Raw genomic sequence first — 88897 nt, 5'->3', positions numbered from 1 at the left:
GTGTCAGCTTACGGCGATATCGGATGTGCCGACGCTTTCGCGAGCAAGCCCGCTCCCACAGGTTCTGTATCCCTCTTGATTGACTGACCACCAACGCGGCAACAAGTGCTGCACCCGGGCTTCGGCAAACCGGTCATCGATCAGCATCACAACCCCACGATCCTGCTGGGTGCGGATCACCCGTCCGGCAGCCTGTACCACCTTCTGCAAGCCGGGGTACAGGTAGGTGTAATCGTAGCCATCACCGAAAATCGCCGCCATGCGCTGTTTCATCTGCTCATTGACCGGGTTGAATTGCGCCAGACCCAGGGTGGCGATGAACGCACCGATCAGCCGTGAACCCGGTAAATCGATGCCTTCGCCGAACGCGCCGCCCAGTACCGCAAAGCCGATGCCCTGGCTGTGCTCCATGAACCGTTCGAGAAACGCCCGTCGCGGCGCTTCGCCCATGCCCCGTGATTGCGACCAGATGGCAATCGCCGGGTAGCGCTCGGCGAACAGCCCGGCGACCTGCTGCAAATAATCGAAGCTGCTGAAGAACGCCAGGTAGTTGCCCGGTCGCTCGCCGAACTGATGAGCCATCAAGTCGACAATCGGCTCCAGGGACGCCTGGCGGTGGGCAAAACGCGTGGAGATCCGGCTGACGATCTGTACGTCCAGTTGCTCGGGCTTGAACGGCGACTCGACATCGATCCACACCGTATCCGCCGGCGTACCCAGCAGGTCGGCGTAATAGTGTCGGGGGCTCAGGGTCGCAGAAAACAATACGCTGCTGCGGGCTGCCTTCAACCGCGGCCGCAGGAACCCGGCCGGCACCACGTTGCGCAGGCACAGCGTCGACAGGCGGCGTTGGCGACCAAGCTCGCGCTTGTGGATGTCGAACAGGAAGTTGTCGTCGAAGGACTCCGCCACCCGGCCAAACTGCAGGGCCTCGAAGTAAAATCCTTGTAAGCCGCTGTCCAGCCCTTGGGGATGATCATTGAGGTAATCGCCGATGGCCGTGGTGCAGCTCGCCATGGCCTGGAGCAGTTTTTCCGGCGGTTTGTCGTACGCCTGGTAGGCTGGGATTTGCGCCGCATGCAAGGCGTTCCACTGGCGATTGAGCCGTTCCAGGCTTTTCTTCAACGCCTCGGGAGCGGTTTTTCGTACCGCCGCCAGCGTCGCCTGATCGAGGGTCGCGCTGTACATCTGCCGGCCGCGCTCCACTAGGTTGTGGGCTTCGTCTACCAGGGTCGCGACGCTCCAGCCATTGGCCTGGGCCAGCCCAAAGAGCAAGGCACTGAAGTCAAAATAATAGTTGTAGTCGGCCACCACCACATCGGCCCAGCGGGCCATTTCCTGGCTGAGGTAATACGGGCAGATCTGATGCTCCAGGGCTATATCCCGCAGCGCCGCCTGATCGAGCAAGGTAACCTGGCTCGCAGCGGCCCGGGCTGCCGGAAGGCGATCGTAAAAACCGCGAGCCAGCGGGCAGGACTCGCCGTGACAGGCTTTGTCCGGGTGCTCGCAAGCCTTGTCCCGGGCGATCATTTCCAGCACACGCAATGGCATCGACGGCGCGCTGTGGCTGATCACCTGGGCCGCATCCAGTGCCAGTTTGCGCCCCGGACTCTTCGCGGTGAGGAAGTACACCTTGTCCAACTGCTGCGGCGCCAGGGCCTTGAGCATCGGGAACAGGGTGCCGATGGTCTTGCCTATCCCGGTGGGCGCCTGCGCCATCAGGCAACGGCCAGTGCTGACGGCCTTGAACACCGACTCGGCCAGGTGCCGCTGCCCTGTCCGGAAGCCGGCATGGGGAAACGCCAGGGCCTGTGCGCCGCAATTGCGCGCCTGTCGATGGGCCAATTCCTGTTCGGCCCAGGCCAGGAACAGCGCGCACTGCGCTTCAAAGAAGGCCTGGAGCTGCGTCGCCTCGAAGCTTTGCGTCAGGCAGGTTTCCTTTTCACTGACGATGTCGAAATACACCAGGGCCACGTCGATGCGCGGCAGTTGCAGCGAACTGCACATCAGCCAGCCATAGATTTTCGCCTGGGCCCAATGCAACTGGCGGTGATTGGCTGGCTGCTTGCTCAGGTCACCACGGTAGGTCTTCACTTCTTCCAGGCGATTGCCGGTTGGATCGTAGCCGTCGGCCCGACCTTTGACCTTCAGGCTCTGGTAGCAGCCTTCGAGGCTGACCTCGGCCTGGTAACCCTCGCTGCGGCGTGAGGCCACGGTGCGATGCCCGGCGATGCCTTCCAAGGCCGTGGGCGATGGGGTAAAGCGCAGGTCCAGGTCGCCGACCTTGGCGGTGAATTCACACAATGCGCGCACCGCGATGCTGTAGCTCGGCGGCGGGTTCACGCGCCCTGCTCCGCCCATTGCACGTAGCACACCGCAACCGGCATCTGGTGTTCGTGGCAGAACTCCAACCAGCGCAGCTGGTTGTCTTGCAGGCGATCACCGGGGCCTTTGACCTCGATCATCCGATAGGCCTTGCGCTGCGGCCAGAACTGGATCAGGTCCGGCATGCCGGCGCGGTTGGCCTTGATGTCCAGCAACAGACGCAGGAACCAGTGCCTGAGGTGCTCGGGGGGTAGGCAATCGAGGGCTTGCTCCAACAGCTCCCCGGACAGCGCGCCCCAGAACACGAAAGGCGACTGCACGCCCCATTTCTCGGCATAGCGTCGCAGGATGGTCTGGCGATAACGGCCATCGTCCAGCTCGGCAAAACAGGCGGCGAACAGCTCGGCGCGACGCTCGTGGAAATCTTCATTGAGCAAATCTACCGGGCCGCGCTGGAACGGGTGGAAGAACGCCCCCGGCAACGGCGCGAATATCGCCGGCCAGCACAACAGGCCGAACAGCGAGTTGATCAGGCTGTTCTCGACGTAATGCACCGGCGCGGCGTCATCGTGCAGGTGGGCCTGGACGTGATACTCCACCGACAGCGTCGGATCGATCCTGGGCAGATGCAGGTCCAGCCGCTCGACTTCCCGCGCCAGGCTGCGCGGCACCGGCGGCCCGCCGAGTTTACGCCGCAGCCTGGGGACGATCCTGAACAACGCCTGGGCCTCGGCGGCATTTTGCGGCGCCTGTGCGGCGGTTTCGCCCAGCTCGAGGGCCAATGCGTATTCACCGATGCGCTCCAGCACGCGAATCATCCGCAGCCGGGCTCCGGGGTAGGTGCAATCGCGATAGATACACAAGGCCAGGGCGAAGTCGCCGATGCGCTCACCGTGCTGGCCAATCTGGAACAGCAACTTGCCGCGACGCCGCTCCAGCCACGGATTGTCGAGGGTCAAGCCGTTGACCTGGGCAACGACCTCTTCAAGGGCCTCGCCCGCTTCGAAGCGCTGCTGGCAGTCGTGGAGGAACAGGCAGGCATCGACGTCCTGGCGGCTGCGCAAGCCGCGGGACTCGGCGCTGAATTCAACGGTTTCGTAGGTGAAGATGCCGAGATCCGCGAGCACGAACTCCGACCAGTCCTGGTAGAGATTGCCAAAGAACAGCAACCGTAGCCGATCACACAGCGGCATGACCGTCAGGCTGTACAGCCGGTCTTCAAGCTGCGGGCACCAGTCGCGAAACGTTTGAGGTTGGCTGAAATGGCCTTCCAGGGCCTGGAGCCACTCGGTCTTCCTGGCCTTGGGCTGTTCGATCAGGTGGCCCAGGCAGGACAGGATTTCGGCTTTGAGCAGCACTTCGAACAGCTCGACCAGCCCCAGGGGCGCCTGCTCATCAACCCAACCCAGGGCCAGCAACGGTGCGACGGCGCTGCCGATGTCGCCAATTTCCCCGTAGTTGAGCTTGCCGTGGCGAAAACGCAGCCCCTTGCGCATGACCATCCGCACCAGCAACCCCTGGGACCCGCGCGGCAACGCGGAGAAATCCTCGATGAAGCGCTGCTCTTCGCTGCTGAGTACATCGGCATAGCGTTGAGACAGCCAGGCGAGTACCCGCTGGAAGTTGTTCAGGTAATAAAACGGATCGTCGAGGGGATTGGCTGTCACGAAAGAAGCGCCACGGATGCTGGAATACTGGTTATGCGTACAGATATCAGCTACGAACAGCCCAGGCAACTGTAGAAGATGAACGGTCTCCTATATTTACAGGATGAAATCCTTCTGCCAGCGATGAACTTTCCTACAGCAAGCGAGACAAATGGCGGTTGACTAACGTGATGGCGCGATCGAATCAGCCGGTCCGTGTCCTTTGATTTTGAGAGGTTATGGTTATGAACATCAGGTTTCTGGGCCTGCCCCTGGTCGCCGTGGCAATCCTTGCGCTGGCCGGCTGCGCGTCCCCTACGGTCGTGACTTTGCAGAACGGCACCCAGTATTTGACCAAGGACACGCCCAATACCCGGACCAAAGACGGCTTCTATGAGTTCGAAGACATCTCTGGCAAGCAAGTGCGGGTCCGCGCCGATGATGTGGCGACGATTCGCAAGGAAGATTGATCCTGATGGATCGGGGGTGAATCGAATACCGCTATCGCGAGCAGGCTCGGTCCCACAGCGGTTGTCGGTTGCCTGAGGATCTGGATTCACCCCCGATCCTTTGTGGGAGCGGGCTTGCTCGCGAAGACAGTGTGTCAGGTTAATCGATACTAACTGAACCACCGCTTTCGCGAGCAAGCCCGCTCCCACAGTAGGGCTCGGGTGTTTGCAAAATCTGAGTTCACCATCGATCCCTTGTGGGAGCGAGCTTGCTCGCGATGAGGGCCTCAGGCAAACACGATACCGTCGCCCGCCACCTGCCCCAGGTTTACCCCGACCAGCGTCACAGCGCTGTCGCCAACCTTGAGCACCGTGTCGCTGCCCACCTGGCTCAGGTGCTGGCTGTAGTCGTAACCGGTGCCCGCACCCTGCACGCCGATGAACACCAGCTTATCCCCGGCGTCGAAACCACTGATGCGATCCTGGCCGAACGCGCCATTGAAGATAAAGGTGTCACTGCCGCCGCCCGACTGCATCAGGTCATTACCCGTGCCGCCGACGAAGGTGTCGTTGCCTTTGCCTCCCACCAGCGTGTCATTGCCGTCCTGGCCGAACAGCCAGTCGCCAGCCGCTCGCGCTACCAATGTATCGTTGGCGGCGCTGCCCTGGGCCGATGATGCATAGGTCGTCAGGTGGCTGCCGGCCAGCAGGCCGTCGGCGGTCACGCTGTGGTTCACCTCATCCTTGAGCAGCCCCCAGAACAACCCGGACTCCTGGCTGACCAGCGTGCCGATGTCGCGGGTGATGCTGATCCCGCCGTGGGCGTCGCGCAGGTACAGCGTTCCGGCGCCATCCCGGGCGACACTCAAATCATTGATCGATTGCTGCAACTGCAAGCTGTTGTTGCCCTGCCCTCCAAGGATCACGTTGTAGCCGCCACCGTCGCGGAAGGTGTCGCTGCCGGCGCGTCCTTCGAGGTAATCATTGCCTTGGCCGCCCTGGATCAGGTCGTCCTTGTCGGTGCCGATGATGAAAGTGCTGCCGGTATGCGTCTCGGCGTTGCGATTGAGGTCCTGGACCCAGGTGTTGCCCCGCGCCGGGTCCGAGAGGTTGGCGACGATGACGGTGGAATCCTTTTCGGTGAGGTCGTAGAACGCCGACCCCATGACCCGGCCCATACCGTCGCCGTAACCGGTGGGCAGATGGGAGATCCAAGTGGGGATGTTGAGGATGGAAAACGGCAACACATTCCAGGTCGCTGAAGCGTAATGGTCATTGAAACTGACGATGTTGTTGGTGGCCGAGTCCTGCGGCGTATCGTGCACGCCCACCGAGGACAGATTGAACGTCGAGCCGTCCAGGGCGCGGAACACCGGATCGTTTTCATAGCCTATGTTCAGCACCTTGTCCGTGCTGCTTTGGGTTGGCGAGGCGTAGGCGATGTAATTCGCATCGTTGTAGAAGCCCGACCATTGGCTGGCGCTCAAGTCCGCCAGGCTGTTGACCGCCAGCCCGCCCAGGCTGTGGCCGCTGACCAGGACCTCCTTACCGCTCAAGCCGTGGGCCTGGGCGAATTTCGCAACGTCGCCGAGCAGGTTGCCGAAGGCTTCGCCGGCGTAGTTTTTCGCATAATCCTTGGGGCCAAGCGCCGCCATCAGGTCATTGATCCCATCGCCGATGGAGTCGACGATCAGGTTTTCCCGCGGGCCGCTGGTGCCGCGAAACGACACGCCGATTTCCGTCAGGTGCCCGGCGGCGTCGTACTTGCCCAGGATCTCCACCTGGGCGGTGGTGTAGCCGGCCTTCTCGCCGAAGAACGTCCCGCGTCCGTCCACTTTGCCGGTGTAGCCCAGTTGTGAGGCGCTGATGGGCGTCCAGCCGGCTTTTTGCAACGCTTGCAGGGCGAGTTTTTCCGAGTCGGGATTCCACGGAACACCGGGGATCACGCCCTGGGAATCGGTGCCGCCCAGCAACGCGGTGACCAACGTTGCCGGCAGGCCGGTCCCGAAGCCGTTGTGCTGGTAGCCGGCTGCAAAGCCGTTGTCGAGGTTGTGGTAGGAATACAACATGATCGCCATCGCATCGCTGACCAATGCTTTGGATTCAAGGGTGCCCAGGTGTTTGTAGTCGTAGAGACCCATGGTGCTTACTCACTTTTTGTTGTTGGAATGGCTTTTCGAAGTTGCGCGAAACTTTTGTGGCGAGGGAGCTTGCTCCCGCTGGGCTGCGCAGCAGCCCAAAAAAGCTTGCGAGCGCTGCGCACTCGAGCGGGAGCAAGCTCCCTCGCCACAAGGGGATGCGTTTAGGCCACGCGGTCAGAACTGCCAATCCAGCGTCAGCCCCACGCCATGGGTTTTATCCCGCGAGCCCAGCAAACCGTTGTAGTCCAGGTTGACGCGCACGTCCTTGGCCACCGCCAGCCCGGCACGGGCGCCGACCACTGCGGCGTTGCGGTCCATCGACACGCTTTGCACCGCGAAAGTGTTCGGACTGCCGGCGAAGGCCAGGTCCTGCTCGGAGCGGGTGTTGCTCAGGTTGTGCTGCCAGCCGAGGGAGCCGGACAGTTGCAGTTGCTGCTCCTGCGACAGCGCCAGGGTTCGGCCGACCCGCAGGCCCAGGGTCGAGAGCACGGCATCGCGACGATCATCGCCTCCGCGCAGGGCGGCGTTGTCACCTTTCTCGCGGAAGCTGTCGCTGTCCAGATGCACATAGGCCAGGTTGGCAAACGGTTCCAATGCCAGCGGTTGCAGGTCGAGGCGATAGGCCGCTTCGGTGAACAGTTGGGCACTTCGGGCATCGCGCTTGGTTTTCTCCCGGCCAGCGGTGTCGCCCCACTGCACGTCACGCTGCACGTCAATGCGATGCCAGCTGTAGGCGCCACCGACGCTCAGGCGCAGGTCGTCGATTTCATGCCCCAGGTAGGCGCCCAGATGATAGCTGTCGACCTTGGCCGAGGAATGCGTGCCATCGCCCATGCTCAGTGAACTGTCGCTGTAGCCGGTGACGAAACCCAGGCGGGTCTGCTCGCCGATCAAGCCATCGACACCGGCCAGCAAGCCACCGATGGAGCGGGTGGAGCTGGCGTTGTCATGACCGCCATCGCTTTTGCCCCACGCTCCGAGCACCTTGACCCAGGCGTTGCTGTTTGCATCGGTCGGCGTGTTGGCGTCATACAGCGCGTCCTGGCGCAGGCGGTCGGTCACGGCTTCGCGCAGGTGGCGACTGTCGTTGATCAACAACGTACCGACGGCCGGATGGATCTCGCCGGACAGTTGCTGGAACGCCTGTTGCGCCGCCGCGGCGCTGGGTGACAACAACAAGGCTTCGTAGAGCCCGTTGCCCGCCCCGAGTTGTTCGGCGGCGCTCGCCACGGCACGTTGATTGGGCGTCAGGCCAAGACTGGCAAACGATGTGTCATTGCGCTGCACCGCCAGCTGAATACCGTTACCGGTGTAGGCCAGGTCGCCGCCGAGAAACGCGTAGTTGGGCAAGACCTCGCCGAAGCGCCCTTCGATACCGCCGGCGGCCTGAAGGATATTGAACTGCGTGCCGACCAGGCTTTTCACCTCGCTGGCGGTGAGCAGCGTTGCGCTGTTTTCCAGGGACAGCGCCACTGTCGCGCCGTCGATGGACGCCTTGCCGCCCGCGACGATCAGGTCGCTGGAGATCGGCGAGACTTCCACCGCGTAGGTCGAACCGGGCTGGAATATCACGTCACCGGCCACTTGCAGCGTACCGATGGAATTGCCCGGCGCCACACTGCTGCCGCGGTTGGCGGTCAGACTGGCGATGCGTCCGTTGCCGCCGAGGCTGCCGCCGTCATTGACCGTGACAGCCGACGTCAGCGAGCCGTTGATCGCCAATCGACCCTGATTGACCAGGGTCGGACCGCTGTAGGTGTTTTCACCGGTCAGCACCAGCGTACCGATCCCTTCCTTGGTCAGCCCGCCATGACCGGAAATGTCATTGCCCCAGACGTCCAGGCCGCACTGGATGCCGCTGCATACCCGTTCGGTGGGCTTACCGGCGTCGATGATTGCGCCGATGCCCGGCAAGTCCGCCACGAACTGCCCGGAGCCGTAGGCGCCGTCGATGCGAAACGCTGCAGGAATGTCCTGTTCGGTGACCAGCATCGACGGGCCATCGATGGCCTTGCCCAGGTTGATCATGCCCCAGCCATAAAGCGAATCGACCCCCGGCGCGCCCATGTCGGTGGCCGTGGTGCGCAACACGCTGGCGATCTGCGCGCCGGTCATGTAGGGGAAGCGCTCCATCAGCACCGCCGCACTGCCGGCCACATGGGGCGCGGCCATGGAGGTGCCGCTCTTGTTGCCGTAGCCCACGGTCAGGTCGTCGGCGCTGGTGCCACCGATGACCGCGCTGTAGACCCGGGTACCCGGTGCCGACACGCAGAAGCTTGCCGTGTAGCCGCAGCGCGAGGAGAAGGTGCTGATGGTGTAGGGATTCGGGCTGGTGGTGTCCGGGTTGACTTGCAGGGCGGCGACGGTAAGCCAGTTCGGCGCGATCTCCGGCACGAAATACGCCAGGCCGGCGATGGCGTCGGGGTTGTTCAGGTTGTAATCGTTACCGGCGGCAAAGATTGTCACGATGCCACTGCGGGCGGCGGCGATGGCGCCTTCATAGGCACCGCCAGGCTTGGTGCCCAGCAACGGTTTGATCTGGTCGAATTGCAGTTGTGCGTCCTGCACGGTGAAGTGCGGAAACGCCGGGTCTCGGCCGCCCTGGTCGAAGCGGTCAGTGATGCCGATGCCCCAGCTGTTGTTGATGATCCGTGCGCCGCTGGCAATCAAGGCATCCCAACCGGCCTTGTACACCGCGCCGTCGTTGCCAAGGATGATGCCGTCCTCGGGGCCTGGGTCACCGTTGTCGGCGCTGATGATCTGCGCGTCGAACGCCACGCCGTGCATCGGTCCGCCGTCACGACTACCGGCCGCGATCCCGCCGACGTGGGTGCCGTGGGAACCGAGCTTGCCATCGGAGCCGACCGTGGGCGAGCCGTCATAGCGGAACGGGTCGCCGGCCTTTACCGGAATGTAGGGGTCGGTGTATTCGCGGATGCCGCTGGTGACCAGGGTCACGACTTTGTCGTTGCCGGAGAACTCCGGGTGAGCCGCATACACCGGCTGGTCGAAGATCCCCAGCTTCACGCCCTTGCCGGTGTAGCCCGCCGCGTAGGCCTGCTGGGCGTTGATCGCACCCAGGCCCCACTCGGCATTGAATTCGCTGCTACGCCAGCTGTCCGGGTTACCCCGGGTACCGCCTTCGACATAAGGCGCCGCCTGGGCCGTGCCCAGGGTTGCCAGTGCGCAGAGCATGGCGTGGTTGAGGGTCTTGAGCAGAAACACGCGTCCGGTTTTGCCGGGATGTTTGTTGTTATCGGTTTTCATCACTAACCATCCTTAGTTGTTGCAAAGATCCTGTGGCCTGCACTTGGGGTACTGACTGGCATGGTCCTGTGGCGAGGGGATTTATCCCCGTTCGTCTGCAAAGCAGACGCTAGACCCTGGGGCCGCTACGCGACCCAACGGGGATAAATCCCCTCGCCACAAAGACTTGGTCAGCCAATGAGTCAGTGGGTTACAAACGCTTCATCCACCTTCGCCAAGTCCTGCGCCCCCAGCGTGCCGGCGTAGTAGTGCAATTTGGTCCAGGCCATCAGGTAGTCGTAGCGGGCCTGGGCCAGGTCGCGGCGGGTGGTGTAGAGCTGTTGTTCGGCGTTGAGCGCGTCGAGGTTGACCCGCTCGCCGCCGAGGATGCTTTGCCGGGTCGACACCACCAGCGCCTCGGCAGAAGCCAGGGCTTTCTGATAGGCCCGCAGTTTGTTTACCCCGGACACACAGGCGCTGAACTGGCGGCGCAGTTCGATCAGGGTTTCGCGGGTTTTGGCATCCAGCTCGTACTCGGCCTGCTCCATGTGGCGGCTGGCCTGGCGGGTCGAGGCCGAAACCCCGCCGCCGGCGTACAGCGGCACGCTGACTTCCAGGCCGATGGTGTTGGTGTCATAGCGCTGGTTATAAGTGTTGCCGCTCTCTGACTCGTTCTGGCGCATCGTCGCGTAGGCATTGATCTTCGGCAGGTGGCCGGCGCGATTGCGCTCCACCTCATAGCGCGCCACATCCACCGCCTGACGCTGGGAGGCCAGGTTCGGGTTGTTGCTCACCGCCAGTTCGTGCCAGGTGTCAAAACTGGCCGGCTGCAAGGCAAAGGTCTGGAAGCTGTCGTTCAGTGGCGCCAGGTCGCCGATATCCAGGGCCGGCGCGCCAATCAGTGAACCCAGCTCACGCAAGGCGGCATCCTGCTCATTGCGTGCCTCGATTTCTTCGGCCGTTGCCAGTTCATAGCGGGATTCGGCTTCCAGGATGTCGGTGCGCGTCCCCTCCCCCTGGCGGAACAACTGCTCGTTCTGCCGAAACTGTTGCTCGAAGGCTTTCTTCCTGGCCTGGGCGATGTCGATCTGGTCCTGGGCGAACAACGCCTGGGTGTAACTGCTCAGCACTCGCACCAACAGTTCCTGGCTTTTGCCACGGAAATTTTCGTCGGCGAACAGCGCCTGGGCCACGCCTTTGCGATAAGCCGCGTAGGCCTCGTAGTCGAGCAATGGTTGTTGCAGGGTCAGGCTGGAGCCAAAGCTGCTGTAGTTACGGTCGTCATGCTGGCTGGCGCCGCGGTCGTTGAGGTAGGTGACCTTGGACTGGTTGCGGCCCTTGTTGTAGCTGTAGCCCAGGTGCGGCAGCAGCCCGGCGCGGCCGATGGCGCGATTCTCCAGACCTGCGTCGCGCTCCTTGATCGCCCCCAGGTAGACCGGGTCATTGCGCAACGCCTGCTCGTAGAACTCAAACGGGCCCATGGCCCAGGCATTGGGACAGCTAAAAGCGGCCAGCACGGCCAGCCAGTGGAAACGCTTCATGGCGCCGGACATCCTTCTTATTCTTCGGTCAACGCAACGCCTGCTCGGTCGAGCAGCGGTTTGAACAGGTAGTTGAGTAGCGAGCGCTCGCCAGTACGCACGAACATCTCGGCCGGCATCCCCGGCTTGATCACCAGGCCGTTGAGCTTTTCCAGAGCAGTATCACTGACGCTGCTGCGCAGCACGTAATAGGGCGCCCCGGTCTTTTCATCGATCATCTGGTCGGCGGAGATCAGGCTGACCTCCCCCGAGACCCGGGGCGTGCGGTTCTGGTTGAAGGCGGTGAACAGGATATCTACCGGCAAATGGGTGCCGACCTTGTCGATCAGGTTGACCGGCAGGTGCCCTTCGACTTCCAACCGGGTGCCTTGGGGCACGATTTCCAGCAAGGTATCGCCCTGGCGCACCACCGCGCCTTCGGTATGGACGCCGAGGTTGACGGCGATGCCATCGGCGGTGGCGAGGATTTCGCTGTGTTGCAACTCGAACCCCGCGGATTTCAACTGTTGTTGCAGGGTTTCGCTCTTGAGCTGGGCCTCGGCCAGCTGGCTGCGCACTTCCTTCTGGTATTCCTCCTGGTGCTGCTGCAGCTTCAGGCGAGATTCGACAATCCCTTGCTCGACCCGGCCGCTCTCGCCGCTGTTCTGCGCCAGCTCCTGCTGCACTTGCGACAACTGACGCTGGTAGTCGAGCAAGCGGTTGCGCGGGATGTAGCCGTTGTCCGCCAAGGGTTGCAGATTGCCCAGTTGCAGGCGCAGGGATTCGGCCTGGGCCGTCAGGTCGCCGCGGGCCCGGCGCATGCCCGCCAGTTGCGCGGTGGCGCCTTCGATGGCAGCGCGCAACGCAGCCTGCTCCCGGGCGAAGGCTTCCCGGCGGCTGCTGAACAGTTGCCTTTGGCCTTCGAGCACCAAGGCCAGGCGCGGGTCGGGATCGTGGCTCAGTTCGGCCGGGAAACTCACTTGCGTGAGGCTGTCACGCTCGCTTTGCCAACGGGCCAGGCTGGCCCAGGCCATCCGGTACTGGGCCTGCAACGCTTGGACATCGGCGGCGGCCTGGGTCTGGTCCAGGCGGAACAGCGGTTGGCCCTGGATAACCGCCTCGCCTTCGCGCACCAGGATCCGGCTGACCACGCCGCCGCTCATCGATTGCACCGCTTTGCGCTTGCCGGAGACTACGACGGTGCCTTGCACGGGGATGCCTTGGTCCAATGGCGCGAGACTGGCCCAGGTGAAGAAACTGCCGGCGCCGATGAGCGCCAGCAGCCAGCCCAGGCGAGTGAAGAAACGGGCGTCGCGCTCGGGGCGCTCAAACGCTTGAGTGTGTTCGACGTTCATGCAGCAATCCTTGCTCATGCGCTGCCGGGTTTGCCGGCAGCCTGGTATTGGCGACTCATGCTCAGGCCGTTGGGGGTTGGCTGAGGGCTCGCGGGCTGCGCACCTCGCTGTGATTCCGACTGCCCCGACAGCGCTCGCAGCACCTCCTGGCTTGGCCCGAAGGTCTGGAGCCGGCCTTCGTTGAGCACCAGCAACTTATCGGCCTGGGCCAGGGCCGAGGAACGATGGGTGACCAGCACGACGCTGGTGCCCTGGGCTTTCATTTGCGCGATGGCGCTGGACAGCGCGGCCTCGCCGACCGTGTCGAGGTTCGAGTTGGGTTCGTCGAGCACCACCAGGCTGGGTCGGTCGTACAGCGCCCGGGCCAGGGCGACGCGTTGCTTCTGCCCGCCGGACAAGCCGCTGCCATCCTCGCCCAACAGCGTGTCGTAGCCCTGGGGCATGCGCAGGATCAGTTCATGGACCCCCGCCTGTTGCGCAGCCGCCACCACTTTCTCCGGATCGGCCTCGCGAAACCGGGCGATGTTGTCGGCAATGCTGCCGCTGAACAGCTCGATGTCCTGGGGCAGATAGCCGATGTACGGGCCAAGCTGGTCGCGATTCCAGCGGTGGATGTCCGCCCCATCAAGGCGCACCGTGCCACCGAGGGTCGGCCAGACTCCCACAAGCACCCGAGCCAGTGTCGATTTGCCGGAGCCCGACGCTCCCAGCACCCCGAGCACTTCGCCGGCGGCCAGTGCGAAGCTGATCTGTTGCAGCGTCGCCTGGCGTTGCCCGGGCGGGCCGGCGCTGATCTGCTCGAAGCTCACCTGGCCCTTGGGCGCCGGCAACGCCATCCCCTCGTCCTGCGGCGCAAACGCCTGCAACAGCGCATCCAGGCGCCGGTAGGCCAGCTTGGCACCACTCCACTGCTTCCACACCGCAATCAGTTGGTCGATGGGGCTTAACACCCGGCCCATCAGGATCGACCCGGCGATCATCATCCCGGCAGTCATCTGGCCCTTGATCACCAGCAGCGCCCCCAACCCCAGGACCAACGATTGCAGGCAAAGGCGCAGGGTCTTGCTCAGTGAACTGATCACCGCACCGGTATCACTGGCCTGGTTCTGCAAGCCCAGGAAGCGCGAATGCACGGCAAACCAGCGCCCCCGCAGCGCATTGAGCATGCCCATGGCCTGGATGGTCTCGGCGTTGTGCAGATGGCTGGTGGCCAGTTGGCTGGAACGTTGGGAGAACACGCTGGCCTGGCCCAACGGTTTCCTGGTCATGGCTTCGTTCAGGCAGGCCAGGCCGATCAGCAGCAGCGTGCCGACGGAGGCAAACACGCCGAGCCAGACGTTGAACAGGTAGATCACCAGCAGATAGATCGGGAACCACGGTGCGTCGAAGAATGCGAACAGCGCCGGCCCGGTGACGAACTGGCGGATCTGAGTAAGATCGCCCAAGGACTGCCCGGCATTGCCCTCACCCTGCTGCAGGTTGCGCTCGAACGCCGCCTGGTACACCTGAAGGTTGAAACGTCGCTCCAACTGGCTGCCGATGCGGATGACGACGAAGCTGCGCAGCATTTCCAGCAGCCCGATGAAGACAAAGAACCCAACGACCATCAGCGACAACATCCACAAGGTCGTTTCATTCTGGGATGACAAGCCCCGGTCATACACCTGGAGCATGTAAATCGACGGCGCGAGCATCAGCACATTGATCAAGGCGGTAAAACAACCGACGCTGATCAAGATGCTCTTGTAATCGCCCAGCGCTTTAAACAACGGCATTGCGGCGGCACTCCTTGCCTTATTCATGGTCTTCCTTGCTGTTGGTTTCGCCAGGGAACTGGGCGTGTTATTCAAGCGGTTTATCTTTAATCATCAATGTTGGCCACATCGACGCGCGCGCCTTATCTAACGCGCGTACCTGGAACATTGCTCAACACAGTAAATCGTTAATCTTTGCTCGGCGGTTTGTTGCGCTCCAGCCGTAGTGTCAATCCGGACTTTAATAGGACTTGATATTGATGTTCACGCCGCAATCCCAAGTGAACTCTCAAGTTCTGCCGACCAATCAAGGAAAGTCCGTCGGGTTCGGTGAACCATTGAACCGGCTCCTGTCCCAACCAGTGGCCCAGGCAATCGGTTTGCCCAGCCAGGGTCTGGTCGGCCTTGAGCTCAATCAGGCAAACGTTGGAGGGTTTGTCCTGCATCGCCTGGGTTTGTGCGTCTTCATCTGGACCCGACAACACGGCCTGCCATTGACCTGCCAACTGCGAGGGTTCCATTAACAACAGACTGCGGGCCATGACAGCTTCTCCGGACAACATCATCAGCGTGGCGAGCAGCACCGCAAAGGCTTGGGTGCTGCGACGTATGAAATCTTTTCTCATTTTCCTTGCGTCATCACACAGTTCAGCATTTGAAATGAGTTGTGGCGAGGGAGCTTGCTCCCGCTCGGGCGCGCAGCGGCCGCCATCTCTTGGAGGCGCTCCGCACCTCAGCGGGAGCAAGCTCCCTCGCCACAGGGGCATCAGGCCACGATGTCCGAAACTGCTGCCTGGCCGACGGTGCTGACCAGGAAGTCAGCCACGCCATGCCCGGAGAAGTCCACCGACAACAGGCTGTTGCCGCCGGACGTCGACAGCACTGCATCGCCCGCCGCACCCGTGAAAGCATTCACGAAGTGCAGGCCCGCGCCTTTGGTGATGCCGGTCAGGTCGATCTTGTCCAGGCCGCTGACAAAATCGAGGAGCTGGTCCACCGTCCCCGGCCGCGAGTCGGAACTGGCGGCAAACACGAAGGTGTCCGAGCCTGCGCCGCCCCACAGTTTGTCCGCACCGCCGGCGCCCCACAGGATATCGTTGCCGGCGCCACCCTTGAGCTCGTTGGCCACCGCGTTGCCGATCAACAGGTCGCTGCCCGAACCACCGATGGCGTTTTCGACGACCGCGCCCTTGGCGATGGACACGTTGCCCACCAGGCCGCCAACGTCGGAAAACGACGCGTCATTGAGGTTGATTTTCTGGTTCTGGGTGAAGCCGGAGAAATCCAGGGTGTCGCGGCCGCCCGCGTCCCACACCGAGAACACCACCTTGTCCGAGGACGAGGATGCGCTGAGGAAATCGCGGCCGGCATTGGAGTTGAAACCGTAGGTGGTGTCACCGGTGCGCGTGCTGGTGTTGGCCCCGTAAAGCTTCTGGATCGCGGCAATGTCGTCCATCAGCGGGCCCGAGGAATAGGCTTCCACCCCGCCCTTGCTGAAGTTCTGGCTGGTATTGCTCTCACTCCAGTAGCTCATGACGCTGTAGCCACGGGTGTCCTGGCCATAGGTGGCGTCATCGTAGGTCGGCGCGCCTTCGCCGGCGTTGTAGTCACCGGGGTGGGCCAGGCCCAGGGTGTGACCGATCTCGTGGGTCAAGGTCTGGCGCCCGTAGTTGTTCAGGTCCGGATTCTTGTTCTGGGTGTAGCTGCTGTTGATCAGGTACCACGACGTTCCATCGTAGCCGGCACCGGTCCCCGGCAGGTAGGCAAACGCCGCCGCACCGTCCTGGCCGCCGCTGTAGTTGCCGAAGGTCATGTGCCCGTCGCCACCGCTGGCTTTCTCGGTGAAGGTGACATTCGCCACGTCGGCCCAGGATTGCATGGCAAGTGCTGCCTGGGCTTTTTGCTGGGCGCTGAACTGGCTGAAGCCGCTGATCCCATGCTTGTTCAGGGTGCTGGACGAAGCCGAGGTCAGGAAGGTATAGGTCAACTCGATCTTGCCGCTGCCATCGTGGTCCTGATAGGCCGCGCCGTCACGCAGCAACTGCGTGGCCGCCTGGTCGACGGAGTACGAAGGCTTGCCGTTGACGGTCAGGTTGCCGCCCCGGTCGTATTGGTGGCTGAAACTATTGATCTGGTTGAATGCAGTACTGGGGGCAGCCAATGCTTGCGGGGCCCATGGCAGTTGCTCTGCGGAATCAATAGCGCTGTTTTTGACTTTCGACATAAACACACTTCCTTGTTTGCAAATGGAACAGTTTTTATTGGATAGGCGATCTCTGGCGAGATCGTCCAATCACTCGCCCAATGAGGACGTAAGAAAGCTGACACAATTGGAAATCAAACGTCTAGCAATTTTTTCCGCCAGACGTTCTGGACTAACCGTTTAAATCGCAATGCAGACCAGCTTGGTCCCATTAATACGGGGAGCGAGAAGCCGAAACTTGTGATTGTCCGACAATTTGTTATTTAAATATTAAATATCGGTAACTTGCTGTATGCGCAAAGCGCCTCTGCCAAGTGCCAGCGAAGTGCTATTAATTAATACCTACTAGTTGTCTGTAGTTTTACGGCTGCACACTTCCCGCAGACAGCCACGAAGCCAGCGATGCACCGGATCGGCATCCATGCGTGGATGCCAGAGCATGGCAATCGTGAACGCCGGAATCGCAAACGGCAGCGTGAAGCTGTGCATGCCGGCCCGCAAGCGGGTGGTGTAGCGTTCAGGCACCGTGGCGATCAGGTCGCTTGCGCGGGCGAGTCCCAACGCCGAGGAGAAACCCGGGACGGTGGTGATGATTTCCCGCGACAGGTTCAACCGCGTCAGTGCCTGATCGACCGGCCCTTGGTCGAGGCCGCGCATGGAAACACCAATGTGCCCGCCAGCCGCATAGTCAGGGGCGCTGACGGTAGCCTGGCTCAGCGAGTGACCGGAGCGCACCACGCCGATCAAGCGGTCGCCGAACAGCGCCTGGGTGCGCAGTTCCGGGCTGGTGTCTTGGTCTACCACGGCCGTTTCCAGATCCGCAGTGCCCTCGCGCAACGCCGTGCTGTCCTTGCTGGCTTTCTCGACGAAACGCAGGCGTACGCCGGGCGCTTGCGCGGAGATGTGGGCAATCAGGTCGATGGCGAAATTTTCCACGAAGCCCTCGCGAGTGCGCAACGTGAAGGTGCGGGACAGGCGGCTCAGATCCGGCACTTGCACCGGGCGCAACGCGGATTGGGCGTCCTGCACCAGTTGACTGACCTGCTCACGCAACTGCAACGCACGAGGGGTCGGTACCAGGCCGCGCCCGGCTCGCACCAGCAATGGGTCGCCGGTGGTTTCCCGCAATCGCGCCAGTGCCCGGCTCATGGCCGAGGAGCTCAGGCGCAAGCGCTTGGCGGCGCGAGCTACGCTGCCTTCGGACAACAGCACATCAAGGGTCACCAGCAAATTCAGATCGGGCGAGGACATGACGGGATCCTGTCATTCAATGGGTGGCGTCTGGTGCAGCTATAACGTGCAACTGCTGCGCCTTCCGCCATGCTATGCCCAAGCGTAACGTTGCGACAGCTCTGTTTCGAGCGCCGCACACAAGGTGAATCATGAAACTGCTCAAATCCGGATCCGGCCTTCCGGCCCAGCGACGCCTTTCATCCCGCTGGGCCTTGGCCAGCCTCGCGCTCTCGACCCTGCTGGCCTCCCTTGGTGCGAGTGTCGCCACAGTAGGCCTGCCGACACTGGCCCAGGCGCTCGATGCCTCTTTCCAGCAGGTGCAATGGGTAGTGCTGGCATACCTGCTGGCGATTACCACGCTGATCGTCAGTGTCGGCCGGCTGGGTGACCTGATCGGACGCCGCAAGCTGCTGCTGATGGGAATCGCGCTGTTCACCCTCGCCTCTGCCCTGTGCGGCGTGGCACCTTCACTGGGGTGGCTGGTTGCGGGCCGTGCACTGCAAGGCCTGGGCGCCGCCGTGATGATGACGCTGACCCTGGCGCTGGTTGGCGAAACGGTTGCCCAGGAAAAGACCGGCAGCGCGATGGGGCTGCTGGCTACCCTATCGGCAGTCGGTACGGCCCTCGGGCCGAGCATGGGCGGCCTGCTGATCAGCCGTTTTGGCTGGCAGGCGCTGTTCCTGGTCAATGTGCCCCTTGGCTTGCTTACGCTATTGCTGGCGTGGCGCGCCTTGCCTTCAAGACCGACCGCAAACGCCGAGCGTACTCGCTTCGATGTGACCGGCACCCTGCTGTTGGCGCTTGCCCTGGCCGCCTATGCCCTGGCGATGACCACAGGGCGCGGCGATTTCGGCTGGGTGAACGGCGCCCTGCTGCTGGCGGCCGTCTGTGGCGGTGGTCTGTTCATCCTGTCCCAGACCCGGGCTGCAGCGCCGCTGATCCACCTGGCGCTGTTCCGCGACCGGCAACTGGTATCGGGCCTGGCAACCAGCGCGCTGGTCGCGACAGTGATGATGGCAACGCTGCTGGTCGGGCCCTTCTACCTGTCCATTGCCCTTGGATTACCCGCAACCCTGGTGGGCCTGGTGCTGACGGCAGGTCCCTGCGTCGCCGCCCTCGCCGGGGTGCCGGCCGGGTACCTGGCAGACCGCTTCGGCGTGGTGCCCATGCGGCGCGCCGGATTGGCGACCCTGGTCCTTGGTTGCCTTATGCTGTCGCTGGTGACTCCGGGCCTGGGCATCGTCGGCTACGTCACATCCATCGTGGTGACGACTTTTGGCTACGCCCTTTTCCAGACCGCCACCAACACGGCAGTGATGGCCGGCGTGGCGGCGAACAGACGAGGCGTCATCGCGGGGCTGCTCAATCTTTCTCGCAACCTGGGGTTCTTTACCGGGGCATCGGTGCTGGGCGCGATATTCGCGGCAGCCTCGGCGATGGACGACACCCGCCAGGCGACGCCTGAAGCGCTAACCGACGGGCTGCACATGACCTTTGGCATAGCCTTGGCGTTGATGGTCCTGGCCTTGGTCACTGCCTTCAGATACCGCGTTCCAGAGCCGTCCGACAACCACCAGCAAGTCACCTGCGAACGGTGATGGCATTCCATACATCAAGACTTAAGTCGTGATCCAGATCAAAAAAACTGAACCAATCGCAAAACGGACTGAAAAAAGCCACGTGACTTTCATTTTCCGGTGCTATTTTTAGTTCTCACTGGTAGAGCCATGAAGACTCTTCCATCCTGACATAAGCAAAAGGAAGCGCTTGATTGAAGAAGGTGGGCAACACATGAATAAAGGATCTTTCAGCAAAGTTACCTTCCCTAACGCCTGCCAGTTGATGCGCTGGCATTTCCATCCCATGGGATTCGAAGCCAGTATGGACGCGCCTGGCAGCATGGTCGCCCGCCTGTTCGACCGTGCCAGCGGCGAAACCATGATCGCCATCGCCGGTATTCCCTGCGCAACCGTGATGAATGCCCCGGACGTGGAGCGCATCATCGAAGCGGTGGAGGCCGAGCTGGAATCCTTCGTGCCGCCGATCGGCTTGCGACGGTTTGCTTCCTGATCTGAATCTACTCCACCTGTGGCGAGGGAGCTTGCTCCCGCTGGGCTGCGAAGCGGCCATTTTTTGTGGGCGCTTCGCACCCAAGCGGGAGCAAGCTCCCTCGCCACAATGATTCAACCCCACCTTTTCTGCCAACCCCTCAACTGTTGCGCACGCCCCGATAGTCAGCAAAGAACGGCTTGCCCTTCGCAATACGATCCGAAGCCTTCGGCGCGTTGGCGGCATGACCGTCCTGGCTGTCGACATACCAATAGCAATGCTGCACGGCCCGGGTGATGCCCACGTAAGCCAGACGCAGGATTTCGTCTTTCTGCGCCGTGTCGTAGGGCTCGGTATCGCCATCCTGGCCCAGCCCGGCCATCCGATAGACCTGGTTCTTGTACGGTGAGCTGGTCAGGTGCTGGCAGTCACCCAGCAAAAACACCGCATCGGCCTGCAGTCCCTTGGCGCTGTGATAGGTCATTTGCCGCAGGCGTCGCGCCTCGTATGGCAAGCTAGAATCCACATTAACTGTTGGCTGAATATGCTTTTCAATCAATAACTTATCGCTACTTTTTCGATACAGCATCAAGATTGAATCGCCCTGGCGATAGTGCTCATCCAGGCGCCGCGCCAGTCCTTCATCGTCTCGATCCAGCACATTGACCGGGCTCAGCGAGCGCGGTTGGCCGCTGGCCTTGGCTTTCTTGCCCGGAATGGCAGCCGCCGCCCGCACGACATGCTCGGCCGCATCAATGATGTATTGATGGCTGCGGTAGTTGTCGGTCAGCATCACTCGGGTCGTCGTCGGCGCCGGGAACTGCTTGTTGAATGCCATGAAGTAGCTTGGTGAGCTGCCACGCCAGCCGTATATCGATTGCCAATCATCACCGACACACAGCAAGGATGAGCGCTGCGCACCACGCCCTACGTGCATTGCCGGCCCACGCCTGCGCACTTCCCGCAGGCTGGCCCGCAACCAGGAGACGATCTGCGGCGAAACGTCCTGGAACTCGTCGATCATCAGATGTGACAGGGGTCGCAGCAGCTCATCGCTGAGCAGCTTGAAGTTTTCCGGCGTGTGCTCGCTGAACAGCGCGAACATCCGGTTGTAGGTCATGACCGGCGGCGACTGATCCAACAGGTGATCTTCAAAGGCCCGCCAGAAGCGGCTCAGGGCCTCGAAGAAATACCGATCCGGATCATCCTGGGCAAAAGACATGCGGCCCACCGCATCTGGCACATCGAGCCCGAGGTTCTCGATAAAGCCGGCCGCTGCCACAAAACAGTCAAGCAAAGGTGCCGAGCCCAGCTCACCCTTGACCTTGTAATCAAAGCCGGGGCCGGCGCTGGCGTCACCACCCAGGGAAGCCAAAACTCGCTTTGCCGATTCATAACCTTCCAACCAAATCATTGGCTTACGACAGAAAGCTTGAAACAAGGTTCGCTTAACCGCCCATTCCGCCCGGATACTCAATTTGGCGCCGGGACGACTGAGCCGGGCATCTTCCCGCGGATCAAAGCCCAGCATCACCCAGGCGTCCAGCGTCGGAATATAGCCATGACTGTAAAAGGTCGAGCCATTGATCTCGAAGGCTTGGCGCTTCGGCTCGATTCCCTTGATCGGCCAGGCTGCGGCACGCTGCCAGAGATCCTGCACGGCATCGCACAACGCTTTGTCACGCTGGGCGGCCAGTTCGGTGACGGCGATGCGCTTCTGCACATCGGGGTGATCGCGCTCCAACTCTTTTAGCTCAAGCGCATGCCGGGACAGCGGTTTGATCAGCTCACGGAAACGTTCGTCGCGCTGATACAGGCTGTGGTAGCAGGCGTTAAGCCGCTGGCGCTGGGCATCGTTGATCCGTAAGTCGAAGGGATTGCTGTCGCCCTCGGCATCGCTTGCCTCGGCACGGTGGCTCAAGGTTTCGAAGGCCTGGAGCCGCTCGAACCCGGGAAGACTGCGCACCATGGGCAGGATGCGCGAATGAAAGGTGCGCACCAGGTCGCGTGCCTCTCGGAGACTGATCGTCCGGCCCCACAGGCCGAATACCTCGATGAGTTTCTGGATGAAATCCTTGCGCGACTCCCGGGTAAACGTCACTACCGTCATCGAGTCCAACTCAAACCCCAGATAGTGGACCAGCAAGACAATCCGCAGCACCAGCGTCGTGGACTTACCCGCGCCCGCCCCGGCGACCACCGAGGTCGAGGGCGTGTCGCTGAAAATCATTTTCCACTGCGCGGCACTGGGCTGCGCATGGGCCGGCAACAACCGCGCAACGTCGGCCTTGATGCGCTTCTTCAGCTCGGCGGTAAGCGGCAGGCGCCAGTCATCGAACAACAGGTCATCGACTTGGGGTGCCGGATGCTCGGTGCTGCGCGAATCGCGGATCAGCAGGACCTGGCGCCCCGCTTCCAGCCCCTCGGCGTGGCCTTCTTTGTAACCATATTCAAAACCTGCGGTATGGCCACTACGAAATCCATCGGCTTGGCCGTGCAGCCATGAGGCCCGATGCTGGGCTCGCAAGCGAGTCAGGCCATGACCGAAGAACCGGGCGGCCAGGCGCTTGAGCCACGGCATTTGGGCCAGGGGCAGAAGTTCGGGGGGAAGATCGGGAGTGTGTTGCGACACGCGGGAGACTCCAGGTTCTGAACCAAGGCCGCTATGGTGTCTGGATTTAACGCTGTGTTCCAGCCAAAACCTTTCACGTCATGGGGTTAGGCGATGAAGTGAAAGTTGGCTCGCCGATAACAATCAAAATAGCCGATCGTTTTGACAGGTTTTTTACGCTTTTTATCGATGTATTTCTCGAAGAAGATGGTCGCCATCAACCAACGCTTTCCTACTAGCGGAGAAGGACACGATCATGCTCGAACTCAGGCCTTTCGCCTCCCTGGGCGCCGCCAACCATGGCTGGCTGGATGCACATCACCACTTTTCGTTCGCCGAATACTACGACCCCCAGCGCATGAACTGGGGCAACCTGCGGGTCTGGAACGACGACGTCATCGCCCCCGGCAGCGGTTTCCCTCAACACCCGCACCGGGACATGGAAATCATCACCTACGTGCGCGAAGGCGCTATCACCCATCAGGACAACCTGGGCAACAAGGGTCGTACTGAAGCCGGTGACGTGCAGGTCATGAGTGCGGGCACCGGCATCGCTCACAGCGAATACAACCTGGAATCGACCGCGACGCGGATCTTCCAGATCTGGATCATCCCCAACGAAGCAGGCCTGGCCCCATCGTGGGGCGCCAAACCGTTTCCCAAGGATTCGCGCGAAGGCTTCGTCACCCTGGCCAGCGGCAAGGCTGGCGATGACCAGAGCCTGCGCATCCGTGCCGATGCGCGATTGGTGGCGGCCAATCTGAAAGCGGGCGAAAGTGCAGAATATGTACTGGATGCGAGACGTCGGGCTTATCTTGTTCCGGCCACAGGCCGCATAGAAATCAATGGCTTACAGGCACAAGCTCGAGACGGCGTTGCGATAGAAAATGAACAGGTGTTGCGGGTGACCGCTATCGAGGACAGTGAAATCGTGCTCGTCGACTTGGCCTGACACCTGCTCCGGTGGCGAGGTTTTCGTGGCGAGGGAGCTTGCTCCCGCTCGGTCGGTCCGACGCCTCGGTTGCGAAGCGACCGCCGAAAAGCGAACTGCTGCGCAGTTCAGCGGGAGCGGGATCTCCCTCGCCACAGAAGCTCCCTCGCCACGAACAAGCGTCCCGCCACAGGCTTGGGTTATTGACCGCTGATAGCCCCGTCCACCAACGTCTGTGCCTCACTCACCAATTGCTTGAGGTGCTCATCGCCAATGAAGCTCTCGGCATAGATCTTGTAGATATCCTCGGTACCCGACGGACGCGCCGCGAACCAGCCGTTTTCGGTCATCACCTTCAGCCCGCCGATGGCCTGGTCGTTGCCCGGTGCGTGACTGAGGATGCTCTGGATCGTCTCGCCGGCCAATTCGGTGGAAGACACCTGCTCCGGTGACAACTTGCTCAACAGCGCTTTCTGCTGCGGACTCGCCTTGGCATCGACGCGCACCGAGAACGGTTCGCCCAGTTCGTCGGTCAGCGCGCGGTAGGCCTGGCTAGGGTCACGACCAGTGCGCGCGGTCATTTCAGCCGCCAGCAACGCCGGGATCAGGCCGTCCTTGTCGGTGCTCCAGACGCCGCCGTCCTTGCGCAGGAACGAGGCACCGGCACTTTCTTCCCCGCCGAAGCCCAGGGAGCCGTCGAACAGGCCGTCGGCAAACCATTTGAAACCGACCGGTACTTCATAGAGGCGCCGGCCCAGGCGCCTTGTCACACGATCGATCAGGCCACTGCTGACGACCGTCTTGCCCACTGCCGCATCGGCGCGCCATTGCGGACGATTCTGGAACAGGTAATCGATGGACACCGCCAGGTAATTGTTCGGCGCCAGCAGGCCACCGGATGGCGTCACGATGCCATGGCGATCATGGTCCGGGTCGCAGGCGAACGCGACGTCGAAGCGTTCCTTCAAGCCAATCAGCCCTTGCATGGCGTGGCTGGAAGACGGGTCCATGCGGATCTGGCCGTCCCAGTCGACTGTCATGAAGCGGAAGGTCGAGTCGACCGCCGTGTTCACCACGTCCAGGTCCAGGCGGTAATGCTCGGCAATCGCCGGCCAGTAGCGCACCCCTGCACCACCCAGTGGATCTACGCCCAGACGCAACCCGGCATCGCGGATGGCGTCGAAATCGATGACATTGATCAGGTCCGCCACGTAGGTGTTGACGTAGTCGTGGCGATGGGTGGTGTCGGCCTTCAGGGCTTGCTCGTAGCTGACGCGCTTGACGCCGGCCAACTGATTGGCCAGCAGTTCGTTGGCCTTGGCTTCGATCCACTTGGTGATGTGGGTGTCGGCCGGCCCACCGTTGGTGGGGTTGTACTTATAGCCGCCGCTTTGAGGCGGGTTATGGGACGGAGTAATCACGATGCCGTCCGCCAGGCCCGAGGTGCGGCCACGGTTGTAGCAAAGGATCGCGTGGGACACCGCCGGGGTCGGGGTGTATTCATCGCCCTCGGCGATCATCACCGTCACGCCGTTGGCGGCGAATACTTCCAGCGCGCTGGCGCCTGCGGGGGTCGACAGTGCATGGGTGTCGATGCCGACGAACAACGGCCCGTCGATACCCTGCGCCTGGCGGTACAGGCAGATCGCCTGACTGATCGCCAGCACGTGCCACTCGTTGAACCCCAGGTCGAAGGAGCTGCCGCGGTGACCGGAGGTGCCGAACGCCACACGCTGGGTTGCAACCGAAGCATCGGGGCGGCCGGTGTAATAGGCCGTCACCAGTCGCGGGATATCGATCAACAACTCTGCCGGTGCCGGCTTGCCCGCAAATGGACTGACTGTCATGCAAAACCTCTGGGTGAAGTGGCTCGGGGAATGGGATGCAGTTTACTGACAGTTCGACCCCGGCGCGATGGGTTCGATCCATCGCAGCCCCATCAAGATTGTTCGAGCCGCAAGGCATCAGCCAAAGCCCCAAGCACCGTGTCCAGATCCTGGCCCCCGCCCAAGGCATGGGTCAGGCGCATATGTTGCCCGTACAGGCCTTGGAGGCTGAACAGTTCTCCCGGCGCTATGACGATCCGCTGGGCCAGCAGGCGATGGAAAACCCGTCGCAGGTCCACCCGGCGCGTGGAGCGGATCCAGATCGTCGCACCGCCCTGGGGCTCGGCCCATTGCAGGCTGTCGCCGAGCCGCTCTCGAAGCAGTTGCGTCGCCGAAACGGCGCTGTCGCGCAGCATCCGACGCAGGATCAGCAGGTGCTGGTCAATTCGGCCGTTACTGTACAGACGAGCAATGGCCTTCTGGCGAATCGGCGACAACCGAAAGGCGCGGAGCAGGAAATGGCGTTGCAGATTCAAGGTCAACTGCCGTGACAGCACGTAGCCATAAGGCGCCTCCGGCCCGATGGTCTTCTCGAAGGTGGAATAGACGATCAGCCGGTCCGGGTCGAGCAGGTCCCGAAGCGGTGTAGTCCCGACCTCGAATGCAAGATCTGTGTAGCTGTCGTTCTCCAGCACCCAGGTGTCATGTCGCTGCAGCAACTGCGCAACGGCGCGGCGGTTCGCCTCACAGGCGAGTGTCGCCCTCGGCATGTTCAGGGTCGAGGACAGCACTACCAGACGCACCGTTTCACTGACGAGCAAGTGTTCCAGGTGCTCGACAGGGAGCTCGCCGCTCGCCAGCAGCGGCAATTCGATGACCTTGACCTCGGCGTCCTGCAATAAACGCAAGACTGCCCAATCGCAGGGCGATTCGACCAACACCACAGCGCCCCTGAGGGACAAAGCGGCGATCAGGATTTCCAGGACACCCCGCAGATCGGCTCCGATATAGACGTCCTCGGCGTTCCAGCAGCGGGCCGGCGAAGAGGTGTAGCGGGCCGCCAACGCGGTGCGCAGCTCCAGCTCGCCCCAGGGTTGCGGCGGCGTCTGCGCCGTGCGCGGATACTGGCGCAACAGCTCGCGTTCGAGCAACAACAGCGGACTGTCCAAGGGCTGCATCGCCGCCGGCTCATCCGCACTGAGCACGCGCATGCCCGGTCGCCGTGCATTGACGTACAACGTCTCGAGCAGGTCGCCGCCACCATCCACAGGCGTCACACTGGGCATCGGCAGCGCGTAATAACCGGACTTGGCGATTGAGTAGACGCGCCCTTCTTTCTCCAGCAACGAATAAGCGTACTGGATAGTGGAGATCGAGACGTTCAGCCGTTCGGCCAACTGCCGAAGCGATGGCAGGCGCACCCGGGCATCGCTTCCCAGCTCGTTGATCAGCGTGGTCAGGTACCGATAGACCGCCTGGTAGGCGAAGTCTGTCTCCCGCCCTCCTTTCATGGGTTCGAGCCGAACGTGCGGTCCGTTACCGGCCAGGGCCCTACATCGAGCACGCCGGCCGGGTACAGCATGGATGAGTCGGTCAAACCACGTACCTCAATGCCTGGCCGAACGTTCGCATGAACCATCGGCGTCCTGCCCGGCCTCTGCGCCATCGATGCCGTCAATCGCCAGTCGCAGATCGATCGCCGGTTGGGTTTCCGGTTGTTCGGGCAGTGCGACGCTCGCCTGGTACAGCTTGTTGAGTACGTCGACAGGCAGGCCACTGACCTCGACCATCCACTGCGTCACCTGGTCAGCGATGGGCCCGCCCTGCATGGCCTTGTGCAGGTCCGGCGTGGCCACGAGCATGCCGGGATGGCAGCAACGCAGGAAATTCTCCAGGCCGGCGCCCTGCTCCACGAACGGTGCGAACAGCATGCACACCAGTTGCGTTTCGTTGAGCCCGAGCAGTCTTAGCGTTTCTTCAGCCGCCTGGGCGCGGCGCTCAGGCACCGACGCCGGCGAACCGAACACCACCCGGGCCTGCTCGCACGCTTGTTTCGGCAATTGCTTGCGATGCATGATCATGATCGCCCGCTGCACATAATCCCCATAACCGGCCTCGTAGCTGCGCCCATGCAGGTAGCAGGCCTGCAAGCCGTGCAGATGAGCCAATAGCAGCGGGCTGAGGTTGCCGTTCTCGGGCGCTGGAGAAATGAAGTGCTCGGTCCGCACCCGCAGGAATTCACTGAAGAGCGGCCAGTTGGTTCCCTCCGAGCGGTCCACGGTCAGGTCGTCGATACCAATGTGGCTGACGCGCCGGCAGGCTTGGAACTGCACCTCCGGCTTCCACGCACCGTGGCGCTCGGGTCCGTAGAAATGCTGGTAGGGATCGCCCCCCAAGGTATCGAGGTGCGCAATGAGGCTGTCGAAACTGCTGGTGTTGTCGACCGTCAGGCCGATCTTGCGGGTTGCACGTCGCAAGCCCGACATGAATAGTTTTTGCTGGCGCGGCGTATTGTTGGTGATGAGTGAATCCACCCCCGCTTCCCAGCGAGCCATGTGCCGATAGAATTCGGCCATCGCCAGGTAGCCCTCGTCACCAATCTCCAACGGGCCGTTCACCGAGCGCAGGTGCCCCAACAGCAGCATGTCCATGCGATTGGCATGGTGCCCCGCCGCCGACAGTGGCTGCTTGTGGTTGAACGGCATCACCTCGCGGTTATCAGCCATCAGCAACTCGACCCGCGGATCGTCATAGACGAAAAGCGCGCTGTAGCAGCGATGGATGTTTTCCAGGGTCGCCTGGCTGGTCTCGCTCAGGCGGGGCGTGGCGACACGCAAGGTGAAGGTCACTGGGTGCCGACCCGCGATGCTCAGCTGTGCGGCGCGCAAGGCGGTCAGCACATAGAAACTCTCCCGGCTGCCGTTCTGGACCGTCAACACCCGATAATCGCCAATCCGGTCGATGCCTCCGGCGGCGACAATCAAACGCTGGATCAATAACTGCAACGCGGTCCGTTCCCCTCGGGAATAAAAACTCAACAGACGCTGCAATACCTGTTGATACACGTGGATCATTGCTTGTTCATGAATTGCACTCATAGCCATATACCTGGAAATTCAACTATCGGCGCCGCACCTGCACCAACGTGACTGCGCGACGTGTTGGTCTAGATGGTTTGTTCTAGTACTGAAGAGAGTATTGACAATACGACACGCTTTGCTTGTCGTAATTATTTGATACATGCATAGGGACTCGCCCCGCATGTTTCCCCCACCAGTCTGTAAGCCGCAGAAACACTGGGCCGTGTCGATTGGACGGCGCGTCCTAGGAGATTTCTGACAACGTCCCACAGACAATGAGTACGAGAATCAAGGAACATGCCTAAGTTAATTCTGCCGTCTGCCTCCCCCAGTCTTCTCCATAGTCGATAGAGAACAGCACCCCCAAAAACATTTCCTGTGTCTGGGGGGTGTTTTAAAAAGTGCCGACCTTCGAAAAAGTTATACCGCGCCACGACTTCGTCCTTGAGATTGAAATCAGCATTCAATTATCAGGACTTAAACAATGATTAGAAGATACAGATTAAAGGCAAAAACCAGTTCAGATGCGGGCAGGCAGACGTCGTGGGGCTTTAGACTTTGTCCCATGCAGCCCAAGGACCGTCGCAGGCAGCAGGAGCAGGCAACCGCGAGGGTCTGAAAAATTACTGAAGCAAAGGATGGGCGGTCAACCCGAAGAGCGCGCAAGAGCCCGGGAAATGACTCTTGCGCCAGGCAGGAATCAGGTAGGGTCGACTACCTGAAGGGCAACACGTTCACGGCAAGGGCACTCACCCATGTAACGGTGCGCCTCGACAAACTCGGTGAACGCAAACACCCGGGTCTTGAGGGGCAGCAGCACACGGTCAGCCGTCAACTGGTTGATATCACGCAATGCGCGCTGCAACGCCACCTGGTCCTGAATGATGCCCAGTTCCGGCTTGCCGGTGAAGTTGCCGATGCAGTGCACGAAGAACTGGATGTTCTTCTGGAACGCCGCGCAGGCTGGAAACGGTGTCTGGTTACCGCCCTGCAAGCCGTACAACACCAGGCTGCCGCGGGGAGCCAGCACATCGCCAAGCAATGACATCTGCGGGCCGCCAAGACCATCGAAGACCACATCCACGCCGCGGTTGTCGGTGAACTTGTTGATTTGCATGAGCAAATCCTGCTCTTCGGTCACGATGACCTTCTCGGCGCCCAGCGACAGCAAATACTCACGCTCATCGGCCGTCTTCGTGGCGGCGATCACCCGTACACCCAGGGCCTTGCCCAGTTGCACGAAGGAAGGGCCGGCGCAATGGCTGGCATCGGTAACCAGGGCGAATTGCCCCGGCTTGACCCGTGCCAGGTCGACATAGGCGAAATAGGCGATCAACAGCGGTGTGTAATGCACCGCAGCCTCAATCGGGCTGAGCACGTCGGGATAACGCGTCAGGGCGGTGCGTGGCAGCACGATAATCTCGCCATACACCGGGTAATCGTTCGCGCTTTCGGCAGGAAAGCTTGCGACCTTGTCGCCCACGGCCAGATCGTCGACACCGTCACCCACCGCGGTAATCACCCCGGCCATTTCATGGCCCAGGCCTGATGGCAGGCGTGCCTGGGAGGATGCCAGGTTCTGGCGCCACAGAGTGTCGTACCAGCTGACGCCGATCGCTTCGACACGGACCTGCACTTCTCCTGGCGCAGGAAGGGCTGCCGCATGCTCTTCGCATTTGAGCACCTCGGCACCACCGAACTTGTGAAAACGGATCGTGCGGGACATCGCAAACCTCGTCAAAGTAACCTCTAATGCCATGAACTCTATCCGGGCTTTGGAGCCAAGACCATCAGTGGCTATTAATAGTCGACATGCCTGTCATTGATTCCGCAGCAAGAAAGGTGAACCCATCCTGTAGGCTCAACTCAGAAAAGCTGAATTACCCGGTGCAGAGTACCAGCCTTTGCCCGTAAGATTCATGCCGGCCATTGTTCCTATACCGCCGCCTACGTCAAGCCTGCCGAATCTGCCGGGACCCCAGATGAATCGTAATGACCTGCGTCGTGTCGACCTGAACCTGTTGATTGTGTTCGAAACTTTGATGCACGAACGCAGTGTGACCCGCGCCGCCGAGAAGCTGTTCCTCGGTCAACCGGCGATCAGTGCCGCGCTCTCACGCCTGCGCAGCCTGTTCGATGACCCATTGTTTGTGCGCACCGGCCGCAGCATGGAGCCGTCGGCGCGGGCGGTGGAGATCTTTGCCCTGCTCTCCCCGGCGCTGGACTCGATTTCCACAGCCGTCAGCCGCGCCGCCGAGTTCGACCCGGCCACCAGCACGTCGGTGTTCCGCATCGGCCTGTCGGACGACGCCGAATTCGCCCTGCTGCCGATGCTGCTCAAGCGCCTGCGGGCCGAAGCCCCCGGCATCGTGCTGGTGGTGCGCCGGGTCAACTACATCCTGATGCCAGGCCTGCTGGCATCCGGCGAAATCTCCATCGGTGTCAGCTACACCGACGACCTGCCGGCCAACGCCAAGCGCAAGATCCTGCGTCGGAGCTCGTCCAAGGTATTGCGGGCCGATACTGCACCAGGACGCCTGACCCTGGACGAATTCTGCGCGCGCCCCCACGCACTGGTGTCTTTCGCCGGCGACTTGAGTGGTTTCATCGATGAAGAACTGGAAAAACTCAACCGCAAACGCCACGTCGTCCTGGCCGTACCGCAGTTCAACGGTTTGAGCACGCTGCTGTCAGGCACTGACATCATCGCCATCGTCCCGGACTACACAGCCGATGCCCTGACCGCGGCCGGTGGTGTGCGCGCGGAAGATCCACCCATTCCGGTGCGCAGTTTTGAATTGCACATGGCTTGGCGTGGTTCCCAGGACAACGATCCGGGGGAGCGCTGGTTGCGGTCGCGGATTCAGATGTTCTTCGGGGACCCCGATAGTCTGTAATGGAGTTCCAGTAATTCTATAAAACCGTTTTATAACAAGCGGTTATTGGTAATCAAGAGCCACTGCAGCCTGTCTAAATCCAATAGATCCCACGCCTCATGGGGGCATAATTGGGGGCAATTTCAGTTCCTCAAAAAAGGATGCTTCCATCGATGCCCCAGATCATCCGACTGTTTTCAAACGAAAACTCAGCGATGCATTGAAATCTCGCGCGCTTCCTTCAGACCGATGCTGACAGCCTACTATCCGGAAACCTGCGGTTTACTTGCCCAGAATGTTCGTCAACGCAGCGGTATGACCGGCCGGGTCGTTTTCGCTGGACATCACTTCGATGATGGTGATCTTCTGATCGTTCATCGTCATCAACGAGGCCATCAGCAGTTTCAGGCCGTTGAAATCGTCGGTGCCCTCCAGGCGGTATATCCTCAAGCCGTTCACCTCAATGGTCTTCTCGCTAGTCATGCGAAAGTTGGGTGAAGCGGCCTGCTGCTTATCTTTCAAGGTATCCACGGCAATGCGAAACGCAGCGTCCGGGGTGGTGTCCGCAGTCGGCGCCGGACCTTCGGTAACGATGATGGCCCGCTCGCTTTTCGGATCGAAGTACATCGTGCCGCCGTTCTCGCTGTTCAAGGTACGGGCCTCGACGCCTTGCAGCACGAACTCCAGCTTGCCGCCTGCGAGGGACACCGATTGCGTGTCCGATGCCGCCGTAGCGGTTTTTTCAGGCTGGGCAGCAACTGCCATGGTGGCCGCGCCGCTCAAGGTAGCAAGCACGCACAAGGAAAGGGTCCAGCCCAACAGCAAATGCTTCGACATTGATAGCGCCTTTATTTTCAGGCCGTCGAATACCGATGGCCTGTCGTGCGAGCAGCCTAACTTACTTGCCTGCTCACTTGCTCAGGATGTTGTTCACAGCCGCAGCGTGTCGCTTATATTTGCGGTCAGCATGGGGATTGATACCCTTCGCGAGGAGCGCTCGGGCTTCATCACGCAAGGTGCGTGCTTCACGCAGACCAATCTCAGGATAGCTGCCCAACGAGATGCGCTTTTGCTTGCCGAGCCAGTAGTAGCGCAGATGCCACGATTTGCCATCGGAGGGCGTGACCACCAGGCCTAAGCCGTCAGTTTCGGGAATGCTTTAGATTTTCTCGGCGGCCTTGGCTTGCCCCACGGCCAGATCAGAAAGTGCCATCATCAAACGCCCAAGTCGTGAGACTTAGGCTCGATGCTGCAGGTCGCTTCCCGCCCTCCCCCAGAAATCTTCGGCAGACTGACTGAGGATTGCTTTTGGACGGGTCAGATGAATTTCCAGAGGTATATCCCAGCTTTCGTCGAGCGCTCTGACTAAGCGCCCATCCAGGATTTCTTGTTCGGTAAGGCTCTTAGGCAGCCACGCCACACCTTTGCTTTCCAGGGCCATGGACATGAGTACCGCCGCAAGGTGGCTGCTGAAAAGTGGTTTGAGGTGAAGGTAATCTTCCTTGCCCCGCAATCTGTGGGCGACGATACGCCCCAGTCCAGATTCATGGGTGTAAGCGAGGTATGGCAACGCAGCTGGCGAGGTGCCGAAGTTAGCGGATGCACTCGCAAGAGGAACTAGAATGTCCTCACCTACCTTCTTACTGGTGAACTGATCAGGCGCCAGTAAAGGCGGAACGTCGGGATGGCGGTGGCAGAGCAGGAACTGAACCTGACCATGTATCAGCATCTGCTCACAGGCAGCCATGCTGTCTGAATGCAGCTTCACGGCTTCAATGGGAGCACCATTTTCCGAGCTTCGAAGCCACTTGGGAAAAAACGTAAACGACAGCGAATGAGTTGCCGCGAATTGCAGCGATTTGGCGGCGATTCCTGCTACCTCTTGAGCCTCGTTACGCATCCTGTACAGGTGCCGGGCAGCTTCCTGAGCACTGGGCAAAATTTGCCTTCCTGCCTCGGTAAGGGTTGCTCCTTGTGGTGTGCGCACAAACAACTCGACGCCCATCCAATTCTCCAGTGAACGTACTCTTCGACTGAAGGCTGGCTGAGTAACATGGCGGGCCTCAGCGGCACGGACAAAGCTGCCGTACTCCGCAAGCGCTGAAAGGTCTTCAAGCCAAACGAGTTCCAAGGGGCCATGCCTCCTGTGCATAGGGTGCGGCATTAATAGCATTGGGCGGGTGACATCGCAAAGCATAACGTGGGGCCACAAACAACAAGAGGAGCCCGTCATGCGTATCGTAGACATCCGTGAAAAAACAGTTTCCATTGCCTCCCCCATTGCCAATGCCTATATCGACTTTTCCAAGATGACCTGCTCGGTCGTCGCTGTCATCACGGATGTGATTCGCGATGGCAAACCCGTCATCGGCTACGGTTTCAACTCCAATGGTCGCTATGGCCAAGGCGCTCTGATGCGGGATCGTTTCCTGGCGCGTATCACGCAAGCTGATCCTGACACCCTCATCGACCATGAAAACAACAACCTGGATCCGTTCGCCATCTGGAAAACCCTGATGACCAACGAAAAGCCAGGCGGCCATGGCGAGCGCTCGGTCGCAGTCGGCACCATTGATATGGCCGTGTGGGATGCCGTCGCCAAGATTGAGGGCAAACCGCTGTATCGCCTGCTGGCCGATCGTTACCGTAATGGCGTGGCCGATGACAAGGTCTGGGTCTATGCAGCAGGTGGCTACTACTACCCTGGTAAAGACCAGACCAAGCTCAAGGCAGAAATGCAGAGCTATCTGGATCGTGGCTACGACGTCGTCAAAATGAAGATTGGTGCCGTTCCGCTGGACGAAGATATCCGGCGTATCGAAGCGGTACTCGAAGTGGTCGGGGATGGTCGTCGACTGGCGGTCGATGCCAACGGTCGTTTCGATCTTCAGACTGGTATCGCTTACGCGGAAGCCATTAAGAAGTACAACCTCTTCTGGTACGAGGAAATCGGCGACCCGTTGGATTATGCACTCCAGGCTGAGCTCGCCAATCACTATGAGCTGCCCATGGCGACCGGGGAAAATCTGTTCTCCCATCAGGACGCCCGCAACCTGCTGCGTCACGGCGGCATGCGTCCGGATCGCGACTTCCTACAGTTCGATTGTGCGCTGTCCTACGGGCTCGTGGAGTACATGCGTACCCTGAAAGTGATGGAAGAAATGGGCTGGTCTTCCCGCCGTGTAGTTCCGCATGGTGGTCACCAGATGTCCCTGAACATCGCAGCCGGTCTGCACCTGGGCGGCAACGAATCTTACCCCGACGTGTTCCAGCCTTTCGGCGGCTTCGCCGACGGAATCAAAGTGGAAAACAGTTATGTCGGCCTGCCAGATATTCCAGGTGTTGGCTTCGAAGCCAAGTCCGCCTTGTACGCAGTCATGCGTGAGTTAGGCGAAGGCTGATCAACCTCGATCTGCGGTTTCTGTTTAAAGAGGCCGCAGACTCAGGCGTCATCCACTGACGCCAAACCACATGCCCATCACAAAAATAAAATGAGGTGCTTCCGTGGAAATTTCCAAGTCCCGCTGGTACAGCCAGCTGTACGTGCAGGTGCTGATCGGTATCGTCATCGGCGCAGCGATTGGTCACTTCGAACCGCAATTCGGAGCCAAGCTTCAACCTTTGGCGGATGGTTTTATCAAACTCATCAAAATGCTGTTGGCGCCGATTATTTTCGGCACCGTCGTGGTGGGTATCGCCAAGATGGGCAGCATCAAGGAGGTTGGGCGGATCGGCGTCAAGGCGCTGCTCTACTTTGAAATCCTTTCAACCATAGCGCTGGTCATCGGCCTCATTGTGGTCAATATCGTAAAGCCAGGCGCCGGGATGAATATCAACGCTACCACGCTTGATGCCAGCGCTATCGCCAAGTACAGCCAGGCCGCCACTGAGCAGGGCGGCACCATTGATTTCTTTCTCAACATCATCCCGGGCACCTTCATTGGCGCATTCTCGAATGGCGTCATGCTTCAGGTCATCCTGATTTCGGTATTGATGGGCATTGCCCTCGTTCAAATGGGCGAAACCAGTAAACCGCTGATCAATACCATCGACTTGTTTCTGCAAGGGCTGTTCAAGATCGTGGCAATGGTCATGCGCCTGGCTCCGATTGGTGCCGGCGCCGGGATGGCTTTCACCATAGGCAAGTACGGAATTGGTACCTTGCTGTCACTCGGCCAGTTGCTGGTCGCGCTCTACATCACCACCTTGATTTTCATCGTGGTAGTACTGGGTACGGTTGCCAGATGGTCGGGCATGCCGCTTATGCAGTTTCTGCGTTATTTCAAGGATGAAATTCTCATCACGCTTGGCACCTGCTCAACCGAAGCCGTGCTTCCGCGAATGATGGTGAAACTTGAAAAGCTGGGCTGCAAGAAGTCGGTGGTGGGCATGGTGTTACCCACTGGATATGCCTTCAACGCGGATGGCACCTGCATTTACCTCACCATGGCGGCGATTTTTATTGCACAGGCAACCAATACGCCACTGACGTTCATGGATCAGATGATTCTGCTGGGCGTATTCCTGCTGACCTCAAAAGGCTCCGCTGGCGTGGCGGGCGCCGGGTTCATAACACTGGCGGCAACGCTCACAACCATCCACTCCATTCCGTTGGTAGGCCTGGTCCTGCTTTTGGGCATCGACCGTTTCCTCAACGAAGCGCGAGCCGTGACTAACCTGATCGGCAACGGTATCGGCACCATCGCCATTGCCAAATGGGACAACTCCTTTGACGCCGAAGCCTGCGAGCGTGAGATCGCCGCAATGAAACACGAAAAGGCCGTGCGCAAAGCAGCGTTGCCGCAAAAGTAATCAGCAAGGTCGATCCAATCCATGTTCGTATGGGATTTTTTCCAGACTTTCGGGACTGCCAGCGCACAGACCATCCATCACCAAGTTCATCAATCTGGCTAGACGCGAGCGCCATTCGCTCTGGGCATCCATTTGCCATATTCCCGCGATGGCCAGAAAAAAGTCGTCGTTGGTAATCCCGCTACGAATGGTTCCGGCCTTTTCATTTGCCCTCAAAAGCGACTCGGCAGCTTCCTGAACCGGAGCGTATCCCGACTTGCCTGGGAATTCGTAAACAGAGGCAGCTTGTTGTATCGCAGCAGCGAGTCCTGCCTTTGTCATTGCATATTCAGCGAGGCAGTCCATCCACTCTCGGAGGGCTTGCTTGGGTGGTTTTGTTGCGAGCAACTCTTGCGCCAACGAGGCCACCTGCTGCATTTCGAATTGATAGACCTCGAATACCAGCTTCTCCCTGGTAGGGAAGTGACGATAGAACGTGCCCTGCCCTACGCCTGCCTTCTTCGCAATCGTGCTTAACGCAATCGCAGGATCGTTGGTCAGTTCGACCACTGCGACCTCCAGAATCCGTTCCCGGTTTTTCTTGGCATCAGAACGCATCACCAACTTGTCAGTCATGAGCAAAGTTTTCCTTCATGCATTGCTAAGCGGACAGTTGTCCGGTACGGTTTGTAAGTGGACACTTGTCCGCTTATGAAACATTTCTGGAGTTTACTATGAACAGCACTGGCAACACGATTCTGGTCACTGGCGGCACCTCAGGCATTGGCCTTGGTCTGGCACTCAGGCTTCACAATGCGGGCAACCAAGTCATTATCGCGGGACGTCGCAAGGCTCTGCTCGACAAGATCGTGTCGGAGCACCCAGGTATTGAATCACTGTTGCTGGACGTCTCCGACCCACAATCCATCCAGCGCAGCAGCGAGGCGCTTGCGATCAGCCATCCGAACCTGAACGTTCTGATAAACAACGCCGGGATCATGCACTGGGAGGATCTGACTGATCCGCAAAGCCTGAGCACAGCCGAAGATATCGTGACTACGAACCTACTTGGCACGATTCGTATGGTTTACGCATTCACTCCCCATCTGATCAAGCAACCCAGTGCAACGATTGTGAATGTCAGCTCAGCGCTGGCATTCGTACCACTGCCAGCCACACCGACCTACAGTGCAACCAAAGCGGCGGTTCACTCGTTTACCCAAAGTCTTCGAGTTCAGCTGGAAGCCTCGTCAGTCGAGGTTATCGAGCTTGCTCCGCCGGGTGTACGTACCACGTTGCTTGGGCAGGAAAATGACGAACACGCGATGCCCTTGGAAGCGTTCCTGGATGAAATCTTCGAACTGCTCAAGATCTCGCCAACGCCACCCGAACTCGTCGTTGAACGCGCCAAGCCGTTAAGGTTTGCTGAAGCGAGCGGTTCACATGATGAGGTGTTGAAAATGCTTGCGGGATACAAACCACCGGCAGAATGATGTTAACCGTTTGGGTCGCACCTTTTTGCCTTCCAGGTAAGCCGATGGCATCGGCTTACCTGGATTCAGTCGCCTTTCGCTCAGCGTGGGGCCCTACGTGCCCGAAGCACACGGCAGCGTCGATGATAAGAGTCGCTCGCGCCTCCCGATCTTCAACGGCGACCGCTGCCCGCGTGATCGTGGTGTAGCCGAGCCACGTTCTGGTCGATGCGGCCTTGGATCGTGCGCAAAGTGTCTTGAGTAATATCCCGTGGGTATAGATTCTCGGCGATGGTTGCAAACCGGCTCGCTACATCACAAATGCCGTCAATCATTCTTCCTGCAACGTCCGGTGGCACCTCGGCTTCCTCGGCAAGTCGAAGCATTTGCGTGCGGGAAATCGACAGGGCTTCCCCCATCACATCCATCTGGTGATACCCACTTGGCCCCTCGCAGAAGGTCACGTCGTAAGCCGGCGACAATCTCCACTGACCGTCTTGCGACATGATGTAGGCAAAGTTCTTGGGATGATCGTCTCTGTTGTTGAACGCAACATTGAAGACGGCACGTTCGAAGGCCACCGCCATCCCTCGCACGTCGTTGGTACACATCTGTGTTGCCCGTAAGAAGTTGACGTAGTCCAACACCCCCGCAGACCGGTAATTTGCCCCCGTAAAGGCCGCGAGGCTTTGCATGGGTACACGCAGACCATCCCGGCGGTCAAATCGCTTACTGGCAAACGCTGCTAACCCATTAGGCAGACTGAAGTACTGCGTGTCAGGGGTCTCGATACCGCACATGCGCAGGCACTCGGCGTAGACCATTTCGATAGCGCACACCTCGGCATGTTCTTCCTTGGCCGGGAATTTAATCATCCATGCTTCAAAGCCCGGCGTGACGGCAGTGGTAAACCCGCCAGTTTCGGGATCGCGATAGACGAGGGCCTTAGGCCTTGCACCTTGAGGCGAGCCGCCCACCAGCAGCAACGTCTGCAGGAACTCGCCACCGTCGCCATGGAGCACTTCCTGCACTTCGGCGGCAAGCTGTTCCAGCGGGATGTGGACTTCCGATTCCTGACCTTCGGGTGCCACGGGCTCAAACGTCATGGCACCCATCGCATTGCTACCGATGTAGGCCAGCCGTTCCAGTGAGCCGATGCGCGCCGTGGTGAGCCCGCGGCGCCTGAACATACGGTCCATCAGCAACATGCCCCACCCATCCGGCAACGAGTCGTAAACAGGCCCTGGCAAGTACAGTTGGTGGTCTGGAAAATCTCGGCGCAACTGAGCCCCCTCCAACGGCAGCGTGTAGGAGGACAGTTCCAAGCCCCTTTGCCTGGCTTCATTGCTGTACTCGAACACGATCAGCGGGCGACCGGTCAGGGCGGTCGTGGAGACCAGCGTGCCCCATTGCCATCGCTCACCCCAGCCCTCGTAGAAGACGTTCACCTGCTCAAGCATTGCCGGACTTCCTCTTTGTACGAAGACGATTAGCGCTGTTTTCGTAGCGCCGAATATCCTCAATGCTATCCAGCTTTGGCAGGAACAGACCTTCAAGCTCCTTGGTTCGGCCAAGGGCCATCGCCACCCGAACGACGTTCTCGAATCCGACATTGCGGCCGGCTTCAAGGTTGGACACGGTGTTGGTGCCGATGCCGGCACGCCCGGCCAAGTCGGCTTGTGTCATGTCCAGCGCCAAACGCTCTGTGCGCAAGCGATTGCAGAGGCGCTTGACGACCTCACTCGGCTTGCTGAAGCTTAAATCCAACATAATGTGTACTCAGCCCATTCTGTGCCAGCTAGTTCACAAAATTATAGAATTAGCGCCCAGCGCTATCAAGTTGCGTAACTCCCTGATTTTGTGTCTTAGCACTTTTTTTATGGATTTAGTCACATCTCATTCATATCGGTCAGAACGTACTCACGGTGAATGCGTCCGGGGCGTCATCGATTAGCGGGTGCATCAGATTTCCATACGTATAGGCCGCAGGGTAAGCGAGTCGCCCCCCTCTAGAGGGCTCAGTCGAAACGGAACGAAGCGCCATAAGCTGACGCGGGCAAATGGCTCGAACCGTCAGCCCGTAACCGCGAACGGAAGGTACCGCCTTGCGGTTGGGATCGGTATAGGCCACGTTTTTGCAGTTCAGGGATGACCAGCTCGACGAAGTCTTCAAGACTGCCAGGGCTGATCAACGGGTTGAGCATGTAGCCGCTGGTGCCTGAGATGCGTGCGTGCTCCTCAATGCGCTCGGCCACCTGTTGCGGGGTGCCTACGAGGATCAGATCGCTGCCTCGGGTTACGTTGGCAAAGCGCTGCTTGACGTCGCCCGCGGTCAACGGCTTGCCACTTCCATCAGGACGCATCACGTAGGAGGTCATGCCTTCGGTGTGGGTCGAAAGCGCGTCACTGTCAGCGTAGCGGCTGATATCGATACCGGTGTCGCCAGCGTAGCTCACCAATTGTGCCTGAAAGTGATAGTTGCTTTGCAGCTCATCATATTTGCGCTGAGCTTCGTTCTCGGTCCTGGCCGTGACGATACGCAGCACCGTTAGAGACTTCACATCCCCAGGCTGACGGCCACGTGCCTGGGCTTGGGCCCAGATTTCTTGCAGCCCCTGACGAATTTCCAATGGGTTGGATTTGGCGATGAAGATCAGTTCAGCGTGCTTGGCCGCGAATGCCCGGCCACGCCCTGACCAGCCGGCCTGGATCAGGACAGGTGTGCGCTGGGGTGATGGCGAGGTCAAGTGCGGCCCCGCCACACGGTAATGCTCACCTACGTGGTTGATTGGCCGCACACGATCACCCCGCGCGTAAAGTTGGCGAGCCTTGTCCGCGACCACGGCGTCGTTGGCCCAACTGCCTTCCCAGAGTTTGTAGACCACATCGAGAAACTCTTCAGCGCGCTCGTAGCGATCATCGTGCTTGATCATCTGCTCCAGGCCGAAGTTGCGGGCGGCGCTGGACAGGTACGAGGTGACGATGTTCCAGCCCACCCGGCCATTGGTGAGGTGATCCAGCGTGCTGAAGCGTCGAGCATGGGTAAAGGGATGTTCGTAGCTGGTGGTCACGGTGACGCCAAAGGCCAGGTTGTCCGTCACGGCCGCCAATGCAGGAATGATCATCAGCGGGTCATTGGCCGGTGCTTCCACCGCCCATTTCATCGCCGCATCGGCGTTACCACCAAAAACATCGTAGAAGCCCAGGACGTCACCGAAAAAAAGCATGTCGAGGTGAGCCTGGTCGGCAATGCGAGCCAGATTCGACCAATAGCCCAGAGAATTGATAGCCAGTCGTTCGTCAGCGGGGTGCGTCCAGAGGCTTGGCGCACCACCACAGCCCACACTGGCTTGCTCATAGAGCGCAAACAAAAGAGGTTTTGGATCGGACATCGTGGTTCCTGTAATCCTACCGCCTGCAACTGCAGGATTGCGCCGCGCGCGAACCGCAGCACTTCCGTGAGACATAAAGCTAATCGATCTTAAAAAATAGAAATAAATATCTTTTTCGAATTAGCTTAAGCCTTCTTTTCCGAAGGTATCGGCGGCCGCATTGCTCGGATGCCGGGCGTATTGGCGATAACTGGGGCAGTTATTTACCGTTCGGTTTCACAGGCGGCTATTACTACATGCGGTGGCAGTACTCGTTCTGATTGTTCGAGAAACAGGTCAAGAGATCGCAGGCTGCGACCCAGGCCAACCGCCGTTCATGCCCCTGCGGCGGCGAGTGCGAAGGTGCGGCCAGAGGCCTCGAGGCTATGGCGCCGGCCCGGAATATCCGCCAACAGACTGCGCGTGTAGTCACTGGAAGGCGCCTGAAAGATCTGCTCACAGGCCCCCTGCTCCACCACCCGGCCCGCCTGCATCACAACCACCTGATCCGAAATCTGCCGAACCACCGCCAGATCATGAGAGATAAACAGATAACTCAGACCAAGGCGCGCCTGCAGTTCCCCCAACAACTTCAGAATCTGCCCCTGAACCGAAGCATCCAATGCCGACAACGGCTCATCGAGCACCAGCAGTTCCGGTTCCAGCCCCAGCGCCCGGGCGATCGCTACACGTTGACGCTGGCCCCCGGACAATTCGGTGGGACGACTTCCAAGCAACCGCGCTGGCAGCTCGACCTGCTCCAGCAGGGTCGCCGCCCGTTGCCGACGCCAGGCCGCGTCCCCTACCGCAAAGGCTTGCAGCGGCTCGCAGATGATCTGCTCCAGGCTCAAACGCGGATTGAGCGACGCATAGGGGTTCTGATAGACCACCTGGATCCGTCGGCGCAGGGCCAGCCATTCGCGCTGTGAAACCTTGCTGATCTCCTGACCATCGAACACCACACTCCCTGTATCGGGTCGCTCAAGACCGAGAATCAACCGCGCGGTGGTGGACTTGCCCGAACCCGACTCGCCCACCAGGCTGGTGGTGCCGTGTCGGGGCAAATGAAAGGACACCCCATCGACCGCCGCTGGCCCAGGGCCCCAGGTGGAGAAGTTTTTGCTGAGGTCCTTCGCCACCAGGAGCGTGGCGGACTTGCCAGCAACCGGCGGCAATGCTGCCGGCGCCCGCGGTTGTTGCACGCTCAGGCTCGGTGCGGCGTTAAGCAGCTGTTGCGTGTAGGCGTGTTGCGGCGCCTGGAAAATCCGCCGCGCATCGCCGGCCTCGACGATTCGCCCCTGGTGCATCACCAACAGCCGATCGGCGCGATCCAGCGCCACCCCAAGATCATGGGTAATCAGCAACACCGCGGTTCTGCGTTCAAGGGCCAATGCTTGCAAACGGTCGAGAATCTGGCGCTGCACGCCGACATCCAGCGCACTGGTGGGCTCATCCGCGATAATCAGAGGCGGATCGTTGGCCAGGGCGATGGCAATCAGCACCCGCTGACGCATGCCCCCCGATAACTGATGGGGATAGCTGCGCGCAATCCGCTCGACCTCCGCCAGACCAACCTCGCGCAGCAACTCCAGGCTGCGCTGGCGGGCCAGCGCTTTCGGCACACCGTGCAGGGTCAGGGCTTCAATCAATTGGCTGCCGATACGCTTGACCGGATCGAGTGATAACCCGGGGTCCTGGGGGACGAAGCCAATGCGGCGCCCGCGAATCGATTGCCACTGGCGCTCACTGGCCTGCGTCAACTCCTGACCCGCCAGGCGAATGCTGCCCGCCTCGATCCGTGCGTTGGCGGCCAGCAAACCCACCAGCGCTGCGGCCGTGGTCGATTTGCCCGAGCCGGACTCGCCGACAATCGCCAGTATTTCGCCGGCCTGCAGTTGGAAATCGATGCCCGCCACGCCTTCGGTCCGCCCTTCGCGGCCCTGATAAGCGATGCACAGATGGCGCACCTCCAACAAAGGTTCCTGTTGCCGATTCATCCACGTGCTCCCTGTTCATCCTGTAACGTCCTGGCCAATTGGTTGGCCGACACCACCACCGCCGCCACCACCAGCCCGGGCAAACTGGTGTACCACCAGGCGGATACCATGTAGTTGCGTCCTTCGGACACCAGCAAGCCCCACTCCGGCTGCGGTGGCGGTGCGCCGAACCCGAGAAAACTCAAGGCCGACACCGCCAACACGGCGCTGCCAAATTCCAGGGCAGCCAATGCCAGCACCGGTGCGGTCGCGTGCGGCAGGATGTGCCTGAGGATGATGGTCCACGGCCCGACACCGCAGGCTGACGCGGCTTCGACAAAGGTGCTGGCGTTCCAGCGCAGCACTTCGCCCCTGACCAGGCGCGCGAACGTTGCGACGGACGACAACCCGACCGCCAGGGCAATATTCAAGGTGCCAAAACCCAGCACCGTGATCACCGCCATGGCCAGCAGCAACGCTGGAATCGCCATCAGGATTTCCACCAGGCGCATCAACGCAGCGTCGATCCACCCGCCAAAAAATCCCGCCAGTACACCGAGCACGGTGCCACTGAACAAGGCGATCACCACCGCCAGCAGCGTCGCCTGCAACGACAGCGCCGCGCCGTACACCGTGCGGCTGTAGAGGTCGCGCCCCAAATGATCGGTGCCAAACCAGTGCGCCAGGGACGGTCCCTGCAACGCGTTGGCAGGAACGCCGAGCAAGGGATCGAAGTGGCTGAACAGGTGCGGCCAGAGTGCCCAACTCAAGACCAGGAGCAACACCAACAGCCCCAGCGGCAACAGCGGTCGCCGGCGCAGAACCCGCAGCAGCGTTGCCGGCCAGCCCGAGCGCCAGCGCGTCCGGCGTGCCGTGGGCAACACATCAATCAAACCACCACTCATTTTCTGGCTCCCGTGGCGTTGGCGCGGATACGCGGATCAAGCAGCGGATACAACAGATCGACCAGCAAATTGACGACGATGAAGATCAGCGCCGCCAACAGCACCACGCCCTGCACCATGGGGATGTCCTGACTGCTGACCGCCGCTTGTGCCAGGCGTCCGACGCCGTCACGGGAGAACACGGTTTCCGTCACCACCGAACCCGCCAGCAGCGAACCGACGATCACCCCGGACACACTCAAAATGGGAATCACCGCGTTGTGCAGCACATGCACCAGCAGCAAACGCACCGGGCCCAGCCCCTTGGCTCGCAATGCTTCAACGAAAGGCTGGCGCCAGGTCGCAGCCAGTGACCGCGCCAGCACCTGGGCGATCACTGCGCTGGTGGGAATGGCCAGTGTCAGGGCCGGCAGCACCAGCGAGGCCAGTCCCCGGTTGCCCATCGCCGGGAACCAGTGCCAGCCGAAAGAAAACCATTGCAACAGCAGCAACCCGACCCAAAAGGTCGGCAATGACACAGCCACCGCCGGCAACCCCAGCAGCAGATTGCGCAACCAGGCACGGCGCGTCAGGCTGGCGCCCAAGGCCAGGCCGACGCCTGCCACCAAGGCCACCGTCAGTGCCAGAAAGGTCAGCGCAGCTGTCGCCGGCAACGCGTCGGCCAATGACCGGGAAACTGGCTGGCCACTCTGGATCGAGTGACCGAAATCCAGCTGCACCGCTCGCCACAGGGCAATCCCGTACTGCACCGCCAAGGGTTCATCGAGGTGATACTGCGCACGCAGCGCATTGACCTGCGCCTGATTGACCGTGCTCTGCTCGCCACTCTGATTGAGCATGATGCTCACCGGATCGCTAGGCAGCGCATAGAGAATCAGGAACGACAAACTGAACGCTGCCCACAGCACCAACAACGCCTGCCAGGCGCGGGCCAGCAGATAGTGCCCGATACCCGGACTGCGGCGCCGTGCGGTGGCCGGGTCCGCTACCACTGAAGCATCACTCATCGCCCGATCCTCATGGCTGCAACCATGTGTCGAAGAACTGCAACCGCGAAGAGGCTTCGTAATGCAGGCCTTGCACCGTTTTGCCGTGGGCCATGACGGTGGCCAGTTCAATCAGCGCAATCGCATGCCCGTCGCGCAGCAGCCATTCGCTGGCCTGATCGATCAAGGTCTGGCGTTTATCACGGTCGAGGGTCTCGGCGGACTCGCGCAACAGTCGGTCCACTTCACCGCTCTGGCGCTGGTTGATGTTGTAGCCGGCAGCATCGAACAACGTGCGCAGCACATCCGGATCGGCGCGCGTCAGGTTGAGAAAGCGCAGGCTGAAATCGCCGCTGGCCTGTAGCGCAGTCACCTGGCTTAACGTCGATTTGTTCAGGCGCAAGTCGATTCCCACCCGTTTCAACTGTTGCTGGACCAGTTCGAGAATCGGCGTCGGCTGCCAGTAATCGAGACGAAACGACAAGCGCTGGCCGTCTTTGCTGCGAATCCCGTCTGCCCCCGGCTGCCAACCGGCTTCATCGAGCAGGCGCCGGGCTGCCTCCGGGTCATAGGTCAGCAAAGCCGAAAAATCCCGATAGAACGGCGTGCTGCTGGCGATCAGGGCACTGGCTGGTTTCTGGTAGCGGGAAATGATGCTTTGCAGTTCCGCCCGATCGATCGCCTTGCTCAGCGCCTGACGCACCTTGATATCGGCAAACAGCGGCGTCGACTCATTCAGTGCCAGGTTGTACACCACACCGGGATTGGCCCGGGTCAACAGCACCAGGCCCTGGCTGGCGATGCTTTGCTCATCTTGCGGCGCAACCCCGGTGTTCACGTCGATCTGGCCCGACGCCAGGCTACCCAGGCGCACGCCCGACTCGGGAATGATCAGGAATTCGATGCCGTCGAGCCGGGCTTTGCCGCTGTGCGCCGCCAGCGACGAAGCCCAGCTGTAATCCTCGCGCCGTTGCAGCGACACGCTCTGGTTGTGCACGAAGGATTTCAGCACAAACGGTCCCGAGCCAATCAACTGGCCCTGGCAACGCTCTCCGGCTGCCAGGCCAAGGGTCGCTTTGGACAGCAAGCCCAACGTCATGGTCGAGGTCGCCTGAAGAAACTGCGCGTTGGGCTGCTCGAACTCGACCACCACGGTGTGACTGTCCGGCGTCTCGATGCGCTTGAGACCTGCCAGGTAGGTCGAGCCAAGGATCGAGCGCGCGCCGAGGGCGACCACGCCTTCGAAATTCGCCTTGACCGCCGCCGCGTCAACCGCTGTGCCGTCACTGAAAGTGGCTCCCTCGCGCAGGACAAAGGTGAAACGTCGAGAATCGGCATCGACTTCCCAGCGTTGCGCCAGCCACGGCACGATCGCGCCGTTGAGCGGGTCCTGATCGGTCAACGAATCGACCAATTGCCGTCCGACATTGAGCGCCGTGTTGTTCCCGGCCTGCTGTGGATCGACGCATTGCGGATCACCCTCCAGCGCGACCCGCAGCGTGCCACCGTTCTGCGGTTTGGATGCCACCGCGCTGGTCACGCTGCCCTGCGGATCACCACAAGCCCCCAGCAACAGCGCCAGCAACGGCGCCGAGAGATGCCGCCAACGGATCCGCTCACTCATGATTGAACCTCTTTAAGCGACTGCAGGTTCTGGCCGGCGTAGCGGTTGGCGATGTAAGGCAAACCAAGGTTTTCGCGCAAGGTTTTGCCCTGATACTCACGACGGAACAACCCGCGCCGTTGCAACTCCGGCACCACGCCATCGGCGAAATCGCCAATACCTTGCTGCAAGCCGGAAAACATCACGTTGAACCCGTCCGCGGCATCGTTCTCGAACCACTCCTGAAAGTCATCGGCAATGCTTTGCGGGGTGCCGATCAAGATACGGTGGCCGCCAGCGGTGAGTTTGTTGAATAGCTCGCGCACCGTCGGACGTTCCCTGCGGATCAGGTCAAACACCAGTTTCTGCCGGCTCTTGTGGGTGTTGGTGTCGAACTGCTCGGGCGGCAGCGGCACCCGCGAGTCGAACGGCAACTCGGACAGATCGAAACCCAGGCTGGTAAAACGCGAGATCGAACTGAGGAAGGATTTCGGGTCTTGCAGCTCCTGCAACTGGTCATATTTGGCCTGAGCCTCGGCCTGGGTTTTACCCACTATCGTGGAGACCCCCGGCAGCACTTTCAGGTATTCGGGATTGCGCCCCAGACGCTGGGCGCTTTGCTTGATTTCGCGATAGAAAGCCTGCCCCTGCTCGACCGTATGTTGAGCGGTGAAAATCAACTCCCCCGCCCTTGCCGCCAACCTTTTCCCCGAGTCCGACGAACCGGCCTGGGCGATCACCGGGTAGCCCTGGACCGGACGAGCCGCGTTCAGCGGGCCCTGGACCTGGAAGTACTTGCCGTGATGATTGAGCACATGCAGTTTGTCGACGTCGAGCCAGCGACCGGATGCTTTGTCCTGAATAAAGGCATCGTCCTCCCAAGAGTCCCAGAGCCCCGTGACCACATCGTGGAACTCCTCGGCGCGCTCATAGCGATCCGCATGTTTGATGTGCGCGTCGAGGTTGAAGTTTTCTCCGCCTCCCAGCGATGTCACCAGGTTCCAGCCCACGCGCCCCCCACTCAGATGATCGATGGAGGCAAACTTGCGGGCGATGTTGAACGGTTCGTTGTAGGTGGTGCTGGCGGTGGCGATCAGGCCGATATGCCGCGTCGCCAGCGCCAGCGCGGGCAGCAGCACCAACGGGTCCCAGCGCACGCTGTTGGGACCGTTGGCCAGTGCCAGCGGATCGAGATCGACATTCACCGTATCGTTGAAGAACAACGCATGAAAACGCGCGGCTTCGAGCTTTTCGGCGATCGCGCGATAGTGTTCGAAATCGCGGAACGAGTCGCTGGCCGCCGTCGGGTGACGCCAACTGGAACCCTGGATACCGGCGCTGGGAATGAAGGCACCCAGAATGATTTGTCTGTCGTTATGGCTCATGTCGGGGTCCTCATCAGAAGTTGTAACTCACGCGGGTGTACCAAAAGCCACCATAGGGATCGAACGGCGAGATGCTGCCGAACTTCGGAAAGCCGTTGATATCGCCGTTCGGATAGGCGTTGTTGTCGGCCTTGACGTTGAACAGGTTGTTGGCGCCCACGGCGAGGTTCAGGCTTTGGGTCAGGTCGTAGGCGATCTCCAGGTCGGTGAGCCACTTGGCGCCGTAGGTGACGTCGAAATCGGGGTTCACATCTCGGGCGATGACTTTGTCGTAGCGGCTGACAGAGGCGTTGATATCAAACCGGTCGATTTTCCAGTTGGCACTGAGGATCAACTTGGTCTTGGGGTTGGCCACCGTCAGGTAACCCTGGGCCACCCGGTCGAACAGCATCAGGTTGCTACCGACAGCGGTCAGCGCCGCCGGCGTCGATTTAATGCTGTCGATATCGGTTTTGTTGTAGTTGAAGGCCACGCCATATTTGACGTTTCCCAATGCGCCGTAATCGACGCGGTAATCAGTGACCAGGTCGACGCCGCGGGTAGTGGTGTCCGCCGCGTTGGTGAAGTACTTCACCCGGTAACCGGGCCGGAAGCCATTGGCCACAAGGATCTGGTCCACACCGTTGCCAAACAGAAAGCCGGTCTGGGCGATGCGGTCCTTGATCTCGATCTGGTAGGCATCGACGGTGATGTTGGCTTCGGGCACGGGCTTGTAGGCGAAGCCGACGCTGATGTTGCGCGACTTTTCCGGACTCAGGTCTTCAGCGCCCAGAGCCTTGGCCAATGGTGAGTCGACACGCTCCGATTTAGCTTCAACGAACTGCGGGACGCCATTGACGGTGGTGTATTGGTTGGCCGTTTGTGCATACACCGATTGCGACAACGACGGCGCGCGAAAGCCGTTGCTCAAGGTGCCGCGAATAGCGAACTCAGGCGTGAAGTCATAGCGCAGCGAGAGCTTGCCACTGGTGGTGTTACCGGCGCTGTCGTCATAACTCTCGAAGCGCCCGGCCAGGCCGACATAGAATTTTTCGGTCGGGTTGAGCCCGACGTCCACATAGGTCGCGTAGCTGTTGCGGCTGGCCTGGCCTTCGTCTTCCGGGGTCAGGGTGATCGCGCCCTGGGCGCCGACTGCCGCGGGCTGGCCTCGCAACGGACCACTGGGGTAGATGTAGCCGCCGTTGATAAACGACAGCGGATCATCGGATTCGGTCTTGTAGCGTTCATGCCGATGCTCAAGACCCGCGGACACTTGCAGCGGCTTGCTCAGCCCGACTTCAAAGGCACGGGTCAGGTCGAGGTTGTTGGTCCACTGGTCAAAATAGTTGGTGTAGCTGTCGAAGTGCGTCGGGCTCGAAGGCCCCAGGGAGGCATTGAGGGTTTCATCGGCGCCGGCCTGTCCCTTGTCGCGGCCAAAGGTCGAACTCAAGTCCCAGTTCCAGTCGGCCACCAACCCCTTGGCGCCGCCAGCGACCTGGTAGTCGGTTTCCTCGAGGGTGTAGAACGGCGCCGTGCCGTCAGGATAGATCTCGGGGATGATGTTGGTGGAGTTGGGCCGACGGTAATTCTGCCCGCCCCGCGCATCACGTTTGGTCAGGGTCGAGAATGAGTAAAGGGTGACGTCATCCAGAGGCAGTTCGCCGTTGTAAGCCACCCCAAACGCCTTGATTTTTGGCAAGCCGTTTTTCTGCACGTCCCTGTCGGCCGTGGCCTCTCGCGGGTCGGCGGAGCCGTCGGGTTGTCGGTAATAGAACGAGCCGGTAGCGTCCCGTGCACGCACGGCTGTCTGCTGTGACTTGGCGTCCAGAGAGACGTTAAAGAAACCGTCGTTGGGCAACGCAAAACCGTTGTTCAGGGTCTGGCGAATGGTGCCACCGTCACCTTTGGTGTACTCGCCGTAAGAGGTGCTGACCGAACCGCCATTGTCATTTTGCTTGAGGATGATATTGATCACCCCGGCGATGGCGTCCGAACCGTATTGAGCCGAAGCGCCGTCCCGCAGCACTTCGATATGGTCGATGGCGCTGATCGGGATCATGTCCAGGTCGACCGGGTTGGTGCCGTAGGCCGCCGTGGAGTCGAGGTTGATCACCGCACTGTTGTGGCGGCGTTTGCCGTTGACCAGTACCAGCACGTTGGAGCCATTCAGACCGCGTAGGCTGTAAGGCCTGGCGATGCTGTCGTTGGAACTCCCCGAGGGGCGCTGCGAAAACGACGGCAGGGTTTTCTGCAACGCCGTGCGCAAGCTGTTGGCACCGGTTTTTTCCAGTTGTTGCGCGCTGATCACATCAATCGGCGAAGGGCTGCTGGTGACCGTACGCGCTTCGCTGCCGCGCGACCCGGTGACAATCACCCTGTCCAGGGTTTCATCGGTGGCTGCATACACCGGCAGCAAGGAAAAGCCTGCAAACATCAAGGGGGCGAGTTGCAGCGTTGAAACATAAGCGTTCGATTTCATGGGGAATCAACTGTTCAGAATTTGATTGAAGTCGTTGCGCCACAGCGGTCGTACATCGATGCTCTGGCTTATCAGGCGGCTTTCAAAAAACAGATCCGCGACCTGCTGCTGCGCTGCGATGGCACTGTCGTCGGTGCCGACCAGGCGAGTCGGCTGGCTGCGTTGACGGAACTGGCGCAGGTACAGTCCACGGTCGATGCCGGTCAGCGCTTCGCTGCGTTGCGCCCAGCGCTCGGGATGGGTGTTGACCCACTCCCAGGTGGCCTTCTCACGTTGCAAAAAGTCGCTGATCTGGCTGCGACGCTGCGGGTCGGCGAGCACTTGCTCGGTAGTCGCGATCACGTAGTTGCCAGAGGAGTAGTGGCTGACGTTTTCCAGCAACTGGCCGTCCATCTGGCTCACGGCCTGCAAGACACTGATCCCACCCGTCGCCAGCGCGTCGATGTGACCGTTGCGAAATGCGGTCAGGGCATCCTGTACCGGCAACGGCACAGCCTGCACATCGGCCAGGGACAGTCCGTTGCGGCGCAGCATGTTGAGCACGAAGTAATGGGTGTTGGTGGCCCGCACATAGCTGATGGTCTTGCCCTTCAGGTCGGCGACGCTGCGGATCCCCGCGCCTTTCTTGACCACGATGCCGCTGTCGTTGGTATCGCCCTTGTAGACGGCGACCAGCGCAAGCGGTGCCTTGGCAATCGAGGCGAAGATCGGCGGGATCTCGCTCATGAAGGCGTAGTCCAAGTGGCCGCTGGTCAAGGCCTCGAGCACCAGATTGCCGCCACCGATGTCTACCCACTCCACCGGGTAAGGCGTATCCGCCTGCCCGGCATCCGCCAGAAATGAAGCGGCCATGCCCTTATAGCGCCAGACCCGCAAGGGCACGGATGCCGCTTGGGCATTGATGAGTGTGCCGGCCGCCAGTACACCGGTAGCCAGCAGCAATTGCCGACGAGAGAGCGTGTGCATGGCCAACTCCTCAGTCGAGCAGATCGGGCTCTTCGGTGCGGATCAAATCCCACAGCGGCAGGAAGTTGAGCCAACCAAAAAACTCATGACGTGCCTTGTCTCTTGCACCTTCTGGCGAGTCCGCCTGAGCAAGCAACGGCGTGCCAGCCGACTGCGCCAGCAGATGAGCGCGGGCCGTATCTTCGGCGAGGATGAAGCGCCAGGCCGCGCTTTCCACCGTCTCACCGGTGACCCACAGGCCATGGTTCTGCCAGATCAACAGATTGTTCTGGGCAAAGGTCTCGACGAACGCTCGGCTGACGATGTCCCGGTCCTGCTCCAGTGCCCCGCTCGCGGTACGCAGATCGTGACGGTGGAAGAACACTTGATCGCCCTCAAAGGCCCCCGCCTCGGCGGTAATCGGATCGAACAGACGCCCCAGTGACGACCACACTCGCCCATGGAACGCATGCAGGTGGGCGATTCCGACGACGTCCGGGCGCGCCTGCTGCAAATCATGATGAAGCTCCAGGGCGCTGGTGTTGAGCAGGCCATCACCCTCCACCACCTGACCCTCGCTATCGACACGCAGTAAATGGGAAACGGTGATTTGCGAGAACGGCACACCGAGCGGGTTGATCCAGTACTGCTCGGGATGGATCGGATCACGAGCGGTGAAGTGCCCCGCCACACCGACCTCATAGCCGTAACGGGCGAACAACCGATAAGCCGCCGCGAGGCGCTGCTTGCGATGCAGGCGCTCCAGCAAGGGATCGTCGTGCTTGGGAACGCTGCCCAGGGTCAGGCGATTGTTGTCGGAAGGGAGCGTGTAGATGCTTTGGGGAAAACGGTTGGCATGACTCATTTGGGCAGACCCTGATCAGGAACTCGGCGTACGAGCTTTTTTCAAAGGCGAACGACTCCCTGTCTCGGACGTTGCCGGCACGGGGATCGCGAGGGGTGAGTGTTGCTGGGAGCCGCGTCGGGGCATCTGTCAGAAGCCGCGCGCAACAGCAAAGGGGAATGAGGTCAGGTGTTCATGATCAGGAGCCCTCGCAGGTGGGTAAGGTCTTGGCTCTCCTCCACCGTGCGAGGGGTCGGGTCGAGTTGTCGTCAGAAGAAGATCTGTTGAGTCGAAGATATTCGTCTAAAAACCTTCTGTAAAAGTCTTAATAGTTATAATTTAATAATTAATATTATTTAATATTTAACGGTTGGTTTATTAGATAATTGCATTTTCAATGCGTCGCTTGGATGCCCTGTACAGCCCCGCGCCTGCGCCAGGCGCGCCTTGCGTGCCGGGTCCTCGATTCATTGCTGAGCTTGAGTTCTGCGAATGCCTGGCCTCGCGATCAATTGACGTGACAGGCATTCGGCTCAAGCGGATCGGCTGCAGTTATGCCTCTACCGCTTGCAACGGTTCACTGGCAGGTGTCGCTTGCGCAGCTCGGGCAGCACTGTGGCGATTGACCGGCACCGGCAACCCCAGGTGACCACGCAACGTGCTGTGGCTGTACTCGCGGCGGAACAAACCGCGCTCACGCAACAGTGGCAGGACTTCGTTGGTGAAGCGGGCAAACTCGCCCGGCGCACCGACCCGGATGTTGAAACCGTCGACGGCCCCTTCGACAAACCAGCGCTCGATCTCGTCGGCAACGGTCTTCGGTGAGCCGACAAAATTCGAAAACGGTGCGGCAAATCGTAAGGCCGCCTGACGTAGCGTCAGCCGTTGCTCACGAGAGACGCGCTTGATGTGCTCGGCATGCCCGCGATAACCATTGCTGCCCAGATCGCCGAGCTCCGGGAAGGGTTCATCGAGCGGGTATTGGGAAAAATCGTGATAGTTGAACGGACGCCCCAGCTGCACCAGCGCCTTGTGCAGATCCAGCTCACCGTGGCGTTCGCGGTCGATGGCCTGGGCCTGCTCGTCGGTGTCGGCAATGATCGGGGCGATGCCCGGCAGAATCGTCACATGATCGGGGTTGCGTCCTGCGGCAGCGGTGCGTTGCTTGATGTCTGCGTAGTAGGCGCGAGCATCGTCGAAATTGTCCACTCCGGCGAAGATACCTTCCGCGAAGTTCGCCGCCAGGTTGCGCCCTGATTCGGAAATCCCGGCCTGGAAAATCACCGGTTGGCCTTGGGGCGAACGGGCGATGTTCAGCGGCCCGCTGACCGAAAAGAATTCGCCCTGGTGATCGAGACGGTGCTGACGTTGCGGGTCGAGAAATACCCCGCTCTGCTTGTCGCGCACGAAGGCGTCGTCCTCGTAGGAATCCCACAACCCTTGCACCACTTGCAGGTGCTCGCCGGCCCGGCGATAGCGCTCGGTGTGATCAATGTGCTGCTCGCGCCCGAAATTCCCGGCGGCGCCTTCAAGCCCGGTAGTGACCACATTCCAGCCGGCTCGACCACCGCTGATCAGATCCAGCGAGGCAAATTGCCGAGCCACGTTGAAAGGCTCGGTATAGGACGTCGTCAGCGTGGCGACCAGGCCGATCTTCGACGTCGCCCCCGCTACGGCGGACAGCAACGTCAGCGGCTCCAGGCGATTGAGAAAATGCGGGGCCGATTCCGGAGTGATGTACGGACTGTCGACAATGAAGATCAAGTCAAACTTCGCCGCTTCCGCTTGCTGCGCCTGCTGGCGATACCAGTCGATATCGATGCTCGCATCACCGGGTATTTCCGGGTGCAGCCATTCATTCTGAGCGGTTCCGACGCCGGTCAGGATGGCGCCGAACTTGAGTTGTCGTGGTGGTGAAGTGGTCATCTGGATATTCCCCCGAAGATGGCTGCGCTGCTGGCCTTTGGAGGAGGACCTTATGCGTTGGAAATGCGCTTGTGAAATGCTTTGTTGATCTATCCTAATCATGAAAAAGATTGATCATGAATTGAATTAATATTCTTTTAGCGCATATCAAGTCCGTTCAGTTCGATGACCTCGGCGTCGATCCGCAACAACATTCAAATCATCGACGGTGGCTCGAAAGCCGTTACTGGAGGCAACGCATGATCCCACCTCTGGATCTCAACCGAGGCGGTTTGCGCCGAGCATCCCTGCGACAGGCTCGAAGCGCCGATATCGGCAGTAATCATATTAGGGTTGCCGTGTTTATCCAGGCTGTTTCGCTCACCATGCCCCCACGGATCGAACCAGGCCCCCGTTGCGATCTGCACGACACCCGGACGGATTGCGTCCGAGACAATCACCCCGGCCAGAAACGCGCCACGCTCGTTGAACACCTTGACCACATCGCCATCGACGATACCCCGAGCACTTGCATCTCTGGGGTTGAGGGTCAACGGTTCACGCTGCTGGATCTTTGATTCCCGGCTGTAGGCACCGTGATCGTATTGACTGTGCAGGCGGGTTTTCGGTTGGTTCGATATTAGCTGCAGCGCAAACCGGCTCGCAGGCTTGTCCAGCCACACCGGATGACCGGGGCAATCGGCGTAGCCAAAGCTCGCGATGCGTTCGCAAAAGATTTCGATCCGTCCCGAAGGTGTCGGGAGCGGATTGGCGGCGGGGTCTTCGCGGAAGGCTTTGAGCAAGACTGTATCGGTGTCGGGATAGGCGATTTCAAACAGTCCTTCTCGCCAGAACGTGTCGTAGTCCGGCAGCTCAATTGCATGTTCCTGCGCCCTGCCCCGCGACTCGTCATAAGTAAAGCGCAGCCACGCCTCGGCATCGCGACCTTCGGTAAAGGCTTCGCCGAACCCCAGACGCTCGGCGACATCCCCCAGAATCGAATAATCATCCCGCGATTCTCCCACCGGCTCGATTGCCTGGTGCATCGCGATCAGGGAGCGGTCCGATGCCGAACTGCCGATATCGTTGCGCTCCAGGGCCGTCGTGGCGGGTAAGACGATGTCCGCATACTTGGCCTGGGCGGTCCAGAACTGCTCATGGACAACGATGGTTTCCGGGCGCGTCCAGGCTTGCAGTAAACGATTGAGATCCTGATGGTGGTGGAAGATATTGCCCCCCGCCCAATAGACCAGGCGGATATCCGGGTAATGCAGCCGCTTGCCGTTGTAATCGAACGGCGCCCCCGGATTGAGCAGCATGTCCGCCACCCGCGCCACCGGAATGAAATCCTTGACCGGATTGACCCCTTGGGAAAAACGCGGCCCGGAGAACGCTTTGCGCCCGCTGCCGGTGTTGTTCATGCAACCATAGCCGAGGCCGAAGCCACCACCCGGCAGGCCGATCTGCCCGAGCAACGCGGCCAGGGTCACGGTCATCCAGAAGGGTTGTTCACCGTGCACCGAACGCTGCAGGGAATAGGCGACGTTGATCATGGTCCGTTTACTGGCCATGCGCCGGGCCAGTTCGATGATCTGCTGTGCGGGAATATCCGTCAGTCCCTGCGCCCACAAGGGGTCTTTGGGCTGACCGTCGGTATGGCCGAGCAGATACTCGCGAAAGCGCTCATAACCCACGGTGTAGCGCCGAACGAAGTCCTCGTTGTGCAAACCTTCACTGACCAGCACGTAGGCCAACGCCATCATCAGCGCCGTGTCACTGCCGGGGCGAACCGGCAACCATTGGTTGTTTGTCGGCCCGGTCAGATCATCGCGCAGGGGACTGACGTTAACGAACTGCACACCGGCCTCGGACATCTCATCCAGGGCACGGGCCAACAGATGCTCACTGGCCCCGCCGGGGCTCGTCTGGGCATTTTTCGCCGGCAGGCCACCGAAGGCGACGAACAACTCGCAATGCTGCGCCAGGTTTTTCCATGAGGTATGCGCCGCCAGCAGCCAATCCATGTTGCCGACGATGTGCGGCATCAGGACCCGTCCGGCGCCAAGGCTGTAGCTGTCCATGCTGAAGACATAGCCGCCGAACAGATTGAGGAAGCGATGCAGCTGACTTTGCGCATGATGGAAACGCCCGGCACTGCCCCAGCCGTAGCTGCCGCCGAAAATCGCCGGGTTGCCATGTTCGGCCTTGACCCGTTTCAGCTCCTTGGCGACCAGGTCCAGCGCGACGTCCCACGACACTTCGACGAAGGGTTCCTGCCCGCGTAGCTCGGGGTGAGCGCCGGGCTCAGCGAGATAACTGCGCCGCACCGCCGGCCGCATGATCCGCGTCGGTGAAGTAATGGCCTCGGGAATCGACGCACCGATGGGCGACGGATCCGGGTCCCACTCCACCGGGACCATAGCCTGCAGTTTTCCATCGACGACCTGCGGACGGTACGCCCCCCAATGCAACGAAGTGAAACCCATGGCGCGATGAACTCCCAATGGCATACGGTCGATAGCATGTAACAGATCTGATGTGGGAGCGGGCTTGCCCCTGTGACCTGCAAAGAGTGGCATTCAACCCATAACTACCAGCTCTCACCCAGCCCAAGCAAGCTCATGATCTGGCGTCGCAGGTCTACCAGGTAAGGATCGTCGCGATGACGCGGATAAGGCCGTTCGATGGTCAATTGCGCCTTGATCGCTGCCGGTCGGTCGCTGAGCACGATCACCCGGTTGGCCAGCAGCAAGGCTTCCTCGACATCGTGGGTCACCAGCAACGCGGTGTAGCCCTGGCGCTGCCACAAATCGATCAGTTCCTTTTGCATGCTGATACGGGTCAACGAATCCAGCTTGCCCAACGGCTCGTCGAGAATCAGCAGGCGCGGTTCGTTGACCAGCGCACGGGCCAATGCCACACGCTGGGCCATGCCTCCTGACAACTGGCGCGGGTAAGCCCGGGCGAACTGACCAAGGCCGACTTTTTCGAGTGCGGCATCGACCTTGGCGGAATGGGTTTTGAGAATGCCCTGGGCTTCCAGGCCAAGGGCGACGTTGTCCCATACCCGCCGCCACGGGTACAGCGTCGGGTCCTGGAACACCACGACCCGACTCGGGTCCGGACCGGCAATCGGCACACCATCAGCCAGCAAAGCGCCGCAATCGGCAGGTTCAAGCCCCGCCGCCAGGCGCAACAACGTGGACTTTCCGCAACCCGAAGGTCCGAGCAGCGCGACGAACTCGCCGGGCGCCACGTCGAGGCAAATCCGCTCCAGTACCGGCAAGTGCCGGCCGTCCAAGGTAAAACCGTGGCTCAGGTTATCAATACTCAGGGCCAACCCTGCCGAGGCCGTTGCTGCGTGTGCCTGGGCTACCATTTCATCGCTCCTTTTTGCCAGGCCAACAATCGGTCACGGATCAGGAACAGCGCCGAGATCAACCCCGAGCAGGCCAGTGCCATGATCAACAATGCCGCGTACATATTGGCGTAGGCCGCCCACCCTTGGGCCCATTGCAGGTACCAGCCGATGCCGGATTTGACCCCCATCATTTCCGCGACCACCAGGGTCGAGAACGAGGCGCCCAACCCCATGAACAAACCGACAAACACGTGGGGCATCGCCGCCGGGATCGCCACTTTAAAGATCAGGAACCCCTGCTTGGCGCCCAGGGTCCGGGCCACGTCGTAATAGGCCTTATCGACGCTGGAAACACCCGACCAGGTCAGCACCGTCACTGGAAACCAGGTCGCCAGGGCGATGAGAAACACACTGGCACTCCAACTGGTGGGGAACAGAAAGAAGCACAGCGGCAACAATGCCGTCGAAGGCACCGGCCCGAGGATGCGCAAGACCGGGTGCAACCAGTAGCCGATACTGCTCGACCAACCGATGGCCACGCCGGCCACAAAACCGGTCGCGGCACCCAGCGCCACACCACTTCCCAGCAACAGTGCCGAATGCAGCAAGCTGTCGGCCAGGCGCGGCCAGTCGTCAACGTACACTGCGAGCAACGCTTGCGGCGGCGCAAAGAATGGCACCGGCAGCAGGCCCAGCTTGGCGGTAAGCAGTTCCCAGATGCCCAGCAGAATGGGCAGCGCAATCAACCAGGCGCCTGCTGCGCGTATGCGCGTAGCGACCTTCGCCGACCAATGACCGACGATGCACAGCAGCCCGATCAACGTCGCCACGGCCAGGCACAGATTCGCCAGGCCCTGGGTCATCGGCCAGAGGCGCATGGCATTGGGCCAATAGCTGATCAACAACGCGACCGCCACCCATGCCGTCACCGCTACCGCGCCTTGTCGCCAAAGTTTGAATGTCCACGGCCTCGTCGATACGGCCAACGTCGAAACATCAGCTGAAGACATCGGCGGTGATCTCCTTGGCGAACTCGCCGGCGTTGGTGCCCTGGCTGATGACTTCTACGGTTTTCAGGTCGCTGACGTAGGTGGTGATTTCTTTAGTCAGCAACGCCCCCACGGCGTGGTGGCCGTGGGTATGGTCGTGCAGGATCGCCTCGACTTCTTCGGTGGAGGTATTGAGCGCATAGGCCTGGAACCCTTTGGCCACGGCCTCGGGATTTTTCACCGAATAATCGTGGGCCTCGAGAATCGCCTGGGTCAGGGCCGCCACCACGCGCTTTTCCTCACGCACCAATTTGCCGGTGACGCCGACGACGCAGCAACTGAGATTGGCGTACTCCTCGACCAGATTGGTGGACAATTCCTGGGCTTTGCCGGTCTTGATCAGGCGGTACATGAACGGATCGCTGCCGCTGACGGCCTGCACTTCCCCGCGCTCCAGCGCCGTACCCAGCAGATCGGCCGGATACAGCCGCCAATCGACATCACGCACCGGGTCAATGCCATGCTTTTTCAACAGGATCGAGAAGAAATTGCGATCCGGGCTGGCCATGTCAGTGACGCCAATGGTTTTGCCTTTGAGGTCTTCGAGTTTATGCACGTTGCCATTCACGGCACTGAGCAATCTCAGGCAACCGCCGTGAGTGCCCGCGGTGAGTTTGACGTCGAAGCCCTGCTCCATCGCTTTCAGCCAGCGCAACGCCATGCCGACACCGGCATCGGCCTTACCGGTGGCAATGGCTTCAAGCAGCACTTCGGTGGAATTGCCAAAGTTGACCAGCTCGACATCGAGGTTGTGTTTCTTGAAGAAACCTTGTCCGTGAGCAATGACCACCGGTGCCAGGCAAACGGCATTGAGGTTAACGGCCAGCTTCAGCGCGCGCGGTGTCTCCAGCCGGATGAACTCGCCGGTGCCTGCCGGCGCAGGCCCGATATCGACAGCGTGTCCGGCATGTTCATCGGCCGCTCGACTGGAGCGCGGCAACGCCATCAGCAACGGGCTCGCCAAGGCAACACTGGCCAGCCCCAGCAGGTGACGACGGGTCAATCGATTGAAAACAGCCATGCAAATATCCCTTTGGTTGATGGAGGTAGCTCAGTCCTTCAGCTCGCCGAGCCCCAGGTGCTCACGCAACGTCGAGCCCTCGTAGGCGCGGCGAAACAAGCCTTTGCGCTGCAGATGGGGAATTACACTTTCGACAAATTCACTGAACGAACCCGGCAGATAGCCCGGCGAAACCACGAAACCGTCGCAGCCTTCGCCAAGAAACAGCTCGGCCAGTTGATCGGCGATCTGGGCGCCGGTGCCGACCAGTTGCGGCACACGAACGCTGCTGGCGAAAATCCGTCCCAACTGCTCCAACGTGGTGTCGGCACCTTGCATCAGCAGCTTTTCGGCCGCCGCTGGATGGATCAGTGGCGATTGGGCAATCTCGGCCAGCGTCGCGGATAACGGAAACGGTGACAGGTCGACATTGAGCTGTGAGGCCAGCGTGACCAGCCCTAATTCGGGACGTGCCAGTGCGTTGTGTCGATCGCGTTTGGCCCGTGCTTCGGCTTCGGTGCCGCCAATAAACGGCATGACCGCGGTCAGCACTTTGCAGCTGTCAGCCTCGCGACCTTGCTGCACGACCTGCGCCCGCACGTCATCACGGAAAGCGCGCATGGCGCTCAGGTGCGGGTGAATGGTGAAGATCGCCTCGGCCCAACGCGCCCCGAAACGCCGGCCACGACCGGAGGAGCCGGCCTGGATCAGCACCGGTCGCCCCTGGGGCGTGCGCGGAATATTCAGCGGGCCTTCGACCTTGAACCACTCGCCACGGTGCTGCACGGACCGGATCTTCGACGGATCGGCCAGCACCCCGCTTTCACGGTCGAGCTTGAGCGCTTCCGGCCCCCAACTGCGCCACAGTTTCAACGCCACTTCGACGAATTCGTCGGCACGGTCGTATCGCAGGTCATGCTCCAGGTGCTTGTCCTTGCCGAACAGTTGCCCTTCGCTGTCGTTCATCGAGGTGACGATATTCCACGCGGCGCGGCCCTTGGACAAATGATCCAGGGTGGCGAACTCCCGGGCGATATGGGCAGGCTCGTAGTAGGTCGTCGAACGGGTTGCACCCAGGCCCAGCTTGCTGGTTTGCCCGATCAGGTAAGACAGGATTGGCAAAGGGTCCAGACGTGTCGCGTCCTGGGCGCCATAACGCAATGCCAGATCCCGCGAGCCGCCCATTTGATCACCCACTGCGAGGCGATCGGCGAAGAACAGAAAGTCGAACAACCCCTCCTCCACGACTTTCGCAACGCGCGCGTAGTACTCGGGATCGAGGTAATGACCGACGGTGTCCGGATGGCGCCACACCGCGTGACTGTGGATGACCGGCCCAGTCAACAAGAAGGCAGACAGGTGAATTTGACGGCTCATGCTGATACCCCAAAGGATGAGAAGTGGTCTTCTTACTTGGCCTTCGGAGTCCAGACCGCGATGTCGGAAACCTTCAACGGCTTGGGCGTCAGCTTCGCTGCGTAATAGGTGTCGGCAATGCGTTGCTGCTCGGCCAGTTCATCGAGCTTGACCGGGACGATGTCGTAGCTGCGGCGAGTGTTCGCAAGTTCGACAGTGGCGGGCGGAATGTTGCCCCACACTGGCCCGAGAATCTTCGCGGCCTCTTGCGGGTGCGCTTTGACCCACTGCCCGGTCTCTCGCAGGGTATCGAAGGTGACCTGCAGCACGTCCGGGTGCGCGTTGGCGAACTTCGACGTCGCCAGGTAGAAGCGGTTGTAATCGGCTACACCGTCCTTGCCATCCGCCAGCACGCGCACATGGTGATCCAGTTGTTGGGTCGCCAGGAACGGGTCCCAGATGGCCCACGCATCGACACTGCCGTTGGCAAATGCCGCCCCGCCATCCGGTGCTTCGAGGTAACGCGCATTGATATCTGCGAGGGTCAAACCGGCTTTTTTCAAGGCGCAAATCAACAGGAAGTTGCTGCCCGAGCCTTTGGAGACCGCGACGGTCTTGCCTTTCAGATCGGCAATGCTATGGATGGGGGAATTGCCCTGAACGATGATCGCTTGTGCGCTGGATGACGGATTTTCCCGCGCGTAGTAGGTCAGCGGCGCATCGGCGGCCTGGGTGAACAGTGCGAAGGCGTCGGCCACGTCGGCATGCAAATCGACGCTGCCAGCGTTCAGGGAACTGAGCAGGCCTGAGCTGAACTCATGCCAGTTGACGGTGAAGCCCAAGGGTTTCAGGCGTTCTTCCAGTTGGCCGTTTTGCTTGAGCAGAATCCATAGCGTCGAGGAGCGCTGGTAACTGATATCGATGGTTTGCTGTGCATGAGCTCCCGCTGCAACGAACAGCAGACTGGCGGCGACGATGAATTTTTTGAACGTCATGAATGGCCTTGGCATGGGTTGGTTCGGAGAGACTGAGCGAAAAATCGAGTCAGCAGTGTTGCGTCCGGCGAGGTTCGAAGGCCGAGCCTGAAAGCCATATTGATTATATTAGTGACTGATTATTATGAAAGAACCATATAATTCTATGGTTATTCCGGTTGTGCTGGCATGCAAGCGAGCGGCTTCCAAGCCAAGTGACGAGCTGTTGAGGACATTGAACCAAGTTCACGGACCGCGAGCATAACCTTAGCTTTCGAAATTCTTATTCCTTGCGCTCGGCGACAGTTAGATTGTCAGCAACGCTTCGCCCGCGAGGGTTACCGCGTGGTGGTGAGCGGCACGCCGACGCTTATTGGTACCTGCACACTCAACCGCGCAGCGCCTGGACCCAGGAGTTGGACCTGCAACCGCGCAGCGCCTGGACCCAGGAGTTGGACCTGCGGCCATTCAAGGAACCGTTCTGACCTGGAGGTGTTTTATGGGAACCCATCAGACTCAACTTGCTCCCGCCTCCGTGCGCAGCGTGCTGAATTACCTTCAAGACACCGGCGCGCGTCCAGTGAGCTACACCTACCCGCCACCGGACGGCGTGGCCCAACGCAGCGGCGTGCTGGACCCGACTCAGGTGACCATCCACAACGCACGGTTACTCGACGAGCCGGCGAGTATCAACCGCCAGGGCTTCGAAAAAGTCGATCACATCAGCGCCGTTGCGAACCTTGAAGACGACGAACAAGTGCGCCTGTATTACTACCCGGAAACCGAAGCCCTGCTCAAACAACACACCGGCGCGGTGAAGGTGGTGATCTTCGACCACACGATCCGCGTCGATGACCCAGGTCGTGAGGCGCGCGGCTTGCGCGAGCCAGTGCGGTACGTGCACAACGACCAGACCGAGCGCTCGGCCATTCGCCGTGTGCGCGACCACCTCCCGGCGAACGAAGCCGAACAGCGCCTGCTCAAACGCTTTGCAATCATCAACGTGTGGCGTCCCATCGGCGCGCCCGTGCAGAGCACGCCCCTTGCCTTGTGCGATGCGCGCAGCATGGCTGATAGCGATCTGTTGCCCAGCGACCTGGTGTACCGCGACAAAGTCGGCGAAACGTTTTCAGTCAAGGCCAACCCGGCGCATCGCTGGTATTACTACCCGCAGCTGCGCCCGGACGAGGCCTTGCTGTTGAAAATCCATGATTCACGGCACGATGTGGCCAGACTGAGTGCTCACACGGCGTTTGATGACCCCACCACGCCAAAGGACGCGCCGCCACGCCGCAGCATCGAACTGCGCGCATTGGTATTCTTCGACACGTAAATCAAGGCTTCACCCAGCAACAGATTGCGGCTTACCTTGGCCGCCGACCAGGCCTGCGATCCACGCTTGCCGAACAAAATGCTTTCGCCAAGCCTTGGCGGGCTGTATTAAGTCGAGCGACACGCCACGGAAATGAGTGATGAAGATCGCTGGCGGCTACGCCAGGAAACAGACAGTAATTCGATAATCCAAGCGATTATTTCAGATGACCCCGTTCGGTGGCGAATACTTGAAATGGTGCGCTCTCTCAATTTGCCAGACTGCTGGATAGGCGCTGGTTTCGTCCGAAACGCTGTTTGGGACTATTTGCACGGGCGCAGTTCATCTCCTGTATCAACAGACGTCGACGTCATTTGGTTTGACGCTAGGCGTTGCTCCCCAGAGGAAGATATAGCCCTGGAGACCTTCCTCAGACGGCTGGATCCGACCGTCATGTGGTCTGTAAAAAACCAAGCCAAAATGCATATTCAGAATGGGGATGAACCGTACCTTTCTACGACCGACGCAATGCGCTACTGGCCGGAAACCGCAACGGCGGTAGCCGTCAGACTACGAGAGGCAGGTTCATGCGAGATCGCAGCACCGTTGGGCCTTGATGATCTATTTGGGTTGGTTATCAGGCCTGCGGGGAGGTTTGCCACGGAGAAAAAAATGATCTTTCAAGACCGCTTCAAGTCCAAAAACTGGATGACGATATGGCCACTGCTCACACTTGCGTCTGCGCCTTTACCTGCAATCCCTTGCGTCAAGTCGACTTAATCAGACGCCTACAGAAAACCGCCAAAAGTGGATATTCGTCAAAGGATCCAGAGACCGCCAAGGTGGGGCGTGAGTCTCAGCGAGCCGCAATCGCCCTTCCCTCCAACAAAATGCTTTCGCCAAGCCGCGGCCACAATGGCTATTTCTTCGACTCCCACCACCCTAGGATTGGGTACGAAACAACGATGAAGTCAATCTCAGGTGGCACGGTGCAGTTATATCCATAGCAACAAAGGATATTGGTATATACCAGATCACTCCCTTATAAAACGCTTCCATGAAAAGACGTTGGGCTGGAGTGACAAGCGATGGTGTCGGTAAAGGTAATGCTCGAATACTTTCATCCCTGGCCGAACTCGGCGGGTTTTTACCTGGCACGAGAGCGCGGCTGGTATGAAGAACTGGGCCTGGATGTGGAACTGGTGGTGCATGACCCATACCGTGGCGACACCCTGCAGCACCTGCTGACCGGCGCGGCGGATTTCGGCGTGTTCCCCAGCAACCGCCTGCTGGTGCGCCGCAGCTTGGGTCAACCGTTGCAAGGCATCGCTGCAATCAACCATGCCGGCCTGGAGTCGATCCAGACGCTCACCGATTCTGGCATCCGCCGCCCCCGTGATCTGGTCGGCAAGCGGCTGGCACTCAACCCGACACCACGCGGCCTGGCCATGGTGCGCCACCTGGTAAGCCGCGACGGAGGCGACTTCGACGGCGTGATTCTGGTGAACAGCGGCGTGCGCGAACTGCGCCCTGAACAGCTCGCCGATGGCATCGCCGACGCAAGTTTCGGCGGTTACTGGGCCTGGGAAGCACTGATGCACAGCCCAATCGAAGCGTCGCGCCGCGTCGTGTTGCCAGTGGATCAGATGGGTGCGCCGGCCTATCACAGCTACTTGCTCGGCGCCCATGAACGCACACTGGCGGACAAGCCCGAGGTGGTGCGTGATTTCGTCGCGGCTACAGCGCGTGGCTATCTGGCCGTGGCTCAGGATCCATCGATTGCCCTCACCGCCTACGAACACACCACGCCGTACTTCCCGACCGAATTGCTGAGTGCCTCATTGCATAAAATCGCCCCGACCTGGCTGCATGAAGGCCGCTGGGGCGAGCAACGCCAGGCGCTGCTTGCCCCGTATGCCGAGTGGCTGCATGAGCATGCGGTGCTCGACAACCCACAGGTGTGGCAAGGCGCAACCAGCAACGTTTACCTGCCCGAGGTGAGCGCATGAACGCCCAACGCACCGCGCACGGCTTGGGATTGGAGCCGGTCGCCGCCGACTGGCCGGCCCTGCACGAAACAGACATCGAACACCTGCTGCGCGATTACCCCCAACTGGGCCCGCTGCATAGTCTGCATTGGCACAGCCCAAGGCCGTTTTCCGCCGCAGGGTTGATCACCACCCGCAACGCGACGCTGTTCGTCAAACGTCACCACCGGCAGGTGCGCCAAGCCGCGTGGCTGGAAGAAGAGCACAATCTGATCGCTCACCTGCATCGCCAGGGCGCACCGGTGGCGGCGGTCATACCGAATCGGCATGGCGCGACGGCCACGGTACAAGCCGAGTGGACCTATGAAGTGCACCACGTCGCCGAGGGCCTGGACCTGTACCGCGATGCGCTGTCGTGGTCGCCATTCCAAAACCATCAGCATGCCCTCGCCGCCGGCCAGGCTCTGGCACACCTGCATCAGGCCGCCGAACACTACGCCGCGCCACAGCGCCAGACCGCGGTGCTGGTGGCCAATGCGCGATTGATCGAACGGTCGGCGCCCCTGGAAGCCATTGCCAGCAGCGCCAGCCCTTACCTGGCAGGCAAGGATTGGCACGCCCGACTCAGCGAACTGTTGTTGCCGTGGCACAACGCGTTATACCCCCTGCTGCGTCAACAACCGCCGCTGTGGACCCATAACGACTGGCACGCTTCGAACCTGTTGTGGAATGCAGACGGCAGCGTCTCCAGCGTCTTGGATTTCGGCCTGGCCGACCGCACCTTCGCCCTCTTCGACCTGGCCACCGCCCTCGAGCGCAACGTAGTGCCCTGGCTGGAGCTGGACACTGGGGGGGCGGCCCGCGCCGATCTGGACAGCACCGATGCCCTGCTCGCCGGTTATCACCAGATTCGTCCCTTGAGCGCGGGCGACTTGCAGACCCTCAGCGCCTTGCTGCCGTTGGTGCATGTGGATTTCGCGCTGTCCGAAATCGCGTATTTCCATGACGTGGTGGGCTCCACCGCCAGCGCCGATGTGGCGTACTACGCGTATCTGCTGGGTCATCTGCGCTGGTTTTCCGGGGCTCAGGGGCAACGTCTGCTCGACCATATCCGGCGTAAGACCGTATGAGTATTCTGGTCGATAGCCAATGGCTGCAGGCGCACCTGGACGATCCTGGGTTGGTGGTGCTGGATGCCACCGTGGTGCTGCCGTCACCCGAGTTCGATGGCGACTACCGCGTCGATAGTGGTTATGACGGCTGGTTGCAGGCGCATATCCCGGGTTCACGGCATGCCGATCTATTGACTGAACTGGCGGACACCCAGGCCAGCTTCAGCTTTGCTTTGCCGACATCCGAGGTGCTGGTGGAGGCCTTGGCAAACCTCGGTGCAGGCGAAGGAAAAACCCTGGTCATCTACGACCGCGCCGACGGTTTCTGGGCCGCCCGATTGTGGTGGATGCTGCGCGGCGTGGGTGCCGACGCTGCGGTGCTGGATGGTGGTTTCAATGCCTGGAGAAAGGCGGGTCTGCCAGAACACAGCGGCCCTGCCAAACCGATAACGCCTGTGCACCCCTGGTCAATCAACCCACGCCCAGAGCTGTGGATTGACCGCGGCGGCGTAGAAGCAATCGTCGCTGGCAACGCACCGGGACAACTGATCTGCGCCCTCGGCGCGGCCCTTTTTGAAGGTGCCGCTGCCACCCGCTACGCCCGACGCGGGCATATCCCCGGCAGCCTTAACCTGCCGGCCCGCTTTCTGTTCGACGCCCACGGCCGCTACCTGCCCAAGGATGCCCTGGCGGTGGCAATCGGCTCCACGCTGCTGCACAGCGAAGGCCCGCTGATCCTGTATTGCGGCGGCGGTATTTCCGCGGCTGCCAACGCGTTGGCCCTGACCCTGCTGGGTCGCCAGGACATCGCAATTTACGACGGTTCCCTGCAGGAATGGGCCGCCGATGCACGCTTACCAATGACTACCGGAGCAGCTCCGGCCTGACGCCATTTCTGGCGAACCCGGCTTTTTTCATTTCGAACTGGCAACCCCTTCGTTGCGCAGCGCTGGGCCCTTTCATGCCCGATAAAAAGCGTACGGCAGCGGCAGGCAGACCTTTGGAGCGCTCTTTACATGGCTACACCTTATCGCTACACCTTGCTCGCCTTGGGCATCACCTTCGCTGCGGCGGTACAGGCCCAGGATGAGATCCTGGACACCGTCACCGTCCTCGGCCAGGAAAGTACTGACTACCAGGCGAAAAAAGCCGCAGTTGCCGGCTTCGATAACGCACCGTTACTGGACACTCCGGCGTCCGTCGCAGTGATGACCGAAGCGCGCCTGAAAGACCAACAGGCGCGCCTGCTCAGCGAGGTGTTGAAAAACGACGCCTCGGTCGGCGACAGCTACGCCCCGGTCGGCTACTACGAGAACTTCGTGGTGCGCGGCTTTGCCCTGAACCCGGCCAGCAGTTACAAGATCAACGGCCGCACCATCACCGGCGAACAGAACGTGGCGCTGGAAAATAAACAACAGGTGGAAGTGCTCAAAGGCCTGGCGGGCTTGCAGAGCGGCGTCTCCGAGCCCGGCGGGCTGGTCAACTACGTGAGCAAGCGTCCGGAAAGTGTGCGCTCGGTGACGGTGTCTACCAATGAACAGGGCGAGCGCTACCTGGCCACCGACGTCGGCGGCTGGCTTGGCACCGAACAGCAACTGGGTGTGCGCATCAACCTGGCCCATGAAGACATTCGCTCCTACGTCGACCACGCCGACGGCAAGCGCGATTTCGCCTCGCTGGCCGTGGATTGGAGCATCAGCCCCAACGCCCTGCTGCAACTCAATGCCGAATACCAGGACCGGGAACAGCGCTCGGTGCCGGGCTATCAACTGCTCGGCGGCACCGAAGTGCCGCATCACGTTTCGCCCAAGGACCTGCTCGCGTACCAGAGTTGGTCGAACCCAGTGGGTATACGGTCACTGAATCTGGACGGACTGTTCGAATACCGCTTCAACGAAGCCTGGAAGGCCAGCTTCAGTGCGTCCCGCAGCCGTGTGGTGATCGACGACTACAGCACCTTCGCCTGGGGTTGCTACGGTGCCGCCAGTTGCGCCAACACCGCTGTGCCCAACCACTTCAGCCCCGAGGGTGACTATGACATCTCCGACTACCGCAGCCCCGACGACACCCGCAGCAACGAAGAAGCCCAGGCGGCGCTCAATGGCCAGTTCGACACCGGTTTGCTCAAGCATGACCTGACCTTCGGCACCACTGCGTTCCGCCGCCTCGTAGACCGGCGCCAGTCAGTCAACGAGTTCATAGGCGAGGGCAATATTTATGAGCCATCGCCGGTGCTGGAGCCCTACGACGGCCCACTGGGTCACACTTACCGCCGCCTCGATAGCCGCCAGTATGGCTTGTTTGCCAGCGACCGCATCAGCTTCAATGAGCAGTGGCAAACCATTCTTGGCGGGCGCCAGATACGCCTCGATGAGGAGACCTACAACCAGGCCGGCGAGACCACCCGCCATACCCGGCGCAGCGTGTTCTTGCCCCAAGTGGCGTTGATCTACAAGCCGCGCCCGGACACATCGCTGTATGCCAGCTACAGCAAGGGCTTGTCCCTGGGTGGCGAGGCCGCCTGGTTCAGTAGCAACGCTGAGGAGGTGCTGCCGCCGACCACCTCGCGCCAACTGGAAGTGGGAATCAAGCGTGACTTCCAACGCTTGAGCCTGACCGCCGCACTGTTCCAGATCACCCAGGACCTGCAATACAACCGACCCAACGAAGACGGCACCATCAACTTCGTGCAGCAGGGCAAGCAGAAAAACGTGGGGATCGAACTGTCTGCCAACGGTCGCGTGACCTCGGACCTGCAAGTCTCGGCCAGCGTCGCGGCGATCCGTGCCCGGGTCAGCGACAGCGGCACCGACCGCTACGACGACCATCAAGCGATCAACGTGCCCAAGCTGCGCGCCAGCCTGCACGGCGACTACAGCATTCCCGGCATCCCGGGCCTGGCTTTGCTCGGCGGGGTGCAATACAGCGCCAGTAAATACGCCAACCGCGAGGCCACGGTGAAAGTCGGCGACTACGCAGTGTTCGATGTGGGCAGTCGCTACACCACCAAGGTTGGCAATTACGATACTGTGCTGCGCCTGACTGTCGACAACCTGTTCGACAAACGCTACTGGCGCGATGTGGGTGAGTCCGCCGGCGACGGCTACCTGTTCCTGGGTGCGCCGCGCACGGCGCGATTGTCCGCCACCGTCAATTTTTGAGGCTGACTGCCCATGCGTAATTTGTTTATTTCCACCGTATGCCTGCTCTCCACCGCCCTGGTGGGCTGCCAGCAACAACCGCCTGTTGCCCAACCCGACCTACGGCAACTGGTACAGCGCCCCCTATGGCGACCAGGAAAAACTACCCTTTGAACGCAAGCGCCAACTCAAGCAACAGGCGTTGTATCTAGAAAATGAGTCGTGAGAGAACCCTATGTCGCCATTGGAAATCGTCGCCGTGTTCTTCAACATCGCCGGAGTCTGGCTCACCGCACATCGGGTGCGCTGGTGCTGGCCGGTCAGTGTGGTCGCGGTGTTGCTGTACGCCTGGATCTTCTTCGATGTGAAACTGTATTCGGACATGCTCCTGCAACTGGTCTTCGCCGTGCTCCAAGGCTATGGCTGGTGGCGTTGGAGCACTGGGCGCGTCGAAGCCGGCAAGGTTCGGGTGGAGCGCCTGCCACCCAGGGAGGCATGGCGGCACTTGCTCGCGGGCGTGGTTGGCGGTGCTGCCCTCGGCGCGGTGATGCACCATTTCACCGATGCCGCCCTGCCCTGGCTGGATTCGCTGCTGACCGCGTTCAGCCTGGTGGCCAGCCTGTGGGCAGCGCGCAAATACATGGCCAGCTGGTGGTTGTGGATCGTGCTGGACGCGGCCTACGTGGGTCTGTTCCTGTACAAAGACCTGCAACTGACCGCTGCCCTCTACGCCGGCTTTGTGCTGCTGGCGGCCTATGGTTTGCGGGCCTGGCGACGGGATTTCCTGCTGCAGCAACGACAGCAACAGGGCATCTAGCCAAGGGTTGGCTTGAAGCCTGCGCGGACAGGTGACCTGCGCCAACAGGAACGGTAGAGTCACCCCATGTCATGCCTGCACACGGAACCCCAGGATGCCTTTCGACCCGATTTCCCCGCACTACCAACGCATCCGCGAACAGATCGCCAACGACATCGCCGCCGGAGTCCCCCAGGCCGACGAGAAATTTCCCTCCGAGCGGGAAATGATCGAACGCTTCGGCTGCACTCGCGTCACGTTGCGCCAGGCACTGCAGCAACTGGAAGCCGAGGGCCTGGTGTATCGGGAAAATCGCCGGGGCTGGTTTGTCAGCCCCCAACGCATCCGCTACGACCCGACTCGCATCAGCGGTTTCATGGATTACGTCAGCGCCCAGGGCCGCACCCCCCGCACTGAATGCCTGCACGCCGAACTGCGCCCGGCTGGCCAGTGGCTGGCCAAGCGCATGGGTTTGGCTTCGGCGGACGAATCAGTGTTTTTCCTGCAACGCCGCCGCTGGATCGACCGCCGCCCGGTGCTGCTGGAGTTCAACGCCTTGCTCGCCAGCTGGTGCCCAGGCCTGCTGGAGGTCGACTTGAACGCCTCGCTGACACAACTACTGCGCGAACGATTTGGGCGGGTGCAATCACGCTGCGAATTGGAGATGCATACCGGCACGGTGAATGAAGAACAGGCCGAGTTGCTACAACTGTCGCCGGGTTCCACCAGCGTATACCTGGAGCGCTTGAACTTTGGCGAAGACAACCAGCCAGTGGAGTTCGACCAGGAATTCTGGCGCCCGGATGCACTGTCGATCGTGATGGAGACGCGGTATCCGGGAACTCACTGAGACCTCGGCGTAGCCGCCGCCGACAGGTCCTGCGTACATGGCGCAATTCATCCTTGATCCCACTGCCGCACCATCGGGCAGAATCTCCGAACTTCAGGCGTACCGCTCACTCGTAACGTTTAGACACAAATAATGACGAGGCGAGGTCTGACATGAGGTTGATTCACGGCACTTCACATTTTCGACCTTACACCTCAGCGTCAGGCGGCTGGGGATCGGCTCATTCGGTGATGAACATCCTTTGGCGTGAGCAGGCCTTCATCAAAGGCGGCGCCGCTTTGATCAAGCAGAACAAGCCGCAGGGTTTCGCCTGCGTCAGTTGCGCATGGGCCAAGCCGGGCGACCCCCACGCCTTGGAGTTTTGCGAAAACGGTGCCAAAGCCACGGCGTGGGAACTGACGTCGTTGCGCAGCAGCCCAGATTTCTTCCAGGCCCACTCGGTGACCGAACTGCGCGACTGGACGGATTTCGACCTTGAGCAGCACGGCCGTCTCACCCATCCGATGCGTTACGATGCCCAGTCCGATCACTACGTAACGACGACATGGGAAGAGGCAGCCAACGCTATCGGCAAACAGTTACAGGCACTGAGCCCGGACGAGGTCGTTTTCTATGCGTCAGGGCGCGCCTCACTCGAAACCTCATTCATGTATCAGCTTTTTGCCCGCGCCTATGGCACGAACAATCTCCCCGACAGCTCCAACATGTGCCATGAAAGCACCTCGGTGGGCTTGCAAGAAAGCATCGGGGTACCTGTCGGTACGGTCACACTGGCAGATTTCGAGCACACCGATTGCATCTTGTTCTTCGGACAAAACGTCGGCAGCAACAGCCCACGCATGCTCCACCCGCTTCAAGAGGTGCGCAAGCGCAAGGTTCCGATCATCACCTTCAACCCCCTTCGCGAACGCGGGTTGGAGCGCTTTGTAAACCCCCAGTCACCTGTCGAAATGCTTGGCCCGAAATCGACCGCCATCAGCACGCAGTATCACCAGGTGGCTATCGGTGGCGATACCGCGGCGGTCATGGGCGTCGCCAAGGCGCTCCTCGACATGGAAGAACGGGCCAAACAAAGCGGCGAGCCGAGTGTCCTGGATCACGATTTCATCACGCAACATACTGACGGCTTCACCCGCTTTGTGGACCAGGTACACGGTTATTCATGGAATGAGCTGGAACAGCGATCCGGGCTGACTCGCAGTGCAATGGAGGCTACAGCCACGGTTTACGCGCGCAGCGAAAAGGTGATGATCGTTTACGGCATGGGCATGACCCAGCACAGACACGGGGTCGGCAACGTACAGATGCTGGTCAACTTGCTGTTGCTACGCGGCAACATAGGTAAGCCCGGAGCTGGCATCTGTCCCGTACGAGGTCACTCAAACGTACAGGGACAGCGAACCGTAGGGATTACCGAGGACCCTGCAAAGGTCCCCAAGGACAAGCTGGAGGCCTTGTTCGGCTTCACTGTTCCTGAGCGCAAAGGGCTGACGACAGTAGACACTTGCGAGGGGATTCTTGATGCAAGTGTGAAGGGCTTCATCGGGCTCGGAGGCAACTTCCTGCGCGCCGTACCTGATACCAGTCGAATGGAGCCCGCGTGGGCAGCGCTTCGCCTTAGCGTACAGATCGCCACCAAACTCAATCGCACGCACTTGGTACCCGGCGAACATACCTGGCTGCTGCCGTGCCTGGGAAGAATCGAGATCGACCGGCAATTGGGCGTTGAGCAGGCGTACACCACCGAGGACAGCACCAGTTGCATTCGCGGGTGGCGCGGCAACGCAGAACCGGCCAGTGAGCAGCTGCGCTCAGAGGCGGCAATCATTGCCGAGTTGGCCAACGCTACGCTTGGTGACACCGCTACTATCCCATGGCTGCACTGGCGGCACGACTACGCCCTCGTTCGCGAAGCCATCAGCAAGGTTTATCCGGAAATCTTCCATGATTTTGAAGCGCGCATGTGGGAGCCCGGTGGGTTTCATCGCCCCCTCGGCGCAGCTCATCGTCAATGGGCTACGCCTTCCGCAAAAGCCCAGTTCATCACCCCGGAAACGCTCGACGAAGACGACGATGTCTCAAAGGGCGAAGCGGGTCGGGACGTTCTGCAACTGATGACCCTGCGCAGCAACGACCAGTTCAACACGACGGTCTATGGCTACGATGATCGCTTCAGGGGAGTGAAAGGTACCCGCAAAGTCGTGTTCCTGAACCGCAATGACATTGTGCGCCTGGGCTTTGCACCGGGTGCCTGGGTACGCTTGCGCACGGCCATCGAGCCAGAAGTCAGGCGCGAAGTCGGGCCATTTCAGATCATCGCCTATGACATACCGCAAGGATGCGCTGCCTCCTACTATCCTGAATCCAATCCGCTGGTCCCTCTATGGCATTACGCCAAGCGCAGCAAGGTTCCCGCTGCGAAATCAGTGCCTGTCATCTTGATACCGGCTCAACCGGATGCCGATGATCTCGACCAAGCGGTCCCCGAAACGGACCAGGTCGTATAGAGGGCTATCGAGCAGAGGAACCGATATGGACAGTGTTGAGTGGGGACTGATGGCGGCGCGAACCCAGTTCGCGGTGACCATCAGCTTCCATATTGTGTTGGCGGCATTCAGCATCGGTCTGGCGAATTTCCTTCTGGTACTGGAGGCCCTTTGGCTGTGGCGCAAAGAGCAGATGTACCTGGATATCTACCAGTACTGGCTGAAGATATTCGCCCTCAATGTCGCCATCGGTACGGCCTCAGGGCTCATGCTTGAATATCAGTTCGGTCTCAACTGGTCGCGCCTCTCCACCCAGGCGGGAGAAATCCTGGGCCCCCTGATGTTTTACGAAGTGATGGCCGCGTTTTTTCTTGAGGCGGGTTTTCTCGGCATTATGGTGTTTGGCATGAAGAAGGTGGGACCAGGCCTGCACTTCTTCGCCACTTGCGCGGTGGCCGTCGGCTCCATCATCAGCGCATTCTGGATCCTGTCGGCCAATTCCTGGATGCATACCCCCCGTGGCTTCGGCATTGGCGCCGATGGCCGATTTGTCGCGCAGGATTGGTGGGCAATCATATTCAACCCCTCTTTTCCCTATCGTTTCACCCATATGATGCTCGCGACCTTCCTGGCCACCGCCTTTATGATCGCGGGGGCGAGTGCGTGGCAGTTGCTACGTGACTCGACCAATCTGCGTGCCCGAGTGCAGTTTTCGATGGCGCTGTGGGCAGTCGCAGTGTTGGCACCTGTGCAAATTGCCGTAGGCGACCTGCACGGCGAAAACACCTTGAAATTCCAGCCGCAAAAAGTAGCTGCGATGGAAGGTGCGTGGACGCGTCCAGCACCCGGAGCCGGTGAGCCCCTGCGTTTGTTTGCATTGCCAGACATGGCCGAGCGGCGGAATCATTTCGAGTTGGCGATACCACGCATCGCCTCGCTGTACCTGCGTCATGACCTAAGCAGCACGATCAAACCGCTGACTGAATTCGCGTCTCAGGACATTCCCCCTGTTGGGGTCGTGTTCTGGGCCTTTCGCGTGATGGTCGGGCTGGGGTTACTCATGCTCGCGCTGGGGATCACCGGCCTGGTGCTGCGCTGTCGAAACCGCTTATACGGCACGCGTTGGATGCAGCGTTGTTGCTTGCTGATGGCTCCGGCCGGCTTCATGGCCATGATCAGTGGTTGGGTAGTCACGGAAGTCGGCCGACAGCCCTTCACGGTCTACGGCTTGCTGCGGACGGCGGACAGTGCGTCAGCAGTCTCCAGTGACCAGGTCATTGGTTCCACGGTTACGATTCTGTTTTTTTATCTAGTGGTGTTCGGCATCGGTTTGTGGGTATTGCTGCGCATTCTGCATCAACCGGCCAAGGCAGGAGAGCAAGGGCCGCAACCGACGCTTCCTGACGAAATCGGCAGGTCATGAGGGACGCCTATGCTGGACGGTGACGTGATCATTCTGCTTTCAGCTGCGACGCTCGCATTCTCAGTGCTCAGCTACGTCTTGCTCGACGGTACCGACTTGGGAGTGGGTATTCTGTTGGGACTGACGCCGTGCGCAAAACAACGTCGTGCCATGGCGGTGTCCATCTTGCCCATCTGGGATGCGAACGAAACGTGGCTTGTTTTGGGCGGCGGAGGACTGCTGGCATTGTTCCCGCAGGCGTATGCCATTTTATTACCCGCGTTGTACGTGCCGTTTATTGCAATGTTCCTGGCATTGGTCGTCCGCGCGATGGCATTGGAGTTTCGCGACTATACCGATAACCCCAACATCAAGCGGGGCATCGACACACTACACCTATGCGGATCGTTGATCGCTGGGGGATGCCAAGGCGCGGCTTTGGGAACGCTGGTGCAAGGCATCTGCAACCAGAACGGGCAATTCAGCGGAACAGGCTGGGAGTGGGTCAGCCCTTTCGCCCTGTACTGCGCGGGCGTGCTGGTCGTCGGTTATGCGTGGCTGGGAGCGTGTTGGCTGTATTGGAGAACCGAAACAGCGTTGCAACAAACGTCGCGCAGGCAGGCACAACTGCTGTCTGTCGCCACGCTCGTGCTGATGGCCGTGTTGCTCATCTGGACGTCCACGCTGAACCCAAACTACGCACAGCGGCTTTCAAGTCCCGTCGTAATGTATTCAACAATCGGGGCGGGTCTCACGGCATTTCTTGCTTTTTGGACCAGCTTTCGAGGCGGCCATGACCTATTGCCGCTGATCTGCGCGCTCAGTCTATTTGTACTGGGGTTCGCACTGATGGTGATTACGATTTTCCCACTGATCGTCCCGCCCCACCTCACGCTCCAGGCGGCTGCCTCCAGCGCGACCAGCCAGACCTTTATGCTGATCGGTTTTGCCCTGCTGATGCCGGTGACCTTCTTCTACAACACGTTCGGCTTTCGTGTTTTTAGCGGGAAAGTTCATTCGGCGAAGGTTCAATTGCCAGAGTAGGCCGGCGCAGGCGCTGGTGGACTTGCGACGCCAGGCCGTGCTGGTTGCGAAAACGGATCACCAGCCATTGCGGTGCGGTACGCAGAAACGATTTCAGCGAGGCCAGGTCCTGAATCACCGGTAGCCGCAGGCAGTCACTGGCGAATTCGATTTCCGTGTGGTCAGTGCCGAAAGTCAGGTTGGTGCCCCAGAGCAGTGCATCATCACGCAGTGACAAGCGCTGATGACGAAAATCCGCACGGTCAATGGGAATTCGTCGCCCGCCCAGCCAACACAGCAGGCTGATGATCAACACCAGAAACATTTCTTCGCCCTGCCGGCTGAGCTCAGAGTGGTCAAGGGCATCCACATCATCGGCTGGATCCACATGCAGCACAACGCCCGCCCCAAGGGCGATGCCGAACGCACCACCCTGCCCATTGCCGGCGACGACGCGGTCGCCAAGGACGTCGTCGGGCGCTTCATCGATTTACCTGTCTGGCGCTGCCTGTGAACCCGTGGTTGCCTTATCAGACAATCAGGTCGGCGGCAGTCAGACTATTGACCCCTACCAACTGGATCTCGAAATCCGCCCCCAGGTCACCGTTGACGTTTGCGTAGAGTACGTGATCGACGAAACGCAGTTGGCCTGCGCCGGTGAATTCATTCGAATCGATGAAACTGAACCTGTCGATCAATGGCGTCTGGGCATCGGCGTCCAGTGTCAGATGGATTTTATCGCCCTGCAGGCTGCTGAAGTCGGAAATGGTATCGCTTGTGCTGCCCTTGCCCAACTCGTTCAACGCGGTGAACAGGAATCGGTCGGCGCCTTCGCCTCCTATGAGCAAGTCAGTGCCGATGCCGCCAAGCAGGACATCATTGCCTGCACCGCCCTCGAGCCTGTCGTTTCCTGCTCCGGCATCCAGCACGTTGTTGCCGCTGTTACCGGTCAGCACGTTATTCAACGTATTGCCCACACCGTTGATGGAGTCTCCGTCGGCCAGGATGAGGTTTTCCAGATTGGCGCCCAGCACCCACGTCACCGAGGAGCGTACCGTATCGATTTCAGTAGCCAGGGTGCTGGTTTCGCTGACGCTGTCCGTCAAGTCGTTCACCACGTAGACATCGTTGCCAGTGCCGCCAATCAGGATATCGCTACCCCCGACGCCATTCAGTACGTCGCTCCCCGCTCCACCGCTGAGCACATTATTGCCGGCGTTGCCGATCAACACGTTGTTCAAGTCGTTGCCGGTGCCGTTGATGTTGCCCGCGCCGGTCAGCGTGAGATTTTCCAGGTTGGCGCCCAGGCTCCAACTGACTGAGGAAAGCACGCTATCGATTTCACTGGACTGAGCAGTGGTCTCCGTGATGATGTCCGAGACATTGTCGACCACGTAGGTGTCGTTACCGGTGCCGCCGACCAACGTATCGATGCCGCTACCGCCGTCGAGCACGTTGTTGCCGGCATTACCGATCAAGACGTTGTTCAAACCGTTGCCGGTGCCGTTGATGAGGCCTGTTCCCAGCAGCGTCAGATTCTCCAGATTGGCGCCCAGGCTCCAGCTCACCGAGGTCTGGACCGTATCGGTTTCACTGGCTACAGCGCTGGTTTCGCTGATGATGTCGGCGAGGTTGTCGACCACATAGATATCGTTGCCGATCCCGCCGATCAAGGTGTCGGCACCGCCGACGCCGTTCAGTATGTCATTGCCCGCGCCACCGATCAGCACGTTGTTGGCAGCGTTACCGATCAGGATGTTGTTCAGGTCATTGCCGATGCCGTTGACGAGCGCAGCACCGGTCAATGTGAGATTTTCCAGGTTCGCCCCGAGACTCCAGTTCACTGACGAGCGCACGGTATCGATTTCGCTGACCAGGGTACTGGTCTCGCGGACGGCATCCAGCGCGTCATCGACTACATAGGTATCGTTACCAATGCCTCCAACCAGAGTGTCGTTGCCACCGACGCCATTGAGAATGTCATTGCCAGCCCCGCCTTCAAGCACATTATTGGCGGAGTTGCCGATCATCACATTGTTCAGGGCGTTGCCAATACCGTTGATCAGACCCGCACCGGTCAGCGTGAGATTTTCCAGATTGGCACCCAGGCTCCAGTTCACCGAGGAAAGCACCGTATCGACTTCACTGCCCAGCGTGCTGGTCTCAATGACCGCATCCGCGGGGCTGTCGACCACATAGGTATCGTTACCGGTGCCGCCGAGCAGCCTGTCATTACCCGCGCCACCGTTCAGGACGTTGTCGCCACTGTTGCCAGTCAACTGGTTGTTCAAATCGTTGCCAATGGCGTTGATTGCATTGGCACCCGTCAACGTCAGGTTTTCCAGATTGGCGCCCAGGCTCCAGCTCACCGAAGCGTGAACCGTATCGATTTCCCCGGCCTGGGTGCTGGTTTCACTGATAATGTCGGCGAGGTTGTCGACCACGTAGGTGTCGTTGCCGGTGCCACCGATCAGCGTGTCGTTACCAGCGACGCCATTGAGAATGTCGTTGCCTGCGCCACCGCTGAGCACGTTGTTGGCTGCGTTGCCGATCAGGATATTGTTCAGGTCGTTGCCGCTGCCATCGACGGGCGCAGCGCCGGTCAGCGTAAGGTTTTCCAGATTCGCGCCCAGATTCCAGCTCACAGAGGAAATGACCGTGTCGATCTCACTGGCCAGGGTACTGGTTTCGCTGACGGTGTCGCCCAGGTTGTCGACGACGTAAGTGTCGTTACCGGCGCCGCCGGTCATGGCGTCCGCGCCGCCAAGGCCGTTGAGCACGTTGGCCAGCGCATTGCCGATCAGCGCGTCGTCATTGTTCGAGCCGATCGCGTTTTCGATCTTGGCGCCGAAAGCTATCGCCAGCCCTTCATTGAACGCGGTTTGTGTGGAGAGATCGGTGAACGCCTGGCCGATCTTGCTGAACTGGCCTTCATTGAGGTTGATGCGCACCACGCCGCTTTGGTTGCTCGCGTCAATCGTGTCAATGCCGCCTGCGTCCCAGATCGTCTCGAAAACCGATTGTCCCGCCGACCAGCTATAGGTGTTATTGCCGGTCTGCCATTGAGTGTTGGCCCCGTAGAGGCTCTGGATGGCCGCAATATCCAGGAGCATGGGCGTCGTTGGCTCGTAGGAGTACGGCGTGTTGTAACTCATGATGGTGTTGCGCACATCATCCAACTGCGGAGCTAGCACCGTGGAATTCGACAGGCCTGGGGAAAACGGGTGCTTGAGACCCAGGGCATGGCCGATCTCATGCATGAAAACCAGATAGTCGTAAGTGCCCTTGACCGGATTCGGGTTGTCAGTCACTGGACCGAGCCAGACATCGCCGCCGCTTGGGGCGTTATCGGGAAAATAGCCCCAGGCAGCGGTATCGCTGTCCATGTCCAGGTAACCACCGAATCGCAGATCACCGACATTGGTCGAGGTCTCGCTGACCTGGGTGAACTTGATGTTGGCAACCGATCCCCATTTTTCCACAGCGCTGATAACGCCGGTCTGCTGTGCCGGCGTCAGGATGTAGGCGGCGTCAGGCTCATCCATATCGCTGTAGTTGACGTAAAAACGCGAGTTTTCGTTGACGAAGCTGTACGTCAAGGGCGTTGTGTACGTGCCGGTGGCCCAGCTATTGCCCAACCAGTAGGTGCCAAACAGCAAGCTATCGATTTGCGCGTTGCCGGTCAGCGTGGCGGGCGAGGAGAATGAATAACCAATGGGACTGGGCATGAAAAGCTTCCTGTGAACGAACTGTGGCCTTCCTGAATGCGGCCACTACAAAAGGGTTATTTTGCCTGAGAAACAACAGCGGTAACATCATTTGGCCATTATTTTTTTGTAGCCTGGACACAATCTAACTAAGGTGTAACAAGCCATTCGTTGGCCTTTTGGATATCTCCATCTCCCAATCTTCCGCTCCAGCGATGCAGCACAAGCAAACTGGTCACGAAACTGTACTGCGATTGGTAGAAATCACGCCGCGCGCGAAACTCGTCCTGGATGCTGTCGAGCACATCGACGGCATTCTTCACGCCATACCCGAACGCCTTCTCGGTGGCCAGCCGCGACTTCTCGGCGGACTCCAGCGCACGACGCGTTGCCTTGATTCGACTGAGCTCGGCGGACATGCCGAGATAGGCCGTGCGAGTTTCCTTGATCACCTGACGTCGCAAGGCTTCCAGCTCCTGTTGGGCAGCCTCCTTATCACTCTGCGAAGCCGATACCCGGGCGCTGGTGGAGCCACCGCTGTAAAGCGGCACCTGCAAATCAAGGGACGCGATGAGGTTTTCCGAGCGCGGCGTCAACGTGCCTTCATAGCCGATATCGCTGCGTTGCGCCGTAAGGTTCAGGCCCAGCCGGGGCAGATGACCTGCCTTGGCTTCACCGATAGCCGCTTCTGCGGCACGAATCCCGTGCTCGCGGGCATGCAGGGCCGGGTTGCTGTCGAGCGCCGCCTGCACCCAGTAGTCCTGCGCTTGCGCCGGCAGGCTGAACGCCGGGTTTTCGCCGATGCGCTTCAAAGGTTCCCGGACATCACGCCCGACCAACTCGGAGATGGCTTCGCGGCTGATCTGGACCTTATTGCTAGCCTCGATCTCGTCGGCCTTGAGCGCATCCACTCGAGCCTCCAGATCAAGTGCATCAGTCACCATTGCCATTTGGCGCGCATACAAGGCGTTGATGCGCTTGAGGTTACGCTCGGTCGCTTCCAGCTCACTGCGCACCAGGGCCAATTCGTCTTCCGCTGCAAGAACGGCAAAGTAGCGCTCGGACAGGTCAATGTTTGCCTGCACCACGGTGTCAGCGGATTGATCGGCGCTTTGCCGGGCAAGCTCGACGTATCTCTGATAGCTGCGCCAGACCTGCGGGTTATAGATCACCTGATTGAGGGCCATCGCCACGCGCTTGCCGTTGTACTCGGTACGGCTCAGGTCATCGTCACGCCGGCTACGGTTGACACTGCCACTGGCGTTGAGCTGCGGTAGGAGCTGACCAAAAGCGGCTCGTTCATTACTCTCACCGCTGCGATTCAGGGCCTGGGCACGCAGGATGCGCGGGTCGGCCCCCTGGGCCTCCTGATGTAACTGCCACAGGTCGATATAAGTAGCGTCAGCCAGGGCCCCCAGCGGTACGGCGAGTAGACACATTGCGATCAGGAACTTCATGTCAGTCCTCGATCAGCGAACGGGCGAATGCATTGCTTGCCGGCTGCATCAGGTACTGCAACAGCGTCCGCTCCCCCGTATTGATCAGCACTTCGGCTGGCATCCCCGGCACCAGGGTCAGATTACCCAACATCTTGCGTCCCTTCTCGGTCAGGGATACGCGCGCCAGGTAATAGGCGGTACCGGTGTCGTTGTTGATCAGGCGATCGGCGGAAACCTGCACCAGTTGTCCCTCAATGACCGGAGTGGTGCTGCTCTTGAACGCACTGAAACGAATGCCCGCCAGTCTGCCCGGCGCGATACGGTCGATGTCCAACGGCGATACCTGCGCCTCGATGAGCAGCTCTTCGTCGGCCGGGACGATGTCCAGCAGCGCTGTGCCCGGGCTGACCACCGCTCCCAGGGTGTGCACGGTCATGCCCATGATCATCCCTGATTCCGGCGCGACGATATCAGTGCGCTGATCGCGATCCTGCAGAGTGGCCAGGCGCTCGCGCAACTCATAGACCTTGGTCTGGGCATCGCCCAGCAGACCGGCCACTTCGCTGGCGAAGTCTTTCTTCAACTGCAATATCTTCAACCGGGCCTCGTCGATATTCACTCGCGCCCGTGCACTTTCGGACTGGCTTTCGGCGATCTCCGCCTGTAAGCGAGCGAGGCTGCGCTCCTGTTCACGCAGGCGCTGTTTGTCCACGTAGCCTTCGGCCAACAGTGCACGCAGGTCAACGATCTCCTCCTGATAAGAGGCTACCAGCATCTGTTTGCTGGCGATGATGGCCTTGAATCCGCGAATCTGCTCCTCGATTTGCCCGATGGACTTTTCCTGTAGGCCAACCTCTCCTAGCAGCGAGGTCCGTCGGGTCTGGAAAATTCGCACCTCGCTGTCACGGGCTTCGCGTACGCGCGGGTCGGTCGGGTCCAGAGAAGCAACGGCAGGAGGCTCGGGCAGCGAGTCACGTTCAGCCACCAGCCGGGCCTGCAACTCGAGCGCAGCGATCAGTTGGCTGCGCATGGCCTCCATTTCCGAACGGGCCTGGGTATTATCGAGTACCAGCAACACGTCGCCGGCTTTTACCTGGTCGCCATCGTGCACGCGCAGCTCGCGCACGATGCCGCCTTCGAGATGCTGTACGGTCTTGCGGTAGCTCTTGACCGTGACCACGCCCGGCGCCAGCGCCGCACTGTCGAGCGGAGCCAGAGTCGCCCAGCCACCGAACAGGCCAAAGGTCACCAGCAGCATGAGGTAACCGATGCGCCTTGCCGGCAGGTCATTGATGGGCAATCCGGGCATTTCGGCGGATGAGTGTCTATTGCTTTGCATAAGGTACATCCGCTTCTTACGGTTGAATCGCAGTGATCGGCTGGGCTGCGGCCGTGGCGCCTTGCAGCCGCGTCAGGACCTTGTCTCGTGGCCCGAAGAGACTCAGCTCGCCGTGATTGAGAACCAGCAGTTTGTCGACCTGCGCCAGCACCCCGGACCGATGCGTAATGACAAACACCGTGGTCCGGTTCTGCCTGAGTCTTTGCAACGCCAGGGCGAGCATCTTCTCTCCGGCGTCATCGAGATTGGAGTTCGGCTCATCCAGCACCACCAGGCGCGGCTCACCGTACAGGGCGCGAGCCAGCCCGACGCGCTGGCGCTGACCGCCGGACAATCCACCACCATTGGCGCCGATCAGCGTGTCGTAGCCATCGGGCAGTTGCAGCACCAATTCATGTACGCCAGCCATGCGCGCGGCCGCGACCACTGCAGTTGCATCCATGGGGCCGAACCGTGAAATGTTCTGGCCAACGGTACCCTCGAACAACTCGATGTCCTGGGGCAGATAACCGACGTATTGGCCCAGCTCGTCCCGGCGCCATTGACTGATGTCCGCGCCGTCCAGACGCACGGTACCGGCAAGGCTTGGCCAGACTCCGAGCAGAGCCCTGGCCAGGGTCGACTTACCGGAGCCACTGGCTCCGACAATACCCACGACTTCGCCCGGCGACACTTGAAAATCGATGCCGCGGATAATCGGCTTTCGACTGTTTGGAGCCCCTGCCGCAAGACCTTCGACGCGGATGGCCCCCTCTGGCGCAGGCAACGCCATGCGCTCGGGTTCGGCGCCGATCCTGATCAGAAGCTCGTGCAACCGGGCATATTGTGAGCGGGCGCCCAGAAAGCCCTTCCACGCGCCGATCAACTGGTCGATAGGTGCCAGCGCGCGCCCCAGCAAAATGGAGCCGGCAATCATCAACCCGGATGAAATCTCGTGCTGGATCGTCAAGTAGGCACCCAGGCCCAACACCAGCGATTGGACAATCTGGCGCAATGTCCTGGACGCTGCTGCAATGCTGCCAGCGCGATCACTGGCCAGGCTTTGCAGGACCAGGACCTTGTGGTTCTGGCCGCTCCAGTGCTGGCGCAGGCTTGCAAGCATGCCCATGGATTCGACCACTTCGGCATTGCGCAGGCTTTTGTTGATAAAGGCAGTGGCCGCCATCTGCTCACGGTTGGCAGCCTGTAGCGGTGCATGGGTGAGTTTTTCATTGGCATAGGCCAGTGCGCCGAGCAGCACGGCACTCGCCACTCCCATCCAACCGTACCAGGGATGGAAAATGAACATCACGCCCAGGTAGATAGGGATCCACGGAGTGTCGAAAAATGCAAACAGACCGTTGCCGGTCAAGAACTGGCGCAAGGCACTCAGGTCGCTCAATGGCTGGGCGCTGGCGTTCATCCCACAGGAATTGATCGCCTGCTTGAAACTGGCATCGAACAAACGCTGGCCCAATAACATGTCCAGGCGAGTACTGACCCGCACCATGATCCGCGAACGAACCCACTCCAGGCCACCCATTGTCACCATCAACAGCAGCATGATCAGCGTGAGCATCAACAACGTGGACGGGTTGGCGCTTCCCACCGCACGGTCGTAAACCTGCAGCATGTAGAACGAAGGGACCAACATTAGCAAATTGACAAAGAAGCTGAAAAAACCGACTGAGAAAAAACTGCCCTTGCATGCAGCGAGGGCAGTTTGCAGTTCGGTCCTGGGATGGGCTGACATGGTGCTCTACCTGAGGGCCGACGACTCGAACCTGAAAAACCTGAGAAATACTGGCGCGCGGATGCCCTGATTTGAACAGGACACCTGATTTGATGCGCTCGCGCAACCGGATCTACCGCGCTGTATCGGCAGGTTCGCCCGACTCTTGAGGCTTTAGGCAGCTTTGAGATGAACATTGGAAAAACGGGCCGGCGGTAGGCTGGCCCTGTCTTGTCCCAGACTTGCGATCAAGCCTGCCAACGGCGAAACAGTACGCTGGCATTGACCCCACCAAACCCAAACCCATTGGACAGCGCATGGGTAATCGGCATCGTCCGGGCCTTCAACCCGACCAGATCGAGCCCGTCGGCGGCCTCATCAGGGTTAAGCAGGTTCAAGGTGGGCGGCACGACCTGGTCACGCAGGGCCAGCACGGTGAAGATGGCTTCTATTCCCCCCGCCGCGCCCAGCAGGTGCCCGGTGGCGGATTTGGTCGAGGTGATGGCAACGCCCGCGTCGCGCCCGAATACGGCTCTAATTGCCGCCAGCTCGCCGCTGTCGCCGACCTGGGTCGAGGTCGCATGGGCATTGATATGCTGCACATCAGCCGGACTGACCCCGGCCTGGCGCAACGCCTGCTCCATCGCACGCCGGGCGCCGTTGCCGTCTTCGGGGCCGGCCGTCAGGTGATAGGCATCGGCACTGGTGCCATAGCCGACCAATTCCGCCAGAGGTTGGGCGCCCCGCGCCAGGGCGTGCTCCAGCGACTCGATCACCAGCAACCCTGCGCCTTCGGCCATGACGAAACCGTCGCGGTCACGATCAAAGGGACGCGAGGCTTGCTGTGGGCGGTCGGCAAAACCGGTGGAAAGCGCCCTGGCCGCCGCGAAGCAACCCAGGGTCACGCGGTCGATGGCCGCCTCGGTGCCGCCGCAGACGGCGATGTCCGCCTCCCCGCTCCTGATCATCCGGGCCGCATCGCCAATGGCCTGGACTCCGGCAGCGCAAGCGGTGACCGGCGCACCCAGCGGGCCTTTGAGGCCGTGGCGAATGGACACGTGCCCGGCCGCCATATTGGCAAGGAATGCCGGGGCCGAGAACGGTGACAGTCGACGCGGCCCTCGTGAATCAGTGGTGCGAATGGCGTCGGCAATCGCCCCAAAGCCACCCACGCCCGATGAAATGATCGTTGCGGTCCGCTCCTGGTCGGCGGTTTCAGTCGGATGCCAGCCGGCCTGGTCCAGGGCCTCTTGCGCCGCCACCAGGGCGAACTCAATGAAGCGGTCCATTTTCTTGCGGTCCTTGGGCGCGATGAAACGCTCCGGGTCGTAACCGGCCACGGCATCCTCTTCCAGGGTCGGCACCTGGCCGCCGACCGCGACGCCGGTACCCTCGGTGAACGCTTCGGGCAGGTTGCGGATACCGGAACGTCCGGCCAGCAACCGTTTCCAGACTTCCTCTACGCCACAACCCAGGGGGCCGACGACGCCGACACCCGTGACTACGATGCGTGTGTGACCTGCTGGAGTACTCATAGAAACCTCTTCATTTCTGTAGACGCTCATTGGAGCGGCAAGCGATCGATCGCTTATGCCAGCTTTACTGTTTCAGTTTGCACGTTCCTGGCCGGACGGATCTTGAACCAGATGGAATACATGGCCGGCAGGAACACCAGCGTCATGATGGTCCCGACAAACGTGCCGCCGATCAGGGTGTAGGCCAGCGTTCCCCAAAAGACCGAGTGGGTCAGCGGGATAAACGCCAGGATCGCTGCCATCGCGGTCAGAAGTACTGGGCGAGCCCGCTGCACGGTCGCCTCGATGACCGCATGGAACGGGTCCAATCCCTCTTTCGCATTCTCGTGGATCTGCCCGATCAGAATCAGTGTATTGCGCATCAGGATTCCCGACAGCGCGATCAATCCCACCAGCGCATTGATGCCAAACGGCTGGTTGAAGATCAGCAGCGTCGGCACCACACCAATCAACCCCAGCGGCGCAGTGAAGAACACCATGAGCATGGCCGAGATCGAACGCACCTGGACGATGATGATCAACAGCGTCAGGGCAATCATGATCGGTACCAGCGGCACAATGGCCTTGCCGGCCTTACCGGACTCCTCGATGGCCCCCGCCTGCTCGATCCGGTAGCCGTCGGGCAGCGTGTCGATGATCGGTTGCAGTTGCTTGATGACGGCGGTCGATACGTCCGGCGGTTGCAGGCCTTCGGCAATGTCGCCGCGTACGGTAATGGTCGGGGTCCGGTCACGGCGGCGCAGGATCGGATCCTCCATGCGCACGTCCACTTCGCCGACCTGAGACAGCGGAATCCGCTGCCCCGCCGCACCTACCAGGGTGAAGCCTTCGATCCGGGCCGGATCGAGGCGGATATCGCCGGCGGCGCGGCCCACCACCTGCACCGAACGGATGTCCTCGCGAACCGCCGTGATCGGCACCCCGGCCAGGAGGAATTGCAGTTGCTGGGCGACCGCGCTGGAGGTCAGCCCGACCGCCTGCAAGCGGTCCTGATCCAGGTTGAAATGCAGCGTCGGCGTCAACGGGCCCCAGTCGGTGTTGGCGGTCCTCATCATCGGGCTGGCTTGCATCACGTCCTGTACGCGCGCTGCGATCTCCCGCAGTTTCGACGGGTCAGGTCCCATCACCCGGTAGGCCACCGGGAAGGGTGAGTACGGACCAAAGACAATTTGCGTCGCCCTGACCCGCGCCTCCGGGGCCAACCCTTCAGCCACGGCCTCGCGCAGACGGAATTTGAGGGTTTCCCGTGCTTCCTGACTGTCGGTGAGCACCACGATCTTGGCGAACGATGGATCCGGCAGTTCCGGCGCGATCGCCAGGAAGAAGCGCGGCGCCCCCTGCCCGATGTACGCCGTGATGATTTTGGCTTCCGGCTGTTTTTGCAGCCACGCCTCGACCTTGGCAGTGGTGGCGCTGGTCTGCTCGATGGAGGTGCCGTAGGGCATCTGCACTTCGATCATCACTTCAGGGCGGTCCGAGGTCGGGAAGAACTGTTTTTTCACCAGGCCCATGCCCAGGATGGCTACGACAAACAAGGTGATGACCGTGCCGGCCACCAGCCATTTGCGCGCGATCACCCGCGTCAGGGTCCGCCGGAAACGGTTGTAGCGCGGCGTGTCGTAGATGGCCGCATGGCCACCTTCGACCTTCTTGATCTCCGGCAGCATTTTCACCCCCAGGTAGGGGGTGAACGCTACCGCGACCACCCAGGAGGCGATCAGGGCGATGCCGACGATCCAGAACATGTTGCTGGTGTACTCACCGGCGGTGGACTGGGCAAAACCGTTGGGCATGAAGCCAATCGCCGTCACCAGCGTACCGGACAGCATCGGTGCGGCCGTGTGGCTCCAGGCATACGCCGAGGCCTTGATCCGGTCGTAGCCCTCCTCCATTTTCACCACCATCATTTCGATGGCAATGATCGCGTCGTCCACCAGCAGCCCGAGGGCCAGGATCAGCGAGCCCAGCGTGATCCGGTCAAAGTTCTTGCCGGTGGCCGCCATCACCACGAACACAATGGCCAGGGTCAGGGGGACGGCCGCCGCGACCACAATCCCGACGTGCCAGCCCATGCTGATAAAGCACACGACCATCACCACCAACAACGCGACGAAGAACTTGACCATGAACTCGTCGACTGCCGAGTTGATGTTCACTGCCTGGTCGGTGACCTTGGTCAGCGTCATGCCCAATGGCATGCCTTCATTGATTTTGCTGGTCTCTGCATCGAGCGCCTTGCCCAGGTCCAGGCCGTTCCAGCCCTCGCGCATGATCACGCCGAGTAGCAACGCCTCTTCGCCGTTGTTGCGCACCAGGAAAGTGGCCGGATCTTCATAGCCGCGCTCCACCGTCGCCACGTCCGAAAGCTTCAACGTCCGGCCCTGGATGGCCAGCGGCGTGTCGCGGATTTTCTCCAACTTATCGAAAGCGCCATCCACCCGCAGGAAAACCTGTGGTCCGTTGGTTTCAATGGAGCCTGCGGGAGTGAGCACGTTCTGGCTATTCAGCGCGGCAAAGATGTCCTGGGGCGAAACGCCCAGGGTCGCCAACCGGTCGTGGGAGAAGGAAATGAAAATGCGCTCGGCCTGCTCGCCGATGATATTGACCTTCTTCACGCCCGCCACGTGCAGCAGCCGCTGGCGCAATGCCTCGGCATCACGCACCAGCAGCCGCTGCGGCTCGCCCTTGGCCTTGAGGGCAAACAGCGCGAACGTCACGTCCGAGTATTCGTCGTTGACCAACGGCCCGATCACGCCCGCCGGCAACTTGCCGGCCTCGTCGTCGAGCTTCTTGCGCGCCTGGTAGAACTCTTCCTGCACCTGGGAAGGCGGGGTACGGTCCAGCAGCGAGACCATGGTGAAGGCCAGGCCAGGTCGGGTGTAGGTTTCCGAGCGGTCGTACCATTTCAATTCTTGCAGGCGCTTCTCCAGCGGTTCAGCGACCTGATCCTGCATCTCCTGCGCCGTCGCGCCCGGCCACGCGGTGATGACGGTCAGTTGCTTGACCGTGAACGGCGGATCTTCCGCTCGGCCCAACTTGAAGAAGGCCAGGGTCCCGGCGACAGCAATCAGGAAAATCAGAAACACCGTGATGGAGCGCTCACGCACCGCGAGGGCTGAAAGATTGAGGCTCATTGGCGGCTCCCGGCGACCTTCACATCGTTTTGTGGAAGCAGCCTGACCGGCTCGCCTTCACGCAGCAGATGTGCGCCCAGGCCAATGATCTGTTCGCCGACGTTGAGGCGACCGGTGACGCGTGCAGCGTCGTCGCTCAAGCCCAGGACCTGCACTGGACGCCAAGTGACTTTTGCCGGTTCGCCGTCGATAGCCCACACGCCGGTGCCATTGCCCGGGTCGTACAACGCAGCAATCGGCACTTGCACCACCTGCCCCTGAGTCGCGCCTTCGGCGATGCGCAGTGTGACGGTCGAG

Annotated in this window: 64 protein-coding genes and 3 pseudogenes (1 of these 67 running past the window's edge); 22 read left to right on the top strand and 45 right to left on the bottom strand. The window is 60.5% G+C overall.

Annotated elements, in window-relative coordinates; genetic code table 11:
• Nucleotides 1-3: 3 nt before the first annotated feature.
• Nucleotides 4-2343 carry an ATP-dependent DNA helicase gene (locus RGM2987_RS23085; protein ID WP_245145123.1) on the bottom strand — a complete coding sequence of 780 codons (2340 nt, stop codon included), beginning with the start codon at nucleotides 2341-2343 and terminating at the stop codon, nucleotides 4-6.
• Nucleotides 2340-3992, bottom strand: a complete 1653-nt coding sequence (locus tag RGM2987_RS23080; protein ID WP_245145122.1) for a VRR-NUC domain-containing protein — start codon at nucleotides 3990-3992, stop codon at nucleotides 2340-2342. Before RGM2987_RS23080 ends, RGM2987_RS23085 begins: the two co-directional genes overlap by 4 nt.
• 224 nt (nucleotides 3993-4216) lie before the next feature.
• Here RGM2987_RS23080 and RGM2987_RS23075 point away from each other — a divergent pair, with 224 nt between their 5' ends.
• Nucleotides 4217-4441, top strand: coding sequence for a YgdI/YgdR family lipoprotein (locus RGM2987_RS23075; RefSeq protein WP_245145121.1), 225 nt, complete (start codon nucleotides 4217-4219; stop codon nucleotides 4439-4441).
• Between the two features lie 266 nt (nucleotides 4442-4707).
• On the opposite strand, the gene RGM2987_RS23070 is transcribed toward RGM2987_RS23075, so the two are convergent.
• From RGM2987_RS23070 to RGM2987_RS23035, 8 genes are all read right to left on the bottom strand, one after another.
• Nucleotides 4708-6561 carry a polyurethanase gene (locus RGM2987_RS23070; RefSeq protein WP_245145120.1) on the bottom strand — a complete coding sequence of 618 codons (1854 nt, stop codon included), beginning with the start codon at nucleotides 6559-6561 and terminating at the stop codon, nucleotides 4708-4710.
• A 174-nt stretch (nucleotides 6562-6735) separates the two neighbouring features.
• Nucleotides 6736-9756, bottom strand: a complete 3021-nt coding sequence (locus tag RGM2987_RS23065) for an autotransporter serine protease (protein WP_245145126.1) — start codon at nucleotides 9754-9756, stop codon at nucleotides 6736-6738.
• Between the two features lie 254 nt (nucleotides 9757-10010).
• Nucleotides 10011-11348: a TolC family outer membrane protein gene (locus RGM2987_RS23060; RefSeq protein WP_245145119.1), complete on the bottom strand. Its 1338-nt coding sequence runs from the start codon at nucleotides 11346-11348 to the stop codon at nucleotides 10011-10013.
• A gap of 17 nt (nucleotides 11349-11365) precedes the next feature.
• Nucleotides 11366-12700: an HlyD family type I secretion periplasmic adaptor subunit gene (locus RGM2987_RS23055; protein ID WP_245145118.1), complete on the bottom strand. Its 1335-nt coding sequence runs from the start codon at nucleotides 12698-12700 to the stop codon at nucleotides 11366-11368.
• Entirely contained in the window at nucleotides 12697-14484 is a 1788-nt protein-coding gene (locus RGM2987_RS23050) for a type I secretion system permease/ATPase (RefSeq protein ID WP_245145117.1), read from the bottom strand. The genes RGM2987_RS23055 and RGM2987_RS23050 overlap by 4 nt, the downstream gene beginning before the upstream one ends.
• A gap of 140 nt (nucleotides 14485-14624) precedes the next feature.
• The gene (locus RGM2987_RS23045) at nucleotides 14625-15062 is read right to left on the bottom strand and encodes an AprI/Inh family metalloprotease inhibitor (protein ID WP_245145116.1); all 438 of its coding nucleotides are present in this window, start codon (nucleotides 15060-15062) and stop codon (nucleotides 14625-14627) included.
• 140 nt (nucleotides 15063-15202) lie between these two features.
• On the bottom strand, nucleotides 15203-16660 hold the full coding sequence (locus RGM2987_RS23040) for a serralysin family metalloprotease (protein WP_245145115.1): 1458 nt from the start codon (nucleotides 16658-16660) through the stop codon (nucleotides 15203-15205).
• Nucleotides 16661-16984: 324 nt separating this feature from the next.
• Nucleotides 16985-17890, bottom strand: coding sequence for a LysR family transcriptional regulator (locus tag RGM2987_RS23035; protein ID WP_245145114.1), 906 nt, complete (start codon nucleotides 17888-17890; stop codon nucleotides 16985-16987).
• A 131-nt stretch (nucleotides 17891-18021) separates the two neighbouring features.
• Between RGM2987_RS23035 and RGM2987_RS23030 the strand changes: the two genes are divergently transcribed.
• Nucleotides 18022-19470, top strand: coding sequence for an MFS transporter (locus tag RGM2987_RS23030; RefSeq protein ID WP_245145113.1), 1449 nt, complete (start codon nucleotides 18022-18024; stop codon nucleotides 19468-19470).
• Between the two features lie 193 nt (nucleotides 19471-19663).
• Nucleotides 19664-19942, top strand: a complete 279-nt coding sequence (locus RGM2987_RS23025) for a DUF1652 domain-containing protein (RefSeq protein ID WP_245145112.1) — start codon at nucleotides 19664-19666, stop codon at nucleotides 19940-19942.
• A gap of 139 nt (nucleotides 19943-20081) precedes the next feature.
• Here the strand turns inward: RGM2987_RS23025 and RGM2987_RS23020 are convergent, their stop codons facing one another.
• Nucleotides 20082-22553, bottom strand: a complete 2472-nt coding sequence (locus RGM2987_RS23020; RefSeq protein WP_245145111.1) for a UvrD-helicase domain-containing protein — start codon at nucleotides 22551-22553, stop codon at nucleotides 20082-20084.
• Between the two features lie 235 nt (nucleotides 22554-22788).
• On the opposite strand from RGM2987_RS23020, the gene RGM2987_RS23015 reads away from it, so the two are divergent.
• The gene (locus tag RGM2987_RS23015) at nucleotides 22789-23484 is read left to right on the top strand and encodes a pirin family protein (RefSeq protein ID WP_245145110.1); all 696 of its coding nucleotides are present in this window, start codon (nucleotides 22789-22791) and stop codon (nucleotides 23482-23484) included.
• 179 nt (nucleotides 23485-23663) lie between these two features.
• Here the strand turns inward: RGM2987_RS23015 and pgm are convergent, their stop codons facing one another.
• The 4 genes from pgm to RGM2987_RS22995 form a co-directional block, all read right to left on the bottom strand.
• Nucleotides 23664-25310: a phosphoglucomutase (alpha-D-glucose-1,6-bisphosphate-dependent) gene (pgm, locus tag RGM2987_RS23010; RefSeq protein ID WP_245145109.1), complete on the bottom strand. Its 1647-nt coding sequence runs from the start codon at nucleotides 25308-25310 to the stop codon at nucleotides 23664-23666.
• 92 nt (nucleotides 25311-25402) lie between these two features.
• Nucleotides 25403-26800 (bottom strand): PLP-dependent aminotransferase family protein, encoded by a 1398-nt coding sequence (locus RGM2987_RS23005; RefSeq protein ID WP_245145108.1) that lies wholly within the window; start codon nucleotides 26798-26800, stop codon nucleotides 25403-25405.
• A gap of 96 nt (nucleotides 26801-26896) precedes the next feature.
• Complete coding sequence (locus RGM2987_RS23000) at nucleotides 26897-28387, bottom strand: hypothetical protein (RefSeq protein WP_245145107.1); 1491 nt, start codon at nucleotides 28385-28387, stop codon at nucleotides 26897-26899.
• A gap of 682 nt (nucleotides 28388-29069) precedes the next feature.
• Nucleotides 29070-30095, bottom strand: coding sequence for a zinc-dependent alcohol dehydrogenase family protein (locus tag RGM2987_RS22995; RefSeq protein WP_245145106.1), 1026 nt, complete (start codon nucleotides 30093-30095; stop codon nucleotides 29070-29072).
• A 256-nt stretch (nucleotides 30096-30351) separates the two neighbouring features.
• On the opposite strand from RGM2987_RS22995, the gene RGM2987_RS22990 reads away from it, so the two are divergent.
• Nucleotides 30352-31266: a LysR family transcriptional regulator gene (locus tag RGM2987_RS22990; protein WP_245145105.1), complete on the top strand. Its 915-nt coding sequence runs from the start codon at nucleotides 30352-30354 to the stop codon at nucleotides 31264-31266.
• A gap of 261 nt (nucleotides 31267-31527) precedes the next feature.
• Here RGM2987_RS22990 and RGM2987_RS22985 read toward each other — a convergent pair whose 3' ends face one another.
• The 3 genes and pseudogenes from RGM2987_RS22985 to RGM2987_RS22975 all read right to left on the bottom strand — a co-directional run bounded on the left by RGM2987_RS22985 (nucleotide 31528) and on the right by RGM2987_RS22975 (nucleotide 33376).
• Nucleotides 31528-31953 (bottom strand): hypothetical protein, encoded by a 426-nt coding sequence (locus RGM2987_RS22985; RefSeq protein WP_245145104.1) that lies wholly within the window; start codon nucleotides 31951-31953, stop codon nucleotides 31528-31530.
• 232 nt (nucleotides 31954-32185) lie between these two features.
• Nucleotides 32186-32401, bottom strand: a pseudogene (locus tag RGM2987_RS22980) (Arm DNA-binding domain-containing protein); the annotation flags it as partial.
• Between the two features lie 81 nt (nucleotides 32402-32482).
• Complete coding sequence (locus tag RGM2987_RS22975) at nucleotides 32483-33376, bottom strand: LysR family transcriptional regulator (RefSeq protein ID WP_245145103.1); 894 nt, start codon at nucleotides 33374-33376, stop codon at nucleotides 32483-32485.
• Nucleotides 33377-33476: 100 nt separating this feature from the next.
• Here RGM2987_RS22975 and RGM2987_RS22970 point away from each other — a divergent pair, with 100 nt between their 5' ends.
• On the top strand, nucleotides 33477-34646 hold the full coding sequence (locus RGM2987_RS22970; protein WP_245145102.1) for a mandelate racemase/muconate lactonizing enzyme family protein: 1170 nt from the start codon (nucleotides 33477-33479) through the stop codon (nucleotides 34644-34646).
• A 103-nt stretch (nucleotides 34647-34749) separates the two neighbouring features.
• Nucleotides 34750-36057: a C4-dicarboxylate transporter DctA gene (gene dctA, locus RGM2987_RS22965; RefSeq protein ID WP_245145101.1), complete on the top strand. Its 1308-nt coding sequence runs from the start codon at nucleotides 34750-34752 to the stop codon at nucleotides 36055-36057.
• Here the strand turns inward: dctA and RGM2987_RS22960 are convergent, their stop codons facing one another.
• Nucleotides 36058-36672 carry a TetR/AcrR family transcriptional regulator gene (locus RGM2987_RS22960; RefSeq protein ID WP_245145100.1) on the bottom strand — a complete coding sequence of 205 codons (615 nt, stop codon included), beginning with the start codon at nucleotides 36670-36672 and terminating at the stop codon, nucleotides 36058-36060. It lies immediately after the preceding gene.
• A gap of 98 nt (nucleotides 36673-36770) precedes the next feature.
• Between RGM2987_RS22960 and RGM2987_RS22955 the strand changes: the two genes are divergently transcribed.
• Nucleotides 36771-37529 (top strand): SDR family oxidoreductase, encoded by a 759-nt coding sequence (locus RGM2987_RS22955; protein WP_245145099.1) that lies wholly within the window; start codon nucleotides 36771-36773, stop codon nucleotides 37527-37529.
• A gap of 152 nt (nucleotides 37530-37681) precedes the next feature.
• Here the strand turns inward: RGM2987_RS22955 and RGM2987_RS22950 are convergent, their stop codons facing one another.
• The 18 genes from RGM2987_RS22950 to RGM2987_RS22865 all read right to left on the bottom strand — a co-directional run bounded on the left by RGM2987_RS22950 (nucleotide 37682) and on the right by RGM2987_RS22865 (nucleotide 61647).
• Nucleotides 37682-38968, bottom strand: a complete 1287-nt coding sequence (locus tag RGM2987_RS22950) for a type II toxin-antitoxin system HipA family toxin (RefSeq protein ID WP_245145098.1) — start codon at nucleotides 38966-38968, stop codon at nucleotides 37682-37684.
• Nucleotides 38961-39278, bottom strand: a complete 318-nt coding sequence (locus tag RGM2987_RS22945; RefSeq protein WP_245145097.1) for a helix-turn-helix transcriptional regulator — start codon at nucleotides 39276-39278, stop codon at nucleotides 38961-38963. Before RGM2987_RS22945 ends, RGM2987_RS22950 begins: the two co-directional genes overlap by 8 nt.
• 248 nt (nucleotides 39279-39526) lie before the next feature.
• The gene (locus tag RGM2987_RS22940) at nucleotides 39527-40900 is read right to left on the bottom strand and encodes an LLM class flavin-dependent oxidoreductase (RefSeq protein ID WP_245145096.1); all 1374 of its coding nucleotides are present in this window, start codon (nucleotides 40898-40900) and stop codon (nucleotides 39527-39529) included.
• Nucleotides 40901-41214: 314 nt separating this feature from the next.
• Nucleotides 41215-42876, bottom strand: coding sequence for an ABC transporter ATP-binding protein (locus tag RGM2987_RS22935; protein ID WP_245145095.1), 1662 nt, complete (start codon nucleotides 42874-42876; stop codon nucleotides 41215-41217).
• On the bottom strand, nucleotides 42873-43760 hold the full coding sequence (locus tag RGM2987_RS22930; RefSeq protein ID WP_245145094.1) for an ABC transporter permease: 888 nt from the start codon (nucleotides 43758-43760) through the stop codon (nucleotides 42873-42875). The genes RGM2987_RS22935 and RGM2987_RS22930 overlap by 4 nt, the downstream gene beginning before the upstream one ends.
• Complete coding sequence (locus tag RGM2987_RS22925; protein ID WP_245145093.1) at nucleotides 43757-44767, bottom strand: ABC transporter permease; 1011 nt, start codon at nucleotides 44765-44767, stop codon at nucleotides 43757-43759. The genes RGM2987_RS22930 and RGM2987_RS22925 overlap by 4 nt, the downstream gene beginning before the upstream one ends.
• Before the next feature lie 10 nt (nucleotides 44768-44777).
• On the bottom strand, nucleotides 44778-46370 hold the full coding sequence (locus RGM2987_RS22920) for an ABC transporter substrate-binding protein (RefSeq protein WP_245145092.1): 1593 nt from the start codon (nucleotides 46368-46370) through the stop codon (nucleotides 44778-44780).
• Entirely contained in the window at nucleotides 46367-47734 is a 1368-nt protein-coding gene (locus RGM2987_RS22915; protein WP_245145091.1) for an LLM class flavin-dependent oxidoreductase, read from the bottom strand. Before RGM2987_RS22915 ends, RGM2987_RS22920 begins: the two co-directional genes overlap by 4 nt.
• 13 nt (nucleotides 47735-47747) lie before the next feature.
• On the bottom strand, nucleotides 47748-50192 hold the full coding sequence (locus RGM2987_RS22910) for a TonB-dependent receptor (RefSeq protein WP_245145090.1): 2445 nt from the start codon (nucleotides 50190-50192) through the stop codon (nucleotides 47748-47750).
• A gap of 6 nt (nucleotides 50193-50198) precedes the next feature.
• On the bottom strand, nucleotides 50199-51158 hold the full coding sequence (locus tag RGM2987_RS22905; RefSeq protein WP_245145089.1) for an ABC transporter substrate-binding protein: 960 nt from the start codon (nucleotides 51156-51158) through the stop codon (nucleotides 50199-50201).
• Between the two features lie 10 nt (nucleotides 51159-51168).
• Nucleotides 51169-52002 (bottom strand): class II aldolase/adducin family protein, encoded by an 834-nt coding sequence (locus tag RGM2987_RS22900; protein ID WP_245145088.1) that lies wholly within the window; start codon nucleotides 52000-52002, stop codon nucleotides 51169-51171.
• Between the two features lie 531 nt (nucleotides 52003-52533).
• On the bottom strand, nucleotides 52534-53907 hold the full coding sequence (locus RGM2987_RS22895; RefSeq protein ID WP_245145087.1) for an LLM class flavin-dependent oxidoreductase: 1374 nt from the start codon (nucleotides 53905-53907) through the stop codon (nucleotides 52534-52536).
• Nucleotides 53908-54101: 194 nt separating this feature from the next.
• Nucleotides 54102-56372 (bottom strand): molybdopterin guanine dinucleotide-containing S/N-oxide reductase, encoded by a 2271-nt coding sequence (locus RGM2987_RS22890; protein ID WP_245145086.1) that lies wholly within the window; start codon nucleotides 56370-56372, stop codon nucleotides 54102-54104.
• A gap of 104 nt (nucleotides 56373-56476) precedes the next feature.
• On the bottom strand, nucleotides 56477-57265 hold the full coding sequence (locus tag RGM2987_RS22885) for an ABC transporter ATP-binding protein (RefSeq protein ID WP_245145085.1): 789 nt from the start codon (nucleotides 57263-57265) through the stop codon (nucleotides 56477-56479).
• Complete coding sequence (locus tag RGM2987_RS22880) at nucleotides 57259-58257, bottom strand: ABC transporter permease subunit (protein WP_245145084.1); 999 nt, start codon at nucleotides 58255-58257, stop codon at nucleotides 57259-57261. The genes RGM2987_RS22885 and RGM2987_RS22880 overlap by 7 nt, the downstream gene beginning before the upstream one ends.
• On the bottom strand, nucleotides 58244-59317 hold the full coding sequence (locus tag RGM2987_RS22875; protein ID WP_245145083.1) for an ABC transporter substrate-binding protein: 1074 nt from the start codon (nucleotides 59315-59317) through the stop codon (nucleotides 58244-58246). Before RGM2987_RS22875 ends, RGM2987_RS22880 begins: the two co-directional genes overlap by 14 nt.
• A 30-nt stretch (nucleotides 59318-59347) precedes the next feature.
• Entirely contained in the window at nucleotides 59348-60673 is a 1326-nt protein-coding gene (locus tag RGM2987_RS22870) for an LLM class flavin-dependent oxidoreductase (protein ID WP_245145082.1), read from the bottom strand.
• A 32-nt stretch (nucleotides 60674-60705) separates the two neighbouring features.
• Nucleotides 60706-61647, bottom strand: a complete 942-nt coding sequence (locus RGM2987_RS22865; protein WP_245145081.1) for an aliphatic sulfonate ABC transporter substrate-binding protein — start codon at nucleotides 61645-61647, stop codon at nucleotides 60706-60708.
• A gap of 290 nt (nucleotides 61648-61937) precedes the next feature.
• On the opposite strand from RGM2987_RS22865, the gene RGM2987_RS22860 reads away from it, so the two are divergent.
• From RGM2987_RS22860 to RGM2987_RS22805, 13 genes and pseudogenes are all read left to right on the top strand, one after another.
• Nucleotides 61938-62111, top strand: coding sequence for a hypothetical protein (locus RGM2987_RS22860; protein ID WP_245145080.1), 174 nt, complete (start codon nucleotides 61938-61940; stop codon nucleotides 62109-62111).
• Between the two features lie 14 nt (nucleotides 62112-62125).
• Nucleotides 62126-62959, top strand: coding sequence for a CmcJ/NvfI family oxidoreductase (locus RGM2987_RS22855; RefSeq protein ID WP_245145079.1), 834 nt, complete (start codon nucleotides 62126-62128; stop codon nucleotides 62957-62959).
• Between the two features lie 132 nt (nucleotides 62960-63091).
• Nucleotides 63092-63718: a nucleotidyltransferase family protein gene (locus RGM2987_RS22850; protein ID WP_245145078.1), complete on the top strand. Its 627-nt coding sequence runs from the start codon at nucleotides 63092-63094 to the stop codon at nucleotides 63716-63718.
• 308 nt (nucleotides 63719-64026) lie between these two features.
• A complete protein-coding gene (locus tag RGM2987_RS22845; protein WP_245145077.1) occupies nucleotides 64027-64947 on the top strand; it encodes an ABC transporter substrate-binding protein in 921 nt (306 codons plus the stop codon).
• Complete coding sequence (locus RGM2987_RS22840) at nucleotides 64944-66056, top strand: phosphotransferase (protein WP_245145076.1); 1113 nt, start codon at nucleotides 64944-64946, stop codon at nucleotides 66054-66056. Before RGM2987_RS22845 ends, RGM2987_RS22840 begins: the two co-directional genes overlap by 4 nt.
• Nucleotides 66053-66925 carry a rhodanese-like domain-containing protein gene (locus RGM2987_RS22835; protein ID WP_245145075.1) on the top strand — a complete coding sequence of 291 codons (873 nt, stop codon included), beginning with the start codon at nucleotides 66053-66055 and terminating at the stop codon, nucleotides 66923-66925. Before RGM2987_RS22840 ends, RGM2987_RS22835 begins: the two co-directional genes overlap by 4 nt.
• A gap of 129 nt (nucleotides 66926-67054) precedes the next feature.
• Complete coding sequence (locus tag RGM2987_RS22830; RefSeq protein WP_245145074.1) at nucleotides 67055-69199, top strand: TonB-dependent siderophore receptor; 2145 nt, start codon at nucleotides 67055-67057, stop codon at nucleotides 69197-69199.
• A gap of 82 nt (nucleotides 69200-69281) precedes the next feature.
• A pseudogene (locus RGM2987_RS27600) lies at nucleotides 69282-69404 on the top strand (acid phosphatase); the annotation flags it as partial.
• 9 nt (nucleotides 69405-69413) lie between these two features.
• Nucleotides 69414-69995, top strand: a complete 582-nt coding sequence (gene pnuC, locus RGM2987_RS22825) for a nicotinamide riboside transporter PnuC (RefSeq protein ID WP_245145073.1) — start codon at nucleotides 69414-69416, stop codon at nucleotides 69993-69995.
• A gap of 94 nt (nucleotides 69996-70089) precedes the next feature.
• The gene (locus tag RGM2987_RS22820) at nucleotides 70090-70824 is read left to right on the top strand and encodes a UTRA domain-containing protein (RefSeq protein ID WP_245145072.1); all 735 of its coding nucleotides are present in this window, start codon (nucleotides 70090-70092) and stop codon (nucleotides 70822-70824) included.
• Nucleotides 70825-70976: 152 nt separating this feature from the next.
• Nucleotides 70977-73331, top strand: coding sequence for an FdhF/YdeP family oxidoreductase (locus tag RGM2987_RS22815; RefSeq protein ID WP_245145071.1), 2355 nt, complete (start codon nucleotides 70977-70979; stop codon nucleotides 73329-73331).
• Nucleotides 73332-73356: 25 nt separating this feature from the next.
• Complete coding sequence (locus tag RGM2987_RS22810; protein ID WP_245145070.1) at nucleotides 73357-74733, top strand: cytochrome ubiquinol oxidase subunit I; 1377 nt, start codon at nucleotides 73357-73359, stop codon at nucleotides 74731-74733.
• 9 nt (nucleotides 74734-74742) lie between these two features.
• Entirely contained in the window at nucleotides 74743-75756 is a 1014-nt protein-coding gene (locus tag RGM2987_RS22805; protein ID WP_245145069.1) for a cytochrome d ubiquinol oxidase subunit II, read from the top strand.
• A gap of 4 nt (nucleotides 75757-75760) precedes the next feature.
• On the opposite strand, the pseudogene RGM2987_RS22800 reads toward RGM2987_RS22805, so the two are convergent.
• A pseudogene (locus tag RGM2987_RS22800) lies at nucleotides 75761-76090 on the bottom strand (AraC family transcriptional regulator ligand-binding domain-containing protein); the annotation flags it as partial.
• On the opposite strand from RGM2987_RS22800, the gene RGM2987_RS22795 reads away from it, so the two are divergent.
• A complete protein-coding gene (locus tag RGM2987_RS22795; protein ID WP_245145127.1) occupies nucleotides 76088-76249 on the top strand; it encodes a hypothetical protein in 162 nt (53 codons plus the stop codon). The pseudogene RGM2987_RS22800 and the gene RGM2987_RS22795 overlap by 3 nt on opposite strands.
• 16 nt (nucleotides 76250-76265) lie before the next feature.
• Here RGM2987_RS22795 and RGM2987_RS22790 read toward each other — a convergent pair whose 3' ends face one another.
• The 7 genes from RGM2987_RS22790 to RGM2987_RS22760 form a co-directional block, all read right to left on the bottom strand.
• Nucleotides 76266-79463, bottom strand: coding sequence for a M10 family metallopeptidase (locus RGM2987_RS22790; protein WP_245145068.1), 3198 nt, complete (start codon nucleotides 79461-79463; stop codon nucleotides 76266-76268).
• Nucleotides 79464-79591: 128 nt separating this feature from the next.
• On the bottom strand, nucleotides 79592-80899 hold the full coding sequence (locus tag RGM2987_RS22785; RefSeq protein WP_245145067.1) for a TolC family protein: 1308 nt from the start codon (nucleotides 80897-80899) through the stop codon (nucleotides 79592-79594).
• Between the two features lies 1 nt (nucleotide 80900).
• Nucleotides 80901-82220, bottom strand: a complete 1320-nt coding sequence (locus RGM2987_RS22780; protein WP_245145066.1) for an HlyD family type I secretion periplasmic adaptor subunit — start codon at nucleotides 82218-82220, stop codon at nucleotides 80901-80903.
• 16 nt (nucleotides 82221-82236) lie between these two features.
• On the bottom strand, nucleotides 82237-83952 hold the full coding sequence (locus tag RGM2987_RS22775) for a type I secretion system permease/ATPase (protein ID WP_245145065.1): 1716 nt from the start codon (nucleotides 83950-83952) through the stop codon (nucleotides 82237-82239).
• A 227-nt stretch (nucleotides 83953-84179) separates the two neighbouring features.
• Nucleotides 84180-85466, bottom strand: a complete 1287-nt coding sequence (fabF, locus tag RGM2987_RS22770; protein ID WP_245145064.1) for a beta-ketoacyl-ACP synthase II — start codon at nucleotides 85464-85466, stop codon at nucleotides 84180-84182.
• Nucleotides 85467-85519: 53 nt separating this feature from the next.
• Complete coding sequence (locus RGM2987_RS22765) at nucleotides 85520-88600, bottom strand: efflux RND transporter permease subunit (protein ID WP_245145063.1); 3081 nt, start codon at nucleotides 88598-88600, stop codon at nucleotides 85520-85522.
• On the bottom strand, nucleotides 88597-88897 hold the end of the coding sequence (locus RGM2987_RS22760) for an efflux RND transporter periplasmic adaptor subunit (RefSeq protein ID WP_245145062.1). It continues 809 nt past the right edge of the window; 301 of the gene's 1110 nt are visible here — the last part of the coding sequence; its start codon lies off the right edge, out of view; the stop codon is at nucleotides 88597-88599. Before RGM2987_RS22760 ends, RGM2987_RS22765 begins: the two co-directional genes overlap by 4 nt.

Source organism: Pseudomonas sp. RGM2987, assembly GCF_022952855.1.
Lineage (GTDB): Bacteria > Pseudomonadota > Gammaproteobacteria > Pseudomonadales > Pseudomonadaceae > Aquipseudomonas.
Note: the sequence above shows the minus strand (reverse complement) of the source record. Positions and strands in the feature narration are given on the sequence as shown.

What these genes read in the sequence shown, in the direction of transcription:
- RGM2987_RS22945 (WP_245145097.1), bottom strand. Translation starts at nt 39,278, where the DNA reads ATGTTGGATTTAAGCTTCAGCAAGCCGAGTGAGGTCGTCAAGCGCCTC.
- RGM2987_RS22880 (WP_245145084.1), bottom strand. Translation starts at nt 58,257, where the DNA reads ATGTCTTCAGCTGATGTTTCGACGTTGGCCGTATCGACGAGGCCGTGG.
- RGM2987_RS23050 (WP_245145117.1), bottom strand. Translation starts at nt 14,484, where the DNA reads ATGAATAAGGCAAGGAGTGCCGCCGCAATGCCGTTGTTTAAAGCGCTG.
- RGM2987_RS23060 (WP_245145119.1), bottom strand. Translation starts at nt 11,348, where the DNA reads ATGAAGCGTTTCCACTGGCTGGCCGTGCTGGCCGCTTTTAGCTGTCCC.
- RGM2987_RS22865 (WP_245145081.1), bottom strand. Translation starts at nt 61,647, where the DNA reads ATGACGTTCAAAAAATTCATCGTCGCCGCCAGTCTGCTGTTCGTTGCA.
- RGM2987_RS23035 (WP_245145114.1), bottom strand. Translation starts at nt 17,890, where the DNA reads ATGTCCTCGCCCGATCTGAATTTGCTGGTGACCCTTGATGTGCTGTTG.
- RGM2987_RS22805 (WP_245145069.1), top strand. Translation starts at nt 74,743, where the DNA reads ATGCTGGACGGTGACGTGATCATTCTGCTTTCAGCTGCGACGCTCGCA.
- RGM2987_RS22925 (WP_245145093.1), bottom strand. Translation starts at nt 44,767, where the DNA reads ATGAGTGATGCTTCAGTGGTAGCGGACCCGGCCACCGCACGGCGCCGC.
- RGM2987_RS22910 (WP_245145090.1), bottom strand. Translation starts at nt 50,192, where the DNA reads ATGAAATCGAACGCTTATGTTTCAACGCTGCAACTCGCCCCCTTGATG.
- RGM2987_RS22835 (WP_245145075.1), top strand. Translation starts at nt 66,053, where the DNA reads ATGAGTATTCTGGTCGATAGCCAATGGCTGCAGGCGCACCTGGACGAT.
- RGM2987_RS22950 (WP_245145098.1), bottom strand. Translation starts at nt 38,968, where the DNA reads ATGCTTGAGCAGGTGAACGTCTTCTACGAGGGCTGGGGTGAGCGATGG.
- RGM2987_RS22930 (WP_245145094.1), bottom strand. Translation starts at nt 43,760, where the DNA reads ATGAGTGGTGGTTTGATTGATGTGTTGCCCACGGCACGCCGGACGCGC.
- RGM2987_RS22890 (WP_245145086.1), bottom strand. Translation starts at nt 56,372, where the DNA reads ATGGGTTTCACTTCGTTGCATTGGGGGGCGTACCGTCCGCAGGTCGTC.
- RGM2987_RS22850 (WP_245145078.1), top strand. Translation starts at nt 63,092, where the DNA reads ATGAGTGATGAAGATCGCTGGCGGCTACGCCAGGAAACAGACAGTAAT.
- RGM2987_RS22830 (WP_245145074.1), top strand. Translation starts at nt 67,055, where the DNA reads ATGGCTACACCTTATCGCTACACCTTGCTCGCCTTGGGCATCACCTTC.
- RGM2987_RS23070 (WP_245145120.1), bottom strand. Translation starts at nt 6,561, where the DNA reads ATGGGTCTCTACGACTACAAACACCTGGGCACCCTTGAATCCAAAGCA.
- RGM2987_RS22785 (WP_245145067.1), bottom strand. Translation starts at nt 80,899, where the DNA reads ATGAAGTTCCTGATCGCAATGTGTCTACTCGCCGTACCGCTGGGGGCC.
- RGM2987_RS23000 (WP_245145107.1), bottom strand. Translation starts at nt 28,387, where the DNA reads ATGAGTGCAATTCATGAACAAGCAATGATCCACGTGTATCAACAGGTA.
- RGM2987_RS22920 (WP_245145092.1), bottom strand. Translation starts at nt 46,370, where the DNA reads ATGAGTGAGCGGATCCGTTGGCGGCATCTCTCGGCGCCGTTGCTGGCG.
- RGM2987_RS23075 (WP_245145121.1), top strand. Translation starts at nt 4,217, where the DNA reads ATGAACATCAGGTTTCTGGGCCTGCCCCTGGTCGCCGTGGCAATCCTT.
- RGM2987_RS22915 (WP_245145091.1), bottom strand. Translation starts at nt 47,734, where the DNA reads ATGAGCCATAACGACAGACAAATCATTCTGGGTGCCTTCATTCCCAGC.
- pnuC (WP_245145073.1), top strand. Translation starts at nt 69,414, where the DNA reads ATGTCGCCATTGGAAATCGTCGCCGTGTTCTTCAACATCGCCGGAGTC.
- RGM2987_RS22875 (WP_245145083.1), bottom strand. Translation starts at nt 59,317, where the DNA reads ATGGCTGTTTTCAATCGATTGACCCGTCGTCACCTGCTGGGGCTGGCC.
- RGM2987_RS22955 (WP_245145099.1), top strand. Translation starts at nt 36,771, where the DNA reads ATGAACAGCACTGGCAACACGATTCTGGTCACTGGCGGCACCTCAGGC.
- RGM2987_RS23030 (WP_245145113.1), top strand. Translation starts at nt 18,022, where the DNA reads ATGAAACTGCTCAAATCCGGATCCGGCCTTCCGGCCCAGCGACGCCTT.
- RGM2987_RS22810 (WP_245145070.1), top strand. Translation starts at nt 73,357, where the DNA reads ATGGACAGTGTTGAGTGGGGACTGATGGCGGCGCGAACCCAGTTCGCG.
- RGM2987_RS23025 (WP_245145112.1), top strand. Translation starts at nt 19,664, where the DNA reads ATGAATAAAGGATCTTTCAGCAAAGTTACCTTCCCTAACGCCTGCCAG.
- RGM2987_RS22895 (WP_245145087.1), bottom strand. Translation starts at nt 53,907, where the DNA reads ATGACCACTTCACCACCACGACAACTCAAGTTCGGCGCCATCCTGACC.
- RGM2987_RS22935 (WP_245145095.1), bottom strand. Translation starts at nt 42,876, where the DNA reads ATGAATCGGCAACAGGAACCTTTGTTGGAGGTGCGCCATCTGTGCATC.
- RGM2987_RS22885 (WP_245145085.1), bottom strand. Translation starts at nt 57,265, where the DNA reads ATGGTAGCCCAGGCACACGCAGCAACGGCCTCGGCAGGGTTGGCCCTG.
- fabF (WP_245145064.1), bottom strand. Translation starts at nt 85,466, where the DNA reads ATGAGTACTCCAGCAGGTCACACACGCATCGTAGTCACGGGTGTCGGC.
- RGM2987_RS22960 (WP_245145100.1), bottom strand. Translation starts at nt 36,672, where the DNA reads ATGACTGACAAGTTGGTGATGCGTTCTGATGCCAAGAAAAACCGGGAA.
- RGM2987_RS23040 (WP_245145115.1), bottom strand. Translation starts at nt 16,660, where the DNA reads ATGTCGAAAGTCAAAAACAGCGCTATTGATTCCGCAGAGCAACTGCCA.
- RGM2987_RS22995 (WP_245145106.1), bottom strand. Translation starts at nt 30,095, where the DNA reads ATGTCCCGCACGATCCGTTTTCACAAGTTCGGTGGTGCCGAGGTGCTC.
- RGM2987_RS23065 (WP_245145126.1), bottom strand. Translation starts at nt 9,756, where the DNA reads ATGCTCTGCGCACTGGCAACCCTGGGCACGGCCCAGGCGGCGCCTTAT.
- RGM2987_RS23045 (WP_245145116.1), bottom strand. Translation starts at nt 15,062, where the DNA reads ATGAGAAAAGATTTCATACGTCGCAGCACCCAAGCCTTTGCGGTGCTG.
- RGM2987_RS22820 (WP_245145072.1), top strand. Translation starts at nt 70,090, where the DNA reads ATGCCTTTCGACCCGATTTCCCCGCACTACCAACGCATCCGCGAACAG.
- RGM2987_RS22815 (WP_245145071.1), top strand. Translation starts at nt 70,977, where the DNA reads ATGAGGTTGATTCACGGCACTTCACATTTTCGACCTTACACCTCAGCG.
- RGM2987_RS22900 (WP_245145088.1), bottom strand. Translation starts at nt 52,002, where the DNA reads ATGAGTCATGCCAACCGTTTTCCCCAAAGCATCTACACGCTCCCTTCC.
- RGM2987_RS22990 (WP_245145105.1), top strand. Translation starts at nt 30,352, where the DNA reads ATGAATCGTAATGACCTGCGTCGTGTCGACCTGAACCTGTTGATTGTG.
- RGM2987_RS22845 (WP_245145077.1), top strand. Translation starts at nt 64,027, where the DNA reads ATGGTGTCGGTAAAGGTAATGCTCGAATACTTTCATCCCTGGCCGAAC.
- RGM2987_RS22840 (WP_245145076.1), top strand. Translation starts at nt 64,944, where the DNA reads ATGAACGCCCAACGCACCGCGCACGGCTTGGGATTGGAGCCGGTCGCC.
- RGM2987_RS22780 (WP_245145066.1), bottom strand. Translation starts at nt 82,220, where the DNA reads ATGCAAAGCAATAGACACTCATCCGCCGAAATGCCCGGATTGCCCATC.
- pgm (WP_245145109.1), bottom strand. Translation starts at nt 25,310, where the DNA reads ATGACAGTCAGTCCATTTGCGGGCAAGCCGGCACCGGCAGAGTTGTTG.
- RGM2987_RS22870 (WP_245145082.1), bottom strand. Translation starts at nt 60,673, where the DNA reads ATGAGCCGTCAAATTCACCTGTCTGCCTTCTTGTTGACTGGGCCGGTC.
- RGM2987_RS22855 (WP_245145079.1), top strand. Translation starts at nt 62,126, where the DNA reads ATGGGAACCCATCAGACTCAACTTGCTCCCGCCTCCGTGCGCAGCGTG.
- RGM2987_RS22905 (WP_245145089.1), bottom strand. Translation starts at nt 51,158, where the DNA reads ATGCACACGCTCTCTCGTCGGCAATTGCTGCTGGCTACCGGTGTACTG.
- RGM2987_RS22790 (WP_245145068.1), bottom strand. Translation starts at nt 79,463, where the DNA reads ATGCCCAGTCCCATTGGTTATTCATTCTCCTCGCCCGCCACGCTGACC.
- RGM2987_RS23015 (WP_245145110.1), top strand. Translation starts at nt 22,789, where the DNA reads ATGCTCGAACTCAGGCCTTTCGCCTCCCTGGGCGCCGCCAACCATGGC.
- RGM2987_RS23055 (WP_245145118.1), bottom strand. Translation starts at nt 12,700, where the DNA reads ATGAGCAAGGATTGCTGCATGAACGTCGAACACACTCAAGCGTTTGAG.
- RGM2987_RS22940 (WP_245145096.1), bottom strand. Translation starts at nt 40,900, where the DNA reads ATGTCCGATCCAAAACCTCTTTTGTTTGCGCTCTATGAGCAAGCCAGT.
- RGM2987_RS22775 (WP_245145065.1), bottom strand. Translation starts at nt 83,952, where the DNA reads ATGTCAGCCCATCCCAGGACCGAACTGCAAACTGCCCTCGCTGCATGC.
- RGM2987_RS22765 (WP_245145063.1), bottom strand. Translation starts at nt 88,600, where the DNA reads ATGAGCCTCAATCTTTCAGCCCTCGCGGTGCGTGAGCGCTCCATCACG.
- RGM2987_RS22970 (WP_245145102.1), top strand. Translation starts at nt 33,477, where the DNA reads ATGCGTATCGTAGACATCCGTGAAAAAACAGTTTCCATTGCCTCCCCC.
- RGM2987_RS23005 (WP_245145108.1), bottom strand. Translation starts at nt 26,800, where the DNA reads ATGAAAGGAGGGCGGGAGACAGACTTCGCCTACCAGGCGGTCTATCGG.